General features: G+C 38.2%; 112 protein-coding genes (1 of these 112 running past the window's edge). 69 read left to right on the top strand and 43 right to left on the bottom strand.

Annotated elements, in window-relative coordinates:
- From BFL47_RS02115 to rpmB, 7 genes are all read right to left on the bottom strand, one after another.
- Positions 1-53 carry the 5' end (the start) of an Ldh family oxidoreductase gene (locus BFL47_RS02115; protein WP_069658144.1) on the bottom strand. 1,036 nt of this gene lie to the left of the window's left edge, so only the first 53 of its 1,089 coding nucleotides appear in the window; it begins with the start codon at positions 51-53; the stop codon falls past the left edge of the window.
- A gap of 545 nt (positions 54-598) precedes the next feature.
- The gene (gene bshC, locus BFL47_RS02110; RefSeq protein ID WP_069658143.1) at positions 599-2,200 is read right to left on the bottom strand and encodes a bacillithiol biosynthesis cysteine-adding enzyme BshC; all 1,602 of its coding nucleotides are present in this window, start codon (positions 2,198-2,200) and stop codon (positions 599-601) included.
- A 48-nt stretch (positions 2,201-2,248) separates the two neighbouring features.
- The gene (gene rimO / locus BFL47_RS02105) at positions 2,249-3,583 is read right to left on the bottom strand and encodes a 30S ribosomal protein S12 methylthiotransferase RimO (RefSeq protein ID WP_069658142.1); all 1,335 of its coding nucleotides are present in this window, start codon (positions 3,581-3,583) and stop codon (positions 2,249-2,251) included.
- 20 nt (positions 3,584-3,603) lie between these two features.
- A complete protein-coding gene (gene ftsY, locus BFL47_RS02100; protein WP_069658141.1) occupies positions 3,604-4,566 on the bottom strand; it encodes a signal recognition particle-docking protein FtsY in 963 nt (320 codons plus the stop codon).
- Positions 4,567-4,652: 86 nt separating this feature from the next.
- Positions 4,653-4,817 carry a DUF4295 domain-containing protein gene (locus BFL47_RS02095; RefSeq protein ID WP_016195815.1) on the bottom strand — a complete coding sequence of 55 codons (165 nt, stop codon included), beginning with the start codon at positions 4,815-4,817 and terminating at the stop codon, positions 4,653-4,655.
- 31 nt (positions 4,818-4,848) lie between these two features.
- Complete coding sequence (rpmG, locus tag BFL47_RS02090; RefSeq protein WP_016195814.1) at positions 4,849-5,031, bottom strand: 50S ribosomal protein L33; 183 nt, start codon at positions 5,029-5,031, stop codon at positions 4,849-4,851.
- A 20-nt stretch (positions 5,032-5,051) separates the two neighbouring features.
- Positions 5,052-5,285, bottom strand: a complete 234-nt coding sequence (rpmB, locus tag BFL47_RS02085) for a 50S ribosomal protein L28 (RefSeq protein ID WP_040299920.1) — start codon at positions 5,283-5,285, stop codon at positions 5,052-5,054.
- A 233-nt stretch (positions 5,286-5,518) separates the two neighbouring features.
- On the opposite strand from rpmB, the gene BFL47_RS02080 reads away from it, so the two are divergent.
- The 4 genes from BFL47_RS02080 (at position 5,519) to BFL47_RS02065 (ending at position 9,460) form a co-directional block, all read left to right on the top strand.
- The gene (locus BFL47_RS02080) at positions 5,519-7,033 is read left to right on the top strand and encodes an MFS transporter (RefSeq protein WP_069658140.1); all 1,515 of its coding nucleotides are present in this window, start codon (positions 5,519-5,521) and stop codon (positions 7,031-7,033) included.
- Between the two features lies 1 nt (position 7,034).
- Positions 7,035-7,268 (top strand): DUF6814 family protein, encoded by a 234-nt coding sequence (locus BFL47_RS02075; protein ID WP_069658139.1) that lies wholly within the window; start codon positions 7,035-7,037, stop codon positions 7,266-7,268.
- 28 nt (positions 7,269-7,296) lie between these two features.
- Positions 7,297-9,210 carry an acetate--CoA ligase gene (gene acs, locus BFL47_RS02070; RefSeq protein WP_069658138.1) on the top strand — a complete coding sequence of 638 codons (1,914 nt, stop codon included), beginning with the start codon at positions 7,297-7,299 and terminating at the stop codon, positions 9,208-9,210.
- Between the two features lie 64 nt (positions 9,211-9,274).
- On the top strand, positions 9,275-9,460 hold the full coding sequence (locus tag BFL47_RS02065; protein WP_069658137.1) for a CsbD family protein: 186 nt from the start codon (positions 9,275-9,277) through the stop codon (positions 9,458-9,460).
- 93 nt (positions 9,461-9,553) lie between these two features.
- On the opposite strand, the gene BFL47_RS02060 is transcribed toward BFL47_RS02065, so the two are convergent.
- The 3 genes from BFL47_RS02060 to BFL47_RS02050 form a co-directional block, all read right to left on the bottom strand.
- Positions 9,554-10,039 (bottom strand): hypothetical protein, encoded by a 486-nt coding sequence (locus BFL47_RS02060; protein WP_069658136.1) that lies wholly within the window; start codon positions 10,037-10,039, stop codon positions 9,554-9,556.
- Between the two features lie 402 nt (positions 10,040-10,441).
- Complete coding sequence (locus BFL47_RS02055; RefSeq protein ID WP_069658135.1) at positions 10,442-11,008, bottom strand: cupin domain-containing protein; 567 nt, start codon at positions 11,006-11,008, stop codon at positions 10,442-10,444.
- 220 nt (positions 11,009-11,228) lie between these two features.
- On the bottom strand, positions 11,229-13,277 hold the full coding sequence (locus tag BFL47_RS02050) for an OPT family oligopeptide transporter (RefSeq protein ID WP_069658134.1): 2,049 nt from the start codon (positions 13,275-13,277) through the stop codon (positions 11,229-11,231).
- A 136-nt stretch (positions 13,278-13,413) separates the two neighbouring features.
- Between BFL47_RS02050 and BFL47_RS02045 the strand changes: the two genes are divergently transcribed.
- A complete protein-coding gene (locus tag BFL47_RS02045; protein ID WP_069658133.1) occupies positions 13,414-13,905 on the top strand; it encodes a D-glycero-alpha-D-manno-heptose-1,7-bisphosphate 7-phosphatase in 492 nt (163 codons plus the stop codon).
- Between the two features lie 65 nt (positions 13,906-13,970).
- Here BFL47_RS02045 and clpB read toward each other — a convergent pair whose 3' ends face one another.
- The 3 genes from clpB to pyrE all read right to left on the bottom strand — a co-directional run bounded on the left by clpB (position 13,971) and on the right by pyrE (position 17,883).
- Positions 13,971-16,595, bottom strand: a complete 2,625-nt coding sequence (gene clpB / locus BFL47_RS02040; protein WP_069658132.1) for an ATP-dependent chaperone ClpB — start codon at positions 16,593-16,595, stop codon at positions 13,971-13,973.
- 220 nt (positions 16,596-16,815) lie between these two features.
- Positions 16,816-17,214 (bottom strand): SRPBCC family protein, encoded by a 399-nt coding sequence (locus tag BFL47_RS02035; protein ID WP_069658131.1) that lies wholly within the window; start codon positions 17,212-17,214, stop codon positions 16,816-16,818.
- Positions 17,215-17,223: 9 nt separating this feature from the next.
- Complete coding sequence (gene pyrE, locus BFL47_RS02030; RefSeq protein WP_069658130.1) at positions 17,224-17,883, bottom strand: orotate phosphoribosyltransferase; 660 nt, start codon at positions 17,881-17,883, stop codon at positions 17,224-17,226.
- A 408-nt stretch (positions 17,884-18,291) separates the two neighbouring features.
- On the opposite strand from pyrE, the gene BFL47_RS02020 reads away from it, so the two are divergent.
- From BFL47_RS02020 to BFL47_RS20435, 6 genes are all read left to right on the top strand, one after another.
- On the top strand, positions 18,292-19,176 hold the full coding sequence (locus BFL47_RS02020) for a UbiA family prenyltransferase (protein ID WP_069658128.1): 885 nt from the start codon (positions 18,292-18,294) through the stop codon (positions 19,174-19,176).
- Between the two features lie 94 nt (positions 19,177-19,270).
- Entirely contained in the window at positions 19,271-19,561 is a 291-nt protein-coding gene (locus BFL47_RS02015) for a DUF2089 family protein (protein ID WP_069658127.1), read from the top strand.
- Complete coding sequence (locus BFL47_RS02010; protein WP_069658126.1) at positions 19,558-20,115, top strand: YIP1 family protein; 558 nt, start codon at positions 19,558-19,560, stop codon at positions 20,113-20,115. Before BFL47_RS02015 ends, BFL47_RS02010 begins: the two co-directional genes overlap by 4 nt.
- A gap of 7 nt (positions 20,116-20,122) precedes the next feature.
- Positions 20,123-20,488, top strand: a complete 366-nt coding sequence (locus BFL47_RS02005) for a DUF3887 domain-containing protein (protein WP_069658125.1) — start codon at positions 20,123-20,125, stop codon at positions 20,486-20,488.
- Positions 20,489-20,564: 76 nt separating this feature from the next.
- Positions 20,565-21,005, top strand: a complete 441-nt coding sequence (locus BFL47_RS02000) for a PH domain-containing protein (protein ID WP_069658124.1) — start codon at positions 20,565-20,567, stop codon at positions 21,003-21,005.
- A gap of 150 nt (positions 21,006-21,155) precedes the next feature.
- Entirely contained in the window at positions 21,156-21,224 is a 69-nt protein-coding gene (locus BFL47_RS20435; RefSeq protein ID WP_394332402.1) for a hypothetical protein, read from the top strand.
- Here BFL47_RS20435 and BFL47_RS01995 read toward each other — a convergent pair.
- Complete coding sequence (locus tag BFL47_RS01995) at positions 21,214-22,263, bottom strand: SDR family oxidoreductase (RefSeq protein ID WP_069658123.1); 1,050 nt, start codon at positions 22,261-22,263, stop codon at positions 21,214-21,216. The two genes, BFL47_RS20435 and BFL47_RS01995, sit on opposite strands and share 11 nt — an antisense overlap.
- Positions 22,264-22,361: 98 nt before the next feature.
- Here BFL47_RS01995 and BFL47_RS01990 point away from each other — a divergent pair, with 98 nt between their 5' ends.
- On the top strand, positions 22,362-23,180 hold the full coding sequence (locus BFL47_RS01990) for an AraC family transcriptional regulator (protein WP_069658122.1): 819 nt from the start codon (positions 22,362-22,364) through the stop codon (positions 23,178-23,180).
- Between the two features lie 43 nt (positions 23,181-23,223).
- On the opposite strand, the gene BFL47_RS01985 is transcribed toward BFL47_RS01990, so the two are convergent.
- The gene (locus BFL47_RS01985; protein WP_069658121.1) at positions 23,224-24,231 is read right to left on the bottom strand and encodes a hypothetical protein; all 1,008 of its coding nucleotides are present in this window, start codon (positions 24,229-24,231) and stop codon (positions 23,224-23,226) included.
- A 494-nt stretch (positions 24,232-24,725) separates the two neighbouring features.
- Between BFL47_RS01985 and BFL47_RS01980 the strand changes: the two genes are divergently transcribed.
- Positions 24,726-25,628 (top strand): sialate O-acetylesterase, encoded by a 903-nt coding sequence (locus BFL47_RS01980; protein WP_170827247.1) that lies wholly within the window; start codon positions 24,726-24,728, stop codon positions 25,626-25,628.
- A gap of 54 nt (positions 25,629-25,682) precedes the next feature.
- Here the strand turns inward: BFL47_RS01980 and BFL47_RS01975 are convergent, their stop codons facing one another.
- On the bottom strand, positions 25,683-25,967 hold the full coding sequence (locus tag BFL47_RS01975; protein WP_069658120.1) for a hypothetical protein: 285 nt from the start codon (positions 25,965-25,967) through the stop codon (positions 25,683-25,685).
- On the bottom strand, positions 25,964-26,173 hold the full coding sequence (locus tag BFL47_RS01970; RefSeq protein WP_069658119.1) for a hypothetical protein: 210 nt from the start codon (positions 26,171-26,173) through the stop codon (positions 25,964-25,966). The genes BFL47_RS01975 and BFL47_RS01970 overlap by 4 nt, the downstream gene beginning before the upstream one ends.
- Before the next feature lie 614 nt (positions 26,174-26,787).
- On the opposite strand from BFL47_RS01970, the gene BFL47_RS01965 reads away from it, so the two are divergent.
- A complete protein-coding gene (locus tag BFL47_RS01965; RefSeq protein WP_069658118.1) occupies positions 26,788-27,384 on the top strand; it encodes an NUDIX hydrolase in 597 nt (198 codons plus the stop codon).
- A 4-nt stretch (positions 27,385-27,388) separates the two neighbouring features.
- On the opposite strand, the gene coaD is transcribed toward BFL47_RS01965, so the two are convergent.
- Genes coaD through BFL47_RS01950 form a run of 3 tightly spaced genes read right to left on the bottom strand, consistent with a single transcriptional unit; the run spans position 27,389 to position 29,301 of the window.
- Complete coding sequence (coaD, locus tag BFL47_RS01960) at positions 27,389-27,850, bottom strand: pantetheine-phosphate adenylyltransferase (protein ID WP_069658117.1); 462 nt, start codon at positions 27,848-27,850, stop codon at positions 27,389-27,391.
- Positions 27,851-27,874: 24 nt separating this feature from the next.
- Positions 27,875-28,420 carry an RsmD family RNA methyltransferase gene (locus BFL47_RS01955; protein ID WP_069658116.1) on the bottom strand — a complete coding sequence of 182 codons (546 nt, stop codon included), beginning with the start codon at positions 28,418-28,420 and terminating at the stop codon, positions 27,875-27,877.
- Positions 28,411-29,301: a DUF3822 family protein gene (locus BFL47_RS01950; RefSeq protein WP_069658115.1), complete on the bottom strand. Its 891-nt coding sequence runs from the start codon at positions 29,299-29,301 to the stop codon at positions 28,411-28,413. The genes BFL47_RS01955 and BFL47_RS01950 overlap by 10 nt, the downstream gene beginning before the upstream one ends.
- A 1-nt stretch (position 29,302) precedes the next feature.
- On the opposite strand from BFL47_RS01950, the gene BFL47_RS01945 reads away from it, so the two are divergent.
- The 3 genes from BFL47_RS01945 to BFL47_RS01935 all read left to right on the top strand — a co-directional run bounded on the left by BFL47_RS01945 (position 29,303) and on the right by BFL47_RS01935 (position 33,822).
- Positions 29,303-30,715 (top strand): ATP-dependent DNA helicase, encoded by a 1,413-nt coding sequence (locus BFL47_RS01945; RefSeq protein WP_069658114.1) that lies wholly within the window; start codon positions 29,303-29,305, stop codon positions 30,713-30,715.
- A 296-nt stretch (positions 30,716-31,011) separates the two neighbouring features.
- A complete protein-coding gene (locus tag BFL47_RS01940; RefSeq protein ID WP_069658113.1) occupies positions 31,012-32,874 on the top strand; it encodes an LTA synthase family protein in 1,863 nt (620 codons plus the stop codon).
- 186 nt (positions 32,875-33,060) lie between these two features.
- Positions 33,061-33,822 (top strand): LamG-like jellyroll fold domain-containing protein, encoded by a 762-nt coding sequence (locus BFL47_RS01935; protein WP_069658112.1) that lies wholly within the window; start codon positions 33,061-33,063, stop codon positions 33,820-33,822.
- Here the strand turns inward: BFL47_RS01935 and BFL47_RS01930 are convergent.
- Positions 33,819-34,655 carry a CvfB family protein gene (locus BFL47_RS01930; RefSeq protein ID WP_069658211.1) on the bottom strand — a complete coding sequence of 279 codons (837 nt, stop codon included), beginning with the start codon at positions 34,653-34,655 and terminating at the stop codon, positions 33,819-33,821. The genes BFL47_RS01935 and BFL47_RS01930 overlap by 4 nt on opposite strands.
- A 225-nt stretch (positions 34,656-34,880) precedes the next feature.
- Between BFL47_RS01930 and BFL47_RS01925 the strand changes: the two genes are divergently transcribed.
- The 4 genes from BFL47_RS01925 (at position 34,881) to BFL47_RS01910 (ending at position 39,295) form a co-directional block, all read left to right on the top strand.
- Positions 34,881-37,124, top strand: coding sequence for a TonB-dependent receptor (locus BFL47_RS01925; protein ID WP_069658111.1), 2,244 nt, complete (start codon positions 34,881-34,883; stop codon positions 37,122-37,124).
- A gap of 23 nt (positions 37,125-37,147) precedes the next feature.
- The gene (locus BFL47_RS01920) at positions 37,148-37,423 is read left to right on the top strand and encodes a hypothetical protein (protein WP_069658110.1); all 276 of its coding nucleotides are present in this window, start codon (positions 37,148-37,150) and stop codon (positions 37,421-37,423) included.
- 139 nt (positions 37,424-37,562) lie between these two features.
- A complete protein-coding gene (lepB, locus tag BFL47_RS01915) occupies positions 37,563-38,600 on the top strand; it encodes a signal peptidase I (RefSeq protein WP_317042922.1) in 1,038 nt (345 codons plus the stop codon).
- Positions 38,601-38,743: 143 nt separating this feature from the next.
- Positions 38,744-39,295, top strand: coding sequence for a uracil-DNA glycosylase family protein (locus BFL47_RS01910; protein ID WP_069658109.1), 552 nt, complete (start codon positions 38,744-38,746; stop codon positions 39,293-39,295).
- Between the two features lie 4 nt (positions 39,296-39,299).
- On the opposite strand, the gene BFL47_RS01905 is transcribed toward BFL47_RS01910, so the two are convergent.
- Positions 39,300-39,821 carry an ion channel gene (locus tag BFL47_RS01905; protein ID WP_069658108.1) on the bottom strand — a complete coding sequence of 174 codons (522 nt, stop codon included), beginning with the start codon at positions 39,819-39,821 and terminating at the stop codon, positions 39,300-39,302.
- Positions 39,818-40,363, bottom strand: a complete 546-nt coding sequence (locus BFL47_RS01900) for a GNAT family N-acetyltransferase (RefSeq protein ID WP_069658107.1) — start codon at positions 40,361-40,363, stop codon at positions 39,818-39,820. The genes BFL47_RS01905 and BFL47_RS01900 overlap by 4 nt, the downstream gene beginning before the upstream one ends.
- 125 nt (positions 40,364-40,488) lie before the next feature.
- Here BFL47_RS01900 and ybaK point away from each other — a divergent pair, with 125 nt between their 5' ends.
- The 8 genes from ybaK to BFL47_RS01860 all read left to right on the top strand — a co-directional run bounded on the left by ybaK (position 40,489) and on the right by BFL47_RS01860 (position 45,757).
- Positions 40,489-40,974: a Cys-tRNA(Pro) deacylase gene (ybaK, locus tag BFL47_RS01895; RefSeq protein ID WP_069658106.1), complete on the top strand. Its 486-nt coding sequence runs from the start codon at positions 40,489-40,491 to the stop codon at positions 40,972-40,974.
- Positions 40,975-40,980: 6 nt separating this feature from the next.
- Positions 40,981-41,559, top strand: a complete 579-nt coding sequence (locus BFL47_RS01890; RefSeq protein ID WP_069658105.1) for a biliverdin-producing heme oxygenase — start codon at positions 40,981-40,983, stop codon at positions 41,557-41,559.
- Between the two features lie 128 nt (positions 41,560-41,687).
- Positions 41,688-41,900 carry a TOBE domain-containing protein gene (locus BFL47_RS01885; protein WP_069658104.1) on the top strand — a complete coding sequence of 71 codons (213 nt, stop codon included), beginning with the start codon at positions 41,688-41,690 and terminating at the stop codon, positions 41,898-41,900.
- Between the two features lie 4 nt (positions 41,901-41,904).
- Positions 41,905-42,237 (top strand): winged helix-turn-helix domain-containing protein, encoded by a 333-nt coding sequence (locus tag BFL47_RS01880; RefSeq protein WP_069658103.1) that lies wholly within the window; start codon positions 41,905-41,907, stop codon positions 42,235-42,237.
- Positions 42,238-42,300: 63 nt separating this feature from the next.
- The gene (locus tag BFL47_RS01875) at positions 42,301-43,572 is read left to right on the top strand and encodes an alginate export family protein (protein WP_069658102.1); all 1,272 of its coding nucleotides are present in this window, start codon (positions 42,301-42,303) and stop codon (positions 43,570-43,572) included.
- A gap of 42 nt (positions 43,573-43,614) precedes the next feature.
- Positions 43,615-44,346 (top strand): molybdate ABC transporter substrate-binding protein, encoded by a 732-nt coding sequence (modA, locus tag BFL47_RS01870; protein ID WP_069658101.1) that lies wholly within the window; start codon positions 43,615-43,617, stop codon positions 44,344-44,346.
- 38 nt (positions 44,347-44,384) lie between these two features.
- A complete protein-coding gene (gene modB, locus BFL47_RS01865) occupies positions 44,385-45,065 on the top strand; it encodes a molybdate ABC transporter permease subunit (RefSeq protein WP_069658100.1) in 681 nt (226 codons plus the stop codon).
- Entirely contained in the window at positions 45,050-45,757 is a 708-nt protein-coding gene (locus BFL47_RS01860; protein WP_069658099.1) for an ABC transporter ATP-binding protein, read from the top strand. Before modB ends, BFL47_RS01860 begins: the two co-directional genes overlap by 16 nt.
- A 162-nt stretch (positions 45,758-45,919) precedes the next feature.
- Here BFL47_RS01860 and BFL47_RS01855 read toward each other — a convergent pair whose 3' ends face one another.
- The 5 genes from BFL47_RS01855 to BFL47_RS01835 all read right to left on the bottom strand — a co-directional run bounded on the left by BFL47_RS01855 (position 45,920) and on the right by BFL47_RS01835 (position 51,344).
- Positions 45,920-47,098 carry a glycosyltransferase family 4 protein gene (locus tag BFL47_RS01855; protein ID WP_069658098.1) on the bottom strand — a complete coding sequence of 393 codons (1,179 nt, stop codon included), beginning with the start codon at positions 47,096-47,098 and terminating at the stop codon, positions 45,920-45,922.
- Positions 47,079-48,092, bottom strand: a complete 1,014-nt coding sequence (locus tag BFL47_RS01850) for a lysylphosphatidylglycerol synthase transmembrane domain-containing protein (protein WP_069658097.1) — start codon at positions 48,090-48,092, stop codon at positions 47,079-47,081. Before BFL47_RS01850 ends, BFL47_RS01855 begins: the two co-directional genes overlap by 20 nt.
- Positions 48,093-48,101: 9 nt before the next feature.
- Positions 48,102-49,271: a glycosyltransferase family 4 protein gene (locus BFL47_RS01845; RefSeq protein ID WP_069658096.1), complete on the bottom strand. Its 1,170-nt coding sequence runs from the start codon at positions 49,269-49,271 to the stop codon at positions 48,102-48,104.
- Between the two features lie 250 nt (positions 49,272-49,521).
- Complete coding sequence (locus tag BFL47_RS01840; RefSeq protein WP_245681274.1) at positions 49,522-50,517, bottom strand: alpha/beta hydrolase; 996 nt, start codon at positions 50,515-50,517, stop codon at positions 49,522-49,524.
- The gene (locus tag BFL47_RS01835) at positions 50,514-51,344 is read right to left on the bottom strand and encodes a glycerophosphodiester phosphodiesterase family protein (protein ID WP_245681273.1); all 831 of its coding nucleotides are present in this window, start codon (positions 51,342-51,344) and stop codon (positions 50,514-50,516) included. The genes BFL47_RS01840 and BFL47_RS01835 overlap by 4 nt, the downstream gene beginning before the upstream one ends.
- Before the next feature lie 345 nt (positions 51,345-51,689).
- Between BFL47_RS01835 and BFL47_RS01830 the strand changes: the two genes are divergently transcribed.
- Positions 51,690-53,189, top strand: a complete 1,500-nt coding sequence (locus BFL47_RS01830; protein WP_069658094.1) for an acyl-CoA dehydrogenase family protein — start codon at positions 51,690-51,692, stop codon at positions 53,187-53,189.
- 109 nt (positions 53,190-53,298) lie between these two features.
- The gene (locus BFL47_RS19120) at positions 53,299-53,475 is read left to right on the top strand and encodes a hypothetical protein (RefSeq protein ID WP_211480911.1); all 177 of its coding nucleotides are present in this window, start codon (positions 53,299-53,301) and stop codon (positions 53,473-53,475) included.
- Between the two features lie 102 nt (positions 53,476-53,577).
- On the opposite strand, the gene BFL47_RS01825 is transcribed toward BFL47_RS19120, so the two are convergent.
- A complete protein-coding gene (locus tag BFL47_RS01825; protein WP_170827246.1) occupies positions 53,578-53,904 on the bottom strand; it encodes a MarR family winged helix-turn-helix transcriptional regulator in 327 nt (108 codons plus the stop codon).
- Between the two features lie 210 nt (positions 53,905-54,114).
- Between BFL47_RS01825 and BFL47_RS20145 the strand changes: the two genes are divergently transcribed.
- Genes BFL47_RS20145 through BFL47_RS01810 form a run of 3 tightly spaced genes read left to right on the top strand, consistent with a single transcriptional unit; the run spans position 54,115 to position 55,461 of the window.
- On the top strand, positions 54,115-54,708 hold the full coding sequence (locus BFL47_RS20145; RefSeq protein ID WP_069658092.1) for an HlyD family secretion protein: 594 nt from the start codon (positions 54,115-54,117) through the stop codon (positions 54,706-54,708).
- Positions 54,709-54,749: 41 nt separating this feature from the next.
- Positions 54,750-55,058 (top strand): HlyD family secretion protein, encoded by a 309-nt coding sequence (locus BFL47_RS20140; RefSeq protein WP_069658091.1) that lies wholly within the window; start codon positions 54,750-54,752, stop codon positions 55,056-55,058.
- Entirely contained in the window at positions 55,006-55,461 is a 456-nt protein-coding gene (locus BFL47_RS01810) for a TolC family protein (RefSeq protein ID WP_069658090.1), read from the top strand. Before BFL47_RS20140 ends, BFL47_RS01810 begins: the two co-directional genes overlap by 53 nt.
- Before the next feature lie 142 nt (positions 55,462-55,603).
- On the opposite strand, the gene BFL47_RS01805 is transcribed toward BFL47_RS01810, so the two are convergent.
- From BFL47_RS01805 to BFL47_RS01785, 5 genes are all read right to left on the bottom strand, one after another.
- The gene (locus BFL47_RS01805; protein ID WP_069658089.1) at positions 55,604-56,182 is read right to left on the bottom strand and encodes an SRPBCC family protein; all 579 of its coding nucleotides are present in this window, start codon (positions 56,180-56,182) and stop codon (positions 55,604-55,606) included.
- Between the two features lie 402 nt (positions 56,183-56,584).
- Positions 56,585-57,571: a metallophosphoesterase gene (locus tag BFL47_RS01800; protein ID WP_211480910.1), complete on the bottom strand. Its 987-nt coding sequence runs from the start codon at positions 57,569-57,571 to the stop codon at positions 56,585-56,587.
- Positions 57,572-57,599: 28 nt separating this feature from the next.
- On the bottom strand, positions 57,600-59,399 hold the full coding sequence (locus tag BFL47_RS01795) for a RagB/SusD family nutrient uptake outer membrane protein (RefSeq protein ID WP_069658208.1): 1,800 nt from the start codon (positions 59,397-59,399) through the stop codon (positions 57,600-57,602).
- 15 nt (positions 59,400-59,414) lie between these two features.
- The gene (locus BFL47_RS01790; RefSeq protein ID WP_069658088.1) at positions 59,415-62,492 is read right to left on the bottom strand and encodes a SusC/RagA family TonB-linked outer membrane protein; all 3,078 of its coding nucleotides are present in this window, start codon (positions 62,490-62,492) and stop codon (positions 59,415-59,417) included.
- 156 nt (positions 62,493-62,648) lie between these two features.
- Positions 62,649-63,914, bottom strand: coding sequence for an MFS transporter (locus BFL47_RS01785; protein ID WP_069658087.1), 1,266 nt, complete (start codon positions 63,912-63,914; stop codon positions 62,649-62,651).
- A 223-nt stretch (positions 63,915-64,137) separates the two neighbouring features.
- Here BFL47_RS01785 and BFL47_RS01780 point away from each other — a divergent pair, with 223 nt between their 5' ends.
- The 14 genes from BFL47_RS01780 to BFL47_RS01715 all read left to right on the top strand — a co-directional run bounded on the left by BFL47_RS01780 (position 64,138) and on the right by BFL47_RS01715 (position 80,304).
- On the top strand, positions 64,138-64,938 hold the full coding sequence (locus tag BFL47_RS01780; RefSeq protein WP_069658086.1) for a polysaccharide biosynthesis/export family protein: 801 nt from the start codon (positions 64,138-64,140) through the stop codon (positions 64,936-64,938).
- A gap of 42 nt (positions 64,939-64,980) precedes the next feature.
- On the top strand, positions 64,981-67,302 hold the full coding sequence (locus tag BFL47_RS01775) for a GumC family protein (protein WP_069658207.1): 2,322 nt from the start codon (positions 64,981-64,983) through the stop codon (positions 67,300-67,302).
- Positions 67,303-67,315: 13 nt separating this feature from the next.
- The gene (locus BFL47_RS01770) at positions 67,316-68,224 is read left to right on the top strand and encodes a glycosyltransferase family 2 protein (RefSeq protein ID WP_069658085.1); all 909 of its coding nucleotides are present in this window, start codon (positions 67,316-67,318) and stop codon (positions 68,222-68,224) included.
- Positions 68,225-68,230: 6 nt separating this feature from the next.
- Entirely contained in the window at positions 68,231-69,325 is a 1,095-nt protein-coding gene (locus BFL47_RS01765) for a glycosyltransferase (RefSeq protein ID WP_069658084.1), read from the top strand.
- Positions 69,326-69,452: 127 nt separating this feature from the next.
- The gene (locus BFL47_RS01760; RefSeq protein WP_170827245.1) at positions 69,453-70,343 is read left to right on the top strand and encodes a glycosyltransferase family 2 protein; all 891 of its coding nucleotides are present in this window, start codon (positions 69,453-69,455) and stop codon (positions 70,341-70,343) included.
- Entirely contained in the window at positions 70,340-70,783 is a 444-nt protein-coding gene (locus tag BFL47_RS01755) for a glycosyltransferase family protein (RefSeq protein WP_170827244.1), read from the top strand. Before BFL47_RS01760 ends, BFL47_RS01755 begins: the two co-directional genes overlap by 4 nt.
- Complete coding sequence (locus tag BFL47_RS01750; protein WP_069658081.1) at positions 70,780-71,271, top strand: glycosyltransferase; 492 nt, start codon at positions 70,780-70,782, stop codon at positions 71,269-71,271. The genes BFL47_RS01755 and BFL47_RS01750 overlap by 4 nt, the downstream gene beginning before the upstream one ends.
- Positions 71,272-71,287: 16 nt before the next feature.
- Positions 71,288-72,463, top strand: a complete 1,176-nt coding sequence (locus tag BFL47_RS01745) for a hypothetical protein (protein ID WP_069658080.1) — start codon at positions 71,288-71,290, stop codon at positions 72,461-72,463.
- A complete protein-coding gene (locus BFL47_RS01740) occupies positions 72,444-74,249 on the top strand; it encodes an ABC transporter ATP-binding protein (RefSeq protein WP_069658079.1) in 1,806 nt (601 codons plus the stop codon). Before BFL47_RS01745 ends, BFL47_RS01740 begins: the two co-directional genes overlap by 20 nt.
- Positions 74,250-74,263: 14 nt before the next feature.
- On the top strand, positions 74,264-75,661 hold the full coding sequence (locus BFL47_RS01735) for a UDP-glucose 6-dehydrogenase (protein WP_069658078.1): 1,398 nt from the start codon (positions 74,264-74,266) through the stop codon (positions 75,659-75,661).
- Positions 75,662-75,891: 230 nt separating this feature from the next.
- The gene (locus BFL47_RS01730) at positions 75,892-76,992 is read left to right on the top strand and encodes an endo-1,4-beta-xylanase (protein WP_083256954.1); all 1,101 of its coding nucleotides are present in this window, start codon (positions 75,892-75,894) and stop codon (positions 76,990-76,992) included.
- Between the two features lie 234 nt (positions 76,993-77,226).
- Entirely contained in the window at positions 77,227-78,312 is a 1,086-nt protein-coding gene (locus tag BFL47_RS01725) for an endo-1,4-beta-xylanase (protein ID WP_069658076.1), read from the top strand.
- A 123-nt stretch (positions 78,313-78,435) separates the two neighbouring features.
- Complete coding sequence (locus BFL47_RS01720; RefSeq protein ID WP_069658075.1) at positions 78,436-79,398, top strand: glycosyltransferase family 2 protein; 963 nt, start codon at positions 78,436-78,438, stop codon at positions 79,396-79,398.
- A gap of 9 nt (positions 79,399-79,407) precedes the next feature.
- Complete coding sequence (locus BFL47_RS01715; RefSeq protein WP_245681272.1) at positions 79,408-80,304, top strand: glycosyltransferase family 2 protein; 897 nt, start codon at positions 79,408-79,410, stop codon at positions 80,302-80,304.
- A gap of 82 nt (positions 80,305-80,386) precedes the next feature.
- Here the strand turns inward: BFL47_RS01715 and BFL47_RS01710 are convergent, their stop codons facing one another.
- Positions 80,387-82,498 (bottom strand): LruC domain-containing protein, encoded by a 2,112-nt coding sequence (locus BFL47_RS01710; protein WP_069658074.1) that lies wholly within the window; start codon positions 82,496-82,498, stop codon positions 80,387-80,389.
- A 292-nt stretch (positions 82,499-82,790) separates the two neighbouring features.
- Between BFL47_RS01710 and BFL47_RS01705 the strand changes: the two genes are divergently transcribed.
- Positions 82,791-84,233, top strand: coding sequence for a phytoene desaturase family protein (locus BFL47_RS01705; protein ID WP_069658073.1), 1,443 nt, complete (start codon positions 82,791-82,793; stop codon positions 84,231-84,233).
- Here BFL47_RS01705 and BFL47_RS01700 read toward each other — a convergent pair.
- From BFL47_RS01700 to BFL47_RS01690, 3 genes are all read right to left on the bottom strand, one after another.
- Positions 84,150-85,271: a hypothetical protein gene (locus BFL47_RS01700; protein WP_139125727.1), complete on the bottom strand. Its 1,122-nt coding sequence runs from the start codon at positions 85,269-85,271 to the stop codon at positions 84,150-84,152. The two genes, BFL47_RS01705 and BFL47_RS01700, sit on opposite strands and share 84 nt — an antisense overlap.
- Positions 85,246-85,716: a hypothetical protein gene (locus tag BFL47_RS01695; RefSeq protein WP_069658071.1), complete on the bottom strand. Its 471-nt coding sequence runs from the start codon at positions 85,714-85,716 to the stop codon at positions 85,246-85,248. Before BFL47_RS01695 ends, BFL47_RS01700 begins: the two co-directional genes overlap by 26 nt.
- Positions 85,717-85,895: 179 nt before the next feature.
- Complete coding sequence (locus BFL47_RS01690) at positions 85,896-86,435, bottom strand: OmpA family protein (RefSeq protein WP_069658070.1); 540 nt, start codon at positions 86,433-86,435, stop codon at positions 85,896-85,898.
- Between the two features lie 406 nt (positions 86,436-86,841).
- Here BFL47_RS01690 and BFL47_RS01685 point away from each other — a divergent pair, with 406 nt between their 5' ends.
- Positions 86,842-90,486: a CheR family methyltransferase gene (locus tag BFL47_RS01685; RefSeq protein WP_069658069.1), complete on the top strand. Its 3,645-nt coding sequence runs from the start codon at positions 86,842-86,844 to the stop codon at positions 90,484-90,486.
- A gap of 61 nt (positions 90,487-90,547) precedes the next feature.
- On the opposite strand, the gene BFL47_RS20335 is transcribed toward BFL47_RS01685, so the two are convergent.
- From BFL47_RS20335 to BFL47_RS01675, 3 genes are all read right to left on the bottom strand, one after another.
- Complete coding sequence (locus BFL47_RS20335) at positions 90,548-90,682, bottom strand: hypothetical protein (RefSeq protein WP_262482873.1); 135 nt, start codon at positions 90,680-90,682, stop codon at positions 90,548-90,550.
- Between the two features lie 219 nt (positions 90,683-90,901).
- On the bottom strand, positions 90,902-91,414 hold the full coding sequence (locus BFL47_RS01680) for a CHAP domain-containing protein (RefSeq protein ID WP_083256943.1): 513 nt from the start codon (positions 91,412-91,414) through the stop codon (positions 90,902-90,904).
- Positions 91,411-91,773, bottom strand: coding sequence for a hypothetical protein (locus BFL47_RS01675; RefSeq protein ID WP_139125726.1), 363 nt, complete (start codon positions 91,771-91,773; stop codon positions 91,411-91,413). Before BFL47_RS01675 ends, BFL47_RS01680 begins: the two co-directional genes overlap by 4 nt.
- A gap of 576 nt (positions 91,774-92,349) precedes the next feature.
- On the opposite strand from BFL47_RS01675, the gene BFL47_RS01670 reads away from it, so the two are divergent.
- Positions 92,350-93,204, top strand: a complete 855-nt coding sequence (locus BFL47_RS01670; protein WP_069658067.1) for an Rpn family recombination-promoting nuclease/putative transposase — start codon at positions 92,350-92,352, stop codon at positions 93,202-93,204.
- 634 nt (positions 93,205-93,838) lie between these two features.
- Entirely contained in the window at positions 93,839-94,765 is a 927-nt protein-coding gene (locus BFL47_RS01660) for an Rpn family recombination-promoting nuclease/putative transposase (RefSeq protein ID WP_069658065.1), read from the top strand.
- A gap of 735 nt (positions 94,766-95,500) precedes the next feature.
- Here the strand turns inward: BFL47_RS01660 and BFL47_RS01650 are convergent.
- Positions 95,501-95,989: a hypothetical protein gene (locus BFL47_RS01650; RefSeq protein ID WP_069658063.1), complete on the bottom strand. Its 489-nt coding sequence runs from the start codon at positions 95,987-95,989 to the stop codon at positions 95,501-95,503.
- Entirely contained in the window at positions 95,986-96,108 is a 123-nt protein-coding gene (locus BFL47_RS20330; protein WP_262482872.1) for a hypothetical protein, read from the bottom strand. Before BFL47_RS20330 ends, BFL47_RS01650 begins: the two co-directional genes overlap by 4 nt.
- A 439-nt stretch (positions 96,109-96,547) precedes the next feature.
- Between BFL47_RS20330 and rhuM the strand changes: the two genes are divergently transcribed.
- The 17 genes from rhuM to BFL47_RS19475 form a co-directional block, all read left to right on the top strand.
- Positions 96,548-96,811: a RhuM family protein gene (gene rhuM, locus BFL47_RS19970; protein ID WP_211480909.1), complete on the top strand. Its 264-nt coding sequence runs from the start codon at positions 96,548-96,550 to the stop codon at positions 96,809-96,811.
- Positions 96,801-97,019 (top strand): hypothetical protein, encoded by a 219-nt coding sequence (locus BFL47_RS19965; RefSeq protein WP_245681271.1) that lies wholly within the window; start codon positions 96,801-96,803, stop codon positions 97,017-97,019. The genes rhuM and BFL47_RS19965 overlap by 11 nt, the downstream gene beginning before the upstream one ends.
- A 209-nt stretch (positions 97,020-97,228) precedes the next feature.
- Positions 97,229-98,692 carry an aminotransferase-like domain-containing protein gene (locus tag BFL47_RS01640; RefSeq protein ID WP_069658061.1) on the top strand — a complete coding sequence of 488 codons (1,464 nt, stop codon included), beginning with the start codon at positions 97,229-97,231 and terminating at the stop codon, positions 98,690-98,692.
- 24 nt (positions 98,693-98,716) lie between these two features.
- On the top strand, positions 98,717-99,010 hold the full coding sequence (locus tag BFL47_RS01635; RefSeq protein ID WP_069658060.1) for a helix-turn-helix domain-containing protein: 294 nt from the start codon (positions 98,717-98,719) through the stop codon (positions 99,008-99,010).
- Between the two features lie 333 nt (positions 99,011-99,343).
- A complete protein-coding gene (locus tag BFL47_RS01630; protein WP_069658059.1) occupies positions 99,344-100,309 on the top strand; it encodes a hypothetical protein in 966 nt (321 codons plus the stop codon).
- Between the two features lie 442 nt (positions 100,310-100,751).
- Positions 100,752-101,555, top strand: a complete 804-nt coding sequence (locus tag BFL47_RS01625) for a polysaccharide biosynthesis/export family protein (protein WP_069658058.1) — start codon at positions 100,752-100,754, stop codon at positions 101,553-101,555.
- Positions 101,556-101,587: 32 nt separating this feature from the next.
- Positions 101,588-103,954 carry a GumC family protein gene (locus BFL47_RS01620; protein ID WP_069658057.1) on the top strand — a complete coding sequence of 789 codons (2,367 nt, stop codon included), beginning with the start codon at positions 101,588-101,590 and terminating at the stop codon, positions 103,952-103,954.
- Between the two features lie 212 nt (positions 103,955-104,166).
- Positions 104,167-105,699: an MATE family efflux transporter gene (locus BFL47_RS01615; RefSeq protein WP_069658056.1), complete on the top strand. Its 1,533-nt coding sequence runs from the start codon at positions 104,167-104,169 to the stop codon at positions 105,697-105,699.
- On the top strand, positions 105,692-106,567 hold the full coding sequence (locus BFL47_RS01610; protein WP_069658055.1) for a glycosyltransferase family 2 protein: 876 nt from the start codon (positions 105,692-105,694) through the stop codon (positions 106,565-106,567). Before BFL47_RS01615 ends, BFL47_RS01610 begins: the two co-directional genes overlap by 8 nt.
- 3 nt (positions 106,568-106,570) lie before the next feature.
- On the top strand, positions 106,571-107,848 hold the full coding sequence (locus tag BFL47_RS01605; RefSeq protein ID WP_083256942.1) for an O-antigen polymerase: 1,278 nt from the start codon (positions 106,571-106,573) through the stop codon (positions 107,846-107,848).
- Positions 107,849-108,152: 304 nt separating this feature from the next.
- A complete protein-coding gene (locus BFL47_RS01600; protein ID WP_083256941.1) occupies positions 108,153-109,322 on the top strand; it encodes a glycosyltransferase family 4 protein in 1,170 nt (389 codons plus the stop codon).
- Positions 109,323-109,549: 227 nt separating this feature from the next.
- Positions 109,550-110,488, top strand: a complete 939-nt coding sequence (locus tag BFL47_RS01595; protein ID WP_069658052.1) for a glycosyltransferase family 2 protein — start codon at positions 109,550-109,552, stop codon at positions 110,486-110,488.
- A gap of 42 nt (positions 110,489-110,530) precedes the next feature.
- Positions 110,531-111,754, top strand: a complete 1,224-nt coding sequence (locus tag BFL47_RS01590) for a glycosyltransferase family 4 protein (RefSeq protein WP_069658051.1) — start codon at positions 110,531-110,533, stop codon at positions 111,752-111,754.
- Positions 111,755-112,891: a glycoside hydrolase family 99-like domain-containing protein gene (locus tag BFL47_RS01585; RefSeq protein ID WP_069658050.1), complete on the top strand. Its 1,137-nt coding sequence runs from the start codon at positions 111,755-111,757 to the stop codon at positions 112,889-112,891.
- Positions 112,888-113,976 carry a glycosyltransferase family 4 protein gene (locus tag BFL47_RS01580; RefSeq protein ID WP_069658049.1) on the top strand — a complete coding sequence of 363 codons (1,089 nt, stop codon included), beginning with the start codon at positions 112,888-112,890 and terminating at the stop codon, positions 113,974-113,976. The genes BFL47_RS01585 and BFL47_RS01580 overlap by 4 nt, the downstream gene beginning before the upstream one ends.
- 173 nt (positions 113,977-114,149) lie before the next feature.
- Positions 114,150-115,259, top strand: a complete 1,110-nt coding sequence (locus BFL47_RS01575; RefSeq protein WP_245681270.1) for a DUF1972 domain-containing protein — start codon at positions 114,150-114,152, stop codon at positions 115,257-115,259.
- A gap of 11 nt (positions 115,260-115,270) precedes the next feature.
- Positions 115,271-115,343: NAD-dependent epimerase/dehydratase family protein (locus BFL47_RS19475; protein ID WP_139125735.1), on the top strand; the 73-nt coding region annotated here is incomplete at its 3' end.

Genomic DNA, 115,343 nt, shown 5'->3' with positions numbered 1-115,343 from the left:
ACAGATTCTGTAAAGGCTCTTAATTTGTTTTCCTGAAAAATGAAGGAACTCATACTTAAGGTTCAATAATAGTGAATTTAATAATTAACATTTAAAGAAGGACTCTTCTTTTAAAATAGGGAAGAGTCCCTAGATACTAAAAAAGCTGCCTCATAGGTTGAAACAGCCTCTTTTTAATTTTATATCAATAGGCTTATAAAAGCTTATATCAAAAGTAACCAAGTTTACTAAAAATGGTTCTTGTAATGAATACCGAATCAATTTTTTAGAAATATAATAAATGCTAAATCTGATCTTATTGAATATTCTTAAGCTAGCTAATCTTTATACTGGTAAATTTTGAAATCAACTCTTAAGAATAAGAACCAGCATAAATCTAATCACATTGAATAATTCGAAGCTAGCTAATCTTATACTGGTAAATTTAAAATCAACTCTTAAGAACGAGAGTCAGGCTAAATCTAATAAGTAGAATTTTTAAAAGCTTATTAAGTCAATAATGATAAATTAAACAACATTTAAGAATGACATCCACACTAAGTGCAGTAAAGAGAGCAGCATTAGATTTAGTTAAAATCCAATACTATTTTGAAGCTAATTAAGGCTCAATAATAGTGAATTTAAAATCAAGAGGTTTGAAACGCTTGACCAGTTCTGCTATAAAATCATCTCCATATTTAACAAAGAATAAACCGAAATTCTCAGACCTTTCCTGTAAACTGTTCCCCGGAAAGTATTTAGTGCGCAGGCCCTCTATTTGAGAAAGTGCACCTTCATGATTCTTTTTCTCTCCCTTTAGGAATTTCTTCTCCAGATTTTCAAGCGTATGATACAATCTTGCTTTTACTGCTTCCGTACTTGGGGCCAATGTCGGATCAATTTTATAAGCTCTAAGCTTAATTTTCTCAAACACAGACTGAAAATCTTTTCGTTCATCCGATAAATTCAAGACATTCTGCGAATTTCTTAATACCCATTCTTTCTGTAAGATTTCTGTACTCTTGAATATATCTTTAGCAGGGATATGAAGCCGGCATAGTTTACTACCAAAAGACTCGTCCGTAATCATAGCCGAGTTGCGAAGAAGCAAAATAGGGAAATCCACCTTAAACGCATCAAAACATTGCTCCAATTGCAACCAATATACCAGTTCAGATCCACCACCTATGTAAGCCAGATTAGGAAGTATGATTTCCTGATAAAGAGGTCGCATTACTACATTAGGACTAAAGCGTTCCGGATAATCCCTGATTTCATTTCTCAGTTCTTCCGCATTGAAACGAATCTCAGAATTTAATAGGTAATAAACACCCTTTTCCTCCACCAAACGTTCTCGCAAATTATCCTTCATGTAAAAGAAGTTGATATCTCTGCTATTAACCTGAGGATCAAAACCTGCTTCTTTAAGCTTGTTAGTCGCTTTCGTAATTGCTGCTGAACTTACTTTGTTAAAAATATCATCTTCAATAACAGACGTAAACTGCGCTTTAAAGTCCTTCTCATCTGCATCAACGATAACTAACCCGTAGCTAGAAAAGAGGGCATTAACTAAGTAGCGGGTAGCAGATGCTAGCGTATCATGATGCAAATAAGCCTCTTCAATGATAGCGGTCAGTCTTTCAGAATTCTTTGAGATCCCCAATGTACTCTGATAAGCCTTTAACGCTTCAGCAATGGTTTCTGGGTTTAAACGGCCTGTCGCACCACTCGCATTTAGTTCCCAATTGATGTTTTTACCAAACAGCTTAACATGGTTGATTTCTGCAAAGTCATGGTCCTCTGTAGCCATCCAATATACGGGTACGAAATCCTTATCCGGATAAGCCTGCTTCAATTCCCTGGAAAGGTTTATTGTCGTTACTATTTTATATATAAAGTAGAGGGGACCGGTGAAGATGTTCAATTGGTGTCCCGTAGTAATCGTATAAGTAGTGTCTCTTAAAAGAAGCTCAATGTTTTCATTTACCTTCAACTGAGATGGCAAGCCAGAATCTAATGTTTCTGAGTACTGCCTAGTCAGTACATCTCTAAGCACTTTTCTGTCTGTAGTAACCCGTCGGGACTCAATTAGATGACCGAAATTAGCTATAGTCGGGAAATGAGAAATGAAAGGCTGGATTTTAGAATCCCCAGCCAGATAGCTCAGAGCGGTAGATGAAAAACTATTTGTTTCGTGATATTCGATGTATGTTGCTTTCATCCTAAGGCGAAAATAGAGCTATTTTTTATAACTCGAAGATGTATTGCTTTATTTGACAATACTTCCATATAAATCAAAGTCATCAGCCCGGTCAATATTGACCTGAACAAAACTACCAATAGTGGCATAATTAATCTCTGCATGCAATAGAACCTCATTATCTACTTCAGGGGAATCAAATTCCGTACGGCCCACAAAATACTCACCTTCTTTTTTATCAACCAAAACTTTAAAGGTTTTGCCCACTTTCTCCACGTTTTTCTCCAATGAGATCTCCTGTTGAATATTCATGATTTCCTCAACTCGTTGTTCCTTGAGTTCTGCGGGAACGTCGTCAACCAGCACATGAGCATGCGTTTTTTCCTCGTGAGAGTAGGTAAAGCAACCCAATCTGTCGAAACGGGTCTCTTCTACCCAATCCTTCATCTCGTTAAAGTCAGCCTCTGTTTCACCAGGATACCCACAAATCAAAGTAGTACGCAAAGCAATTTCAGGCACCTTGTCACGGATAGCGCTAACCAAATCCAGCGTTTTCTGTTTGGTAATACCCCTTCGCATTGATTTTAGCATCGAGTCACTAATATGCTGTAAAGGCATATCCAGATATTTACAGATATTATCACGCTCATTCATCACATCCAGAATTTCCATTGGAAAACCAGAAGGATAAGCATATTGCAACCTGATCCATTCTACGCCGTTTACGTCAGAAAGATGGCGTAACAGCTCATCCAGATTCCGCTTACCATAAATGTCAAGACCATAATAAGTAAGATCTTGGGCAATAAGAATAAGTTCCTTTGTGCCATTACGAACCAACAATTTTGCTTCATTTACCAACTCTTCAATCGGCTTGGAAACATGTTTACCCCTCATCAAAGGGATAGCACAGAAAGAACATGGACGGTTACAACCTTCACCTATTTTAAAATAAGCAAAGTGTGAGGGAGTCGTTAAAAGACGTTCACCCAATAACTCATACTTATAATCAGCACCCAGACTAGACAAAATATCTTTTAAGTCATTGGTGCCGAAGTAGGCATCTACATTTGTTATTTCAGCCTGAAGTTCAGGCTTGTAACGTTCAGACAGACAACCAGTGACAATCACTTTCGCAACCTTTCCCTGTGCTTTCAACTCACTATACTGTAATATGGTATCAATAGATTCCTGTTTGGCATTATCAATAAAGCCACAGGTATTGATAACAATGATATCATCCTTAGAAACGGAATCAGCTTCGTGCACCACATCGATCATGTTACCCCGTAACTGACCCATTAGTACTTCCGAATCGTATATATTTTTAGAACAACCCAGCGTGATTACATTCACTTTAGGCTTCTTAATTAATCCTCTTTTACTTGCAATCTTTGTTATCATATCGTTCCCTTCTTAGCAAATTATTTGAACAGGCTGTTTACAAATTCTTTCCTGTCAAATAGCTGTAAATCATCAATCCCTTCACCAACACCAATATATTTAACCGGAATTTTAAACTGATCTGAAATTCCAATTACGACACCACCTTTTGCTGTTCCATCTAGTTTCGTCAGTGCCAGTGCATTTACATCAGTAGCCTGAGTAAACTGCTTACATTGTTCAATTGCATTTTGTCCGGTAGAAGCGTCCAAAACCAGCAGAATCTCATGAGGAGCATTAGGCACTACTTTCTGCATCACTGTTTTAATCTTCGTCAGCTCATTCATCAAAGCCACTTTGTTATGCAAACGTCCAGCTGTATCAATAATGACTACATCATCGCCGTTAGCTACTGCAGATTGAAGTGTATCATAAGCCACCGAAGCGGGATCAGATCCCATTGGTTGGGCTACCACACGTACACCAACCCGCTCGCCCCACAATTTCAGCTGATCTACAGCTGCTGCCCTGAACGTATCAGCAGCACCAAGTACCACCTTATTTCCTGAAGCCTTCAGCTGATGAGCCAATTTTCCTATCGTGGTTGTTTTTCCAACCCCATTTACACCCACCACCATAATCACATACGGCTTATAGTTGCCATATTCGAACTTCTCAAAATCATTGCTGTTATTCTCTGCAAGAAGCTGCTGAATCTCATCCTTTAATAGGTTATTTAATTCAGAAGCGCCAAAGAACTTGTCACGTGCAACCCGTTCCTGAATCCGCTCAATGATTTTAAGCGTAGTGGAAACACCTACATCAGAGGTAACTAATATTTCTTCCAGGTTATCGAGCACCTCGTCATCAATAGTAGATTTCCCAATTACTGCTTTTGTCAGTTTGGAGAACAAACCATTTTTAGTCTTTTCCAGGCCTTTATCTAAAGCTTCCTGCTCGATCGGCGTGGTTTCCTTCTTTTTAAAAAAATCGAATAATCCCATGATGATGAAATGTGCTGACTATACAAAAAAAGCCCTCCTGATATAAATCGGGACGGCTCCTTACAGTTTTTAAAGGAATATGATTACTATACTTTTTTAATTTCAGCAAGAGCATCTTTAACGTGGTCGTTATGAGCAATAGCTTCTTTAAAAGTGTAAGCGCCAGTCTTTTCAGATCTAACCATCGTGATTACCTTAGAATATTCTTTGCCTTTTCCTGTTTTAAGGGTTGCAACTACTTTCTTTGCCATCTTTTATATTTTAATCAGGTACAAACCTGGATTATTTAATTTCTTTATGAACAGTTACCTTTCTAAGGAACGGATTAAATTTCTTTAATTCTAAACGTTCAGTAGTGTTCTTCTTGTTTTTTGTGGTGATATAACGAGACATCCCAGGTTCGCCACTAGCTTTATGTTCAGTGCATTCTAAAATCACCTGAACACGGTTACCTTTCTTAGCCATTTTTTTATTTCTTTACTTTATTAAATGAATCCTTGTTTAAGGAATTTACTAATCACGGCGCTGATTCCGTTCTTATTAATAGTTTTGATTGCTGAGGTTGATACCTTCAGCGTAATCCAGCGGCCTTCTTCAGGGATGTAAAATTTCTTTACTTTCAAATTAGGATAAAATCTGCGTTTAGTTTTAGCGTTTGAGTTAGAAACGTTAAAACCTTTCATTGCCATTTTTCCTGTTAAATCACAAATTCTCGACATGACTATGTTGTGTATCTTATTGTAAAATCAGCCTCTTTAAGAGTTTGCAAATATCATAAGAATTAATTTAACAAGCAATATTATTTACCTAAATATTTCAAACTTCTGTAAACCAGTATTTTTATATAGGTTTTATACAGAAGATTACTATTTCACACTTTTTATAGATTTATTTCTATACTGTTCTTTAATATGTCTAATTTAATGCCCACTAAACAAATATAAACTCAAGTATGAATGATTCTAAGATGCTGGTTCCTGTTGAAGGCAAAAGCAAACTATGGAGTGTTATCACCGCGTCTTCTGTGGGGACACTTATCGAATGGTATGACTTTTACATCTTCGGAAGTTTGGCGACTATTCTCTCTACCCAATTTTTCCCACTGGCTAATCCTACAGCCGCATTCCTTTCCACGTTAGCCACTTTTGCTGCCGGATTTATTGTCCGTCCTTTTGGAGCATTAGTTTTTGGCAGACTAGGAGATCTCATCGGCCGTAAATACACTTTCCTGCTTACGCTTGTGCTTATGGGTGGATCAACCTTTGCCATCGGCCTCATTCCCGGCTTTGCTACCATTGGCTATGGCGCGCCCATCCTGGTATTATTTCTACGATTAGTACAGGGTTTAGCATTAGGCGGTGAATACGGTGGCGCGGCTACCTACGTTGCAGAACATGCTCCTGCCAATAAAAGAGGTTTCTACACTAGTTTTATTCAAACCACAGCCACAATGGGTCTGTTCTTATCGCTTGGTGTGATTCTTTTGACCAGACATGTCGTTGGGGTCGATTCTTTTAACAGCTGGGGCTGGCGAATCCCATTTCTCCTCTCTTCCTTGCTGGTCATCGTTTCCATTGTGATCCGGATGAAAATGCACGAATCGCCTTTGTTTGCTAAAATTAAGGCCGAAGGGAAGACCGTTAAAAACCCTTTAAAAGAGTCATTCGGACGGAAAGAAAATCTAAAAATGGTTCTTCTTGCTTTATTTGGAGCAACAGCAGGACAGGGTGTTATCTGGTATACCGGTCAGTTTTACGCTCTTTCATTCATTCAGAAAACCATGAATATTGAATTCGTACAATCCAACTATGTGATCGCTATAGGGTTGCTCGTTGCCACACCATTTTTTGTTGTATTCGGAGGGTGGTCTGATACGATTGGCAGGCGAAATATTATGATGGCAGGCATGTTATGCGGTATCCTTTTTTATAGACCCATATACAAACAAATGTATGCCTTGTCTGACCTGAGTGTAAAAACCGAAATGCCTGCTCAATTGCAAATTAAAAATGAAATAAGTAAAACAGAGAGCGGTGAAAATAAAGTAACCCGAACGACGGAAACGCATTATACCGATGGAACAGTCAGTCGTAAAATATCTTCCCAATTGCCTGAACAACAAGCAGTAATAAAATCAGAAGTTGATCTTTCTACCCGATCTTTCTGGATGTTGGTGGGCCTGGTATTTGTGCAGGTTTTATTTGTAACCATGGTATACGGCCCTATCGCCGCTTTCCTAGTTGAGCTATTTCCAACAAATATTCGTTATACCTCTATGTCATTGCCCTACCATATCGGAAATGGGGTTTTCGGGGGACTTACCCCATTCATTGCCATAAGTCTGACCTCCCTTCCAGGAGCTACACCCTTTGATGGTCTTTGGTACCCGATTGGCGTTGCCACCATCTGTTTAATTATCGGAATGGTCTATATTAACAAAAGTACTTACAATACAGCAAACGATTAAAATGAACTCACTAAGAAAATACCTTGGCATTATATGGCTTTTAGCAGGGATTTTACTGGCTGTATTTCTCTTTTACAAGGGCATAACCGTTCTTGGATCAACTGTGGTCCATCCCGAAGATTACGTGTTCTGGTTAGTTATTATAACCATTTTTATTCCCATTATAATTGGGTTTATTTTATTTGGATATTACGCTTTTAAGGGCGAATATAGTAAGGAGATTGACTCCGTTTAATTTTAATATACATTAATACCGCATTGAAATGAGATCATTAAAAGTTTCTTCTTTTGAAAATTATACCGAAGTATACAATTATAGTGTTTCCCATCCTGAAAAGTTCTGGTCCGAAATAGCCGAGAATTTCCAATGGAGAAAAAAATGGAATAACGTCGTCAAATGGAACTTCAGAGACCCGGAAATAAAATGGTATGAAGGAGCAAAACTAAATATTACTGAAAACTGTCTGGATCGGCATCTCGCATTAAACGGAGATAAACCGGCAATTATCTGGGAGCCCAATGATCCCGATGAAGCACATCGCATATTGACTTACAAGCAGTTGTATGATAAAGTTTGTCAGTTTGCACATGTGTTGAAAAATAATGGAGTAAAAAAAGGTGACCGTGTCTGTATCTATTTGCCTATGGTTCCAGAGCTGGCTATTGCTGTACTGGCATGCGCCCGTATCGGTGCTATCCACTCCGTCATCTTTGGTGGTTTTTCTGCTCAATCCATCGCCGACAGGATAAATGATGCAGATTGTTCTTTAGTAATCACTGCCGATGGAGGATTCCGCGGTCCCAAAGACATTTCTTTAAAAGAAGTCATTGATGATGCCCTTGTACAATGCAAGAGCGTAACCAAAGTAGTTGTTTTAACCCGCAGCCGCACACCCGTATCCATGATTAAAGGCAGGGACGTATGGTGGGAAGATGAAATTAAAAAGGTAGAAACCATGGGTAAACATGATTTCCCGGCCGAAGAAATGGATGCCGAGGACGTGTTATTTATCCTCTATACTTCTGGTTCTACCGGAAAACCAAAAGGCATCGTACATACCTGTGGAGGATACATGGTTTATGCTGGATATACCTTTGCCAATGTCTTTCAGTACCAGCCCGAAGAAATATATTTCTGTACGGCAGATATTGGCTGGATCACCGGACATACTTACATTGTTTACGGACCCTTAAGTCAGGGTGCCACATCCCTGCTCTTTGAAGGAATCCCAACATGGCCGGGTCCCGACCGTTTATGGGATATTGTGGATGAATATAAAGTAAATATTTTATATACAGCGCCTACCGCTCTTCGGTCATTAATGAGTTTTGGTAACGATGTTTTAAACGGGAAAGATCTCAGCTCGATTACTAAATTAGGTTCCGTAGGAGAGCCAATCAACGAGGAGGCATGGCATTGGTTTGATGAAAAGATAGGGAAAGGGAAAGCCCCTATTGTAGATACCTGGTGGCAAACCGAAACCGGAGGGATTATGATCAGTCCAATTGCCGGAGTTACACCCACAAAACCGGGTTATGCCACTTTACCTCTTCCCGGAATTCAACCCTGCCTGGTAGATGAAAGCGGAGCGATCATTAAGGGAAATGGAGTTAACGGAAATCTATGTATCAAATACCCTTGGCCTGGTATGTTGCGCACCACTTATGGCGACCATGAACGATGCCGTCAAACTTATTTCTCCGCATATAAAGACTTGTACTTTACAGGAGATGGATGTATGAGGGACGAGGATGGTTATTATAAAATTACCGGACGTGTTGATGATGTATTGAATGTATCCGGACACCGGATCGGTACAGCAGAAGTAGAGAACGCGATAAATATGCATGCCGATGTTGTAGAAAGTGCCGTTGTTGGTTATCCTCATGCTATCAAGGGTCAGGGAATCTACTCCTACGTTATTTTAGGCTCTTCTACGCACAACGACAAGGAGCTCGTGAAGAAAGATATCTTAAAGACCGTTACCCGCTTGATAGGCGCTATAGCCAAGCCGGATAAAATTCAATTTGTGACAGGTCTTCCTAAAACACGTTCAGGTAAAATTATGAGAAGAATCCTTCGAAAGATTGCAGAAGGGGAGACGGGTAATCTTGGAGATACCAGTACGCTGCTGGATCCAGATATAATAGAAGACATAAAAAATGGTGCTTTTTAAATATTTTGAACAATTTTTTTGCTTCCTTGTTATTCTACTGATATCTAATTAAAAGCATAATATAATGGACAAGCTAGAATTAAAAGGCAAGTGGAATGAAATTAAAGGTAAAGTAAAACAAGCATATGGCGATCTTTCTGATGATGATTTGACGTATCAGGAAGGACAAGAGGATGAGTTATACGGACGCCTTCAATCTAAGACAGGTAAAACACGCGACGAAGTTGTTACTTGGTTAAAAGGGTTATAAAAAATTAGAGACTGCCTCATCAGGCAGTCTCTTTAATAGAATATTTTTTTAAACTAATCCCTAAATATGTTTGCGCTACTAAAATCTTACTGATTATAATTTAATTTCAGTAGGCATTAACCTGATAATGTTCGTTGAATCAGAGGCAAAATAAGTATTCATAGACACTCTGCCATCTTCAGTAGCCATAGCCATATTGCCATTCATCTCAATTAAATCTCCCACCTTTAGCTTCGATACATCAGTCTTTATCTTTGATTCAGTTGTTGGAATCTCTATGGCAAACTTAACACCGTAAATACTGGAGTCGCCAGGAATAGTACTTTTTAAGTTAACCTGATCCCCTATAATATTTTCTACTTTAAAGTTCCAGTCTTTAAACGTTAAGGCATTATCGCGGACATATTTATTCAGATTAGTAATAACCCTGTCCTTCAGAATTTGGTTTTGGAAAATATTAACCGTATCCTGTGTTTGCTTTAATCGTACTAAAAAACTATTTTGAGATTTACTGGTCTTTTTTTCACAGGCCATGAGCAGAAAGAGACCCGAAAGGCCAAATAGTATTATTCTTTTCATTATAATCTGGTTTATGTTGACAAATCAACTGAAAAGAATTCTGATTATCAAGCGTTTAAACACGCAATGCAAGCCATTTTACCAGAGTTTGAAGGTATATAAAGTTAAAAAGTGACTTGTTGATCAAACAGGGAGGCTTATCCAATCAAATATTTTTTTAAAATAAAATCAAATATTATTTCTTAAGGCGGTATAACTATTGAAATGAACACCGAGCAGGGAAAAATTGCAGGTTTGCTTCATGTTAAAGATCAGAAAAAACTTCTTCAAAAACGATTGAACGTATTCAAATAAGAAACCTCAAAACCTAAATTTTGAAGCTAATATCAATCAAATATTCACTCCGCATCTTCAATTTACTCGACTTTTTACAAAAGTAGAAGACTCTATTATGAAAATCTACTAATCAATTTTTAATGGCGGTCCAACTACCAGCATTTCATTAGTCGCAAATATTTTTGCAACCTCTTCAATACTTGGATCATGATCAAGAGTGGACATCGTTAGGAAAAAGTTTTCCATTTTTCCTGCAGGCTGAAATGTTACTATCAATTTTCCTTTTTCAGATACTTGTGTCCATGCATGAGAAACTTTCCGAGGTAAAAATATACTGTCGCCAATAGTTAAATCGAACAATTCTTCCCCAACCTTAAAATGATAAGAACCGTCCATAACGTAAAATATTTCGTCCTGCAAAGGATGAATATGTAAAGGCGTTCCTCTGCTTGGAGAAAGCGAAGTCTGTTCAAATATGGCCAAATCTCCATTTGTATCATTGCCGGATATTTTCACATCCAATACATTGGAGTTCACCCCTTTCAACTTGATATGACCATGTATCCTTCCCTCTCCGGAATTAACTTTAAATCCCTTATCTTTTCTTTGAAAAGTATTTTGTGTTTGCGAATAAGAAAGGAACGGTACAGATGCGAATGCTAAAATTGAAGCAATAAATTTGTTTCTCTTCATATGGTCGAATTTAAAGAGTGCTATATAAATTTCATACGATGATCATCGCCTCTTGTGAAGGAGATTTATTATTATTCAAAAATTAACAATTTTATTTTAATGTCCAAAATTGATCATACGAAAAAAACAATACAAACTATTGAAGCTAACAAAAGAGCCTATAAAAAACAAGTCCAAGTGATTCAACACCCGGGCTTGTTTCAATACAATTTTAATTTAATTATTCTTTATTTTTTGAAATACCAATGCGGTACAATGCAATACCCATAATCACAAAGAAGATAAATCCCATCAGCTGATAACCCCCTTCACCCAGGCTTCCTACCAAAGAAGGCTCAATGTTCAGTTTACCAACAGGTACGGAAGTAGTTTCAAAAGCCATAAAGAAGGCATATATAACGCCCATTAACGCTCCTCCAGCAACTAATCCAGTTGAAAATAAACTTCCTTTTCCAAGCTCATCATCTTCAACAACGCCCTTCTTCTTGTTCTTCATATCCACGATTCCTTTAATCGCACCACCTGCAAAAATTGGCAACGTAGTCGATAAAGGTAAATAGGCACCAACAGCGAAAGAAAGTGATTTTACTCCACAAAGCTCCATGGTAATCGACAGAAAAACACCAACCAATACAAATTGCCAATCCAGATTAAAGGACAATAATCCCTTAATCAAAGTGGCCATTAAAGTTCCCTGAGGTGCAGGATATGCATCTGTACCAATCGCATGCATAATTCCCTGAGCCTGCATGGCTGCAGTTGGACGATCCAAAATAGATAAGGTAAGTCCAATTACTACTGCAGATACAATCGCCCCAATAAACAGCGCAAGCTGCTGATAACGCGGAGTAGCACCCACAATATAACCCGTTTTTAAATCCTGAGATGTACCTCCTGCATTTGCAGCAGCAATGCAGATCATACTACCCACTACCAAGGCCATAGGTTCAAATAACTTGCCTGTCCAGCCTACACTGATAAAAACCAGACAAGTGGCCATCAACGTAGCAATGGTCATCCCTGAGATAGGATTTGAACTCGAACCGATCAAACCAACAATCCTGCTGGAAACCGTAACAAAGAAAAAACCAAAGACGATAACCAGGACACCGATAATAAATTTATTAAAGAAGGTATCACCAGGCACCTGAGGTAAAATCATCATCAGGGCAACTAATGCCAAACTTCCAAATATGACAACTTTAAAAGAAAGATCATCTTCGGTTCTTTTAACAACGGCCACATCTCCGCCGGCTTTAATCGAACCCAAACTCGATTTAAAAGAAGATATAATGGTTGGAATCGTTTTTATCAAGGTAATAAACCCTCCGGCTGCAACCGCACCAGCACCAATCTGTCGGATGTAAGCCCGGTAAAGCGCCCCTGCATAATCAGCGAACGTCTTCGTAATCGGATCCCATGACCCCGCACCACCAGGAGTGGCCAGATCTTTTAAGTAACCCAATTTAATCAGCTGAAGTGCTGTAGTTTCCTGGGGAACCAATGTAGCCAGCAAGGGAATTAAACCCAACCATGCCAAAACACCACCCGCAACCAGTACGCCAGCAATTTTTGGACCTATGATATAACCAACCCCCATATATTCCGGGGTGATTTCCCCATTCACCGTAGCGGAAGGGAAATAACGGTTACTTTGTTCCGTAACCCATGCCGGACTCTCTGCAATCACGTGAAACACCTTCTGCAAAATCGCATAAGCAAAAGCAAATCCCAATCCCTGGTAAGCGGTCTTAGCAAAATCGCCACCCTTTTCTCCGGCAATCAATACCGAAGCACAAGCCGTTCCTTCCGGGTAAGGCAAAGTACCATGTTCATCTACAATCAATGATTTGCGCAGTGGGATCATCATCAATGTTCCCAGAATTCCACCTAAAGCAGCCAGGATAAAAATAGGCCAGTACGAAAAGAAACCCTCTCCGTTACTGCCTGCAGATAGAAATAGAAATCCAGGAAGGGTAAACACAACCCCTGCGGCAATAGACTCACCCGCAGAACCGGTAGTCTGAATAATATTATTTTCCAGTATGGTCGTCTTAAAAAACTTCCTTCCTATCGAAATGGCAAGAACAGCAATTGGAATAGAAGCAGACACCGTAAGTCCTGCTTTCAGCGCCAGATATACAGTTGCCGCTCCGAAGATGACACCAAATATGGCACCCAGAAGGATAGACTTGACTGTAAATTCCGCCACCCGCTCGCCGGCAGCAATATAAGGCTTGAACTCTTTCTCTGGTTTAATCTCTGACATGGTTTATATATTACTGAAATGACTTTGCCACAAAAGTATTATGATTAATCGCAAAAAAGAGAAAAAAACTTCTTTTAATCGTGATAATTTGATTCCAGGACCCAAATCAGATAAAAAGGAATTGTAGTTTTGCCCAATGGAAAAAAATAAGGCTGTTTTTCTGGACCGCGATGGTGTTTTAAATCAGGAAATGGGAGATTACGTATGCAAGATGGAAGACTTTCATATTTTGGAACATAACTTTGAACCCCTGAAAGCACTGCAAGATCGTGGATATCTTTTGATTATCATTACGAATCAGGGCGGAACTGCTAAAGGATGGTATACTGAAGAAACGTTAGCTGAAATGCATGACGCTTTACGAGCCGCCTACACGAAACATGGAATTCATATCAGTGAAGTCTATTATTGCCGGCATCACCCGGATTATAACGGCAGATGTCTTTGTCGCAAACCCAACTCACTCATGCTTGAAAAAGGAGTAGCACGTTTTAATATTGACGCCTCCAAATCCTATTTCATTGGCGATCGCGAACGCGATATCGAAGCAGGAGAAGGAGCAGGTCTTACCGGAATACTCATTGATTCCAATCAACCAATCGGGGAGGTACTTCACCTGATCGCTTAAAACAAAACAAGCCGTCTCCTACAAAGAGACAGCTTGTTTTACTCTAAAACTCTAAACATGTTTAATTATACTTGCGCCGGTTCGTTCTTTTCTAAAAGCTCTTTGTTTAGGAACACAAATTTCTGATCAAATACATCCAGTAAAATGTGACTGTCTTTATCAATTTTACCCGATAGGATATCCTTTGAAAGCTCATTTAAAATTCGTTTTTGAATTACCCTTTTCAACGGACGTGCTCCAAACTGAGGATCATATCCCAATTGTGAAAGCCAATCCAGCGCTTCATCAGAAGCCTCTATCGTAACCCCCATCTCAGCCAGGGTATCCTGTACATGTCTAAATTGCAGGGTAACAATATCTCTCAGTTCCTTCCGGTTTAGCGGAGTAAACATGATCAACTCATCAATCCTATTTAAAAACTCAGGACGAATAGTCTGTTTCAGCAATTCAAACAATTGGTTTTTCGTTTTTGCCACAATCTCATCCCGGTTACTATCAATCAGCAAGCTAAAGTTTTCCTGGATCAAGTGCGAACCGATATTGGAAGTCATGATGATAATCGTGTTTTTGAAATTTACCACCCGGCCTTTATTATCCGTTAAACGACCATCGTCCAACACTTGCAACAAGATGTTAAACACATCCGGATGGGCTTTTTCAATCTCATCCAGCAAAACCACACTGTAAGGCTTCCTTCTCACTGCCTCAGTAAGCTGTCCCCCTTCCTCATAGCCCACATATCCCGGAGGCGCCCCAATCATACGGGAAACCGCATGACGTTCCTGGTACTCACTCATATCGATTCTGACCATGGATGATTCATCATTAAACAGGTACTCAGCTAAAGCCTTAGCCAGTTCAGTTTTACCCACACCCGTAGTTCCAAGGAAAATAAAGGATCCAATAGGCCTGTTTTTATCCTGTAAACCCGCACGGGAACGACGTATCGCATCCGAAATAGCCTCTATCGCTTCATCCTGTCCAGCCACCCGCTTATGCAGTTCCTCTTCCAGATGAAGCAGTTTAACCCGCTCGCTTTGCACCATTTTAGTAATCGGGATGCCAGTCCAGCGCGATACCACACCCGCGATATCATCAGCCGTAACTTCCTCTTTCAGCATCCTGCTATCCACCTGTTTCTCAGCAAGCTCAGCCTTTAACACTTCAATTTTATCCTGAGCTTCTTTAATCTTTCCATAACGGATCTCCGCAACACGGCCATAATCACCAGCACGTTCTGCCTGTTCCGCTTCGAGCTTATAATTTTCAATCTGCTCTACCAGGTTGTTGGCTCCATCAACCAGGTCTTTTTCGCCCTGCCAGCTAGCTCTTAACGAATCGCGTTCAGCAGAAAGGTTTGCAATCTCTTCACTCAGTTCCTGCACCTTCTTGGTATCATTCTCCCTTTTAATCGCTTCCCGTTCAATCTCCAGCTGCATAATCCGGCGTTCAATCTCATCCACAGCTTCCGGCACAGAATCCATTTCCAGTCGCAATTTAGAAGCCGCTTCATCCATCAGGTCAATGGCCTTATCCGGTAGAAAACGATCCGAGATATACCGTTGTGAAAGTTCAACAGCCGCAATAATAGCCTCATCTCTGATCCGCACCTTATGATGCGATTCATAACGCTCCTTCAATCCCCTTAAAATAGATATAGCATCCGCGGTATCCGGTTCATCCACCATCACCTTTTGGAAACGGCGTTCCAGCGCTTTATCCTTTTCAATATATTTCTGGTACTCGTTTAGGGTAGTTGCTCCAATTGCACGAAGTTCCCCACGAGCCAATGCCGGTTTCAAAATATTTGCTGCATCCATGGCACCCTCTCCACCTCCGGCACCTACCAGGGTATGGATCTCATCAATAAATAAGATGATCTCTCCGTCACTTTGGGTTACTTCCTTAATCACGGCTTTAAGTCGTTCTTCAAACTCCCCTTTATATTTTGCTCCTGCTACCAGGGACCCCATATCCAGGGAATAAACAGTTTTAGATTTCAAACTTTCTGGCGCATCACCTTTTATAATCCGGAAGGCAATTCCTTCAGCAATAGCAGTTTTACCCACACCGGGTTCCCCAATTAGAATGGGGTTGTTTTTAGTACGACGAGAAAGAATCTGAATTACCCTTCTGATCTCGTCATCACGACCTATAACTGGATCCAGTTTACCCGATTCGGCATATTCATTCAAATTACGCGCATATTTATTCAGCGCATTAAAAGTTGCTTCCGCATTTTGGTCAGTTACTTTATTGTTGCCCCTTAAGTCGACAATCGCTTTTTTAAGATCTTTTTCCGTAACGCCGGCATCTTTCAGCATAGAACTCACCTTACCGGAGTTAGCTAAAAGTCCTAACAGAATATGTTCAACAGATATAAATTCATCTTTGAACTCTTTAAGATAACCTTGTGCCTTTTGTAAAGTGTTGTTGGTGTCCGCAGAAAGGTAAACATTACTTCCAGTGACTTTAGGATAACTTTGTATTTCCGCGTCCAGTACAGTATTCAGACGGTTGACATTCACGTTGAGTTTCTTCAGCAGGAAATTAACAACGTTTTCATCAACTAAGAGCAAACCCTTTAACAGGTGCGCATTTTCAATCGCCTGCTGCTGATTTCCAGTAGCTATTTCAGAAGCTTTTTGCACGGCTTCCTGGGCTTTAATTGTATAGTTGTTAAAATTCATTATTGTTGTTGTTTTGTATTCATTAAGGACAAAACAGCTGCCAATGTGAAATAGTTACGTCCAATATGAAATATTGTCTGTTAAATTTAAATTGAAATGACTAAAAGTCTATTTTTTAACAAGTTAAAGGGATGGTATATGCTTATTTGGCTTAATAAGAATAGGAGATCCTTATAATGAATTGGTTAGCTCGTTAAAATTAAGAAGAGTAGGAATGTAATTAAATCAATACCTTTTTGAGCTCAGTTACCTGAAAATCAGTAAGCTTTTTTAATGGGCCACTTGCCATCATTTTCATCATCATATTCAACTCAGCAGATACAGTAAGTATAGCTTCAGTACTATCCTTGTCAAGGCTGGTTACTACCCAGCGCATTTCTAAATTGAAGGGAACTTCACTAGCCGGAATAATGATGACACTAATATTGGGAATCCGGTTAGAGATCTTCAACGAAAGCCGGGACATGTTTTTGATTGCAAAACTAGCATCATTCGTCGTAGATACCCATTCGGAAATAGAATCAGGCATCAGTTGCTGATGATTATTGAAATCTTTAAGAAAAGCAAAAACATCCGCTACAGGTTTGTTGATGCTTGTTTTACTTTCAAAAACTGTCATTTTCGTCTTTTACAATGATTCAGAAATAGAGCCACTCCAATCATTTGGATTGGTCTTCCACTTTCTTAAAAGTTCAACATCTTCCTTGCTGATATAGGTATGTTCAGATGCATATTCAATCAGCGCATTATAATTAGATAAAGTAGAGAATTTACATTTAGCGTTTTTAAAGTTTTCTGTTGCTTCAGTTAAACCGTAACTAAAGATGGCAACCATGCCAGCCACATCACATCCCGCAGCGCGTAACGCTTCCACTGCATGTAAACTGCTTTTACCTGTAGAAATCAGATCTTCCACGACAACTACACGTTGTCCTTCATGTATTTCACCTTCTATTAAACTTCCGGTTCCGTGTTCCTTAGCAGCTGATCGTACATAGGCAAAAGGTAATCCTAATTCCTGGGCAACTAATACACCCTGAGGAATCCCTGCGGTTGCAACACCACAAACTACACCTACAGATCCGTATTCTTCCTGAATTAATGCAGCCAGGTTCTGTCTGATATAAGTTCTAATGGACGGATATGAAAGCGTGATGCGATTGTCACAATATATAGGCGATTTTAACCCTGACGCCCATGTAAAGGGTTTGGTAGGTTGTAATTTAATAGCTTTTATTTGTAACAAAAATTCAGCAACTTTCTGCTCAATCTCACTTTTGTTGATCATGGTATAAAGGTATAGAATTTAAATTAAAGGGGTTTGTTGTTATTTCTGATGGGTTCACAGAAACTTTCATATGAAAAAACGATTTAAATAAGGAATTATCAGAATTACTTTCTTTAGCCTTTCTTTTTGGTTTATTATTTAAATCCACCACCATATACTTAGGTGTCAAAAGTATGAAAGCAAATCGAAATTGAACAAACAAAGACGTATTTATTTTTAAAATCATGGGTTTCATAAATATAAAGGGATGGATTGAAAATAATAGCGATATTAACGTGATACTACTCTCCAGTGATCGTATAAATACGAAATCTATGCGTAATTATAGTAGTGATTTTTCAATTTTAATAAAGATCTAGCTAGTGCATAATCATTTGTTAATTATTATTTTAGCGTACCAATTATCATATGGATACAAAACAATTTATACCAAGCCTTTCGGCCCTTGCACATCTTCGTTTGGTGTTCTCCTTTTTTTTGTTTCCAGTATTTTTATTTGCTTTAAGTCAGACTCCAGTTGTAAACATGAGTCAAGCGTTTCTTATATTTTTTATTTGGCACTTTCTTGCTTTCCCTGCAAGCAATGGGTATAATAGCTATTTTGACAAGGATGAGAAGAGCATAGCACTGTTAGAAAAGCCACCAGAAGTAGATCTCAGCCTTTATTATTTTTCTTTACTGCTCGAGATCGCAGCCTTTGTATTGTCATTTTTTATCAGCTGGTGGTTTGCAATTGCTGTTCTTATTTATGGAATGATTTCAAAAATGTACAGCCATCCCTCTATTCGGTTAAAGAAGTATCCGTTTATAAGTTTTTTAGTGGTTTTCTTTTTTCAGGGAATATTTTTTTATTGGAGCACCTATTTCGCACTTGTAGATATTGATCCTTTTACCGGCTCGCTGGGCCATCAGATCATTGCAGGAGCTATCTGTTCCTGCCTGATCGGGGCATCTTATCCGCTTACCCAGATTTATCAGCATGAGGAAGACCGTAAGCGGGGAGACCATACATTGAGCTTACTTTTGGGCTATAAAGGCTCATTCCTCTTTTCCGGAGGATTGTTTATTGCTGGTCTCATCCTAACTTTCTTTTATTGGAAATCCAGCGGCTCTTTAACTAATTTCTATCTCTTTTTAATCTGCATTGCGCCAATCTTCATCTTTTTCACCTGGTGGTTTTACAAAACCGTTCAAAATACAATTTACGCCAGTTTTAAAAACGCAATGCGAATGGTCTTTATCAGTTCGATATGTATGGTGATCTATTTTGGAATGTTAGTATGGATGCGGTGAGTTCTTCAACAATTAATCAAATAAATAAATAAATAAATAAATATTTTTAATTTAATTAATATAATGTTTAATATTGTTTATTAATTATTTAATAATGTTAAACATTGAAAGAAAATTGCCTGATTTATGTCCAAGTTGCTCTGCCCCTTTACAGGTAACTAGTTTAGGATGTAGTACCTGCGAAACTACAGTTTCAGGGAAGTTTCCTCTTCCGATATTAGCACGCTTAGCTCCAGATGAGCAGAAGTTCATTTTAGACTTTGTGAAAAGCAGTGGTAGCCTCAAACTAATGGCTCAGCAACTTGGCTTAAGCTATCCAACCGTAAGAAACCTATTAGACGATATCATTGTAAAACTTCAGGAAAACGAAAAATCAAAACTATGAAAATAGGACTATTCAATCCCTTTACCTATATAGCTGGCCTGAAAGCGCTAGTTATTGGTTTTATTTTCATGGCCATTACACTTGTTGCATCATTTTATAGCAGTACTCACTTTGACGGTGCAATTGATGCGCATATTGGGTTACAAGCACCTTTATCTATGTTCGCTCTCGAACAATTAATAGCCTGGGGATGTGTAGTGCTCATCTTTTTTATTGCAGGGTTAATTCTTTCTAAATCAAAATTCCGGTTTATTGATATTGCAGGAACCGTAGCTTTATCACGTGCGCCCATGCTACTGGTAGCAATTATAGGCTTTATTCCCTTGCTTCATAATATACAGCCAGGGCATATCAGTAATGCAGTTATCGCTGTCGGTATCATTGTGCTTCTTCCGGTAATATGGATGATCGCCTTACTGTTTAACGGGTTTATAATATCCGTAAATGTTAAAGGAACCAAAGCCATTATTGGATTTATCATAGCACTCATACTTGCCGAAATACTATCTGTTAGCTTAAATCATTTGATCCAATCATTCTTCTTCTTCAAATAATTGCCTTATGAAACCTATTTTACTAACCACTTGCCTCTTTTTTATTCTGATAAACGGTTATTCGCAAGAAACTCAGACTACTAAGAATTTAGCAGCAAAATTTGTTAGCTATTACAATGCTGATCAGGCAGATAGTCTTTATTCACTTTGCTCAGACGAAGTAAAGAAGAGCTTGCCTGCAAGTAACGTTCCCACACTAATAACCCAGTTAAAAAATCAATTAGGAAAATTGCTGATCAGTGAATTTACTAGTGCAGACAAGGGGATTACAACCTATATCTGTCCGTTTGGAAAATCAGGCCCCGTATTGTATTTACATTTCAACCAGAAAAACAAAGTAGCCGGTTTTTATGTGAATGCTGTTACACCCTAAACTACTTCCTGAATCAACTCAGTAAAATAAAGAGATTAAATAACCTTTAAAAAGGTATTCGAAATTTATCAAAGCCATGAAATTAGTCGGTTTTAAACAAAATCAATTTGACCTAAAGAACAAGAATCATTGGTACCTGTTACTAACGGTTCTAACGGTTATTGCGGTCTTTATCTTTTATTCCAACCAGGATGCGACAATAGAAATAAAAAACAAAAGCATAAATATTCATGGCATGTATGGAATAGAAATTCCTTTCACAAGTATAGAAAGTATTGACTCCATTCAATCAATGCCACATATAGGATTCAAAAGCAACGGATATTCGTTTGGATCTGTGAATAAGGGATACTTTCATGTTACCGATATGGGCAATGCGCTATTGTTTGTAACAACAAATAGCAGTCCCATCATTAAAATAAGAATGAGGACAGGTAACTTTGTTTTTATTAACTATAGTAATCGAGATGAAACGGTTCGCTTGTACAAAACAATAGCTCATCAATTTATACAATAAAGAGATTTTTCAACCAGATTTAATTAGGTATTCATGACCCATATGATTGAGAAGTTGAAAAAGCCATAGGAACCCATACATAACCGTTATCTTTTTTAACTATAACCTTAATCCGGGCCAAGGCAGGTGACATGACCTATTACCAAGACTTTGAGAGAATTGGAGGAGGAGGAATTATTCAACAGAAGAGTTTACCATGAGGTGCCGCTTAAGGAATAACCTTTTTAACCCTTAACTCATCAAATAATTGATAAAACATCTGTTCGGTGTCTATGAATTCATGAAAGCCTAAGCGCCTGGCTTTCGTCCCATCGCCAAAAAAATCATAATCCCACGAAAATACAGCATCACCGAAAGCCCAGGCTGATACATCATTATAAGCAGCGTTGGCAAGCTCGTGCTTCTTCTGAATTTTGTCCCACAAAGGTTCCTTGTCCTGCATCACAGTTTGCAGTGACATGTGCAATGGCGCTGCCACTTCCAATTTAAAATAGGCTGCAATTTTGGGCCACAACTCTTCCCAACGGAAAAGGTCACCATTGGTAATGTTGAATGCCTGGTTGGCACACTGCTCGTTCGTCGCGGCCCAGACGGTTGCTTTCGCAAGTAAACCTGCGTCTGTCATTTCCATGAGCTTCTTGTAGGCACCTGGTTTTCCTGGAAATCGGAGTGGTAGACCTAGTTCTTTCGATATAGAAGCATAAACGGCGATAGCTAAAACCAGGTTCATCGGATTACCCAATGCTGTACCTCCGACAACAGATGGCCGGATAGCTGACCAGGTCCAGTTTTTACCCTGCTGGTTCTTTTCTAAGAATTCTTGCTGATCCACATTAAATTCAGGAGGCATATGTCCCGCATCACTCTCTTTAGCAGGAGTTTTAAAAGGACCAAGATGTGCACCATAAACTTTGTAGCCCTGCATCAGACTGATATGACGGAGATCATGGGCAATAGGTTCAACCGCATCTACTACATTTACCAGCATGGCCAGGTTTGGTGGCACTAGTTCGGCCCATGTCGGGCGGTCTTGGAAAGCAGTATAAAAGATGTAGTTTACATCAGTCAGGTTGCTGAGCTGCTGGCGGCAACTTTCGGGGTCGAGGAGGTCAACCGCAATATACCGGAGTTTGCCGCTATCTGAACCTCCACGCCTGGAAAGACCAAGAATATCCCAGTCGCCGAGTTCCAATAAATAGTTAATCAGGTTCGTGCCAATTACCCCGTTTGCGCCAACCACTAATGCTAGTTTTTTCATGATACTGTGTATTGTTTGTCTTAATTGATGTACAAAGTTGATGCTTATATTGTCGGATTCATTTGTAAAACTCTGTCAGTATTTTGTATATTTCCATTATGGAACGCTACCGTCAGTTGAAACCATTAGTCATTTCGGATTTCGAGAGCGAAAAATGGGAGCATCCTGTGCATAAACACAATCACTATGAACTCATTTTTATTAAAAAAGGGACAGGTAACCACTACATCAATGAGTTAGCGATACCCTACCGCGAGGGGGATGTCTTTTTATTAGGCCCGGAAGAAGAACATTACTTTGACATCCACTCGTCCACCCGCTTTATCTATATCAAGTTTACAGACTCATATCTATATCAGGAAAATACAAGTGCTTATGGGAGTGTGCGTCATTTGGAATATTTGATAAAAAGCAGAGAGACACATTTATCAGGCTTTAGCCTGACTGAGCCTGAACGTGAAACTGTAGCTCAAATAGTTAACGTTATTATTTCTTTGAAAGGGGATAAGCTTCAAAACGAAAATCTGATCTGGCTCCAAATGCTTTCGATCGCAACCATTCTGCAAAGAAACATGCCGGAGCTTAAAATTTCGATGAGCCATAAAAAGGACATTCAGGCGCTCTTTTGTTATCTGCATAAGTATATTTATCAACCTGAAATGCTTAGAGCAATGGTGTTGGCTGAACATTTCAATACGACGGCCGATTACATTGGACCTTATTTTAAAAGGAATACCGGAATAACGCTTCGTGACTACATGCGCGACTATCGAAATAGTTTGATAACAGCACGCATGAAGAGTGGCAACTATGGTCTGAAACAGATTGCAGCAGAGTTTGGCTTGACGGACGAAAGCCATGTCAGCAGGATCTTAAAACAGGTAAGTACTGAAGAAAACACAACTATTGAACATTAGGTTGCTATTTGATGGAAGCTAAGCGGCCTTCTGAAAATTCGGTCTATTCATTTCTGCCAAACGTCTGTTTTTTCTTAAATGATACCCGTCCTTTTATCGGTTTATCCGTTATTGGCTTTTGTGAAGATGTTATAAGGCGGTTTTCAGCGGTCATCATACCCGTTAAAATGGCCCGTTTGTTGATCATATTATCAATCTTAAGCATCAGGAGATTACCTTTGTAGAACATCTCTTTGATTTTTTCTTCCCTGTCCGGATAATTGGATGGTTTCATATCAACCTCTTTTATAGGGTAGTCAGAAGGCTTTTCGGATTGAAAAATGCCGATAATGGCGCAGGGACTGAACTCTTTGCTGTTTAGCAAGATGTCTTCATTCGTTTGGTTGATCGTAGAATATAGCATCAGTGACATGCTTACCAATGCCAAACAGTCCTCAGGAACTTTCTCTGTAAAAGTGATCACTTGACCTTTAATAGTTTGATACCCTTCCAGATCTAAATCCTGAAAGCCGAGGTTTTCATAATACTCCTCCCTGAAGTTAAAAGCAACCAGCATGAGCCTGATTCGGTGTTTCATATAAGCTCCACTTGCATTCTTCGGCCTTTTGATGTTGGTTTGAGTGTTTAAGGAACCAAGCGTAACACTTGCCTTTCCTTCTGCGCTTTTACTTACAGAGTGGCTCATTTGCAGCACTTCTTGCAGTTTACTATTTGCATTGAAGTCCATTCCGTTCACAAAAGAAAGATCACCATCATGAAGATCCCTCTTCCCCTTCTCCCCACTCGCACTATTTAGTATCGACAGATAAACCAATTGCGTACTTCTGTAGGCTGCCGTTCCATCTTTAAAAAAGTAAGCCGGTTCAAATGCAGTCCTTATAATTGCTGCCGAAGAACTTGAAAGTCCAAACTCGGTAGCGCTCCTAATCGTTTTTTCGGTTTGCTTAAATGCCTTTGCCTTGCCCTGGATGATATTCTTTCCCCGGTACTCACGGTAGATTACCGAACCTGCGGTTCCGTGTACCATTCCTTTGTTATCTATAGTCGCCATATTGCTGTATTATTTGTATAAAGTAATCGCTAAAAATTCTTAAGAGCGAAAAAACTGCTAAATCTTCTCAAATCTTCCCAAAGACAGCATGAATTTCCTATAAAGTGCACTGTCTATCTGTTCTGTATCAAAGACGAAAAAGCTATTGGTTAATGGGGGAATTCTCTAAAAGGTAATTTGCCTGATCTTTAAATCTTCCAAAGCAATCCATTCGAGGTTATTTTTTTTATTTTTAATAGCATGGTCGTTCTCTTTAACTAAAAACATAAATCAAAATAGGGCAGCCTAATAGATAGAATAACTGTAATTCAAAGCAAAAACAAATTAATAATTACGCAGTATAAGTCCGACTTAAAGTAGTCCAAATTGGACTTATATTAGAATCATATTGCATGCTTATTCGTATCATTTAAACCATTATTAGCGGATTGAAATAGTTGTTTAATTAATGTTAGTATCTCATTTTTTGCGCATAGATTTACGATATGTTTTGTATGATCCAGATAGTGTTAAATAAGTTTCCAGCAAAGAAGGGTCTTGAAACCCTAATAAGAAAATATAAAAAGCTATTACTCCTGTTTTGTATCTTGTTGAATCTGGATGTAGGGGCTCAAATAGTAAGACCGGCTTTACGAGAAATTGTCTCGCAGCCACCTTCAGGACAACATTTCGAACTCTATTTACTTATTGGGCAATCTAATATGGCCGGTAGGGGGATAGTGGAGCCGGTTGATACCTTGCCTGATCAACATGTGCTCTGTTTGAATAAGCAGATGGAATGGGAATTAGCAAAAGATCCCTTGCATTTTGATAAGCCTGCGGCTGGGGTAGGACCTGGCTTTACATTTGGAAAGGATATGGCCAGTATAGATACATCGAACATTATCGGACTCATTCCATCTGCTGTTGGGGGTACTCCATTAGCCGCCTGGCGATCTGGAGCCCATTATAAACCGACAAAGACTTTTCCATACGATGATGCAATTAAACGTGCACGTGAAGCGATGAAGCAAGGCGTATTAAAAGGAGTGATCTGGAATCAGGGTGAATCGGACAGTAATTTCCAAAACAGTGCTGTATACGGAATTCGATTAAAAAAACTTATTGAAAATTTACGCTTGGATTTAGGTATTCCTGACCTCGCTTTTGTAGCCGGGCAGTTGCCCGATTATCAGATTTATAAAAAAGATAAGGCAGGGAATGATAGTGTAAATCACGCTGCAGGGTTAATAAATAAGGCAATTGCGGATCTGCAGATTAAAAATTATACGTTTATAGATGCCAAGGATGTGAAAGACATTGGAGATCATACTCATTTAGATGCTCCATCAGCACGCCTTATGGGGCACCGTTATGCAAAAGCCATGCAAAGGGTACTATTAATTAAGCAAAACTAAGCATAGATTAGTATACACTAAGTTGAAAATATTAAAGTAAAAAGGAACGAGTTTTCATTCACCCTTTAATTGTTTGAACACTATTAATGTCTGGCTTTTTATTAAGTTTAAAATCTTATTTTGAGCCCTCTTTGAGGCGCCGAAATCTATAATGCCTCCGTCAACTGTATCAACGGCCTCAACGTTAATAACTATTAGGTTTCGTTCAGCAAATACATGTACATCATATGGCATTCTCCACCAGCTTTTACGGTACCTGAATTGGATGCTATTGTCCTCAAGCCTGACAGGTTTTTTTAACAATTCTGTACAGGCCATGTTTAGCACCTGGATATTCATTTCTTCGGATAAGTCATTGATCCAATAAGCATAGCACCTATATAGGCGATATACTTGACACCAGTAAGATTTGGCGTTGGGTTCGTCAAAAGGGAAAAAAGCTCAAATAAAGCAAAGCCGATAAACACCAGGCAAAGTATATAGTAATAATAGCTCTCGAATTTTTTGCTTTTCTTAAACTTCTTTTCAAACTCTTCTAGTGTCATTATATAGGTCGTGTAAGCAGGGCATCAACGAGCGAATATACATTATCACAATAAGAAAACTGGTAAGGCAACACAAATGAGAATGAGATGCTATAATAAGGGGAATTCCTTCGATTCCCCTTATGCATTTTTACTTAAATTTTGATACCAAGCTTGGCTGCAATGTCTTTAAACATATCGGGGTCAATATCATCTGCTCCTGGAGAATTCAGTTGAGGTTCTTCTTCCAGATCTGGCGCTGGGAATCCTTCTGTAGCTCCGTAAACAACTTCAAGTGGTGAAAAATGCCTTTTCTGAAAGACTCTATTTCAGGAGTAGAAAGAAATTAATGATATGCTTTTTAATCCTGTCAAAGTCTCGAAAAATTAAACTTATTACGTAAGGAGCAATTAAATAGGGAATCAAGTAGCTTTCTGAATAAGCTTAAAATAAGTAAATAAAAAAATAGCTTTTAATAACTTAATTTGTGCATTTTTGAAGGGTCTAGGACTGGGTTAATAACGATTCATCAACTTAACTCTGATCGATAACAGCATTAATAATGCCTCTCCTAAATTATAAAACCTCGTTTAAATGTATTTGAGGCATTGTTTAAAACGAAAAAAAGAAGCTTGATGTATAGAATTTATATTAACGAAACTGCACTTGTCATTTCAGATATTGTCCCTAATGGAATTGGTGATTTTCAAACTGTTGATATTCAAACGTTTGATTTTCGCGAGTTTTACAAACAGGCCAGAAAGAATGGGCGGTCTGTTCATCTTCTCTTGGTAGACGATGCAAAGAAGTATTTTAAGAAACTCAGGAAAAGCTTTCTGATGATCAAAGCTGCGGGAGGTATTGTCATATCAGAAACGGATCAGTACCTCTTTATTTTTCGTAAAGGAAAGTGGGATTTACCGAAAGGAAAGCTGGATCTGAACGAGAAAACAAGGGATGCGGCCGGTAGGGAAGTGGAAGAAGAGTGTGGTGTGAAGGTTACCCGTATCAATAACAAGCTTTGTACTACCTGGCATGTGTATGAGGAAAAAACACAGATCATCTTTAAAAAGACAAGCTGGTTTTTTATGCAGGCTAAAAAACAAAAGCTTGTTCCGCAGCTGGAAGAGGATATTACTGAAGCCCGCTGGATGAAAAAGGATGACTTTGAATTTGTGCGAAAGAACACGTATCCTTTGATTCGTGATATGCTTGACTTGATCCTGAAGTAACTATTTATAAAAAAGTGAGTGCTTCCTTGGGCACAAATTTGCTTATGTCTCCATTGTGGCGTAGGATATCGCGTACGATAGTGGAACTCATATAAGAATAACCGGGATTGCTGAGTATGAAGATACTTTCAATTTCGGGTTCTAGTTCATGGTTCATTTGAGCTATGGCTTTTTCATATTCAAAATCAGACACGGTACGGATTCCCCTGATCATATATTGAGCGCCAATTTGCTTACAGAAGTTAACGGTTAGACCTTCGTAGGATGTGATCTCCACTTTGGGTTCGGATGCAAATACGGCTTCCAGAATACTGATGCGTGTTTGGGAAGAAAGCATCGCATTTTTGGTACTGTTAGTGCCCAGCGCGATCACTACCTTATCAAACAAGGAAACTGAACGCTTAATAATGTCTACATGAGCTACAGTAAGAGGATCAAATGAACCTGGAAACAGGGCTATTTTCATTACAAAGGATTTTGGTGGTTTGCTTTATTCTACTTCTTTCAGTTCAAAAAAACTAAATGATGAATAACCATATCTTCTTTGTTCGACAAAGTTAGGGTGCTCATCTATTTTTTTCATGGAATGGTGTTCAACAATCAGTACTCCTCCTGGTTTAAGTAAATTTCTTTCAAACACAAGAGTCGGAATCATGGGAATCTGTGGTAAATCATACGGCGGATCGGCAAATATCAGATCGTAGGTGTCGGTTTCTTGTTGAAGGAACTTAATTACATCCCCTCTTTGTGGTTTGATCGCGTCCAGCTCATATTGTTTAGCCACACTACGCAGGTAATTATAACATCCCCTGTCTAGATCTACAGATACAATGTCTTGTACTCCCCTGGAGGCAAATTCTACAGATACACTACCGGTTCCGCTGAATAAGTCGAGCACCTTCAATTCCTCGATATCATATTGATTGTGGAGAATATTGAACAGGGCTTCTTTGGCCATGTCTTTGGTCGGGCGTACAGGTAAACCTGCAGGAGGATTTAATCGTATTCCCTTTAGTGTTCCACTGATTATTCGCATAAACTCATACTTAGTAAAGAGTAAAACTGATGAGCGGGCAGCAGCTTGAATGATTCCGGATATTTCATGATCCGGGTGCTGTCTGCGAACTTTATATTCTTAAAATATTTGGCTGTTCTTCGGTATAATTCACTATACTTTTCCACTTCGCCAGCCAGTAAGATATTGGTATTGGGTTGCAGGTTGAACTGTTGCTTGACTAGCAATAAATAATAGTTGTAATCATCAACGGTATCGGTTTTGAATATGTTGTAGAATATAAATTGTCCTTCGGATAGTAGGGCTATTTCAACCGTACCGGAGTTGAATTGGATGATTGCAAGGAGTCCTGCTGTTTGTTTATCGGGACCGGAGATACTTTCAATAAGTGCTTCGGCCTGTGAATAAACGGCTGCATCAGGATATTTATTTAGTAATGGGGCAATCAGACTTTCATCAACGGAACTGATGGTATGCATGTTTCCATCCACGGTCTTATTGATCAGGGTGCGAGATGCTTTTGTGGTTCGCACAAAGTTTTTATAACTTGGCGCTGCTATTTCTGTATAAAGCTCTGTGGGTATAAAGACGAAATTAAATGTTTCTGCGCTAATTTTGACCTGTTTGTATTTCAGGTTCAGATAATCATGCTGCGCTTCCAGTGATACCAGCGTGTTTTCCGGTGTTTCTGAAAGTACAGCGTCATATATCACAAAGAGCTGATTCGTTTGTATATCTCTTATAGCATAGGACAGTTTGTGCTGGCTAAGCTTGATGAGCAGTTCACACACATCTGCATTTTCAGGCAGAAAGTTTTTATCTTTAAGATGAAGTGTCCCGACATTGTTCATTACAGCAAAACTAAATGTTTTTTGGAAGGAATTAGCATTTTTACATTTCATTATGAAGGTTACGGAACTCTTGAATCAAAACTTTGGCTTAAGTCCTACTAGTCAGCAACTTGAAGTATTCAAGAAGCTGGAGCATTTTTTGTCGGTTGATGAAACAAGGGGATGTTTTGTGCTGCGAGGTTATGCGGGTACGGGTAAAACAACGTTGATCGCCTCATTGGTTAAGGTGCTGCCTATGATAAAGTTAAAGTCAGTTTTGTTAGCTCCTACAGGCAGAGCGGCTAAAGTGATCAGTCATTATTCGGGTAGGAAAGCCTTTACGATTCACAAAAAGATTTATCGTAAAAAGAATGCCGTAAGCTTAGATATGGACTTTGTATTGGCTCAGAATATGGCTGAAGAGACTGTTTTTATAGTGGATGAGTCCTCGATGATTTCAAATGAAGATGGTGGATTCAATAGGAATGGTCTGCTGGAAGATCTGATCACGTATGTTTATCAGGGAAAAAACTGCAAGCTGATGCTAGTAGGAGATACTGCTCAGCTTCCTCCTGTGGGATCTGATTCTAGTCCTGCTCTTAATCCTGCTTTGCTTAATGAGTTATTTCGACTTCAGGTTCACTATTATGAGATGACGGATGTGGTGAGGCAGGAGAAACAGTCGGGCATTCTGTACAATGCGACTAATTTAAGAGAGCTGGTGCGGACGGGTAAAGCGGAGTTTCCTGCAATTAAGGTTTCGGGATACCCTGATGTTTTTCGTATGTCCGGAGAAAAGCTTTCTGAAGGTCTGCATTATGCCTATAGTAAGTTTGGGATGGACAATACACTCGTTATTTGCAGGTCGAATAAGAATGCTAACAATTATAACCAGCAGATCAGGAATAGGATCCTTGGGCGTGAAGAAGAGCTCTCTGGGGGTGATTACTTAATGGTAGTGCGTAATAATTATTTTTGGCTGGAAAAGGAAGAATCCAGCAATGCGTTTATTGCGAACGGCGATATTGCAAAGGTTCGGAAGGTGCGTAATATTCAGGAGCTATATGGTTTTCGCTTTGCAGATGTGGTGCTGGATTTTATTGATTATCCGGATGAGGAACCGCTTAACTGCAAGATTTTACTGGATACTATTTATGCAGATGGCCCCGGTTTATCGAGAGAGGATGGTAAACGCTTCTTTGAAGAGGTGATGAAGGATTATGCAGACATCAGGGATAAAAATAAACGCATGGAAGAACTGAAGAAGAATCCTTACTATAATGCGCTTCATGTGAAGTTTGCTTACGCGGTCACGTGTCATAAAGCTCAGGGTGGACAATGGGATGCTGTTTTTGTCGATCAGGGCTACCTGACTGATGAAATGATGAATACGGAATTTTTAAGATGGATGTATACGGCTGTTACTCGTTCTGTTCAAGAGCTCTATTTGGTTAATTTTATTGATAAATTTTTCCCTCCTGTATAGGATGAATTTGCGTGTCATTATCAGCATGCAAGATCCTTATCTATTACTGCTATTTTTAAATTGGGGTTTGGGGTATGTGTTGATTTTTAGGTTAATAAACTGTTAAGTTAATGTATATTTGCAGCCCACATCTTTTTGAATTTATGAGAATCTTCTTTATCTGTACTCGCTTGGCTGATTGTCTCAGCAAGGTATTGATTGCCCAAAAGATAGAAGAAGTTATCAGATTGTCCATGACGGTAGAACACAACTAACAACTGGACACTAAAGGAACTGATGGTATTATATAAGTTAATATGTTTCGCAACCTTACCCTTTTAGTACGTTATTTTACTTTCTGGATCTTATTTTTTTTCCTGGAGAGACTCGTGTTTATTTTATATAATGCGGACAAATTAAAATCTACCTCTTTTATCGAAATAGTACAGGTATTTTTATATGGCTTATGGATGGATGCATCGATGGTTGGCTATATCTGTGTAGTTCCCTTGTTACTGTTTGTTCTGATCTGGGTTATTCGGGGATTCCGTTTACCTTTTCGAATATTAAAAATCTATTCGTATTTCCTGATTGTACTGTTCTCCATTATAACCGTTGTAAATTTCAATATCTACAGGGAATGGGGAACAAAAATAAACTACCGCGCATTTGAGTTTGCATTTGGTTCTCCCACTGAGGCAATAGCCAGCAGTGTGTCCTCTCCTTTGTTTTTAACGCTATTTATATTGGTGGTACTGATTGCTGGAGGAGTGCTTCTTTTTCGGTTGTTAGTAAAGCCGGGGATTGAAAAGCAAGGGAATATATTCTTGAAAATAAGTGTGGGACTGTTTATTATGGGGCTCAATTTTCTAGCTATCCGTGGAGGATGGCAATTAGCCCCTATGAATGAGAGTATGGCTTACTTTTCTTTGAAACCGCTATTGAATTATGCTTCTGTGAATACAGAGTGGAGTCTCATTCACGATTTTATGAATGCCAGGTATAGCAGCAAGAATGTATATAGCTTTTTTAAACCTGCGGAAGCTAAAGCTATCGTTAAGGAGCTTTACACTAAACCTGATGGTATTAATATGCAAGTTCTAAGTGTTGCAAAACCGAATATCGTTGTTATCATCATGGAAAGTTTTACCGGAAATGTGGTAGAGAGTTTGGGAGGGGAGAAGGGAATTGATCCTGAGATGGAGAAATTGATTGCTGGGGGCCTGTTTTTTAATGAGGTGTATTCCTCTGGGAGCCGCACGGACAAAGGTGTGGTGTCGGTTCTGAGCGCTTTTCCTGCACAAGGGAAACGTAGCATTATGAAGGAAAATAGCAAACAGGTTAAACTGCCGGCTTTATCAACAACATTTGCACAAAAGGGATATTCAACTTCTTTTTACTATGGAGGGGAAAGCCGGTTCTTTAATATGAAATCGTATTTGCTGAGTCATAACTACCAGAAAATAATTGATCGGAATGATTTTCCAAACTTAGATCTGAGTTCAAAATGGGGCGCTTATGATGGACCTGTTTACACGAAGATGCTAGCTGAGTTAACTGATCAGCAAGCTCCGTTTTTTAGTACTTTTTTAACGTTAACTAATCACGAGCCGTTTGATCTTCCAGGGCGTTCTCATTTCCCTGGTGACGATACGGGTAATAAGTTCAGGAGTACGGCTTATTATGCAGATTCTTGTCTGGGCGCCTTTATTAGAGAAGCTAAAAAGAAGAGCTGGTATAAGAACACATTGTTTATCATGGTAGCAGATCATGGTCATTATCTTCCGAAAGGTGATTTGGAGATTTCTGATCCGCAACGCTACCGGATTCCTCTTTTGTTTTTCGGGGAAGTAATTAAACCGGAGTTTAGAGGGGTAAAGATCAAAAAAGTTGGTAATCAAACGGATATAGCGGCTACACTGCTGAATCAGTTGGGTATGGATTCCAATCCTTATGTATGGAGCAAGGATCTTCTTCATCCAAAGTCGCCGGACTTTAGTTTCTTTAATTGGGACTATGGATTGGGCGTTATCAACGCCGATCAGGCACTATCTTATGAAACGGTTGGTAAATCTGTGATTTACAAACGGAGCCCTGGATCGAAGGCTGGGAATGAAAAGTTACTGCGTGATGTGAAAGCCTGTATGCAGGAGGTTTATCAGGAGTTTATTGATTATTGATTTGTTTTTTAGTATGCTTATTTAAGTGTGTCTGTTCTATGTTTTGTAGCCAATCAAAGGATTTTTAGTTCGAGGAGTAATTCTGTTCCTAAGTCTATATTTTTATTTAACTCTGTGTTATTCAATTAAATAATTTTTAGCTAACTTGGTTATGCTTGTCAAAAAGAGCATTCTATTTTAATAAAAATGATGATGGCTGATTATAAACAGATCCTTAAAGACATTTCCGGGTTAATCTGCTATTGGGATTTTGAAGGAAATGAACCCTTATGTTCAAAGGGGCCTTACAATTATGTGCTTATTGAAGGAAATGGTTCTATTGAATTTGATAAGGAAGATGTGGCTACAAGAAATGCGGCAGATCTGAAAGAGGGACAATATTTTTATATCAAACGGGAGGACTGTCCGGCTTTAAATATACATGGTCCGGAAGCGCAAATTACTGTCTTATCCTGGGTGAAACGGCAGCTGAAAAGCTATAATCAATGTGAGGCTGTAGCCGGTATGTGGAATGAAACTGAAAAGCTCCGGCAATACTGTCTGTTCCTGAATTTACACATGCATGATAGTGCTGACCAGGTATGCGGACATATATCCGGAGTGGGTGGACCAACTCCAGGACAGAAATGGTGTATGGATGCTGCTATTGGTAATGATCCTGTTGTCTATAATCAATGGTCATTCGCTGGTTTTACTTATGATAGTAAAATGATCCGATCTTATTTGAATGGTCAGCTGGATAGTAGAGCTGAAACTAATCCTTATTCGTATAGAGAAGGTATTTTTGATGGTGGATCAGGTGGATCTGACTTTACAGTAGGAGCCGTACACCGTTTAGGTGAAATGGGAAATAACTTTGTCGGCCAAATCGGTTTCATCGCCGTATTTAACAGGGCTTTAACGGATTCTGAAATAGAGCAGATTTATAAAATCAAAAAGTATTTTTAATCTTCAGCAACAAGACGAATCTCAAAGTCTGAAACTGTTACCAATCTTTCTTTATATAACCCTCCTACACTTTTACGGAATGCATTTTTGCTAATCTTAAAGCGTTGGTAGATTTCCTCAGGACTACTTTTATCACCCAGATTGATTAGGCCGTTATTCTTTTTTAGTTCCTGAAGCAACACATCTTTAGTGTCCAGAATATGGCCATAGCCTGTTGGCTGTAAAGTAAGGTCAATCTTACCTTCAACACGGATCTTTTTAATCCATCCTTTACGTACATCACCAGGTTGAACATTATCAAACACTTCATTATGGTATAAAAGGCCAATGTATTGGTTATTGATGATGGCATTGTACCCTAAATCGGTTTGCTCTGAAATCAATAAACTCACTTCATCGCCTTCTTCAAATTCAAAGTTCTTTTCTTCTACATAATTAGATACACGGGAAGAAGCTAACATGCGGCCATTGCTTTCATCCAGGTAGACATACACGACATAACTTTCACCCTTTTTCATTGGGCGTTTTTGGTCACGTTTAGGGGCATAAAGGTCTTTATCAATTCCAAGATCCAGATATGCGCCGTCTTCTGAGTCATCTACGACTTCCAGAAAAGCAAATTCACCTACAGTGGCATAAGGAGTTTGGTTTGTGGCCAGTAGTTTACCTTCCTTATTCATGAAAGTAAAAACGTTGATGTTGTCACCCGGAATAGCCACATTGGGAGCATGATTATAAGGCATCATTACCTCGGTGTCGCCATCGGTTAACAAAACGCCAACATCTGTTTTTTGTACGATTCTAAGGTAATTGAACTTTCCGATTTCGATCATTGCTATTGTGGTTTTAATCCTTCCGCTATTGTATATGAACATTAGCGGATGCAAAGATAGTAAAACCCGCTTAATAAGTTCTAAAAGAGATGGGTGCCCGTTCATATAGACCAATTAGGTTATAGATTATCAGAATGTTATGTTATTGTTATGATAATTAGATATATCTAATATAGGTGTTAGGTTTATCTAATTATTTATTTATGTTTGCTTAAAAATATGTGTATGAAGATTTTATTACTATTGGTATTTACCTTATTGGTGCTCTATTCTTACTCTCAAAGTGGAGGAATAAGCGGAAGAGTGTTGAATGGCAGGAATCCGTTGCAAACAATTGTTTCTATTTCAAATACTTCTTTATCAATGCCTTCAGATTCATTAGGTCGCTTTTTTATAACTGGAATACCTGTTGGGCTACATGAAATTATTTTCTCTGCAGTAGGCTATGAACGATTAAAACTCAGACTTCAGGTACTGCCTGATTCTATATTAGATCTTCATGTGCACTTGAAGGAAAGCAGGAACTCGTTAAACGAAGTAGTGGTAACGGGCACCATGAAAGAAGTAAGCCGTTTAGAAAGTCCCGTTCCCGTAGAAGTTTATACGCCTAAGTTTTTTCAAAAGAACCCCACACCCAATTTGTTCGAGGCGATTGGATTAGTGAATGGTATAAGGCCGCAATTGAATTGCAACGTGTGCAACACAGGCGATATTCACATTAACGGAATGGAGGGGCCTTATACTTTAGTGCTGATTGACGGAATGCCTATTGTAAGCAGTCTTTCAACGGTATATGGTTTATCCGGAATTCCGAACAGTCTGGTAGAGCGTATTGAGGTGGTTAAGGGGCCGGCTTCTTCTTTATATGGCTCTGAGGCAATGGGAGGGATCATTAACGTGATTACAAAAAGTCCTTCTAAAGCGCCTTTGGTTACCGCTGATGTTTTTGGAACCACATGGGGAGAGTATAATGCAGATGCTGCGATAAAGTTTACAGGAAAAAAGTTTATAAGTCTGGCTGGTTTAAATTATTTCAATTATGCTAACCCTATAGATAATAATAATGATGGTTTTACAGATGTAACCTTACAAAACAGGATTTCCATATTTAACAAATGGGACTTTACAAGAAAAGATAAGCGATTAGCCACCGTAGCACTGCGCTATGTAAACGAAGATCGCTGGGGTGGACAGATGGACTGGAATCCCGAATGGAGAGGATCAGATAGTATTTATGGGGAGAGTATCTATACCCGGAGATGGGAAATGATCAGCAAATATCAGCTGCCTTTTAAGGAGAAAATTATGCTTCAGTTATCGTATAACTGGCACAATCAAAACTCATATTATGGCATTTTACCCTATATGGCTACTCAGCAGGTTGGCTTTGCTCAACTATTCTGGGATAAGACCTTCGGGAAAAAACATAGCTTTTTGTTGGGAGGAACCATGCGCTATACCTGGTATGATGACAATACACCGGGTACCTTGTCTGCAGATGGCCTCCATAATGCTCCGGCAAAAACACCATTGCCTGGCGTTTTCATACAGGATGAATGGAAGTTTTCGGATAAGCAAACCCTCTTATTGGGTTATCGGTATGATTATGACCGCTATCATGGCTCTATTCATTCTCCGCGGGTGGCATATAAGTGGTCACCGGACAAAAACAATGTGTTAAGGGCAAGTTTTGGTACTGGATTTCGCGTTGTAAATTTGTTTACAGAGGATCATGCTGCGCTGACAGGTGCCAGGCAAGTCATCGTAAATGAAGAACTCAATCCCGAAAAATCGTATAACAGCAATTTGAATTATGTGTTAAAAGTGCCTTCCGAATCTTACTATCTAGGCTTCGACCTGACTGGATTTTATTCTTACTTTACCAATAAAATTGTAGGTGATTTTGATCAGGACCCCAATAAGATCATCTATTCTAATTTAAACGGCTATGCGGTATCCCGGGGCATCTCGTTAAACACAGATTTATCTTTTAATTTCCCACTTCAACTTCTTGCCGGTGTAACTTTTCTAGATGTTTATCAGCAAGCAGACCGGGGAAATGGGGAGGAGAGGGTTGTTCAGCTGCACGCGCCAAAATGGAGTGGTAATTATCTGTTTTCTTACACCTATAAGAAAAAGTACACGCTAGATTTTACAGGTACATTTAGCGGACCGATGCGTCTGCCTATTCAGAAAAACGATTACAGGGCAGCTTATTCACCCTGGTTTACTCTTGCCAATATCCAGTTAACCAGGAAGTTTACAAATGGAATGGAAATTTATGGAGGCATTAAGAATCTATTTAATTTTGTACCTAAAGATCCTTTTATGCGCCCCTTTGATCCATTTGATAAAACGGCCAATGATCCTGTAACCAATCCAAACCACTATACCTTTGATACTGAGTACAACTATGCGCCGCTTCAGGGAATAAGGGGTTTTTTAGGAGTCAGGTATACTTTGTTCTAGGGGCGGTTTGCTATCTTTGCGGCATGAAAAATAGTTTTAAAACTGAAATAGACGGGACGCTATTTGAATTTCATACGATGAATGTACAAAGGCTGCAGTTATTTCAGGTATATGTGCTGCATGAAAATGAGAAGTTAAGGTTTCACATGCAAATTGATGCAGAAGGGCGGTTTAAAATTACAGATCCATCGGTATGTCCGGATAAATATGTGCAAATGGAATCTGCCCTTCATGATGCCATCATGGAATATGCAAAAGAGGATGAGGCGTTCCTGAATGCAAAAGAGAGAACGACATGATCCTGTAACAATCAATGAATCAGGTGCTCTAAATTAAAATATTCCGGACGTTTAAAACCTTTAGATATGAATTGGAGAGCACATTTTAAAAAAGAAACGAACAATAACAGAGTAAAAAAAGTCGAAAGCCCGTGAGTGGATTGACACCCTGTTATTCGCCATTATCGTTTCCACTATTATTCGGGGTCTGTTTTTCTCTGCTTATGCCATTCCGTCCGACTCCATGAAGGGCACCCTGCTCAGTGGAGATTATTTATTCGTTAGTAAAATTAGCTACGGTGCACGGATGCCTTTTACGCCTGTACAAGTGCCATTTTTAGAATCAACAGTCACAGCAGATAGTATTAAGACGTATTGGGATGCCGTGAAATTGCCTTATTTCCGTTTGCCAGGTTTGACCGATATAGTGAAGGGAGATATTGTAGTTTTTAATAAGCCCAATGAGGCTGACGTCTCTTATAATAAACCAGTTGATGTAAGGACAAATCTGATCAAACGATGCCAGGCTACACCGGGTGATGTGCTAAAGATCGTGAACGGGATGGTTTATATAAATGGGTCCGTACGACCCAATGCAGCAGATGCGGAAACATCCTATGAAGTAGTTACCAATGGTATTGCAATTAATCCCAGGGTATTACATGATATGAATATTGATGTGGTACAACAAAGGAATACGGATTCATATGAAATGATCATTCCAAATCAGTACCTGAATAGTTTTAAAATGTACGCATGGGTTAAAAATGTGACCCCTGTTGTGGAGATGGCAGGAGCGTATGATCAGGCAGTTTTCCCTCATAATGAAAAGTTTAAATGGAATCAGGACAATTACGGTCCCATAATGTTACCTAAAAAGGGGTTAAAAGTTCCTCTGAATGACTCTACATTGGTTTTATATCGCCGTGCTATTGAGCTGTATGAGAACAATAAGGTACTAGTCAAAGGAAATAAAGTGTGGATTAATGGTGAAAAAGCGGATAGTTATACCTTTAAAATGAATTACTATTGGATGATGGGTGACAATCGCCATAATTCTCTTGACTCTCGTTTTTGGGGTTATGTTCCTGAAGATCATGTTGTTGGTAAAGCGCTGATCACATGGTTGAGTCTCGACCCCACCGAAGGGTTTTTAAGTAACATTAGGTGGAGCCGAATCATGAAGCCTATTAATTGAGAGTGGATGGTGTTTATTTTTTAAGCTATTTAGCTTAAAACACGCTCTAATTGGCTGAATAGGATTACTTTTGCTTTTTAATGCATTTCAGCTCTCTCTACATTTGAAGGGATGGCTCGTGATCAAATAAACACCATACATGTATGCCCATTATTTTCAATAAATTTAAGGAACACCAGGCTAGCCCTTTAGCTGAAATACTTATACTAGGTACTTTTAATCCGGATACGATTGACGGTCCTGATTTTTATTACGGTAGGTCAAGAAACTTTTTATGGCATTTATTACCGGAATGCTGGGGCGTAGAGGACCTTAAAGAGGCTGAACTTAAGTACAAGAAGGCGTTTATGCAGCAATATAAAGTAGACTTTGCTGATGTTATTGATGCTTTAGAAATTCCCGAAGGAGAAGAAGAGAATGTGGATGATGCTTTTATAGATAGTCATGTGAAGCAATGGAATAACATCATTGGAATCATAGATATGATGCCTCAATTAAAGGCTGTTTATTTCACGAGGAAAACTTTTAATGGCATTCCTAATATGCGCACTCAAATGAAGCTTGTTTCTACGCATTGCCTGCAAAAAGGGATCCGGTTTTGTAAACTGGATACTCCCGCTCGTTATCATAGTCCGGAGAAACAAAAACAATGGGTGGATACTATTATTCTGCAAAACACCTGTCTAAGGGTATAATTTGTTAATCTTCTTGTTCCTTATGACTGCTTTTCAGGTTTGCAAAATTAGACAGGAGAAAAATTATGGTGATAAAGGCCAGGATAACTTCCAGACATACCAGATACTTTGCAGATAGGGAATAAGGAAGGATATCGCCTAATCCTGTAGTTGAAAAAATAGTCACACTAAAATAAAAAAAATCGCAAAACGTTATTAGAGGATCTCCAGGAGTGGTGATTCCTGTGAATGCGGATGGATATATTTGGAACAGCGTAAAATAGTCTGCAGCATAGGATAATATCACCAGGGATATGTTAATGGACATGACTTTCATGAAGTAGGAAAAGTTATTTACAACTGAAAGGTCCTTAACCTTTTTGAAACTATGTGTTAGGAAATAGATGGTTTTAAGCGTAGCTACTGTAAGAAATATCATATGATGTTTCTCCGGTTCAATCAGATCATATTCATCAATGTAATAAAACGACAAAGCCAAGGCTATAACAGCAATATGCTGCAAAATCATGGATATATTCCGGTTCATCTGTTTAAGATATAGGTGGCTGTATCAGTTAAGTTTTCATGCAGATTTTGAAGGACACTATAGGTATGCGCATCACTAAAATTCAATTTTTCTAAAAGAGCAACTGATTTCAAGTTTTGTGTTGATGAAAAGGCAGTAATAGATTGTACGTTCATTTGTTCAAAACCAAATTGAATAACCATCTTAGCCGCTTCAATCATCAGCCCTTTGCCTTGAGATGCGGGTAGCATTTCATACCCTATTTCTACTATTTCGCTCATACTATTAAAGTTCCAAAAGCAGATAGTACCGATTAAAGTAGTACTTTCCTTCAATGTAATCGCCCAGGTAACACTTTTTTTTTCTTTAATTAGACTTTCAATCATACGGATATGCGATTCAGCATCCTCTATACAGGTTGAAGCTTCCCGATCTATATATTTATTAACGCTTTCATTGGATCGTAATAAATGAATCTCAGCAGCATCATCCACACGAAGTGGTCTTAATATCAAGCGTTCTGTTAACAAAACTGGAATTTGTATAAAATCTAGATATAGCATGATTGTTCTCTACAGTTTAAATATTTGTTTGTGTAGCTTAGCTTTAATAAACTTAAGTTATTCAAATTAATTAAGATAATAAATATTCCGTTGTAGCGGTTTTCTATAGACATTAAAACAAACAAATGCACCCTCATAAAACGAATGCTGCCCGGATACTTGATAAAATACCTGTTTCTTACGATCTGATCAGCTATCCGGTTGATGAAGATCACCTGAATGCGATCCATATAGCCGAACAATTAGGGCAGCCTACTGAGCAGGTATTTAAAACCATACTGGTCCGGGGTGATAAATCAGGTGTTTTCGTGTGTGTTATTCCTGGTGCTCTGGAAGTCAATCTTAAAAATGCGGCCAGTGTATCTGGTAATAAAAAGGTGGAGACGGTAGCAGTGAAAGAGCTTTTCCCCCTAACGGGGTATATCAGAGGCGGCTGTTCACCTATAGGCATGAAAAAAAAGTACCCGGTTTACCTCGATAAACACGCTTTAAACTTTTCTTCTATCTATATTAGCGCTGGTCAAGGTGGATTGCAATTTAAATTGAATCCCACAGATCTGATACAGGTTGTAGAGGCCATTATTTGCACATTAACTGATACAAATCCATAACTCTTTATGCTTTCCGAAAAAATAAAAATTAGTACTAAAAATAGCCATCAGTCACTCGAAAACAAATTGATTGTCCCAATGAAATCCATTCATGATCGGGAAAGTCTATCACAGTTATTAGTGCTGTTTTATAGCTTTTTTGGAGGTCTGGAAATTAACATCAATAAACACATTGATTATACTTTTTTGCCCGATTATGCAGATCGCCGGAAAACAGCAGCTCTGGTTAATGATCTGAATCAATTAGAAACAGCACTTCCATCACTGGCAAGCAATGACGATTTGCCAGAAATAAATAATCATTTACAAGCATTAGGTGCCCTTTATGTGATCGAAGGATCTACTTTGGGAGGTAAATTTATAAGCAAAATGGTACGGCAGCAAATAGATCTTCCTATAGTTACAGGATTGTCTTTTTTTGACGGATATGGAAGTAATACAGACTCGATGTGGCAGCTTTTTAAACAATTTATGGATCAGCCATTAAAAGCGAATGAAGAGGCTATGGTGATTCAATCTGCTAATGATACGTTTGCAAAATTTAGCCAGTGGGTGGATAAGACCAATACATTCAGCTTAGTTTGATAATTAGAATTGCACACTATCCTTGTCTTTTAACAGCACCTCTACAATGCGGTCTAAATCAGGACAATCCTGTGTGGTATCCATGGCATAGGGTTTGTATTATAGTAAAATTAAAACGGTTTACCTATATGAAGTTAAGTGCAAGAAATCAATTAAAAGGAAAGGTCCTTAAAGTGGATGAAGGATTAATAACAGCAAAAGTCACACTTGACTTAGGGAATGGAAATATTATAACTGCTATTATTTCCAAGGATGCAATCACTGATCTTAACCTTAAGGCAGACGACATGGCCTATGCCATTATCAAATCAACAGAGGTTATTATAGCTATAGACGAATAGATATATGATTGAAGTAGAATGCCGGATTTTAATTAAAAAAGATAAACAGATTTATCTTGATCAAACTAAGATCAGTCTGTTACTGCATATTCAACAAAATGGAAGTCTTCGATCAGCAGCAAAAATTATGGGGATATCGTATCAGCATGCATGGAATTTGATCAATGATATGAACACGGTTGCCGTTGAACCACTGATTATTAAACAGCGGGGAGGAACAAGTGGGGGAGGAGCAACGCTTACTTCCTCTGGCCTTCGAGTTCTGAATGAATATCAACAGATCGAAAAACAAGTAAACCTATTTGTAAAGCAAATAAATGCTGAAATTAATATGTGATTTTTTTACCTATCGTTATCTCTTCAAGTTTATATCGATTATATACATTCTACCCTATCATCAATGAAATTACACTTCACTTTATTTTGCACTCTTTACCTGTTTGTTTTATCTTTTTCTTGCCAAGGGCAGGAAGTCCTTCTGGATGGCGAATTCAGACCCCGATTTGAATACAGAAATGGTTTTAAATCCCCATTAGCCGATTCATTAAAAGCAGTAGGCATTGGTCTTCAGCGTACCCGTCTTGGTGCAAACTATAAAAGTAATGCGATCATTGCGCAATTAACTATGCAGGATAGCCGGATTTATGGAGCAACGGATATTAAACAGACGGCCAGTTTGGGCATTTATGAAGCCTATGCGGAATTACTGTTAATGCAGGGCCTTTCTGTGAAGATCGGTAGACAGGGCCTCCAATACGAAGATGGAAGGTTGTTCAGTCTTGCACCATGGAGCAATACGGGCAGTGCACATGATCTGGCTATGTTGAAATATAACAACAGTAGCTTTGAAGCAAATCTTGCATTTGGCTATGGCAATAAAAATGATATTTTAAGTGAAGCTGTGTATGATGTAACCGGTATGTATAAAGACATCTCCATTTTATGGATGAAAAAAACAATCCTGAATGGTTTAAATCTCTCCTTACTAGGGGTGCAGGAAGGCTTTCAGGAAGGAACCACAGCAGCACTGATAAAAAATTTATACCATCGGAATACCATGGGCGGTACGTTAGAATTAAAAAATGATTCTATCCCACTTAGTTTCCTGATGACTGCCTATGCACAATCCGGGAAAAGTAATGCTTCTACAGATTTGAAGGCGTATTTATTAGCTTTTAAAGTAAATAATAAGTTCAGCAGTTCCTTCGGGTTATCGCTGGGTGCAGATTATATTTCCGGTACATCTCCTGAAACAGTTAGTACTCAAAATAATACTTTCAATAAGTTATACGGCGTAAATCATTTGTTTAATGGGTTTATGGAATATTGGGCAACCTTACCTAAGGCTGGACTGATCGATTATCTTGCTGCAGTATCTTATCCCGGTAAAAGTAAATTATCTGCTGATCTAACCTTTCATCACTTCTTACTGGCAAAACAAATGATAGTAGATAAACTGGAAGTGCGTCGTAATATCGGTTCTGAACTTGACTTGGTGTTCAACTATAAACTCACGAAAGAAGCAGCCATTCAGCTTGGCTATTGTTCTTATTTTACTACGGATGGAACCAGGGCGCTAAAAAAGGTAACTCAAGATAGTCATTTTCCTCAATATGCATACCTCATGTTCACCATTAAACCACAGTTATACAAAACACCAGAAGTCAACTAATTAATGCCTTAACCCTCGGTTTTAATCTTTATAAAAATCAAAATGAAAAAAATACTTTTAAGCCTGCTTGTTTTGTTTTCTTTGCATACAACAGCTCAAACCATTAAAGTGGCAGCAGCCGCTAATCTTCGCTATATCCTTGAGGAGATCAAAACTAACTATGTAAAGTTGAATCCTAAAACACACCTTGTATTAACTATTGGGTCATCGGGTACTTTATATCAACAAATTATAAATGGAGCATCTCATGATATTTTCATGGCTGCTGATAAAATATTTCCTGAAAAACTTAAAGCGCAGGGTGCCGTTATAGGTGAAGTTAAAACCTATGCTTATGGTAAATTGGCAATATGGAGCAATTCTGTTGATGTGAAAAGCATGAATATACTCCTATCTGAATCAGTAAAACACATTGCAGTAGCAAAACCAGACTTAGCTCCATATGGAGAAAGGGCGATTCAATGTCTTAAATACTATCATTTATATGATCAGGTGAAAGATAAATTAGTATTCGCTGATAACATCTCACAGGCTGCCCAGTTTGCACAAACCGGAAATGCAGAAGTTGGTATTCTTGCACTTTCTCTGGTAAAAACCCCTGAAATGAAAGGAAGCTATATCATGCCTGATCCTAAAAGTTACAAACCAGTTGAACAGGCTATGGTATTGGTTAAAGGGTTTCAGTACAATCCCGGGGCGGCTAAATTTATGAAGTTCGTGATGAGTGCAGCCTGCAAACCTATATTTGAAAAATATGGATATATTGTACCTTAATCTGCAAAAATTAAAAGCTCCTCATTCAAAACGTTCTAATGGATATCGATTTTCTAATCACACTTTGGATCACATTAAAATTAGCCTTGCTGACCACTTTTATTCTTGTTCTGCTAGGGATGCCTGTTGCCTATGGATTAGCCTACACCAAATTCAAGGCTAAACCACTGGTCGAAGCGCTGATTAGTATGCCAATGGTTTTGCCCCCTTCCGTAGTGGGCTATTATGTGTTATTGGTGTATAGTCCACGTAATGCCTTTGGTGCATGGCTTGCGCAGACTTTGGATATCAGACTAGCCTTTTCTTTTTCCGGGATCCTGTTAGCCTCTGTTCTGTTTAGCCTTCCTTTTATGGTGCAGCCTCTCCTTAGTGGATTACGATCTTTACCCGATAGTTTGTCCGAAGCTTCATATACGCTTGGTAAGTCGAAAACGACCACATTCTTTCGTGTCCTACTGCCCAATGTCAAATCATCTTTTATAACCGCCGTTGCGCTTACCTTTGCGCATTGTATTGGTGAGTTTGGTATTGTGCTGATGGTTGGAGGAAATATTCCAGGAGAAACGCGCGTAGCCTCCATCGCTATTTACGATGAAGTTCAAGCATTAAACTTTGCCCTTGCTGATCAGTATGCTATTATCCTATTTGGTATCTCTTTCGTTCTCCTTGCTGTAATTTATAGTGTCAATAGAAAAAATGATCAATGGAAAGTCCTGTAATATATATTGATATCGAAAAAACGATAATTACTCCCAGTGGTAAGATGAACCTGGTATTTAAATCAGAGATTGCCAGTGGTGAACTTCTTGCCTTGTTCGGCGCTTCAGGAGAAGGCAAAACCACTTTGCTCCGAATGCTGGCAGGACTCACTAAACCTGATAAGGGGATTATTAAATATGGAGAGAAGGTCTGGTTCGATTCTTTTAAGGGCATCCATGTCGCCTCTCAGAACCGGAATATAGGCTTTATGTTTCAGGATTATGCCCTGTTTCCAAATATGACCATAGAGGGGAATATTCGGTATGCTCAGACTACCAAGGATGAAGAAATGGTTGATCAGCTTCTGGAGCTCTTTGGTTTAACTGGTTTCCGAAAACAGAAACCTGATAAATTATCTGGCGGACAAAAACAGCGTGTTGCTCTCGCTCGTGCCCTTGCCCGAACGCCCGATATTTTATTGCTAGATGAGCCCTTTTCTTCTCTTGATTACAAGATGCGTCTCTCCATACAAACGGAAATAAAAAAAGCTTACCAGTTTAAGCAGACTACCATGATTATTGTAAGTCACGACCCCGCAGAGATCTTACGTTTGACAGAACGAATTATCTGTATTGAGAACGGTGCGATTGTGCGAACAGGCACTCCTAAAGAAGTTTTTGCTGATTATGAAATAATTACTTTTAATAGTTAGTGATCAAAAATTAACCAATATACTTAAGTAGTTAGGATGTATGATTGATCATTTCTTTAAAAATGACGTGCCGGCCTTTATGTTGAATTAGGGATGTAGTCAATGATTAAATCAATTTATTTTTAGAATAAAGCTGTAGTTTCTATTCTTCGCGTACAGACTCTATTTTTCTTTATTAAGTTTATTGAAGTATGAAAGGTAATTATCCGTCATTTTCTTCCAGTTAAATTGCTGTTTTGTGAAATTTATAATGTCATCACGGCTCATTCTTTCAGCCACTTCCGGTTCTTTTACAATATGATTCAAAGCACCAATCCATGCATTTGCATCCTTAGTTGGTAAAAGAATGCCATTTTCCCCTTGTTTAACAGCATCAGTAATCCCCTCTATGCCTGAAGCGATTACTTTAGTACCACACATTGATGCTTCCAACCCGACAAGACCAAATCCTTCCATATCGCCTTTAATATAGATATTGGGCATAATAAAGGCTTCTGCAACCCCTAAAATATGAATGATGTCTGAAAATGGTAACTTCCCTAAATTTTTAACTTTATCTGAAATACGAGGATTTTCAATGAGTATGTTAATCGCTTGTCTGTCCGATGGATAGCCTAGAAAGAGCTCTATTGGGCTTCTGATAATTGACGGTGTATGTTGAAATAGATAATTTTTAAAACAAGCCTTTTCGTCAACAGAAGGTCCAATAAGTAAAAGTATAAGGTCTTCATTCAACTTTGGAAGTACATTTTGTATAAACCATGAAAACCCTTTGCGTTTAACAGGTCTTCCCATTGCCACCAGTATTCTTTTACCTGTACAATCCAGGTGATACTTAGTTTTAAGCATTATAAGTACATCAGATCTCGAAAGCGAAGGCATGATGCTGTTATCAACTCCATTATTAATAACAACTACTTTGTCTTTTGAAATACCTCTTAAAATACAAGCTTCAGCAGTAGCCCTGCTTACTGCAAAAATTAAATCAAAGCGGTTAAATTTCGGAAGTATAAGATGTTGATATATTCGGGAAGGGAAAACTATATCCAGGCCATGCACTGTCATCGTTCTTTTAAGATGAGGATATCCCTTATGTGTTAAACTCCAGGCACCTATTAAAGCATCGTTAAAATGTATGATTGAAATACCTGGATTTTCTTTACAGAGTAGGAGAATCCTCCGGTTAAGCTTTAAAAAGAAACTCAGCCTGCTTTCCTTTCCTTCATAAACGATACTATGCACTTGAAGATCGGCCTTTAATCCATTAATGAGTTCATAGCTCTGTTTCTCCATCCCTCCTAAAGCGGGTGGATATTTGTGACTAATAAACAGAATTTCCATTCAGTGTTTTTAAGTTTGAAATCCTGATTCGATACATAAACCAATAGATAATAAAGCCTATCCCTATCCAGGTAAGTTGTCTTGAACGTCTTAGTATAGATGCCGTAGTCCAAATTTCAACTCCAGTTATTCCTACTGCAGCGAGCATGATCTTGTTGCCAAATTCTTCAATTCCTACCTGTCCTGGAATAAAGACCCCTGCGGCTTTGAAAAATATGACACCCATATCAACTAGCAATGCTTGTACGATATGGATGTTAACACCTAAAAATTGCAGTATAAGATAGAATTCGATACAACCTGCAATCCAGTGTAACAGCGCAAAAAATATTGCCAGTACAAGAGTCTTTTTGTTATCTTCAAAAAGATTTGCAATATCTTGCTTAAGCTCTAAGATTTTTAATCTGATTTTTATTGTTCTCTCATATACTGTTAAACCAAACCTGGTTCTCAGCATTAAAATCTTTAACCTTCTTCTAAAAACAAATAAAGAAACGACAATTAAGAAAAGAATAGCAATAGTTGTAAATGTAAATTCTAAATGAATGGGCGAGCTTATAATGGTTGAACTTTTAAATAGAAGAACGCTGAGTGCAAAGGAAAATAAAATGAGCTGTGTTACAATCATAATAACCCTGGAAACCAATATGGAAGAGAGAATCGCTTTTTTTTCAATTCCATGCTCTTGTAAAAGATGAGCTTTCACCGTTTCTCCAACCAATATGCCTGCAGGGTTCAGTAAACTTGCCGTTTCACCCACATGCCGAATCAAAAATAATTTGACAAGCGAAATATCTACAGCCTGCTCAGCCATACAGTACTTCCAACTTAAGGTACCCAAAACATAGGCAATACCTGTAATGGCAATTAGATAAATAAACTTAAATCCAATTTTTTGTATAGAAGAGATGACGTATCTATAATCTATGGCATAGACGAAGATGATCAAAGAAACAATAACGCAAATCAGTATTAAAACCTTTATAAACTTCATCGAAGGACATTAAACAGCAACCTGCAGCGATTCAGCAGAAAGAAATTGTATATCTTCAAAATACGTTTGAACCAGTTGTTGCCAGTTGCACCGTTTACTATATGCCAATCCCGCCTTTGAAAACTGTTCCCGAAGCATTTCGTTTTCCAGCAGTAACTGTATTTTACTCATGTAATCCATTGCGTTTTCTGCATCGCATTTCAAACCATTTACTCCATCTTCAATGAAGTCTTTAGAACCACCCCCATCTGCGATTACGCAAGGTAATCCCGATGCCATTGCCTCTAACACCACATTTCCAAAGGTCTCCGAAATAGAAGGGAAAAGAAAAATATCAGATGAAGCATATAAAACAGCCAGGTCCTCATGATTCTTTTTGCCAACAAAAAAAGCTTTAGGCATTCTTGCTCTGCACGCATCTTCAGCTATCCCATCCCCTGCAATTAAAAGGTTAATGTCTATTTTCTTTTTGATTAATTCATCATAAACACCAAATAGGGTCTCCAGGTTCTTTTCCCAAACCAATCTGCTTGCAAATAGGATAGTTGGAAATGTGTTTTCTGTAATTTTCCTAATGATACCTAAGTCTTTTTTTGTCGGTGAGAAAATAGAGGCATCGAACCCTCTTTTCCATATTTTTAAACGACTACCCTCAATCCCCATGTCACATAATTCAGCTGAAATGCTTTCTGAAGGTACATAGGTTAAGTTACTCTGATTATAGAATTTTCTTTGACTCTCAGCGATCATAGGTTTAATAGCACCAATTAGAAATGAGGCATGCTTTAAATAGTAATCAATATAAGATATAAAGTGGGTATGGTAAATTGATATAATGGGAATGAGTCGCCGACGCGCATATTTCATTGCAAAGTGTCCCAATAGGGAAGGTGTAGCAATATGTACTACGTCTGGATAAAAACTTAACAGCTTTTCCTTAATTCTGCTCTGCGCAAAAACAGGTAAAGCCATTTTATAAGTATGATTAACCGGCAGTGTAATAGTAGGAATACGCATGCATTCAAATCCGTAAAGTTGATCGGGCCCTACTCCACAAATAAAAAGAAATTCAAAATCCTCTGGATTGATTCTTTTTATAAGCTGAAACATGGTACGTGAAGCACCATCAAAATCTTCTATTAAAATTTCAGCAAAAAATGCCACTTTAATCCTCTTCATAATCAAACTTTGGATGGCAAGCTACCATCTTCTTGTTACTATAGAATGAGGAGAAAATTAAATTATCAGTCGATATCGTTGTTTTTTTTCAATAACTATACAATTACTTCAGCTAAATTTTAAAAGAATAAATTTTGTCGGATAAGTTTATTCTTTTAAAAAAATTAATTATATGTGCCGATGGATAGGTTGATTATATCGATAGATGCATATCGCAATACTTTTGGAGGAGCTGCGGATCAATTATAAATCAATGCAGCTTCAATATTTCAGATCCAAAACGTGCTGTTTCCCTTTCAACCATCTTAATATCTTTCGATTTGATCCATGATCCGATTACATGGTTTCCTGCATTTGGAATAGCTGCCTTACGTTTTAAACGAACTGGCGTTCCAAGCTCATTAAACATGTTAAGCATGGCATCAACCTTTACCACATTGTCCTGGTGGGCCTGATCTTTATAATAATACAGAAGAAGAACTGGTTGTCTAACCTTTTTAAAAGTGGAAGGTAACATCGTCGTTTCAATAAGTTCCTGAAGCTCAACAGCGGCCTCAAGCCTATAATATGGATACCAGTATTTACTGTATTCTTTTGTTTTTATCTGGGACCTTAAATAGTTGCCTCCTGAAATTTGTCGTGCAATCTGTAGTCCCCATGGATTATTTAGCAACCAGGAATTGTCATTATTGATCTTAATATTTGGTGATAATAGGATCAGACTATTGATCTCAGGATAATCTGCTGCTAGTTTTAATGATATTGTGCCCCCTGTAGAGGTACTCATTAAAATTACTTTTTTACCAAGCTTTCTACCGATTGCATAAGCTTCCAATGCAGATTGCCAAAGTCTTTCTGCACTAAAATCAATCATTGGCTCTTTAGTAATTAAACCATGATCTGCCAGCCTTGATAAGTACAGGTTGCAGTGAAACTTTTTTGCAAATGCCCGATGTACAGGATTGCCTTCTTCATGACTTGAACCAAATCCATGCAGATAAACTACCGCATATTCAGTTTGGGTTTTAGCCGCACGGTCTGCCCAAATAACTTTTGCTCCGTTTCCTTGTTTAACAGCTAATTTACCTTCTTTTTCAGTAATGTATGCATCAAGATCCTTCAACTCCGGAACAACAGGCAGTTGAGTCGTATAAAATGGAGTCTTAGGATAAGGGCCGCAGAAATAAACAACAATCAGGAGTAAGATCGCTGCTCCAAGTATCTTTAATCCTATTCTCAAATTCATTTGTTTTTATGGATTAACAAATCCGGGTAGTCAGTAATAATGCCATCCACTCCCTTGTTGATCAAATCTTCAATAGCAGCCTGCGTATTGACCGTCCATGGAATAATTTTAATCTCTTGTTTATGGCAATCCCTGATTGTTTGGTCGTCAACAAGAAGATAATAAGGACTGTATATTGTTGGTTTGAAGCTTAGTCTTTTTAAGTTAATCTCAAGGCCTTCCTTATTTTCCACCAACAGCGCTGTTTTAATTTCCGGATAATCACGGTGTACAATTTCCAGTGTTCGGGGATCAAAAGATTGAATGATCACCCTTTTTTCAATGCCTTTACTTAAGATGACAGGTATCAGCATTTTCATAAAACCTTCTGGTTCCGGATGATAAATACCATCTCCTTCCGGAGAAACCTTCGTTTCAATATTATAGTAAGGTGTCGGTAAATTAAAATTCCTGGCATAAGCCTCAGTTGAATCAATTAGATCGCTCAGCAAAGGTTTATATGCTGCCATTTTTTGCTGTTTCGGAAACTTGGCGTTACCCCTGCTTCCCACATCAAATTTCCGGATCTCCTCATAGTTAAGCTCGTAAATTTTTAAGCTTTTAGACTCTGCTGCTGTTACTGGCTGCCCATCTGGTTTCAATACGAAATCTGCTGACATAAAAGGATCATGTGACAATACCGCCTGTTGATCCTTACTAATGGCAATATCCATCTCCAAGGTAGTAACGCCTAAATCCATTGCTTTTTTCATAGCCGGTATAGTGTTTTCAGGCATCAGTCCCCTGCATCCTCTGTGTCCTTCAATATCAATTTTCCCTTGTGCCATAGTAAGATAAGATATACACATCAACAAGGTAAGCAGAATTAGGTATTGGATTTTAACAAGATTATTATTTTTGATCACCATGTCCATTTATATCGAATTGAAGTACCTGATAATAACCTCCAAAGTAGCTGGTGCTATGTATCTGATATTTGTTGCTAAGGTAAGTTTATCACTTAAGCATGTATATTAATATTATGCCATTAAATCTTAAATTTAAAAACACATGAGTGGTCTTTAATCAGAGAAATGACATTATAATGAAAGATTTTAACTGTTCATACAACTAAATCGTTAATAATTTGTTTATACTCCTATAACCTACTACTAAGATAATTATCTTTGCATATGACATTGACTACAACTAGTTTTTCAGAGTTTATTAAAGAGTTCGAAGAAACACTAAGACATTTATTTCACGAAAAAGCAGATATAAACAAACTCAGCCTTGAAAGAGGTCTTCCTCCTTCAGTTATGAGTGGAATTATGTCCAAAGTGCCTTTAGCCGTTGCTATTCCTGAACAATACGGAGGCCGTGGAAGCAAAGTAAAAGAATGCTTAGGCTTATTAGCTGCAGCATCCTACGAATCACTTCCTCTTTCACTGACATTCGGAATAAACATTGCTCTTTTTTTAGAACCTATTTCTAAATATGCAAACGAAGGCGCAAAAAAGGAGATCTTCGACCGCTTTCTGATGAATCAGAATATGGGTGGACTCATGATCACTGAGCCCGACTTTGGAAGCGATGCCTTAAACATGAAAACATGCCATACACTAATCAATGACGGCTATGCAATCAAGGGTACTAAACATTGGCAAGGACTTACCGGTTTAGCTGATTATTGGTTGATTGCTTGTCGGAAATCAATAGACAATGGTGAACTAAGCAGGGATATCGACTTTTTTATCTGCGATACCGCTCAAAGGAATCAGCAGGTAGTAGTGGAGGAACTTTATGATAGTTTAGGACTTTACATGATTCCTTACGGATTAAACACCTTGGATATTGAAGTTCCCTCTAAATTCAAATTAGAACCGGAGACTACAGGTATTAAAATGATGCTTGATATTTTACATCGAAGCAGAATGCAATTCCCAGGAATGGGTATGGGCTTTATCAAACGCATGATGGACGAAGCCATTAACCACTGCAAGAATAGAATGGTTGGAGCCGGAAACTTATTATCCATGGATCAGGTGCAACATCAGATTGCCCGAATCCAATCTGCCTTTACCATTTGTTCAGCCATGTGTGCTAAGAGTAGCCAGATCAGTGGAATTGAGCACAACTTGGCAACCGATGGCCTTGAAGCGAATAGTATGAAAGCCGTTGTAACTGATTTAATGCAAGAATCTGCCCAGTTATTGGTTCAGGTTTCCGGTGCAAACGGATACCGCATCAGCCATATTGGTGGTCGTGGAATTATGGATAGCCGACCTTTCCAAATCTTTGAAGGCTCTAACGAAATGCTGTATGCGCAGATAGCCGAAATGGTTACCCGTCTGATGAAAAAACAAAAACAACTGAACCTGTTTGATTTCCTTAAAGATTTTAAAGTAACAGCCGAAGCTTGTTTGCATTTCAAAAAAGACCTAAGCTTTTCAATTAGTAACACCATCTCTCAGCGTAAGCTTGTTGATCTAGGTAAGATTCTTGGAAGAATTGTTTCAGTGGGATACGTATTGGATCTTGAGGCTAAAGGTTTCAGGAAAGACTTGATTGAAAACTGTATCACCATGGTACAGCAGGAAATCTCCTCCCTGATGTGCTCATTTAAGTTTGATAATATCGTTCAGGTTGTTGACGACTATTCAGATAATAGCTCGTGGCTTAAATTTGCATAATAAATAAAATTCAAAGGCTGTATCATAGGTACCGATCATGCTCTCCGGCATGCTAACTTAACCAACGATACAGCCTCTCTTATGTACAAAAAGTAACAGTTTTGCTTTTTTGGGAGTTCCCGTAGCCACACTGGTTGGTTGTATCCCCGCATCTTATGCTTCCTTTTTCTTCTGCTTTTATCCTACCGACCTGGCGACTATCAGTTTCGACCGCTCTGGAACCATACACGTTGGCAAGTATATTTTTAACCACAGTTCTATGATTCCTGGATTAATTGGTACCTGAACAGCTGTTGCTATTGGTTACTTGCTAGCCAACTATGTATATACCTTCTAGAAATACTAACGGTTAATTTAGTAACCGAAATCAGATCATGAATCATTAAAATTACTTTAGTTTCAATGATTCATGATAATGATTGATCTGCAATAGCACATCTATAGCGGTTTCATAATTCGCATTTCCTACTACCTTTTTGTATTCATTTATCTGGTCGGCATATATGCTCTTCAGCTTTCGATTAAAGATTTCGCCCTCCTCTGTTAAATATAAGGTCTCCGAACGCGCATCCGTCAAATTCTTTTCACTTCGTACCAAGCCCAGTTCCTGTAGTTCCTTAATAATTTTGCTTGCTGCCATTTTAGTCACTTTAAGCTCCCTGGCAACCTCACTGTTTGAGATGCCCTGCAACCCAATACACATGAAAGTGGGCATATATGACATCTTAAAGTTTGAATTGAAGGCCTAACAAACATGAATGTCTCCCCATTCGTCAGTCAATCTTTTTAATATGTAAACTATTTTATGTACTATTTTACTGTTCTCTTGATTTTCCATAAAATTAAATTTGTCATATTTATGTCAGAAATATACTATTTAGTAAACTAAGTTTACCTTTTTCATAAACATACAAAAACGGTTTTTATGCAACAGCAAGAAGGCAAATCTAATTCTACTAAAAAGAGAATACAAATTCTTAGTATTACTATTATCGCATTAGCCCTGCTCAGTTATGCCGGTACTACCATTCATCATGCAATGACCTATGAAAGCACCGATAATGCGCAAATCGAAAGCAATGCAATTCCGGTTCTAAGTAGAGTATCCGGATATATCAACGTCTTTGAGCTTAAAGATTATCAATCAGTAAAAGCCGGTCAATTGCTCATTACCATAGATGACCGAGAATATAAGTTAGCGGTTCAGCAAGCTCTTGCTGATCTGGCTGTAGCGAAAGCTGATTTAACCAATGCGCAGGAACAACTGAACAATCTTGGTTCTGATAAAAATGTAGCTAGCGCAGGAGTAGGGGTAGAGCAGGTAAACCGGGAAAAAGCTGCTCTTGATTTAAAACGTGATCAAGCCTTATATAATGAAGGTTCTATCACCGAACATCAGTTAGATAATAGTAAAGCAGCTTCACAGGTGGCTCTAAAACAATTAGCCTCCAGTAAAACCAGGGTATTGCAGGTTAGCACGCAATCCGGTATGCAAATGCACAAATACAGCGGGCCATAGCCAATGTCGCCATAAGAGAAGCAGCCCTTGAAAAGGCTGAATTGCAACTTTCCTACACGCAGATTACTGCTCCTGCAAATGGGCAATTGGGTGAAACTCATTTGCAGAAGGGGCAATATGTCCAACCCGGACAGCAGCTTTTCAGTATCATCAGCAACGAACAATATTGGATTGTAGCCAACTTTAAAGAAACGCAAATTGAACACATGAAAATAGGTCAGCCTGTTCATGTTGAAGTAGATGGCTATCCCGATCAGGAGATTAAGGGTAAAATAGTGGACTTCAGTAATGCCACAGATGCTAAATTTTCCCTTCTCCCTTTATTCCAATGGATATACCCCAGATATTGACCAATTCAGATACCGTTACTCCGCAGGGGTATCCCTGCATATTCCGATTTATGAAGGTGGCAGATCTGATAAAAAGATTATAGTAGCTCAAAGTATGCTTAAGCAAACTCAATTAGGATATGAGACACTGAGCAACAGATATCTGAAAGATATCAGGCAATCGATGAATGATGTAAAAAGTAATCAATCCAGCCTGCTGAATGCACAAACACAAGTAGATGAGGCTAAAGAAGCACAAAAACTGGCGCAGAGCCGGTATAAAAATGGTACAGGTACCAATCTGGAGTTAACTAATGCCGGTACCAATGTGCAGCGCGCCTCACTGGCGTTGCTTCAATATGACTTTCAACTTTGCCTGGCTAAACTGGAACTTGCCCGTTTAGCAGGAATTGTATACTGGTAATAAACAAATAATCTCCTTAGTTAATCTACTACAGTTCATCTGTATGGTATTAATTAAGGAGATTATTTATTCTTATCTGCTTAGATAAGTATTAAAAATAGGCTGATGTCGGAATACAATTATAAGAGCGGTTTAGCGCTGCTTATTCGCCAACTTTTTGCTGGTCCGGTGCTTCTCTGTAACCAGCCACATCTGATGAGTCAGATTCATGAGTGCTTTCATTCTCTGCAGTTGGCTCTACCACTTCTTTGTCATCCACAGAATTTTGTTCTACACTTAAATAATTGCGTAAGTCCTCAAGCGATTTTTCCCAACCATCCTGATGCGGCATCACTGCTTCGTCTTTTGAATTGCTCTCCTGAAGAATCGCAATTTGACTGCCTTGATCGGCATCTGTAAAATTTACGGTTAGTTTATAACTTCCATTTCCTAAGGGACCTTCTTTCGTCACCCAGTCCCAGGTATAAACTAACCTGGTATTTTCTTCTACTTCCAGGTATTCGCCGGTAATAATCAGGAAATCTTTTATTCCATTGTTTTCAAAAGTGTACTTTATTTTACCTGCTTTTTCTACAGTATTGTCCACTTCAGTCAACGTCGCATGCAATGGCTTCCACCATTTTTTCAAATGATCAGCATTTGTCCATGCCTCATAAAGTTGTTCTTTTGATACTGGAAAATCTTTTTTGATCTCAATGTTTTTAACTTGTGATGCTTCCATAATGTAGATAGATAGTTTTTTTAATACCCTTATCTATCTATAATTATGCCATAAATTGGTATGATTTAAGATCCGGCTATTAAGTAATTTGCAGATTTTAAACAGCAAAATCCTGTTATTTTAGTAACCTGATTATTGTTCAATGTAAATTCCAAGCAGTAAGATTCCAACAAAAGTCCGACTTAAAGTAGTGTAGGTTGGACTTATGTCGGAATCTTATTGCATTCATACTGGAATTTTATACTATGTCTTATACGGAAATGCCTTGTATTTTATCCAAATACCTTACAAAAACCAGACAGTTAAACGGCCTTACATTTACAACGATAAAAGGCCTGTACGGATAGATCTTTACATCAGAAACAAATCAATCAGGCTTAAGACAGAATGGTTTTTCAATGATTACTTTTTCTTAATAAATTTCACATCAGAAAAAGCGACTTTTGATTCGTCCCCTTCTATCTCTTTATTATAAAACGGAGAATACATTTTACCCATTATCGTGTTCTTCTCCACATCAATTTCTAAAAGGCGTAAGTAACCGCCGCCGGAATCTGCATTTTGATAATCCTGAAGAATCTGGTAGATCTGGTTTCCTTTTAAACCCATGTCCACACGGGAAGCAGAATAACATACATGGCCACTCAATACCATCAGCACATTTTTGTGGGGTTTAATGTACCGCTCAAAAATGTCAGAGGACTTCATATCTCCATAACCCGCATTGGTTGTATTTATTTCTCCCTTTGGCGTTAAATGATAATGCGTTAAAATGATGGTATTGTATTTTGGATGTTTACTTATTACCTTATCCATCCATTTAGCCGCATCTTCCCTGGCACAGAATTCTAAAGATATGACTAACCATCTTGTGTTTTCAACTTCAAAAGTGTAATATGAATTATCGCTTTTATCCTTTTCGAATCTGCCTTTCTGTGCCGTAAAACGGCTTGTCGGGAAGTAATGATTAAATTTAGTGGTTTTTCTTAAATTAAGGTTTACGTTGCCGGGTGCAGCACTTCCGCTATTGACGCCAACCGCTTCCGTATCGTGATTACCCAAAGCAATAACATAGGGTATTTTCGCACTGTCCAGAATTTCAAAACCTTTGCTGGCTGTTTCGTAATGCGTGATGTTGTCAAAGTTGACTAGATCTCCTACATGCAAAACAAAAGGGATATGCAACGAATCTCGCTTGGCGGCAATCCAGTGGAGTTCACTAAAAAACATATCATGTCTGGATTGTACCATGCCCTGAGTATCCGGAAAGATAGGAATGGTAAATTTCTGGGCGAACAGGTTAATATTACTAAACAGGATTAAGCCTGCTATTAAGCTGATGTGTTTGATCGTGTTGCGGCTAACGTGCCTGTTGTGATTCGGATTCATATAATTACTTATTTTTGTACCTAAAGCGTTAATAACCTGGATTTTCGACTAGGTTGGCGTTGTTAGCCGTTCGTGTCAAGGTAATCGGGAAGTAGTAGTTTTGCTTTCCAAATAGGGGAGAAGTAACCGTGCCATCCTGTTTATCCTTGAGCTTGACTAAAAACTTTCCTGTAGCATGATCAAGAATATAACGAACACCATGTCCATTTCGCGAAAGATAGTCTTCTGCTAATCGCCATCTTCTTAAGTCCCAATAGCGATGCCCTTCGAACGCGAGCTCTACTTTTCTTTCATTTCGGATATGCTCCATGTCTATACTGGTCAGCAAGGCTATTCCTGCTCGTGTCCTAATCTTATTTATGGCGTCTAATGCTTCAGGTGTCAGGCCTAATTCATAAGCCGCTTCCGCATCGTTTAATAGTATTTCTGCATAGCGGAATACAATGTAGTCTTGTGTAGATCCAAAGATCCCGGCAGTGGAGCCATCGCCATTTTCTTTAGATTCGTCCAGATATTTCATCACTCCAAAACCTGTTTGTGTGCTTTTCTGATCTCCATTGGCCAGTACACCCTGGTAAGAACCAACCGTTAATATGGTACCATCGGCGGTACGGATGCCATTGTAGAAATTTAAATTTCGTCCCTGCCATTTGGTGTCCTGTGTATAAATGGTGGCCTGGAAGCGCGGATCTTTATTGCCCCACAGCTCTTGCATGGTCCACAGTTTACTATTTAAAACGGCCTGGTCCAGCTTTCCGGAGCTTCCATCTTTGTTTTCAAACGATTCTACTACCTCCAGATAGGGGGCATCATGAATTCCATTTGCCCAGCCATTTGGGTACGGGCATTGGAAATAATCGTATGCCCAGCCTGCACCTCCAATATCTTTATTACTTCCGTCATGCTGTTTTGCAAAAATCACTTCTGCGTTTTTCTTCACAAGAAAGATGTTTTTAAAATTGGTAATCTTATCCGCATCTGCATCATAGAGTTTGAATTGGTTGCTTTCCATTATTTGTCTGGAAGCATCCGCTGACTGTTGATAATAGCTGTTGGCTTCCGAAGCGTTAAATCCCAATAATCCGTTTAATTGCAAAGTGCCATATTTGGCAATACTTCCGGCATACAATGCAGCTCTTGAAGTCAAAGCTAATGCGGCAAACTTAGTGGGGCGTCCCCAGTCATTGGCTGCCTGAATCTTCGGAAGTATCGAACTGATTTCCTTTAATTCCGATAAAATGAAGTCATACACTTCTTTTTCAGAATTTCTGGAAGCATACAATTCTTCCTGCGAATCATTGATGCTTTGCGCTTTCTTGATTAATGGCACACCTCCATATCGTTTTACCATATAAAAGTAATTGAAGGCTCTTAAATAACGGGCTTCTGCAATCCGCTTGTTTTTGAACTCTTCTGATAAGGTTGACTGCGGTAAGCGTTCGATCAGCTCATTTAAAGAGCGAATCACTTTGTACGATTTTTCCCACCATTCCATCAGACCTCCCTGAATTTTTAGTCCGCCCGTCTTAAATACATAGGCATTTCCTGAAAAATTAGAGGTACTCTTCGATTCATCGCTGACGTTATTGACGTAAAACATGGCGAAGAAGGGCTGAGCTGAACTTTCGACCACCACTGCATCATTTGTAAATACGGTGGTACTAACGTATGCTCCTGTGAGGTAGGCCTCTACCAAGGCTTGATCATTCCACACCACTGCATCTGAAATGATGTCCAAGGGAACTTTGTCCAATACCCCTTTATTGCAGGAAACGGTAATCAGAAGCGTGATAATGGTGACTATTTTAAAATGTTTAAATTTTATCATGATGTTCATTGCTAATTAAAATGAGAGATCTAAGCCTAAGGAGACGTTTCTTAGCTGCGGATAGTAGATGCTGCCTAAGCCTGATGGGCTTTCGGGATCGAGCTCAAACTTGTTCAATTTACTAAATGTTAACAAGTTGGTGCCGGCTACAAAGAACCTGACTTGTGAAATATTGATTGATTTCAATAAGCTGCTGGACAATGAATAACCAATGTTCAGACTCTTCAGTCGCAGATAACTAGAGTTTACTAAGTTATAATCAGACAACCAACCATTTGAAGCAGCTCCGCCAACGCGTGGAACAAAAGCATATTTGTCATTATTTTCTTCTGTCCATCTATTTTCGAAATAAACGACCGGTGGTACTGAATTTTGCTTGAGCACTGCGCGGATATTAAATCCAAACGCACCTTGAAGTAATAATGCCAGATCGAAGCTCTTGTAGCGAAAAGATGTATTAATGCCATACATCCAGCTTGGAAAAGTGCCCTTACCAATTTCAACCTGGTCTTTCCAATCAATTACAGCATCATTATTCATATCCAGGTATTTTACATCCCCGGGACGGAGAGTAACATTTTTTCTTAAATCCTGATCGTAGGGTAAATTATTAATTTCTTCCTGACTGGTGAACAAACCGTCAGACCGGTAACCAAAAGTCCGGTCCGTCCAATTACCAGTTTTCTTATTTTGTCTGATCTGGTCGGGATCGGTATAATCAGGCTCATCAAAAGATAACCACTTGGATCGTGCCCAGGAGAGATTTGCACCGATGTTCCAGTCAAATTTATCACTTCGGTGGGATGTTCCCAGCACCAGTTCAAATCCTCTTGTATCTGTGCTGTTAATGTTTTCGGGGGGAAGTGTGGCGCCAAAAGAAGAGGGCAATGTAGCAGTGCGTGTGCCGGGAATACCAGTTCGTTTTCTGTAAAACGCATCAATATTAGCGTATAATAAGCCATTCCATAAAGATAAATCCAATCCTCCGTTGAAGATTTTCAGGTTTTCCCAGGTTAAATCCGGATTAGCCAAGCCTTTGGATACTAATCCCGGATACTTCGTGTTTCCGAAGATATAAGAACCTCCTGTTCTGACGCCTGTAATTTCATAACCTGTTAGGTATTGAAAGTTGCCCACACCATCATTTCCTGACATACCATAACTGGCCCGTAACTTCAGGGCATCAATGGATTCAAAGGATTTCATGAATGATTCCTGCTCCACTCGCCAGCCAACAGACACGCTTGGGAAATAACCCCAACGGGAAGACGTTGGGAATTTTGCTGATGCATCTGCGCGGATCGATGTTTCAAAGATATAACGGTTTAAATAGGTATAATTGACACGGCCCACCAAACTTTTTCTACCCATTTCAGAAGTACTTCCCCCATTAGTCATCCCTTCTGTGCTACCTGCCAGTATTTCGTCGATGGCTGGAGTTAAGAAGTTAGAGCGTGCGGCTTGAACAGCATCGTTGAAGTAGTCAATGTCTTCATATAAAGCAAGGATGCTGAAATCATGTTTGGTATTAATAGTTTTGTCGTATTTTAAAGATAACTGTCTGTTGATTTGCCTGTTACTGGTGCGACCTAAATTTAAGTTAGCTGATGTTCCAAAATTTCCAGCTGGAGAATAGATATCTGCAGCGTAGTCGTAGGTATAAAAGGCAACTGGCTTTTGGAATTTTTTTGTAGATCCGTAGCCCTGCACATAATTAATTAATCCCTTTGCTTGCAGTCCTTTTAGGAAGGCGAAGTCATAGGTAAGGTCAAAGTTAAAGCGCAGGTCCTGATTTTTGTAATCTGAATAGCCGGATAGACTTCTATCACCAGTAATATGAGCGCCACCTGTTCCTCCGCCTTCTGCCCATGAGACTTTGGTAGGGTCCGGGAGTACAGCTGGAGATGTTGGACGGGTATTCCATAAATCACTCCAGATACTGTTCGTTACATCCAGATTTCGACTCGGGAATTTACCATCTTCAATAATAGTTGAAAAATCCATGGTAGCCCTCAGCCCCCTGGTGATTTTAGCGTCAATATTGGAACGTAAGTTATAGCGGGAATAACTGGCATCACTTCTTTTCATGATTGTTTCCTGATCCAGGTAACCAAGGAAGCCGAAGTATTTTATGGCTTCGCTTCCACCGCGGACAGAAACACTATGTTGTTGCTGAGGTGCCCAGTCGCGCACTAAAAGTCCGAACCAATCTGTATTCGGATATTGCGGATCGGTACCATCATAAAATTTTTGTATTTCTGCTGCAGTATAAGGAGCTGTTTCCTCCGGTTGTCCTCCTTGAATCCATCCTTCTCTGAGAATTTGTGCATACATGCCGGAACTTCCCGGTTCAGGCATTGATGTAATTCCCTGTGCTGTAAAGCTAGTTTTAAAGGAGATGATAGGTTTACCTAATACTCCGCGTTTAGTGGTAATCAGTATGACTCCATTTCCCGCCCGTGCACCGTAAATCGATGCAGAAGCATCCTTCAGTATCGATATTGACTCGATCTCATTGGCATCGATGGAATTGATATTCCCTTCGATTCCATTGATCAGTACTAATGGAGAGCCGAAGCCTCGGATATTTAGCGTTGATTGATCACTGCCGGGCATTCCATTGGATTGCAACGTAATTAATCCAGGCAATTTCCCGGCAAGGGCATTGGATACTGATGCTACCTGTGATCTGCTGATCTCTGCGGAATTGATTGAAGCCACAGATCCGGTTAAGTTCCCTCGCTTTTGCGATCCATAACCTACTACTACCACTTCTTCTAGTGCATTGGGATTCTCTAGTAAAATCACGTTAATTTGTGTTTTACCTTTTAAGCTGATGTCCTGACTTTCGAACCCAATGTACGAAAAGCGTACGATTGAGTTCGTTGGTACTGCTAGTTTGAATTTGCCTTCAAGGTCTGTTGTGGTACCAATCCCTTTATTGGTGCTTAAATTGATGGATACTCCAGGTAAGCCAAGACCTTTTATATCTTGAACCATACCAGTTACCGTTGTTTTCTCCTGGGCTAAAACCTCGCTGTTTTGTGCGAAGAGATATAGAAATAGGAATAAACCTGCATAAAAGTTTTTCATGCGGCAAATTTATGTGGGGCATGTAAACACTGTATAAGGTTAATGTTATAAAAAATACTATTAGTAATTGTAAATCAAATAGTTACGAATTAAATTAACATTCTTCGTCCTTTTTGTTAACTTAGTGTTTCCGTTGCAGTGGATTTTTCAGAATACTTATCCAATCTCCTTTAACCCAAGCGGAACTAATACTTTGGTTTTAAAATAGGTAACCGTAACAATAATCAGCGTCATGGTCCCTCCAAATACGACAGCTGGAACTGTTCCCATGAGTCGGGCTGTTAAACCAGACTCAAAAGCGCCGATTTCATTAGAAGATCCGATAAACATTGAGTTGACGGCAGATACTCGTCCCCTCATATCATCAGGAGTAAGCAGCTGCATGATTGTAGACCGGATGACGACACTCACACTATCAAAAACTCCCTCGAAGAAGAGAAAGAAAAGGGTCAGGTAAAAATTTGTAGACAGTCCATAACAGATGATCGAGACTCCAAATCCTGTTACGGCAATCAGCAGATTTCTCCAGGGTTTATTCATAGGGGAGTGACGAGCCATGAAAAGCATGGTTAGTACGGCTCCTATTGCCGGTGTAGCTCTCATTATGCCGAACTCTTCCGCCCCCACATGTAGTACTTCACTTGCAATTACTGGAATAAGAGCTACAGCACCGCCAAAAAATACGGAGAACATGTCTAAACTCATTGCGCCAAGCATCATCCTGTTTCCAAATACAAATTTGATTCCTACAGAAAGACTTTCAAAAATACTTTCTTTTGGCACAAATACAGGTTCTCTCTTTTTAATTAAAAAGATACAGCATAAAGCAATAGACAGAAATATCAAAATTGTTAAAAAAGTAATAGAGATTCCGGCAAAGGCGTAGATCAATCCCCCTGCTGCGGGACCGCCAATGGCCGCTATCTGGAAACCGGTACTATTCCAGGTGGATGAATTGGGATAAAGCTCTCTTGGGATGATCAACGACATGAGCGAAAAGGTAGTTGGTCCCATAAATCCCCGGCAGATGCCAATGCAAAAGATCATCACGTAGATAATGCCTACGAGATGGCCAGTGCTGAGTTTGGAAGAAAAAGCGGGTAGAGTGATGAGATACAGTACTGCCGAACAGGTAATCATACCTCCAATAATAATCTTCAGAAGCTTAGTTTTTTCAGATTTATCAGCTACATAACCGCCATAGAGTGAAATGCCCACAGCCGGAATAGCCTCGCATAAACCAATTAGTCCCAGTGATAATGGATCTTTAGTCAGATGATATATGTACCACCCAATTACAACAGCTTGAATCTGATATCCAAATGTTAAAAAGAAACGCATGAGTAAGTAAGCACGGAATTCAGGAAAGCGTAACGCCGCATAAGGGTCTGGTTTTACAGACTCCGAGCCATCAGTGTTCATATCATCGTATAATCGTTATCAATTATAAAGAATTTATACTAAAATCGTCATACCAATAGTCAGTAAATTGATTTTGAGCTTAACTAAGGAGATAATTATTAAGCACATTGAACATATTTTCACATTTTCTGGGAAGGCTTTTGTGTATTAGATGTGTACCACGAGCGGGATCATAAGTGATACTTTTGTTTACGTTCATTTACTTTATGCATATTCTTAATCTATGACACACAAATTTTTGAAAATTTTCGCCTTCAACTTCATAATTATTTCTGGCATCACCCTTATTTCTTCTTGTGTAAGTACTAAAAATATTCCGTATTTTCAGAACTTAAGCCAAACAGACCGGAAGCGGCTGGATTCGGTTACCAATTTTACCGAGCCGGTTATTCAACCTGATGATATTTTATCATTATCGATCATTACAGTTGATCCAACGACTTCAGCGGTAGTCAATCAATCCACCACACTGGAAACGATGGGAACACCAAGAAATCCAAGTTCCCGCGAGATAGAAGGATTTTCGGTAGATAAGAATGGTGAAATTGAGCTTGCTATTATTGGCAAGATTAAAGTATCCGGACTGACAACTTATGAAGCAAGGGAGTTAATCCGTACTAAAGCAGCAAGATATTATCAGAAACCAAATGTTAGCGTTCGCTTTGCGAACTTTAAGATTTCAGTTCTTGGTGAAGTCAACAGACCAGGATCGTATACCTTACCTAATGAAAGAGTGACGATACTAGATGCCCTAAGCTTATCAGGCGATCTGACTTTATATGGAAAAAGGGAAAATATCATGGTTATCCGTGATGTAAACGGAAGGAAAGAATACGGAACAGTAAGTATTAACTCCTCTGATATTTTCAAAAGTCCTTATTATTTTCTGAAGCAGAATGACGTGGTCTATGTAGAACCGAATAAAGCTAAGGTGTTTTCTTTAAACAGTACTGCCAGGTCTACTGCAGTTATTGCTTTATCCGCTCTTTCGACAATTGTTCTCATTATTACAAGAATTTATTAAAGGCTATATCCTCTTTTTATGAGCAGAATAAACAATACAGGAATGTCATTCGACGAGAATGAAGAGACGAATTACAGTCAGCTTTGGAAGAAGATGAAAGCCGCATGGCCATGGTTTCTACTGGCTTTCATCGTTTTTTTTACTGCCGTCTTTTTTTATGTGATGTATACCACGCCCATGTATAACATACATGCGCTGATCAAAATCAATAACTCCAACCGTGGCGCACCTTCCACTTCGACCGATAACTCCCTTTCTACTGAATTTGGAGTAGCAACGGCCTCTATCGTAGATGAGGAAGCGGTGGTTTTACAAACCAAGTACCTAATGGAGCGAGTTGTGAATGACATGAAGCTGAACATTACGTACTTCAGTAAAGGTCCGATCAGAGATGAAGAATTATATACTCCACCCTTTACGGTTCAAATTTCTGAGCCTGTGGATACTATCCGTTTCACTCACTTTGATGCTGAGGTTCTGGGAGATAAAAAAATACATCTGGAAAATGATGTGCTCGATACCATAATTGACTTTAACCAGTCGCTTAAATTGGACCACATCGGAAGGATTAAACTGGTTAATCCACAACCTGGATTAAAACCGGAACAATACGCATTTACACTTTCTTCTGTAGACCAGGCAGTGAACCGCCTGAGTGGTAACTTGACGGTAGCATTACTGGCTAAGCAGATGGGTATTATAGACCTTAACTTAGTTTATCCAGTGCCTAAAAAAGGGGAAGATATCCTGAATAAATTGCTGGATATTTATGTACAATCTAATTTGGAAGACCGTAATACGTTAGCTGATAGCAGTGTCAAGTTTATTCAGAACCGGTTGAGTTACCTTGGTGGTGAGCTTGGTGATCTGGAAGGAAATATTCAAAATTTTAAACAACGGAATCAGATTGCTGAAATGGGTGAACAATCCAGAGTAATGGTTCAAAATACCAGTCAATTTTCTGATGAAGTAGCCAAAGTAGAAACGCAGATCAGCGTATTGAGCAGCCTTCAGGATTACCTGCAAAAAAATGCTGGAAACGATCGTATTGTACCGGGTTCATTAGTTGTATCCGATCCAACATTTAGCAGTCTGGTTGATAAATACAATACGCTTCTACTGGAGCGAGACCGCAGGATGGTAGGAGTAACTGCCGAAAATCCTGTAATCACGAATATTAACGAGCGGATCGCTAACCTTCGTGCAGATATGTTAAGCAGTTTATCCAGTAGTAGAAATTCTTTGAACATCACCCGTAATTCTCTGCAGAAGCAAGTGCAGACCGTTGCGGGAAAAGTACAAGGTGTGCCTGAAATAGAACGTAACTATCTAGATTTGGCACGCCAACAGCAGATTAAACAGCAGCTGTATATCTTTTTGATGCAAAAAAGTGAAGAAGCGGCGATAGGGAAAACGTATAATACACCTAATTCTAAAAAAATTGACCCTCCTAAAACACAGGAGAAAATAAGTCCTAAGGTGCCCGTTTATTATTCAATAGCCGCACTTCTGGCGTTAATATTACCATCTACTGTGATCTATACCGGGTTTTTGCTGAATAGTCTGATCGAAAGAAAAGATGATATCGTTAAGGGAACACAGGTGCCGGTGATCGGTGAGATTGGCCATAATTCAGGATCGGACAATTTGATTGTCGCTCATAACCCAAGGTCGCCAATAGCAGAGCAGTTCAGGGCATTGCGAACCCGATTGTTCTTCTATTTGAAGGCTGCGGATGAAAAAGTAATTCTGCTAACGTCCAGTATGGCTAATGAAGGGAAGTCTTTTACCTCTATTAATCTAGGTAGTGTATTGGCGATATCGGGTAAAAAAGTGTTACTAATGGAACTTGACCTGCGTAAATCAGGCCTCTCCTCTAAATTAGGAGTGGATAACAGTGTTGGTTTTACAAATTATATTATGGATGATAAGATGATCCCTGAACAGATCATTAGGCCATCGGGTGTATTGGATAATTTATTCGTGATCAGTTCTGGAGAAACTCAGCCCAATCCAGCTGAATTACTGATGAATAGTCGAATTGCTGTATTATTCAAGGACTTGAAAGAACGGTTCGATTATATAATTGTTGATGCTCCCCCAGTAGGGGTGGTGATTGATGCGCAGTTACTGGCAGAATACGCCGATTTATGCCTTTATTTAGTCAGACAACGTGTTACATCAAAATCACAGCTTTCTATCGTAGAGGATCTTCTGAAAGAAAACGAAATGAAACGTCTGGCTATCGTGATGAATGATATCAGAATGGGCCCTGGTACTGATTATGCTTACGGTAATTATAATTATGGCGATGAGCGTGCTGGTTTAGGAGCAAAAATTAAGAGTCTATTCAGTAAAAATTAAGTGTTACAATCGGATGAACAACGAACCTTATTTTTCAGTTATCATACCGGTTCATAATAAGCTGCCTCACTTGGAGCGATCTGTGTTTTCGGTATTGAGGCAGACTTATCAGAACTTTGAATTGATTATTATTGATGATGCATCAACGGACGGTTCTTCAGAAAAGTTAACTGAATTTACCGATCCAAAGATTTCCCTTTATACCCGTACTGAACCCGGTCCGGGTGGTTATAAGGCTAGAAACGTGGGGATTGATCATGCTCGTTATCCTTGGATCTGTTTCCTGGATGCAGATGATGAATGGAGTCTTGATCTGCTGGAAACCATTAAAAACGCAATTGTTAATAGTCCGGATATTGAATGTGTGACCTGGGGATATTATAATACTACAGGGACGCAAAAAAAACTGGATAAAACCTCAGTGATCAATGCAGATGTGCAACAGAAGTCTTTTGCACTGATTGATTTGTTTCGGCAAAAGCATACGTTATGGACTGGAGCGGTCTCTTTTAAAAAGGATCTGCTTGTACGGGCCGGCAAGTTTCCTGAAAGCGGCTATAAGAGAGGGGGTGATGTAGATACCTGGATCAGATGTTTGTGGCAGAGCAAAGGGAATTTGTGGATCAACAAACCGCTTTCTTATTATTACCTGGATGCGGTTAACATGGTCACCAAGTCCATCAAACGGGAATCGCTTTATATATTTTCTCCTTTTTTGTTTAATATATTAAGAGAAAGTAAAAATACGGAACTGGAACAGGCCATAAAAGATTTTCAAAATAAACGCATTTATAGTATTCTCAGAGGTCAGATCGTAGATAAACAACCTCTGGACTATCAGTTGCTCCGTAAAATGAATCTTACATCGGATAGTATCATCCTGGTATCTAAGCTTATGCTTAAAAAAATGATTAAAGTGTAATGGGGTATGAAGCTAGCTTATTTTTATAGAAATCTGAATCAGGGGGGCATTCAGAAGATGATTGTGAATGCCGCGAACTACTTTGTAGAGCAAGGTAACGATGTTTCTGTGGTACTAATGATCTCTGGAGGGGAATATGTCAGTTTACTTGACCCTCGCATCAAACTGATTTACTTCAGCTCGTTAAAAAAAAGTCGCCTCTTTTTCTCCTTTTCTGAAATCCTAAAAAGAGAGAAGTTTGATGTGCTCTTTACTGCAACCCCTTCTTTAAATACATTCACGATCATTGGCCGTTTAATGGCTCGTGTAAAAACAAAAATTGTTATCTCTGAACGGAATAATACGGTAGTTTTTTTTAAAAACAGTGCGCTCACACTCTCCAAGCTTACTTTTTTATCCATACCGCTTTTATATCGTTTTGCTGATGCCATCGTAGCGGTGTCTAAGGGCTTGGGTAAGAGCCTGCAAAAGGTTGCCTTGGTCCCGGCAAAAAAGATCCATGTAATCTATAATCCGGCCTGGTCTCCTGAACTGGAAAAGCAGGCAGGACTACCTGTTCAGCACGACTGGCTAGATGATACTGTTCCAGTCCTGATTACCGTAGGACGTTTAGTTGATGCTAAAAATCATGAACTGCTGATTGATGCCGTAGCCTTGTTGTCAAAAAAACGTGGGGTCAGACTGATTATCATAGGAGAGGGGCCGTTGCGTGAAAAGCTGCAGACGCAGATTAACCGCCTGAATTTACAGGATTTTGTCCGCCTGGAAGGCTTTAAACTAAATCCAGTATCCTGGATGAGTAAAGCTAGCTTATTTGTGCTTTCCTCTGATTATGAAGGGTTCGGTAATGTGCTGGTGGAAGCCCTTGCTGCGGGCCTTACTATTGTATCTACGGATTGCGATTATGGACCTGCTGAAATATTGGAAGACCGCTATGGTTTTCTCGTTCCAATCGGACAGGTAAATGCCCTTTCGGAGCAAATAGATTATGCTTTAGATCATCCTATCGACCCTGTTTTACTCACCAACAGAGCCAGGGAATTCAGCGTAAATCAGATCATGAAACACTATCAATCTTTATTTACTTCTCTGATTTCATAGTTTTTCTCACTTTTTTGTGTACCGTTAAGATCAAAATGTGTCAAACTTTTTAGAAGAAAAACTGCTCTCTTTGTATGTGTAACAGATAAGTGATTTGCAATATTTTTAATGTTCTTTTAAAATGTTTATGAAATTGTTAATAATTACTCCATTTAAAAACGAAGAAGATTCTATAGGTGGCACAATTGCTTCAATTGTTAAACAGAGTATTTATCCTGTTGCCTGGCTTTTAATGGATGATGGGTCAGATGATTCCTCTCCGGAGATTGTTAAAGACTACGCTAAAAAATATTCATTCATCCATTATTACCGAAGAGAAAAAACATCTTCAACACGTGCTACCGGAAATAATGTAGTTGAATTGTTTAATCTGGGGTTACAAGTTGCGGATACTATGAAAATAGACTGGGACATTGTTTCCAAGTTGGATGCAGACCTTGTTATACAGCGAAATGATTATATCGAATTCATGTTGAGCAAGTTTGAGCAATACCCATCTTTGGGAATAGCCAGCGGGGTCACTTTCATATTAGGGGATGATAACACAAGAATTATCGAATCGAAACATAAATGGCATACACAGGGACCAAATAAGTTTTATCGAAAAGAATGTCTCCATGCGATTGGTGGATTAAGACCTTTCAAAGGCTGGGATGGAATTGATGACATATTGGCCCGCGATAAGGGGTATATCACTGAAAAGTTTTTTGAGCAGGATATTCTGCATTTGTACCCCACGCAAACGCGTCAGGCTGAAGGTGGCTTCCAAAAGGGTCTCTCTAGGGAAGCTTACGGATATCGAAACATGGGATACCCATTTTACATGTACTTATTTAAAGCAATGAAATTAGTGAAGGAGCGGGGTATTCAGGAAGGTTCATTGTTTTTTTATTATGGAATAAAGGCTACTCTTCAAAGTCAGCCGCTGGTTTCTAAAGAAGAATCCAGAATCGTGAAGAAGTTTATGGCCAAGCGGATCGAGAACAAGTTCATTTACACTAACACATCTACATTATGAAAATTATTGGAATTGCATCAGTAGGGGGGCATTGGGTTCAGTTATTAAGAGTAGTAATGGCTTTTAAGGAGGAAGAGTTGATCTTTATATCAACGAATCCTGATTTTGCTGTTACTGTTCCAGGGAAAAAGTTTTATCATATCGCCGATGGGAGTAGTTGGAATAAATTTAAACTTTTCAAATCTTTCTGGAATGCCTATAATATTGTTATGAAAGAAAAACCGGATGTTATCGTGACTACGGGAGCTGCTCCAGGCTTAATGGGATTATTTGCAGGAAAGATCCTTGGCGCTAAAACCATCTGGATCGATAGTATCGCTAATGTAGAAAAGATCTCTTTGAGTGGACGGATCGCATTATGGTTTGCTGACCGGGTTTACACGCAATGGCCTGATCTGGCTTCATCTAAAGTTACCTATGCGGGGAACGTATTGATATGATATTCGTTACTACAGGGACGCAGGCGCCATTTAATCGTCTGATCCTGGCAATGGATGAGATTGCCGCTGAACTAGGTGAAGAAGTAATAGCACAGGCATCAGGAGTTGATTTCCCTGTAAAAAACTTAAAAATTGTTGAGTTTCTTAATCCGACGGAATATAAGCGGATTTTTAAAGAATCAAAGATGGTGATCAGTCATGCAGGAATGGGTACTATTATTTCTGCTTTGAAAGACAAAAAGCCCATTTTGATTGTCCCTCGCGTGGCCGCCCTTGGTGAACATCGGAATGAACACCAGTATGCAACTGCTAAAAAAATTGAAGAACTAGGTTATATGCCGGTGGTGTATGACATGGTCGACTTAAAGGATAAAGTGATCAGTTTAAGAGATGATGCCGAACACTATGTGTTGCCAGCAATGGGCGATCTGGCATCAGTTAGTTTAATACAGTCATTACAGGAATTTATTTCGAAAGATAAATTATAGGATTAATAACGTATACATGAAGGCCTTCTTCTTTAAAAGAATTTTTATTATTACCATGGTTGCGATGGCATTAGTGTCATTGGCTTTTCTTTTGGTTAGGAAGGAAGCTGCGCCTATGGTGTCGGGACTCGAAGGCTTGTTGATTTTGTATTGTGGGGCTGCCTTTTTATGGGCAAAATCGCAACGGATAGATAGCGTTGTGATTGTGCGAACGGGCATTGGTTTGTATGTTGTGCTTTCCTGCGCTTATGTTATTATGTATAAGCATGCGAATGCGCTGGACTTTCTCCTGATTTATAAATCATACATTTATTTATTTTTTCTCACCTTTCTGGTGGATAAAAGACTGATGACAGCTCAAGGCGTTCTGAACTTTTACACCTTCCTGTTGGGTGTTTTTTTTGTTAAATATCTACTTGCACTGGTATTACATACAGACGACAGGCCTGTTGTTTATGAGGAAAATAATTTCGAGCTGATGCTGCTCTATTCCCTATACCTAGTTCGGTTTTCTATAACCCGCAAAAAAGCCTTCCTTGTACTAGCTCTCGTTGGTGTAATCACGATCTTATCACTCTCCAGATCATCTTTGCTGATGTATAGTGTACTGGTATTCTATGTCTTTTACAGCTCTTTCCGTAAAACCTGGGTTTATATTATACCCGTAGCTCTTGTTGTAATGGGAGCAGTGATCTACTTTATATTTTCTGAACGCTCCGGTAGTCTCCAAGATATTGATCGTTTCAAGTTCATGACTATTTTCTGGGGTGAGGTGAAACACTGGAACCTTTGGCACTGGCTCGTAGGCAATGAACGCATCACTCCTTTGAGTTATTACGCCTGCGATAATATGAGTTATTTTACTAATCTATTCAGTTACTCGGGTGATGGATCCTGTTATTCAGTAATCCTGCACTCCTTTCTTTTTAGGGTGATCCTTGATCATGGACTATTGGGTTTGGTGTTGATCATTTATGCAACCTGGCTATTGATGAACAAAAGTGGAATTAACCGGAATGTGATCCTTGTGTTTTTAGCAATCGTTCTTATTAATGGCCTCTCCGTCTCTTCGTTTAATAATTTATTCTTTGCTATCAGTATGGTCTTTCTAATGACCACTAATATAAAATTTTTAAAGGTGCCTACACGCGTCGAAAACAGGATTAAAATTCATGAAAAAAGAGAAATTTAAACCAAACTATAAGTTCTTAGGCGAATATTTTAACTTCTTTTATGAGAAGCTAGGTATCCGCTTTCTATTTGACATGGTACTCAATGTTATGGTAAGCTGTCTTGATGGTATCGGTCTGGCTATGTTTATTCCTTTGTTGAAATTAATGGATAATGACGGAAATATGCGTACCGGAAATGAAATGGGTAATCTTCATTTTCTGACTGATATGTTTCATGCTGTACATGTGCCGGTTAACATTTATAGTGTATTAGGACTGATGGGCATCCTGTTTGCCACAAAAGGGGGACTCAAATTCTTCCAGCTAAGCTCACAGGTACGTTTGAAACAAACGTTTATTAAGAAATTGCGCTTTGGACTGACTTCCGACATGCAGTCCCTGAGTTATAATGGTTTTCTGAAGCTGGATGCAGGAAAGATTCAAAATATCCTTACTTCGGAAGTACAAAAACTACAATTGGCGATTACCCATTATCTGAACTCAGTGAGTGGAGTTGCCATGTTGCTGACTTATGTGATCATGGCCTTTCTGGCCAACTGGCAGTTTGCAATTCTGGTCGCTATAGGTTCACTGCTCTCCAATTTGGTTTTCAGTAAAGCGGTGAAGACTGTGAAGAAAACTTCCATGAAGATTTCCTCCCGCGGTAATGTGTTCAACTCTCACCTGATCGAAGCAGTGCATTACTTTAAATACTTAAAGGCAACCAATCAATTCAAGGGTTTCTCGGGCAAGATTAGAAAAGTGATCAAAGAAAGTGAGGCATTGAATACTAAGGTAGGTTATTATCAGGCTGTAACTACTAGTATCAAAGAGCCGATGGTGATGCTGATCGTTATTGTCGTAATCATTGTACAAATCAAATTTTTAGGTGGAAACCTTGGCTCCATCATACTAAGTTTATTGCTTTTTTATCGTGCTTTAACATTCCTGATGAACTTCCAGAATTCGTGGCAGAACTTTATTCAGAATGTGGGTGCCATAGATTCAGTTTCTAAGCTGATCGATGAAATGAAAGAAAATAAAGAAGTGCAGGTACCACAACCTTTTGCTGGATTTCAACATAGTATTGAGATTAAGAATCTGATTTTTAAATATGGTGATACCACTGTGCTGAATAATGTGGATATAGAAATTCCGAAAAACCAGACGATTGCATTGGTGGGGGAGAGTGGTTCGGGTAAAACTACCCTGATTAATATTGTTACCGGACTTCTGCCTATGAACAGTGGAAACATGTATGTTGATGGAGTTCCGGTTACAGAGTATAATCTGGACAGCTTTCGTAGTCGCATAGGCTATATCTCTCAGGAAGCGGTGATATTTAAAGATGACGTATTTAATAATGTTACCTTTTGGGCTGAACCAACTGAAGAAAATAAGAAGCAATTCTGGAAAGTTTGTGAGATGTCATCATTAACTGCCTTTATTGAATCACTTCCGGAAAAGGAGCTTACTAGTCTGGGTGATAAAGGTATGCTGATTTCCGGAGGACAAAAACAACGGATCTCAATTGCTCGCGAGTTATATAAAAATGCCGACATCCTTATTTTGGATGAAGCGACCTCTGCATTGGATTCAGAAACAGAATTAGTTATCCAACAAAACATAGAAAAGTTGCAGGGAAGTTATACGATGATTATTATTGCACATCGGCTTTCTACAATAAAAAATGCTGATAGAATATATATGCTAGACCAGGGGGAGGTAACTTACAGTGGCAAGTTTAAAGAAATGGTGGAGAAGTCGGAGCGATTTAAACGAATGGTATCTTTACAACAAATTTAATTTCATTTGAACATATGACGAAAATTACTAAGATTTGCTGCATTGGAGCTGGCTACGTAGGTGGTCCAACGATGACAGTTATCGCTAAAAAATGTCCCCATATTAAAGTTACTGTAGTGGACCTGAACGAAGAGCGCATAGCAGCATGGAATGATCCAGACACAAATAATATCCCTGTTTTCGAACCAGGCTTAAGTGAAGTAGTTGCTGAGGCAAGAGGCCGGAACTTATTCTTCTCTACTGCAGTAGACGAGGCTATAGATGAAGCAGACATGGTTTTCATTTCTGTGAATACGCCTACTAAAACCTATGGTGCAGGTATTGGACAAGCTGCCGATCTGAAATGGATCGAATTGTGTGCCCGTCAGATTGCCCGTGTATCCAAAACAGATAAGATCGTAGTAGAAAAATCTACACTTCCTGTTCGTACAGCCAGTGCAATCAAAGATATTCTGGCACATACCGGAAGCGGTTGTAAATTTCAGATTCTTTCAAACCCTGAATTCCTTGCCGAAGGTACTGCGATAGAAGATTTGAACGCTCCTGACCGGGTGTTAATTGGTGGAGATAGTACTGAAGAAGGAAAAGAAGCCATGCAGGCATTGGTTGATATTTATGCGAACTGGGTACCCAGAGAGCGGATTTTGACTACAAATATTTGGTCTTCTGAGCTATCTAAGCTGACTGCCAATGCATTCCTTGCTCAGCGTGTATCTTCTATTAACTCGCTTTCTGAATTATGTGAAAAAACAGAAGCAGATATTTCTGAAGTTTCACGTGCTATAGGTACAGACAGTCGCATTGGACCAAAGTTTTTGAAAGCATCTGTTGGTTTCGGCGGATCTTGTTTTCAAAAAGATATTCTAAACCTGGTTTATATTGCCCGTTCATATGGCTTGCAAGAAGTAGCGGATTACTGGGAACAAGTGATTATTATAAACGACCATCAGAAAAAAAGGTTTGCTAATGAAATTATCCGGACCTCTTACAATACGGTAAACGGAAAGAAAATTGCTTTCTTAGGCTGGGCCTTTAAAAAGGATACCAACGATACCAGAGAATCCGCAGCGATCTATGTAGCCGATCATCTTTTGTTTGAGCAGGCTAAGATCACGGTTTATGATCCTAAAGTACAGGAATCTCAGGTATATGCTGATCTGGATTATCTGCGATCACGCGATCCTCAGGAAAATCGTTTTGGACTGAAGGTAACCATGGATCCTTATGAAGCCTGCAAGGATGCTCATGCTATAGCTATTCTAACTGAATGGGACGAATTTAAAACATATGACTGGCAACGTATTTATGATAGTATGTTAAAGCCTGCCAACGTATTTGATGGACGTAACTTATTAGACAAAGAAAAGCTGAAAGCCATTGGTTTTCAGGTGAAGTCTATTGGTACAGCCTAATAATAATATGCTTTTACAGGATGGCTCTCACACTTCCTGAATAAAGCTTATCAGATGCCTGTTAATCAGGTTCTGACCCTACATCTACCAATATATTTGGCCATTTTATCACCAGAAGTTTCCGGCAAATGACGGAAACTTCTGGTGATATTCAAAGCACTTCAATCATCCTCAATTTTTTGAACTTTTGTCTGTTTAATTGCACCCAAAAACTAAATAAAAATCGAAGTATGAACAATTTCAAAATCCTCCTTGCATTCCTTGTAATTGGATGTACAAGCTGCGCTAAGAATGATAGCGAACCAAATCAAGTTACTGCGGATAAAACGATAGCTGCAACTGATGTATCTACACTAAAATTGAGTGATGATAACACTTTTCAAAACACCCTTCCCTTCCCAATTGGAGTTGGCATCAACATGGGTATCCTCAAAAGGGATAGCAGGTATCGCGATATTGTAATAAAGGAATACAATAGCATTTCAGCCGAAACTGCCATGAAAATGAAAAGCCTGCGTCCCTCTGCAACAACCTATAAATGGTCGGAAGCAGATGACTTGGTTAAATTTGCTGAAGAAAACAACAAACGCGTTTATGGACATGCTTTAATTTGGGGTAACTCATTGCCGGGTTGGGTAAAGGATTTTAAAGGGGGTTATCCGGAATGGAAACAAATGTTTAAAGCGCACATCACTCAAGTGGTTAAACATTTCAAAGGCAAAGTGGTTGCCTGGGATGTAATTAACGAAGCGTTTGCTGATAATGGTGATCTAAAGAATACCATATGGCGTCAAAAGCTAGGGCCAAATTATATTGACATGGCCTTCATCTTTGCACATCGTGCTGATCCATCTGCAATCCTTTTCATTAATGACTATGGAATGGAATATGGCAACAATAAACGTCGTGGACTTGTTAAGTATGTAGAAGGAATGATAGAGCGCGGTATTCCTATTGATGGGATAGGTACACAGTTTCATTCCCGTGTAAATTTGCCTGATGCTAAATTTTCCCGTGCCTTAAATGAGATTGCTGCTACCGGTTTGAAAGTACATATCTCTGAAATGGAGATTTCCTTAAACCCGGCAAGTCTACAATCTTTACTGCTGAGTTCATTGCTTGAGCGCGAGCAGGCAGCTAAGTATGAGTATATCGTTAGAAGTTATAATGCACTGCCTAAAAAACAACAGTTTGGTATTACCTTATGGAATGTAACGGATAAAGATAGCTGGGTACTGAACTATTATGATCGGCCCGATTGGCCATTACCCTTTGATGGTAATTATCAAAAAAAACCAGCCTATCAGGGAATTCTGGATGGTGTGAATTAGATTCCCCCTTCAAATCTAAATAAAAGCACTTAAAAGCCGGAAGGCCGTATTGATGATTCGATACGGCCTTCTGGCTTTTTTATGTAAAAGTGAATTCTGTAAATGTGGTATTTTTACACGATATGAGAAAATATGAGAAAATATGTAACCACTGCATGTATAATTCCGTAAAGCCTAATACGAAAGTGTATATCAATCAGCTAATTACACAACAAAACAATTTTCCGTAAAATTATGAACAAATTCAAAATTCTGATTGCATGCCTGGTGTTAGGAAGCTTCGGATGTGCTAAAGAAGAAAGTGAAAACGCAATTACAACACAGGAATCCGAATCCGCTACTACCAGTTCAACTCTTGCCTTAGATGAAGGTGTAACCCTTAAAAATTTGCCCTTTAAATTTGGTGCAGCAGTAAATGTGAACCACATGAAGAGCAGACCAGAATACAGGGATCTGATCATTAAAGAGTATAGCAGTCTGACTGCTGAAAATGCCATGAAAATTGGTGCATTACATCCCGCACAAGACACTTACAACTTTACAGATGCTGATTACCTGGTTAATTTTGCTATTGCAAATGGTAAACGTGTACATGGTCATACTTTAATATGGGATAGTTCATTACCGGCATGGATTAAGAATTTCCAGGGAGATTATCCGGCATGGAAAAAAATGTTTGAATTACATATTACTACTGTTGTAAAACATTTCAAGGGTAGAGTTGCATCTTGGGACGTAATTAACGAAGCTTTCGATGACAGCGGTAATATTCAAAATACAATCTGGCGTCAGCATTTAGGACCTAATTATATTGATATGGCGTTTATTTTTGCTCATCGTGCAGATCCTGCAGCTAAATTGTTTATCAATGACTATGGTCATGAAAATGGTAACAGCAGAAGAGAAGGAATTATCGCATATGTTAAAGCATTAAGAGCTAAAAAAGTACCTATTGATGGAATAGGCATGCAGTTCCACACCCGTTATAACAGGGGAACCAGCAGCTGGACTAAAGCGATTAATGAAACTGCTGCAACAGGTCTTTTAGTACATATATCTGAATTAGATATAGCCGTAAATCCGGAAGGTGTTAAGGGGTATGTTCCGACTGCCGAGCGGATAACTCAACAAGCCGAAGCATACAAAACCATTTTTAAATTATACAATGCAATTCCAAAAGCACAACAATGGGGAATTACAACATGGAACCTGACTGACAATGATTCTCATTTGAAAAGCAGACCAGACTATCCATTACCTTTCGATGCCAACTACCAGAGAAAGCCTGCTTACCAAGGTATACTGGATGGCGTTAAATAAAATTAAAATTCTCTTATTCTACAAAAAAGGCTGTTTCCTAATCGAAACAGCCTTTTTTATTTTAAGATCGTTTGTACAAAAAATGTGCAATTAAGTCACAATTTCAATGAATATATTTGATATATGAATGTTCATGTCATTATATCCACTCACAATGGGGCCAATTGGATCGAAAAATGTATCAATAGTGTATTGAATTCAAGTATCGGCGTGCACATAAATATCATAGACAATGTTTCTACGGATCAAACTGTGGACATTATCCAGACCAAATTTCCGGAAGTTAACCTAATATGCAATGAAATAGATTTGGGATTTGCTAAGTCAAACAATATCTTATTACGCAAAGCAATTGAAGAAGGAGTTGATTATGTTTTTCTCCTTAATCAGGATGCCTGGATAGAAAAAGATACGATAGAAGGGTTAATAAAGATACATTTGCAGAATAAGCAGTATGGAATTGTAAGTCCCATACATGTAAATGGAGCAGGAACTGCACTGGATTTTAATTTCTCAACCTATTGCCGCGAATACCGCTGTCCTGGCTTTCTTTCCGATCTCTATCTCAATACGATAAAAGAGATATATGATTTGTACTTTGTTAATGCTGCAATGTGGCTGGTCTCTAAAGAGTGCATGCAAAAGGTAGGCCTTTTTGATCCCCTGTTTAATGTTTATGGAGAGGATGTCGATTACATGAACAGATCCAGGTTAAAGGGTTTTAAACTAGGACTTGCACCTTATTTTCGCGGTTACCATGATCGGGAAAAGCGGCCTCCTTCGGTCAAGCATAATCGTCTGATCGCTGTCATCAAACAGATCTGTATTTTAAAGGATCTGAATAATAACTTTTATAAAGAAGTATTGATATACACTACAACTTTTGTTAAGACTCTGGCCATCTACCTGATCAGAGGAAAGTTTGATTCATTAGGTGCAGAATTGAAGGGGGGGAGGTATATATTTTCCTCTTTGGGAAAAATCCGAAGAACTCGGAAAATTTGTAATAAAGATGGTGCATATATTCAGATCTGCCCCACCAATAAGAAATTGATTAAACAGCTGGCTGATATGGAAGTTAATTAATCTGAAGCTATGATATCTGTTATTATGCCTTGCTATAATTGTCAGTCTTTTGTGAGTCGTGCCATAGAAAGCGTACTGAAACAAACATATACTGACTGGGAATTAATTTTAGTGAATAATAATTCGGCTGATCAGACGCAAAGTGTGTTGGATGGTTATTGTGCATTGTATCCAGATAAGATCTATACCTATATAGAGATGAAACCCGGAGCTCCTGCTGCACGCAACAAAGGACTTAAATATGCCAAAGGGGAATGGATCCAGTTTATGGATTCTGATGACGAACTGTATTCCGATAAAATTGAAAAGCAAGTAGAAATTGCCGAAAATACCAGTTGCGACATTGTTTCCGGGGCCTATTATTTGAATAAACTAGTCGATGGAAAAGTTATAAATACCCTTAAAGTACCCCGTAATGCTAATATTTATGAATCACTGATCTCCTCCAAGCTGGGCATTACCAGCGCTAACCTATGGCGAAAAGAAGCTGTTCTTGCTGTAGGCGGATGGGATGAGAGTTTGACATCATCACAGGAATATGATATGCTGTTTAGAATGATAGTGGCCCATGCTGTAATTGGTTTTGATATGCACCCCCGTACGATTGTTTATAGTCTCGAAAATTCCGTATCCAATAGTTTAAACAAGCAGAGATTGATCCGTATCCTCGAAAACAGAGTATCCCTGCGTTTAAGGATCAAACAGCATTTGAGCAATGAGGGGCTCTTAACTATTCAGTTAGCACAGTTTTGGGATCTGTATCTGTACGATCACCTTATAAAGCGCAAGTTGTTAGTGCCTGAATATGTGTTCCGTAGATTAAATGAACTGGCTATCCGGGTGCCTTTGAAAGTTGTGATAAAACAAAAAGCAAGATTCTTTCTGCAGCGCATTTTTGGGAAATAATTCAGGAAAGATCATCATATTAATCAAAAAGCCCTCTGTTTCCAAACCGGCTTTTTGATCAATGTGATGATCGGTTAAAATCTTATTTGCTGTAAATCTTAGCTGTATTTCTAAACCCTGTAGTAGTAGCGCTGTACCAATCTGTAAACGATGTTCCGCCACTCTTCGCCCAACCCATGAAATGAGAGTACGTATCGATAATAGAACTCTTTTCGATTGGGTAGCTAAAGCTTCCTGTAAAACTTAATGCCCATGGACCGTTGTTTTTGTTCTTATAATAGAGGTTGCCTGCAACTGAACTCTTATCGTCTTCAGTTCCCATTAATGTACTTGTTGCTTTATCTGTCGGTTTATAACCCGGCAAATGAATCTCGTAACCTCTTCTCAGGTTGCTGATCAGGAAGGGATTGAAAGGTGCTGTTCCAAAAACGCTGCCTGCAATCGGTGCAGTAAAAGTAATATTCACGGTAACCAGTATAGGTGTAGCCTGTGCTTTTCCTGGTAATGTATTCGTAATAGCTGAGTTATCCGCATTGTTTAACACATTACGATGATTATCAAAGGGAATGATCACTGCATTGGTTTGTCCCGCTTCTGTACCGTTTGCATTTTTAATAATATAGGTGCTGGATTGAAGTGATTGTCCGGTTACTGAACTTACCTTCGAAGAACTAAAAGGGAACTGGACACCAAAACCGTTTTTATAATCAGCTCCTGCTGCAACAGCAAGATACTCGCCCTTCATTTCCACTACTGCGTTTGAGGCATTTTTAACAAATGTATAGCGGTAATTTAAAACCAGGTCATTCATATCGTAATCACCCATTTTGGGCCAGTTATCCTCGAATGCCAATGTGGACCATCCTGTTTTAGAAGGACTGTACGTAATGTAAGCACGCAAAGGATCGTCGGGAAATTCATCCAGCTCATCTAAAACGCCATCTTCGTCTGCATCAGGTATTTTATCAACTACAGTTACACCATCCTTAGAAATAGCACTAGCTGGATTTGAAGTCGCATAGGCAACCACATCATTAAAGTCCTGATCTGAACCAGTCTGTCTGTTCAGATCTTCAAAACCAAACAAGAACAGGGAATGATCATTATCATACAGCATCACCGTGTGTTTTTTTAATGCTGCTGTTGATTCAGGATTAAACTTCGCATCGGAGTAGAATTTAGCATAACTGGTGTTCACCATGTTTCCTACCCATGCATCTCGTAGTAAAACAAACCCAATGGTTATTCCTGCCGTAAAACGGCCTAGCTTAACTTTATCGCCTGATCTTAAACCTCCTAATGAGCCAAAAGCTGATGAATTCGGAAATATCATAGTCACCTTATCTATCCCGCCTGCATTCGTGCCTCCGGATGCTACTGCTGGTGTAGATCCTGTAGGGAAAGTATAATAAGCTAGTGCATTACGGAATCCGGCTCCTTCAGATACGAAAGTAAGCCATATATCTGCATCTTGTTTAACGATAATATTTGGAATTGCATCACTCGCCAGGTACTCCGGGTGAGTAGTGGTTAGTGATTTGCTTTCGGGAAGTGAAGAATTGATGTAGGTTAACAATGTAGATGGAATAACATCAGGAGTTGTTTCCAAGTAAACCGGTCTCCCCAGTACAAATGGATATAAAGTGGTATTTACTACCGCATCTGTAGCACTTGTATAACCTGTGGGGTAAACAAATTCGGTAGCGGATAAACCAAAGGTAGTCATGCCACTGCTTCTTGTAGCCGGAATAGCCTCAGCAATTACATCTCCGCTAAATCCTGCAGTCCCACCAATTACGGCATTTAATGAACTTTTTGAAGAAATTATTGCTTTTACATTATTTAACAAACCAACATAATTAGGGCTGATTACCACAGTATCCACTGAAGCAGGTACTACCATGGTTCCGTATGCATATCCGCTGGCATCAGTAGCAGCCTTAAAAAATACATTTTCTGCATTCGCCGGATCTGTAACAGACACCAACACACCTTTTACCGCTTCCCCAGAATTGGATAAAAGCCGAATCGACACAGTCAATTCCCGGGTCGTAGAAAAATTAAAATTATCAGGAGCGATATCCGTATCTATAGGATCAATAATCGTGTTATCTGTCGCCGTTTCCTTTTTACAGGATGAAAACAACAGTAGGGCTATTACAAAAAGTGTAAAACAGGAGTAAGGTGATTTCATAGCATCAATTTTTATTATTTAGTCAATAATTGTTCCAACAGGAAATTTGGCTTATTTGCACATAAAACGTACTGTTCTCATATAAATACACCCAAAATATGGGAAATGTGAGAATTTTTTGGGGAAATATTTTCTATTATATGTAATAATATTTCCTAATAATCAGGATTTAGGATCTTTAAACAGTTAACTAAGTCAAGTATTTAGAACTTCGGATAATATAAGTGCTTATTAAAGGTTCAATAAACATCACCGGCTAACAAAATGCATACTTTATTGTTTAGCTTCGAAAATGGGCATACCACTAGTAAAAAAAGAATACGATGCAGTTGTAGTAGGCTCAGGTCCCAACGGACTTGCAGCAGCCATATTACTACAGCAATCTGGCTTATCCGTATTATTAGTTGAGGCTAAACCAGAGATTGGTGGAGGCCTTCGAACAGAGGAACTAACCTTACCGGGGTTTTTACATGACGTTTGTTCTGCTATTCATCCTATGGCGGCACAGTCGCCCTATTTTTCGTCACTCCCGCTTGCTAATCACGGATTGGAGTATATTTATTCGCCTATTGCAGCGGCGCATCCTTTTGATGACGGAACAGCGGCTTTTTTATACCCATCAATTGAGCAGACTGCCAGCCAATTTGGCAAAGATGAAAAAGCGTATCGGAATCTTATGGAGCCACTTGTAAAGATCTGGCCTTCCATAGCGGCCGATGTATTGGCACCTTTGCATATTCCAAAGCATCCCATCAACATGGCACAATTTGGCTTACCTGCAATAACCTCAGCGATGTATCTGGCTAATCAACATTTTCAAACCAGGGAGGCAAGAGGACTTTGGGCAGGAATGGCTGCTCATTCCATACAACCGTTGACGAATTTAACGACTTCAGCCATTGGACTTGTACTCATGATAGCGGGTTTGACAAAAGGATGGCCTCTACCAAAAGGAGGTTCAAAACAAATAGCAAAAGCATTATCATCCTATTTCCTTTCCTTGGGAGGGAAAATAGAAACCAATTTTACGGTGAGTCACTTAAATCAGCTGCCCTCGTCACATGCAGTCCTTTTTGATATTACACCAAGACAGTTGTTAAAAATAGCCGGACATACATTTTCTAATATTTATAAATGGCAGTTAGAAAAATACCGATATGGACTGGGCGTCTACAAAATTGACTGGGCATTAGATGGACCCGTTCCCTACACCGCTCAGGCATGCAGTAAGGCCTCTACCGTTCATCTGGGTAATTCCCTGGAAGAGATTGCTTATTCCGAACAGCAAACATGGGAGGGTAAATACCCCGAAAAACCCTATATCCTGATGGCTCAGCAAAGTATGTTTGATCCCACACGGGCACCCGAAGGAAAACATACGGCATGGGGATACTGCCACGTACCTCATGGATCTACTGTATCCAGGGTAGAAGCCATTGAAAGCCAGATAGAACGTTTTGCACCAGGCTTTCGCGAACGCATTCTTGCCCGTCATACCATGGATACCGCAGCGATGGAAAGTCACAATGCTAATTATGTAGGCGGGGATATCAATGGTGGAGTAATCGATCTGGGACAGCTATTTACCAGGCCCGCACTTCGCTATTCACCATACAGGACCTCTGCCAAAGGCTTGTATATCTGTTCATCATCAACCCCTCCCGGAGGTGGCGTTCACGGTATGTGTGGTTTCCATGCGGCTAAGCGGGTTTTGAAAGATATTTTTAATAAATAGGATTATAGAGACAACCCATAACAGGACTGCAAAATTCAGATCCCACTCTGTATCAATCAACAGATTGTTATTCTTGTTCCCGGTTAAGATAAAGAATAAACGGATCAGTACAAGAAGGAAAACGACCGAAGAAAGTATGATCTTTACGTAAGGCTGTCTTATATAATTATTGATTCTTTGATATAAACCTGAAAAATCAATAAATGCCAGGTAGACCAGAAAGTTCACAACAAATGGAATGTTTAGCAAAAGGCAGTTCAACAAATGGAAAGTTACCACACCCAGAAGCCAGAGTTTCCAAAACTTTCTTCCTGCCATAAGCATAAAAAAAGCAGAAAGTTCAAATAGTACCGCTATAAAATCAAATGATTTAATCAAAAGAGGCGGAAAATCAAGTACATAGGGCATTAAAAGATCTGATCTTCCACTTTCAGATAGCCCTCTGAAATACCAGGAAAGAAAACCGCTGGAGCTCATATCCAAGTTGATCCAGGTCCTTGCTTTAGGCAATCCAGCCGTAAACATCCCGAAACAGATTAGTACGCTAAGCAGCAAAAGACTTCTGTCAGCACCTTTAAGCTTTTTATCAGGGTAAAATGCCAGCAGTGTGCCCCAATTGGAAAGCGACATGCAGATCAATAACACATATAATAAAATATCATGATCTATTTTCCCAAAAGAATAGTTGAAACTGCAGCCCACGATATTCAACACACCAAATAACAGAGAAGCCAGCCTTGCTTTAATGCCAAAAATAATACAAAGTACCGCAATCAGGATTCCCATATCAATGGCTAAGAACAGCCAGTAATCAGGAAAGGAATGAAAAAACCGGGCTATGCTCATTTTAGGGGGAGAATAGAGTAGATCGGGAATGTACCTGATCCAGCTATAAGTCTTCAGCTGGATCAGCAAAAGATAAAATCCAAGAATGATCCGAAAGCAACATAATGATTCAAGAGGAAGACTGACCGAGTCATTAACCCTTGTCCAGAACTTCGTGTTTAGCTCGTTAATTAAGGTAGATAGGTTCTTCATTGATAATTTTACTTTCCATAAGTTTTCCATCCACTGAAGAAATCGTATTCTTCAATGTTACAATGAACAATTCTTTATAAGGGCCTGATTGCGCAATAATTCGCTTGTCGATCCAATGCTTGAGCTCCGTTTTTTTTGCCTCATCTACAGGTGAAGATGATTTTGTAAATTTAAGTCCAAAGTTCCTTTTCAGAATAAAGGATGAGAATTGTATGGGTATAGGCGCAAAGAAGTCAGCATGATTAATTTTTATGCGTCGGTTATGAATATCAGTAACATAGATTTGCTTGTACTGATAGCTCATTTGTTTTTTCGATATGGAAAGTGTGTTTTGCCCTGCAGGCAAAATCAGGGATGGATAAATTTCCACATGTTTAAAAACTTTCAAAACGAAGGGAAAGAGCAGGGCGATTAGAAGGCAGATCGTAAATCGGACTGAAAACATATGATTGCTGTTTAGGTGACAGAACGAAAATAACCTAAACCGCTGAATTTATGACTAATTAGTGTCAATTGCTAAGAATTTGTGGATCAATTAGGCATAAATTACACGATGAGTCATCATTTGAGAATAATGATTTCTCATCGTGTAATTTATGCCAAGTATTAAAATTCATTCAAGTTTTAAGGAATGATTTCAATTTCTACACGTCTGTTAGCGACTCTTCCTTGCTCAGTTGCATCTGGCTGGATAGGCTCCGCTTCGCCGTACCCTTTAACTTCCAGGTTTGATCCACTAATTCCTGCATTTTCTAAATATGTTTTAACCGAATAAGCGCGGTCACGGGATAAAGCCATATTATGTGCCTCACTGCCCTCCGCAGAAGAATGACCATTGATTACAAACCGTACAGCAGAATCTTTCTTCATTTCTGTAGCCGCTTTATCCAGGATCGGATACGAAATTGTTCGCAGTACTACGGAGTTGAACTCAAACTGAATATTGCTGAAGTTAAAATCAGGCTTTTTAACCGGCGGCATCACTTCTTCATCCTTCTTTTGTTCTACAGCAGCAGGAGTCTCTTTTACCGCTACCGGTTCTTCTTTTGCTACGCCATAAGGGTTGGTCGCCATACCCGCTTTTTTTGTTTTACACGCTTGTAAGGAAGATAAGCCCAACAGGATAATCATCCCAGGAAGCAAATGTGTTTTAAGAAATTTCATACCTATTTTATGTGATTTATGCTAACATACAAGATATCCTTCAGAAACAGTCAGAAGAATTTTAATAAAACCCTTTAATTGTCATGGAAAGGCCAGAAATCAAGTATTGATTGTAATTAAATTTTCAATCTTTATACCTGAAAATCACCTTACGATGTAACGTACTGTGAAGACTCGCCTGTAGCGCAATCCTTTACGGCGCACATAAATTAATAATGAAACCTGGTTTGCATTTGCCCATTCTTTCCACAAAGCCTTAGTTGAAATGCCTCAATTTTCAAAATAACGATGAGACAGAATGGTCATTAAAAAAAACCGTATTCATCATTCACAGGTAGATTTTTTTATTATTTTTGTTAGAAACCCTTCAACAAGGGTTTCATATATATCATGATCAGCTGAAATAATGATTGAACAAACAGGATTGGGAGACGATACCGTTTCAGATTTACAATTCCCGGTCGTTGGTATCGGTGCCTCTGCAGGAGGACTTGATGCCGTAAGACAATTTTTAAAGTCAGTACCAGAAAAATCAGGTATGGCCTATATCTTTGTGCAGCATCTCAGTCCCACACACGAAAGTTTGTTAACCGAGATCCTGGAAAGGACTGCACCAATCCCCGTACATAAGATCACCGATAACATCCATCTCGAGAAAGATAATTTATATATTATCCCCGAAAATAAGATCCTTACCGCCATAGACGGGCGTCTCCGTTTGGCACCACTGGATGAGAAACACCATAAAGTAAAAGTCATTGACCTTTTTTTTTCATCCCTTGCCGTCGTACATCAAAGTTACGCCGTAGGCATTGTCCTGTCGGGAACCCTAAATGACGGAACGCTGGGACTTCAGGTAATCAAAGCCTATGGAGGGATCACCTTTGCACAGGACGAAGCCTCCGCTGCTTATGACGATATGCCTAAAAACGCGATCAATACCGGTGCGGTAGATTTTGTACTCTCACCCGATAAGATTGCCGGACAGCTCATGAGACTCAACCACGTTTTTCATAAAAATGGGTCTTCAACAGGAGAAGGTATTACAGAACCAGAGCAGAAGAGTGAAGAAACCTTCAAAGAGTTACTTTCCATACTACGTGTCCGTCGAAACGTAGATTTTACCTATTATAAATCCGGTACCATCAAACGTCGCATTATGCGCCGCATGGCACTTAAAAATACAGCTACACCAGAAGAATACCTGGTCATTCTAAGAGAGGATAAGGACGAGCAGGACGAGCTATTTAATGATATGCTGATCTTGGTCACTGATTTCTTTCGCGATACCTCTAGTTTCGAGAGTCTCTGTAACACCATTCTTCCAGAGCTGATCAGCAAAAAGAGCGGACAGGAAACTTTACGCATCTGGGTGGCAGGATGTGCCACCGGACAGGAAGCCTATTCCATTGCGATCTGTATCAAGGAATACCTGGGCAGCAGAACCGAAATGATGAAGATCCAGATCTTTGCGACCGATATATCCGAAGCTGGCATTATCAGGGCACGATCCGGTTTGTATCATAGCACGGAGATGAGCGGAATGAGTCCTTCCCGTCTGAAACTTTATTTTGCAGAAACCGATGGAGCGTACCAGATCTGTAAGGAAATCCGTGATCTGTGTGTATTCGCACAGCATAACCTGCTTACCGATCCCCCTTTCTCGCGTATGGACCTGATTAGTTGTCGCAATGTGCTTATTTACATGGAACCCGTGTTGCAAAAGCGCATCCTCAGTACCTTCCACTATGCGCTGAATAATCAGGGATACCTGATGTTAGGCAATGCAGAAAGCGTCAATAGTTTAACCGAACTTTTTGTTTCCGGAAACAACCGGGATAAATACTTCCATAGAAAGGGCTTAAGGGGACGGCTTTCGCCTGATTTCTCTGCAGACAGAGAAACTAATTTTAAGGAGCTGACTTATCCGGAACAGCAGGAAGATCCAAAAACGGATGTCTTTAGATTAGCCGACAACCTGGTTTTGGCTAAACACTCGCCCGCCGGATTCCTTCTGGGGGAGTATTTCAATATCCTGCAGTTCAGGGGCAAAACAGACACCTGGCTTGATCCATCCCCAGGTAAGGCCAGTCTGGACGTGCTTAAAATGATACGTGTTGATCTTTCATTTGGATTACGAAACCTGTTACAGCAGGCAAAAAAAACAAAGGCAACAGCCCGCAAGGAGCAAATCGTTTTTAAACTAGACGGTCAGCAGCAGCTTGTAGATATCGAAGTGATCCCATTCAGCAGCAATAGTGAGCATTACTACCTCGTTTTGTTCGAAAACGCAGTAAAGCAAGCGCTTATCATTCCATCAGGAATTGATCTTCGTGATCAGGAGATTGAGCAGTTAAAAAGAGAGCTGATACAGATTCGGGCGGACATGAGCCTGGTGGCTGAAGAGCAAGATACAGCCAATGAAGAACTGCAGAGCGCGAACGAAGAACTGCTTTCCAGTACAGAAGAGATGAGAACTTTGAATGAAGAGCTTCAAACTTCCGCCGAAGAGCTGCAAAGTACAAACGAAGAAATTTCAATCATCAATAATGAACTTCAGGACCGAAACGAGCAGCTCAACGTAGCAAAAGCCTACACCGAGGAGATCATGAATACCATTCGCGACCCGCTGATCATACTCGATAGACAGCTGATGGTCAAAAGGGCTACAAAAGGATTCTATACTAAATTTAAAGTCACCGTTCAAGAAACCGAAGGACAGTATTTTTATTCATTAGGAAATGGGCAATGGGATATTCCATCCCTGCGTTTTCTGCTGGAGAGTGTACTTCCAGAGAAAAAAGTAGTAGTCGATTATGAAGTAACACATATTTTTCCTGAACTGGGACTCCGGATCATGTGTCTCAATTCCTGCCAGATAGATCAGCAGCAAGATGACCACCTGATTTTACTAGCTATCGAGGACATTACCGACAAGCGGAGAATAGAAGAAGGACTTGCACAAGTCGAGCTCTTATTTAAAGAAAGCAAGGACAGACTAAAATTTGCTATAGATGCCGCCGGACTGGGTACCTGGGATTATAACCCTTTAAACAAGCAGCTCTTGTTAGACGAACGCTGCAAGGAACTGTTCGGTATTACGTCATCAGGACCTGTCAGCTTTGATACGTTTGTCAATCACATCCATCCGGATGACCGGCATGCTGTCCTGAATAAGTTAAAGCAGGCGATGATCAATTCCAGCCAGTCTGATTTTGAAAAGGAATTCCGTACCATTGAATTGCCGGACAAAGAGACCAACTGGATCAAATTTAAAGGAAAAATATATTTTAACGAAAAAGGGGTTGCCTATCGTTATGTAGGTACTGCGCTGGATATCAGTCTGCAAAAGATTGATGACGAAGCCACGGCAGAACTCATGAAAAAGAAGGATGATTTTATGAGTATTGCCAGTCACGAACTCAAGACCCCTATCACCACACTAAAAGCGGTTTTGCAGTTATTAGAACGCATCAAGAATAAACCCAGTTCGCCAATGTTTCCGGTCCTGATTGAACAAGCCAATAAAAGTCTGGTTAAGGTAAGCGTGTTGATCGAAGACCTGCTGGATGTCAGCAAACTCAAACAAGGCCAGTTACACCTGAATAGAACACATATTAAACTCTCCAAAATTGTGGACGAGTGTTGCAGTCATGTACGCATTGCGGGAGAGTATACCATTAAAACCACTGGCGATCTCAACGCAGAAGCCTATGTTGATGCCGAACGCATTAACCAGGTGGTAGTCAACTTTGTCAATAATGCAATTAAGTATGCCCCTGCATCAAAGGAGATTGGTGTATTCATTGAAAAATTAGATCAGACCGTTAAAGTATCGGTTATTGATCATGGTCCCGGCATACTCGCATCTAAAATCCCACATCTGTTTGAGCGCTATTATCGGGTCGGCAATTCCGGTTATCAGTATTCAGGGTTAGGATTAGGGCTATATATCAGCGCGGAGATCATCAGAAGGCATGGCGGTCAGATTGGTGCAGAAAGTGAGTTAGGCAAAGGCAGTACTTTCTGGTTTACGCTACCACTTAATTAACCTTAAACAAAAAAGCATTCACCTTATAGAGGTGAATGCAGCATAAATATTGCTTGTATAATTACTTCTTTTTAGCAGGAGGAGTAGCCTCAGTTTTAAAACCCCCTTTTTTACCACTTTGGTATTCTGATGTATGTTTGGTCCCTTCAGCCGCTGGAGCTTTTTTCACGTTTTTGACGCCTTTGTCTTTACTCATGATTTCTAAAATTTTATAAGGTTAAACGATGGACGCCTTAAAGGATAATGGTGTCTTTGTTTATGTAAATATAACGAATTTCACGCGGAAATGTTATTATAAAATATTTTTCCTTGTTCTGTCGTTTAAGCAATAATGCGATAGCGATGGGCGGATAAGTATTGCCAAAATCTTTTGTTTAAGGCTTTGGTTTGATAAACTTATGCCCATCAGAAAAGTTTACTCATGATCAGCCCTCCACTTCGCAACCCTGTAAATCGAGATGATCAACCTTCTTTTACGGTACACCCCATCGCCTTCCCGACTTCCAGCCTCATTGGTGTTGCCCTCCACCGTAATTACATACTTCTCACCCCAGCTATCAACGAAACCAACATGAGCAATCCTATTTTTGGAAGGGAAAAAGATCCCAAATACATCCCCCTGACAAGGAACTGAAGCAAGGGATTTCAGTGAATTTAACTGTACTCCCGAACTCCGCTGCCAGCAAATTTTCACCCCTGGAAAAAGATCAGGACTCCAGCCTGAACGCGGATTCTCTATTCCAGCCTGAGCTAACGACCAGCACACAAAAGCAGCACACCAGGGGCTACCTCTTTTCAGCCCAACATATTTCAGGTATTCCTCCACTTTAGCACCATCATTATTGCCCGACTGTTCACGTACACCAATCTCACGCTGATATACACCTTCTAAAGAGATCAACAGCATTACAATCAGCAGCAGTTTCATAATATAGCACTTAGCGTAATCACAAAACCCATTACGATCAGTATATAAAATCCAAGGTAAATAAGCACCTTTTCGCATGCACTAAGCCTTTTAAAGTCCGCTTCAAAATATACCATGGAATATTCGGCAAACACAGGCCAAATCATCTTCATACACCACCAGGTAACCCCTTTAAAAAGGAGAAAAGAAAGCACCGCCAATAGGGGAGCACTTAGCACCCCCGGATCAATAGGAGCCGAAGTAATGTCTACATTTCTGCATAGCCATGGAAAAACCAGGAAAAGTAGGAGTGCAAAACTAATTGTAATCTGTTCCGAATACTTCATTTCGCTAAGCTTCATCGTGTTCTCCTTTCTCATACATGCAAGCTGCTCCTTTGGGAGCAATTTCGGTTTTACCTAAAGTCGCGCATTTTACGCCTGGATTAATTTTTTTCATTTCTTTTAGTTAAGAAGTCCATAATAATTACAGATGATTGGTATCGAACCGCCTTTCTGAATGATATAAACGTATGCAGATTGAACTAAACGAACGATAATGATCCGCAATCTTCCTAACTCTTCTCAACGGTGCATTAAAACGACACTTTTTTCCAGTTCAAGCTAAAAGCAAAGAAGTAGTATCATAAGTCAAAATCCAAATTCTCAAACGGAATTCAATTTTGCTAATTTTTCTAAAGAATATTAAAAGAGGCCAATCTTTAAGTAAAAATACTTCTACTATCATGCTTTGAGAAAAAATAGGTGATACATTATTATATTTAAAAGAGTTAGATATAAATCATTATCATTTGATGGAGTAATCTTAATAATAATGGATGAAATGTCGACGAAAATGATAATAATTCAATTGCGATATCCTTGAAAAACATATCTTTGGCATACCAATCAGTATACTCTTAATAGCCTTAAACCGGAACCTTCACCTTAGAACTGATGACCAAAAAAAAGACCGAACCCAAGCAGGTCAGCCAATATGATAAAATCTTTCGTGAGAACATGGAAGAAGCCCTGCCGGGGATTATCAAACATGTGTTAAAGCTCCATATACTTCACAGTGAGGAATTGCCTGACGATATACAGCATACCAAAGAGCGCAAGCCCGACCTGCTTAAAAAAGTAGCGGATGCTGCTGGTGAAGTCTATATTTTGCATATCGAGTACCAGACAGAATCGGAAAACAATATGATCTTTCGTATGGCCGAATATTATATCATGCTGTACCGCAAATATGAAATACCTGTTAAACAGTATGTCATTTATATTGGAAGAGGCAAGCCTACAATGGCCTTTACTATAAAAACAGAAGATCTATGGTTCAGATATAACCTGCTGTCCTTGTCTGCTATTAACTATAAAATATTTCTAAAATCTGACAAACCCGAAGAAAAAATCTTAGCGATATTAGCTAACTTTGAAGGAGATGATTCAGTTGTTGCTATAAAAAGAATATTACAGGAAGTAAAGGCTGTTGCGGACGGTGATTTTGCTGAGAGCCGTTATTTTAACCAGTTGCGAGTATTGGTTCAATTACGTAACTTAGAAATACAATTTAATGAAGCTATGGAAACGATAACAAAATTTTTCAAGGAAGAAAGAGATCCGCTTTTCCGTAGAGGGGAAGTGAAGGGGCGTCAAGAGGGTAAGCAAGAAGGTAAACAAGAAGGTAAACAAGAAGGTAAGCAAGAGGGGGTTATCTCCATTGCCACTGAGATGAAGAAAGAAGGAATCCCCTTAGCCCAGATAGCTAAGTTCACTAAACTTTCAAATGAAGAAATTGAAAAGTTATAAAAAAGACCAAACACATTAATTTATAATAACGAAAGCCATAGCAATATGGCTTTTTTTACGCCTTTACAATTTCCACAGTATTATTCTTAATATCAATCACTAAGAACCTGGATTTATAATTTTAAGATCCCAGCAGCAACTTCGTTAATAATTTTACTATCTCAGCATCATCATTGCATCCAATAGAGGTATCGCTGTAGCTGAAAACATCAGCAGAGATTGTTGGTTGCCCTTTGAATTTTCAAATTCAACTATCTGGTTCCCAAAGATGTCGTCCGATTTCTTAATAGATAGTATATCCTTTCCATTGTTACGTGTAATGCGCTTCGTCTCATCCCCAAAAATATCAATAGACGTTTTAATAGTGAACGTTGAATTACCTTTCCCGTCAAACCCCTCTACAATTTCGTTTCCAAATATATCTTTGGATCTGATGATGGATCTTACTTCTTCTTGATCCCTGCTTCTGGGAAAGCTGGGCCACCTTCTGAAAAAACTCCTCTTACAGAATCAAAGACTTTAAGGGTGCTATGCTTTTGATCATCCATTTCCTTGAAATGATTTTCCTGATAAATAATTGAGCTGTAAACTTTAAATTTATTAGTAGATTGCCTGTACCTAAACCATATAACCAATGGAACTAATTACAGGTCGCTATATTGACCCTTTAACAGATTGGGGATTTAAACGCCTTTTCGGATCTGAACCTAATAAAGATATCCTTAAAGATTTTTTGAATGAACTTTTTAAAGGTGAAAAACATATCGTTGATATCACCTATAAACCCAACGAACATGCTGCTAATTTGCGTGATTTTAAAAAAGCAATTTTTGATCTATCATGTACAGGAGATAATGGAGAACAATTTATTGTAGAAATGCAACGTGGGAAACAGCTTTATTTCCGAGACCGCTCTGTATTCTATACTTCGCGCCTGATCAATGAACAATTGTCAGTTGGAAAGGAAAGCGACACCTATGAGCTGAAGGAAGTATATTTAATTGCCGTTCTGGACTTTACCATGGACAAATTACCTTCCAAACAATACTTGCGCGACATCTGTTTGATGGACAAAGATACTGGCACAATATTTTATAAGAAACTGGGTTATAAGTTTTTGGAATTGCCTAACTTTACGAAAAGAGCTGAAGAATTAGAAACAGGGCTTGATCGCTGGTTTTATCTGTTGAAGAACATGAGCCGACTGGACAAAATGCCAGTCTACTTCAACAAACGTGTTTTTGAAAAGGTGTTCCAGATAGCGGAAGTAAGCAATTTAACAAAGGAGGAGTATATGTCATACAGAACAAGTTTAGAGCAAAAATGGGATTACGAGAATGTGCTTTCCTATGCAGTTCAAGAAGCCGAAGAAAGAAAATATGCTGAAGGAAAGCAAGAAGGAAAGCAAGAAGGAAAGCAAGAAGGAAAACAAGAAGGAAAGCAAGAAGGAAAGCAAGAAGAGAAAATAGAAACCGCTCGTAAATTAAAAGGTAAAGGGTATTCATTTACTGATATTTCTGAGATAACAGAGCTATCGATTTCAGAAATAGAGAAGTTGTAAGAGAATCGCGGATATTCGTTTAACAAAATGAGGACGGCTTACCCTGTGGCTATCGTTCACCTGAACACTATCCATTTTTAGCACCTTCCTTCCTTGCAAAACAGAGCAGGATATAACCAGTATCATGATTAAAACAAAGCATACCTTCTCCTGAAAATCAATTAAAACCAGCAGTTTCATAATATAGCACTTAGCGTAACCACAAAACCCATTACAATCAGTATATAAAATCCAAGGTAAATATTCGGCAATGGCTTTCGTTCTGCCTTTACTATTTCCATAGTATCATTCTTAATATCAATCACTAAGAACCTGGATTTATAATTTTAAGATCCCAGCAGCAACTTCGTTAATAATTTTACTATCTCAGCATCATCATCGCATCCAATAGAGGTATCGCTGTTACTGAAAACATCAGTAGAGATTGTTGGTTGCCCATTTGAATTTTCAAATTCAACTATCTGGTTCCCAAAGATGTCGTGCGATTTCTTAATAGATAGTATATCCTTTTCATTGTTACGTGTAATGCGCTTCGTCTCATCCCCAATATATCAGTAGAATATTTGACCATAGCAAGCTCTCCATTTCACGCCGATCCTGGTAGGTCTCAATCGTGTCGCCATAAATATTTGAAGATTTTTTGACTATTAATAAAGAAATCGAACAGCTTAAAGTACTCGCTCCTTTCTCTCCATCGTCTTAGTACGCCTAACCGTCGGGACTGGTCTAGTAAACTTATGCCCATTTGATGAGGTTACTTTTTAATAAACCCATCACAAGCAGTGCTAGTAATACCGGAATACCAATCCAAGACCAGGCACTACCCGGTTTTTCAATCACTTTTGAAGTAACCGAAAGTTTAACTTGATTCCGATCCTTTAACTGGCCCGATGACTTTAAATGAAGAGTGCTTTCCAGGGAATCCTTACTTTTAAAAGTTCTCTTCGTACTCCCCTTTAATACCATACTTTTAGCTGTACCCTTAAAGCCGTTCTGCACAGAAAAACTAAATTCTCCTATCGGAAATATCTCCGCTATATATTCCGAATTCGTCGAATCGAATAAGGTCAAATTTTTAAAGCTATTGCTCAAAGAATCCACATCCCATTCTTCACTATGTTGGCTATTGTTCACCTGAACACTATCCACTTTCAGCACCTTCTGTTTTTGTAAAACAGAGCAAGACATAACCAGTATTAGCATTAAAACCAGTAGCAGTTTCATAATATAGCGCTTAATGTACATTCCTGCTCTCCTTCCTTGTTCATGCCAGCTGCTCTTTTAAGAGCAATTTCGGTTTTACCTAAAATCGCGCATTTTGCGCCTTGATTAATTTTTTTCATTTTCTTTAGTTAAGAAGTCCATAATAATTACAGATGATTGGTATCGATACCACTTTCTGAATGATATAAACCTATGCAGACATCACTAAACGAACGATTATGATCCGCAATCTTCTTAACTCTTCTCAACGGGGCATTGATACGACAATTTTTCAAATTCAAGCTAAAAACGAGACATAGTATCAGAAGTCAAAATCCCAATTCTCAAACTGAATTTAATTTTGTTTTCATCTCTAAAGAATAAAGCAAATTAAATTTTCTTATCTGCTTCGGCTGTTTTAAAGAGTTTATTTAATGAAAGGTTTCTGAAATACCTATCATTAAGCAACATGCCAGTCCTGTAATTTCCAGAGACGTGCTAACTAAATAATTTACATTTGAGTCTTGCTTACCGGCTTATTCAAACGAATTCCTGTAAGTCCACGGTAATTTCATAGTTATGAATATTAGTTTGCATATCATCAATATTCTCGAAGAGAACGAGTTAGAGGAGAATTCAGTTGTCAAGGATTACTTGACAACTGCCTCAGATAGTAAAAATTACAAAGTGATATTTTATAGTCTGGATATGATTTTGGCAATTGGTTTCAGGGTAAGGAGCAAGCGAGGAACACAATTCAGGCAGTGGGCAAATCGCAATCTAAAGGAATACTTTGAATCGATTTGTAGTTGTGTTTTTAGAAACCGCCGAATTGAGAGCTAATAATCGCTTGGATATAACAATGGATTTTTGGAGAAACAACATCGATAAAATTATAGAATTGAATGATAAAGTCATACTCAATCATAAAGGAAGTATCGGCAATGCACAAATGGAAAAAAGGAAGATTCAAGTAGCTAAAGAGGCAGATGAAAAAGATTTAAACGAACTTGAAGCTTTACAAAATAAAATTAAATTTAAAAATAAATAGAGCCAATGTATTTGAGAAGGCTCCACATGGGAAGGATTATTTAAGAGAATCTTCAAAATTCTGTCATTCAAAGGATACCCAGATGCTTGATTGTACCACAACAAGCAGTTATTTCAAGTAATGCAAGCCATATATAGTCCTATTAGATAGTAATTTTTTTAATAACTAAAATGTTTATGGTTAATTAGCATGATACTTAACTATAAATTATGGATTTTGTATTATCGGAAGCCTTTCCGCAACGTGCGGATGGCCAAAAGTGGAACTGTTCTACAATCACAGAAAGTTTAACAGTTTATCAGCAAAAACTATCCGGAAATAACCTGGTGCAGGTACCCACTTACCGGGATCTGGCTAGTTATTTAGGTATTTCCAGCCGTACTGTAAACCCAGCTTATAAGGAGCTGAGAAACCGAAGTATCCTGTTTGCCAATGGCACACGAGGAACATACTTCGTACCCGGACATGTAGAAAAGGAAAGCCGGATCAATCCGTTCCTTGATTCGGGCACTGCATTTCAGGGCTACATTCCCTTAAACCTTACACTACCGTTGGGCGCATTTGATCAGCAAATGGTCGTTTTGGAAATGGATCTGAGTCCCCTTCCCTTGCAAATGGTGCATCGGTTATGTATGATCCAACAGGGGATCCTCCGCAAGCAGCAGTTTAGATCACTTTCATGCGAGGAATCTATGCATGCGCTTAAAAAAAATCTCTTGCAGCGGTTGAAAGATCAGGGATTACCGACCGGTTATGCTAACCTGTTACCGGTATCGCAGGGCAGGGGACTGGATGCCGTAGCTGATGTCTTATTGCAGCCGGGCGATTTGGTTGTGATGGAAAGTATGAGTGACCATTATCCCCTGAATGTTTTTCACCGGATAGGATGTGAGATCGCGTGTACCGGACATCAAAAAGGGAAGGGAATGGATATGCAGGCACTGCGCAAAATCTGCGAAGCTCAGGATGTTCGGGTTGTATTTATTCGCCCTGACTCCTCCTGTGTACATGGTATCATCACCGATGATGAAAGCCGGAATACACTCATTGCGCTGGCATGCGAGTTTAATTTCAGGATCATCGCCTATGAAGTTGAGTCTGAATTTGTCCTGGATTACCTGCCGGAGCGCTTATCTCTAAAGGCGCATAAAGGTCGGGTAATTTTTATTTCTGTCCTCAGCAAGGTGAACCAGATTTGGGAGAATATCAATTACGTAGTAGCCGAAAGGTGCTTTATCGATGTATTGAAAACCTATGTGGCCCTTCTACCCGGTCACCAAACCTATGAAATTGAACATGCAGCGGCCTGGCTATTATCAACAGGTGAGTTGGACAGGCATATTAAAAAACAGGCTACTTCATTGAAAAGGCACATGAAGCAGATGTATATCCGCTTGAATACGGCCTTAAAAACCTATGCTTATGTAGAAAAACCGGATTGTGGTCGTTTCATCACGATTCACTTTAAGGAGAAGCGTGACATGAGTACAGTAATCACTCAATTGAAGGACCTGCGGATTTATGCTGTCGGTCGGAATGCCCACTTGAACCAGCAGAAAGGGATCTCCGGACTCCGAATTGAGTTCTCCCGGTATAAGGAAGCTGATTGCGATCGGTTAATTAAATGTTTGTTACCTTTTATTGCATTAAAAGAGGTTTCTATATTCAGTTAAATAACATTTTAAACAAGTAAAATTATGAAAAATTATCCTTTAGAAATTTACAAGAATCTGTTTAAGGCTGTGGACTTGTTGGACAAGTTATTTCAGCAAGCTTTTGTTATAGCAACAGAAGTAAAGTTGTTGAAACAATTCTTTTTGGATCATGAACCTTTAGACTATAGCGGGCCATTGATGAGTGCCGATGAAATGGCAGGCAGACTTAAGGTGACCAAGCGAACTATAGACAAATGGGCACAGGCAGGAAAATTGGTTCCTTACCCGATAGGAAACCGAAAGTATTTTAAGTTCGGTGAGAATCCAAAGATTTAAGTAAAAATGTTTGTTTGTTTGATGGCTCCGGATTTAGGGAGCCATTTTTGTTTAGGGCTCATTGTGAAATGGGTGTATAAGGATAGTAAATCATCCCGATAAGCATGCAATAAGATTCAGGTATGAGTCCGATGTAGGGTACTTCAAGTCGGACTTTTAATGGAGGCTTATTGGTTTGTTTTTGCTTTGAATTATAGTTATTGTAGCGGTTATGCTGTTTTATTTACTCTTTATTGTTTTTTTATGTCGTCTCCGGGAAGATTTGAGAGAATTTAGCACTTGTTTCGTTCTTAAGAATCATTATTGGTTACTTTACCGGATAAAATCAGGATTATGGCAACTATAGATAATAAAGGAATGATCCACGGAACCGCAGGTTCGGTGATTTACCGTGCGTACCGGGGAAAGAACATCATCCAGGGGAAAGCAAAGACATTTAAGCAAACTGAAAAAACGATCAGGAGTGCTACCGAGTTTGGACTTTCGAGTTCAGCAGCGGCAGTGATTAGGGTGGCCTTTGAACCGGCTTATTTTTTCAAGGATGGAACGGCAGCTTACAGGAGTACACAACTGGTGTACCGGTCGATATTAAATAGTGCGAGTGGGGAGAAGGGGAAGAGGGATTTACATGATGGGGATCTTTCTTTATTGCGGGGATTGGACTTCAATGCAAATAGTAAGCTACATGAAGTGTTGAAGATGAGCCACTCGGTAAGTAAAAGTGAGGAAGGGATGGTGAGTGTTAATTTGGGTTCATTAAATACCCAAACACAGATCAAAAGGCCTAAAGGGGCAAGCGGAGCCTATATGATACACCGGATCCGGTTGATGCTGATTGCATTTAATTTCAGGGAGGAGTATTATGAAAATTTGGGATTTCAGGATGTCGATTTGGAAGGATATCAAAACATAGAGGGACAGGTAATCACTTTTGATGAAAAGATACCAGTAGATTGCTTGGCATTAGTGAGTATGTCCCTGATGCTGTATTCGACTGTTAGTCAGACTAATGAAAGTGTGTTGTTGAATAGCAAGGAGTTCAGTCCTTGTGCGATTATAGGTGTTTTTCAATCGGAAAATTCTTCTGAATACCCTAAAAAAGAGGTTAACTATCAATCAGCTGATTACCCAGGTAGGGAAGAAAAGATCAAAGAGATGTTTTATAAAGGCAATCTGCTGATGTTGGGGCTGGATAATCGGATTGTTAAACAGGCTTGGGAGATTGGTAAAAAGATTTCGTTAAATGAAACCGTTCGACATGCTATCCAAAAGGGGCGGATTTCGTTTAAACAAAAATAAATTTGGACATCTGGTGCCTTAATTTTAAGTTTTTTCATTAAATTCAATAGGAATACGATCAGTTGTAGTTAATTCTGCTTGCTTTGTAAGTGCTTGTAGGTGAGTTATGTTCAAAATGGGGGCTGTCTTATTGAATAATCATTATGGTGCCAAGTGAATAATTTGTGAAAATGCATGAAACTTTGTGTAGGATTTCGGGTAGTATTAATACAGCAAAAAAGATTATAAAACGCTTTTAATAGCTATTGATTCGATTTTAAAGTCATTAAACCTATTTTTTTGGCTTTGGTAAATTTTACTCTTGATTATTAATGTTAACAATTAAAAGTGAAATAATGTGAAAATTTGTAAAAAAACGTGATATATATCAAAAATATTACTAGATTGCATCACTTTTTGTATCACATATTAAATTTGAATTAAATAAATTTTCCGATTAACTATGATAAAAAAACTGCTCTCAACTCATTTGTTAATAGCAATGGCAATGTTGCTAGTTGTTGTCCTGCCATCTTGTGTTATAACAAAGAAATCGGTTTATTTCACAGATATGCCCGATACTGCAATGCTAAGGAGTATTACCCCTGCTGAATTTGAAGAACCAGTGATACAACCAGATGATATTTTGAGTATAACCGTGCAAACAATAGATCCCCTCACAACAGCTGCAATTAATCAAGGGCCTTCAATGCCTGCAGTGGGAGCTAGTTCTGCATTATTAACTGGGCAACAGGTAATAACTGGCTTTTTAGTAGATAAAAATGGAAACGTAGCAATTCCAATGTTAGGAGTTATTAAACTATCTAATTTAACCACATATCAAGCAAGGGAGTTAATTCAGCAAAAGGCTTCTGCTTTTTTTAAGGATCCAACGGTTCAAATTCGTTTTGCTAATTATAAAATAACTGTAATTGGAGAAGTTGCAAAACCTGCTACTTATACATTACCCAATGAAAAGGTGACGCTGTTGGATGCTATCGGCTTGGCCGGTGACTTAACAATTTATGGCAAAAGAGAAAATGTTTTACTTGTTAGAGATAATGCAGGGAAAAAGGAGTTTGTACGGTTCAATCTTAATTCATCCAATGTTTTTAAATCACCTTATTTCTATTTAAAGCAGAATGATGTTATCTATGTAGAGCCTGGTAAAGGTAAAATTGCTGCAAATAATGTAGGAAGAACACAAACACTAGCAATTATAGGTTCTTTGCTTTCGGTGCTAATTGTGGCTTTAAGTAGATTTTAATTAACTGAAAGCCTAATAATTATATTATATAGATGAATAACACACAAGAAGTATCAAGTTTGCAGACTGGTAAACTGGAAAACACTAATGATTTAATGCAGCTGATTGGGAAAGTTATTTCAAGCTGGTATTGGTTTGCAATAAGTTTAATTATTTGTCTTACTCTAGCATTTTTATACGTTCGTTACCAAACGCCTATTTTCGTAATTAGTGCTAAGGTTTTGGTTAACGATGAAGAAAAAGCAGGGGGATTGATGGGGAAAAGTGATATGTTGGATTTAAGTGGGTTGCTAGGAGTTAAAAGTTCTGTCGATAATGAAGCAGAAGTCCTTAAAACGCGTTACTTAATGGAGCAGGTTGTGAAGGAGTTAAATTTGAACGTTGTTTATTATTACAAAGGAATTGTTAGAAATGTTGAATTGTATGAATCGCCTTTTGTCATAAAAATTTTAAACGCTCAAGATTCAATACTCACAAGGTCATTTGATTTAACTTTATCAAAGAATAACCAGATCGAATTAACAAGTGGCTCTTATTCAAAGACGGTAAAATTCAATCAACCCTTTATCTTAGAAGATATTGGGAAAGTGCAAATTGAACGTAACTCCGGTATTCCATTCAATTATCAAAACTATTCGTTTTCAGTGTCGTCTGTCGATGAAAGAGTCGCTGGCTTTATGAGCAATTTTCAAGCATCTGTAACTAATAAACAAGTAAGTACAATTGATCTAAGTTTTAATTACCCAGTATCAAAAAAAGGGGAGGACATCCTTGCTACGCTTATTAAAAAGTATATAGAAGGTAATTTATATGATAAGAATACTATAGCGGACAGCACTATTTCTTTTATTGAAAGTCGCTTAATGCATGTAGGTGAAGAGTTGGGAAATATTGAGGGCAATATTCAACAATTTCGACAGAGTAGCAGAATAACTGATATTGAGGCCCAATCAAAGCTTTTAATAGAAAACAGTAGTCAATATGTAGAAGAGTTGTCAAAAATTGAAGTTCAATTATCTATATTGAATTCGTTAGATAAGTATTTACGAGACGATTCTAAAAACAAAAGAGTACTTCCAAGTGCCATTGTTCCGGGGGATATGGTTTTTAATGGATTGATAGAACGCTACAACACACTTTTATTGGAACGAGATAGGCAATCTTTGTCTTCAACGGAAACAAATCCTTATATAAAAAATTTGGATCAACAAATAGCAAATCTAAGAGCGGATATGCTATCAAATCTAACTAACACACGAAGTTCATTAATAATTACCCGAAATAAACTAAGACAGCAAACTGGTCAATTAGAAGGGGAAATAAGAAAAGTGCCTTCTACTCAACGCACTTATTTAGATATGGCTCGTCAACAACAAATTAAACAAGAGCTATATATATTCCTTCTACAAAAACGTGAAGAAACTGCAATTTCGAAAACCTCTAATATATCAAATTCGAAAGTCATAGATCCTCCAAAGTCAGATCCAATACCAATAAGTCCAAAAGTGCGTATGATTCTAATTCTAGGACTTATTACCGGATTGGGAATTCCATTTGCGGTCATTTATATAAGGGATCTACTAAATACGCGCATTCAAAATAAAGATGATATTACAAGTTTCACAAACATTCCAATAATTGCGGAAATTGGAAAAAATAATGGAGTTGATAATATTGTGGTAACCAATGAATCAAGGTCTCCTATTGCGGAACAATTCAGAGCATTAAGGACTAACTTGTCATTTTTCATGAAAGATACGGACAAAATTATTCTTTTAACTTCAAGTATGTCTGGAGAAGGTAAGTCTTTCGTTGCTTTAAATATCGCAATGGTACTGGCGCTATCAGGGAAAAAAGTATTAGTAATGGAAATGGATTTAAGAAAACCGAATTTATCTAAAATTTTAAACATCAAAAATACATTTGGATTTACTAATTATATTATATCAAATGATCTTAGCCCTAGTAGTTTAATTGTTCCTTCAACTATTCATGATAATCTGTACGTTATTAATTCAGGACCGATTCCTCCTAATCCGACAGAAATGCTTATGGATAAAAGAATGGATATCTTAATTGATAAGATTAAGTCCGAATACGATTATATAATTATGGATGCCCCTCCCGTCGGGCTAGTTACAGATGCTCAGTTGCTTAGCAAGTTCGCTGATTTAACAATATACATAGTTAGACAGAAATACACACATAAGAATCAGCTAAGTATTCCAGATGAAATCTACAAAAATGGTAGAATGAAAAAAATTACTTTGCTAGTAAACGACATTGAAGCGGATGGTGGTTATGGTTATGGTTACGGCTATGGATATGGCTATGGTTATGGAAATTACGGTGAGCAAGTAGACAAAAAGAAAAAGAATAAATTGTGGCCTTTTAATTAGAATTTTTCAAATGTGCCATACATGACAAATCTTTTATACTATTTAAAAATTCCCATTGTTTATGCCTCATTACAATTTATTCCTAATCTATAAAACTGAGATTGTTGAAGATAAATTACTACGTTGGGCTGAGGTCTTGCGTAATAGTCAAAGAAGAAGTGCCTTCTACTTCTTCTTGAATAAAAGTGGACATTCTTCTATACTGGTATATCATGAGTAGTGAAAGAATAGCCAAGAATACTTTTTTTCTATCGGTGCGAATGTTCGTTACAATGGGGGTTTCATTGTATACGAGTAGAATAATTTTGGAGATTTTAGGTGTTAATGATTATGGTATTTATAACATTGTCGGGGGCATCGTTGTCATTTTAGGATTTTTAAGTGGAACGTTGAGTACGGCCTCTTCCCGCTTTATTACCGTAGCCTTAGGCTCTGGTAATCGCCTGGAAATGAAGCAAACTTTTTCGAGCATATTGTTTGTGAATATTATCTTGAGTATAGCTATATTGATTATTGGCGAGACTGCGGGGTTATGGGTTCTTTTAAATAAGCTACAAATACCAGTCGAACGCATAAACGCCGCTTTCTGGGTTTACCAAATATCGTTAGCGACGGTTATGTTAAATATCATTAGCGTGCCCTACAATGCTGTTATTATTGCTCACGAAAGAATGAAAGCTTTTGCTTATATGTCGTTGTTTGATGTTATCTGTAAATTTATTTTGGTATTATTATTACGATACATTGAGAATTTTGATAAGCTACTGCTCTATGCTTTTTCGATCTTTATAGTTCAAATATTGGATAGAATTATCTACGGGTATTATTGCTCTAAGAATTTCGAGGAGAGCCATTTTACTCGAAATTTTACCGGTCCACAGGTTACAAAGGTTTTTCATTTTATAGGCTGGGCGGCATATGGGAGTCTAGTTTCTGTTGGATTCACTCAGGGGCTAAACGTACTATTAAATATTTTCTTTGGACCCATAATGAATGCAGCACGTGGGATCTCAGTCCTAGTCCAAAACTCGGTTCTCCAATTTACAGCGAATTTTCAGACCGCTATAAACCCCCAAATAATTAAGTCGTTTGTAAGTAGGGATTTTTCTACTACCCGAAAACTCTTAGCGGTTAGTAGTAAACTCTCTTTTTTTTTACTATGTATCATTGGAATACCAATTATCATTGAAGCGAAGTTCGTATTAACCGTATGGTTAAAACACGTTCCTGATTACACAGTTCAATTCGTACGGTTAATGATAATTATTAGTATCTGGAGCTCATTAGCAAATCCTCTCCGTATCGTGAACCATGCAGATGGCAATATAAAAAAATTTCAGTTATTTGAATGTTCTTTGTTATTAATGATTGTTCCTATATCATATCTAGTCCTAAGGCAAACACGAATACCTGAATCTGTTTTTTACGTCCACCTTATCATTGAATTAATTGCCCAAGCAGTACGTATGAAGATTGTGCTACCTAAGATTGATATGAAATTCACTAGATATATCAAGAGTATATATCTAAGAGTTCTTCCTGTTTTCCTCATACCCGTTTTAATAGGATATATAACAAAGCTTATGTTAAAAGACAACGCTTTTAGCCCATTGTTCATTCTTATTTTGACAGAGTTGATGATTTTTGCCTTGATATATTTTATTGGTATTGACGCCTCCGAAAGAATGTATCTTAAAGAGAAAGTTATTACTAAGTTGGATTTTAAACGCGACAAAAATGAATAGTATTTTAGTGATTATAGTGACATATAATTCTATGGAATGGATTGATAGGTGCATGGAAAGCTTATATAATTCTTCTATTGGTAACGATATCTTTATTGTAGACAATAAATCATCTGATGAAACTATCACGCATCTAAAGGCAAATCATAAGTTTTCGCATTTGGTTGAAAGTGAAGTAAATTTAGGATTTGGTAGGGCTAATAACCTAGGCTTGAAGTATGCCCTTGATCAGGGATACGAATATATTTATTTACTGAATCAGGATGCTTGGATATTCGAGTCTACCTTTGATGATCTGATCAGGACACATAAGAAATATAAACAGTTCGGAATATTAAGTCCAATGCAATTAAACGCTGGTAGCAAGAAATTAGACGACAACTTTTTGTTGTGCTGTCCTAAAAAGATGCTTTCAGATTTATATTTTAATGAAGTCAAGGATGTCTATGAGACTGAATTTGTGATGGCAGCGCATTGGTTAATAGGAAGGGAATGCTTGCAAAAAGTTGGTGGCTTTTCAGCTTCTTTTCCTCATTACGGGGAAGATCATAATTTTCTTCATAGAGCTAATTACTTTGAGTATAGAACAGGAATTGTTCCAAGTGCTTCTGCGATACATGATCGCGGTTTGAGAGTGGAGTCTAATAAAGTAACAATAGAAAAGCTTTATTTAGAAGCTATTGCTGAAGTGAGCAACACAAATAAAAATTTAATTTTGGCATTATTTAAACAACCATTAAAATTAGTCATTTTAGGTATAAAAATTCGGTCAAAGGACTGTATTTTTAATTCTCTGAGATTAATTATAAGATTTCCTGTTCTTATATCAAACAGGAATAAATCTAAATTGAGTGCATTCCTTGGTTGAGTTATGAGTATACTATTATTAAACTTCTTTCTGTACTTACTATGGTTTTCTATAACTTACTATAGGGAAAAGCGCATTACTATATATTCCATGTTGGTGCTCTTTTACACTATGGTGGCAAGCCTTGGATATTATACTGTATACAACAACATATATTACGACGTCTTCGGATATCAATCGGCTTTGGGACTAAGATTTGAACCTTATTTTTATACCTTAACGACATACGTGATATTATTTTGGCCGTTAAAAAACATTGAATTAGATGACCGAAATATTGATATTGTATTTTCAAAAAGGATGTCATCATTTGTTAAAATTTGGTCAATCTATTTTACGCTTTATACTACTTTAAAGCTAATAGAAGCTGTTGCGTCAATTTCTATGGGTTTAGGAGATGCGTACGATGCCAGGCATAATGATGGCCAAGCGCTTTTTGTTTATAATAACTATTTTTTGGAAAAATTTAACGGATATGGAGTCTTTATACTAAATGCTACCGTTCCGTTTATCATGTCTTACGTGTTTATTGCCGTATATAGAAAGCGAATGTCATATAGCTATGCTTCTTTTCTTATTCTTCTTTGTTTCTTTCCTTCAATATTATCCGGGATAGCGTTGGGCTCTAGAGGCGACTTATTTATGACAGCCTTCTGTTTTCTATTCTTCATACTTCTTTTTTGGCGATTCATTCCAAAGTCTTTTTTATCGAAGATATATTTGTATAGTGGTACTTTTGTTAGTTTAACAATATTTTATTCTTGGATTATTACATCGGACCGAGTTGGAAAAGGGAGTGAGGGACTTAATTCTATTTTAAGATATTTTGGAGAGCCATTTCCTAATCTTGGATTTAGTTTTTGGGATAAAGTCAAATACCATCCGATGGGTAAGAGGCTTTTCCCCAACTTTTTAATGGAAAATGAACACAAACTATATAAATCTGCAGATGATTTTTATCAATACTGGGCTTTTAAGACTGATGTGCCTGTGTCGAATTTCAAAACGTATTTCGGAGACTTATATATTGAATTCGGAGTTTTATACGCTTTTCTTTTTGTCATTGGTTGTTCTCTTCTAGTTCGAAAGTACTTCAAAGTAAATAAAGTAAATGTATTTAACCTTTCGTTTTTATACTACTATTATCAATTATGCATTTTTGCGTTTGCAGGTTTTACAAAAGGAGGACAATCAGCTTTTTTACAATTAAATATAGTAATTATTATAATTTTCTTATTAAAATTTTTAGCGAAAGATAGAAGGTATACAGAAGTTGGCTAAATCGACATGGAGACCTTAAAAAGATCATCGCGTTGGGATGTTGAAAGTTTATTATCAGTGAAAAGTTAAAAATATGTTAAATAAAGTTACTAAGCTCAAAAATCGTATCACGTGGAAGCGTTGCAATCTTAACTTTGTGTACGACTTAGATGTGTTAGATGATTTTTCTAGTAGATATGGTCCACATTACACTTTGCTTCCTTTAATAATTATGATTAATATTATATATATCATATGAAAGCGATAGTTAACAATAGTAATAAACGTCACTCAATAATAAATTCATAACAATATCAAATTTTTGATGGAAAAGATTTTTAATGTGTTATTTATAACTCACGAATCTAGAATGTATGGTGCAAATCATTCGTTATTAAACCTAATTGATGGGCTAGATAAAACGATCAAACCTTTTGTGTTGTTATCCGAATATGGGCCACTCACTGAGGAGTTGGAAATTCGAGGTGTATCCTACCATATGTTTAGATATCGACAGTCTGGGTTATGGTATAAGGGAGGTATAATTGATAATCCCCTAATTTATTTCATTAAATCTATTTATTATCCAATCCTCAACTACTTTTATTGTTATAAAATTTTAAAAGTTTTTAAGGATCTTAAAATTGATATTGTTCACAGTAATATTAGTATTGTAACAATTGGACCCCTTATTTCGCGATTGTTAAAGTGTAAACATGTTTGGCATGTTAGAGAATTTCAAGACATTGATCACGGGTTTAAGCTATTTATTTCCAAGAATAACTTTTTAAAACAATTAAAAAGTGCAGATGCAATTATTTGTATCACCAAAGCAGTAAGCGACCATTTTAACCTAGGGGCATTTTCAACAATAATCTATAACGGAGTAAGGGCGTCACTTAAACCTGTGATAAATCGCAAGAAAGATTATTATCTTTTTTGCGGTGTTGTAAAGAAGGAAAAAGGCATTGAAGAGGCAATTTTAGCTTTTGCTATTGTAGCGAACCGTATAGATAACGTTGTATTAAAGATCGTTGGAGGTATAGAAGATGTAAACTACGAAGCATATCTTCGGCAATTATTGCTTAGTAAAGGTATAGTAGATAGAGTGGAATTTTTAGGTTTTCGAGATAATGTTGATGATCTTATTCGTCAAGCTCAAGCATTGCTTATGTGTTCACAAAATGAAGCGATGGGGCGAATTACAGCTGAAGCAATGTTATTGGGTTGTCCAGTAGTGGGATTCAATCGACAAGGTACATCGGAATTAATAACTCATAAAAAAAACGGGTTGTTGTACGAGAGCACTCATGAACTTGCAGAATGGCTTATATATGCTTATTTGAATAAAAACGAAATGTTATTATTGATTACAAATGCTAGGGAATATGCTGTTAAAAACTTCCTCGAAGAGGTATATGCTAATAGAGTTTTATTGTTATATAAATCTTTATTTTCAAGTTTGGTAGATAGATCTACTCACACTTCTATTTGATAGTTTTAAATGTTAATTAAAGATATGGGAAAAACTACTCAAATAAATTTTCTATCGATATACCGGCCTTCAAAAGTAGATACATAAATAAATGTATTTAATAGTATGTTATCTCAAACATACAGTAACTTTGAATTAATAATATTAAACCGAACAACGGGTTAATATATTCAACTATAAAATCACAAAAAATTGTTAGGGCTAAATATTGGCTAAAAAATTAATTTATGACAACTACATTGGCAATTGTTATACCTGCATACAAGGATACATTTTTCAGAAGAGCATTAGAGTCAATTGCAAAGCAAACTAGCCAAGACTTTGTTTTATATATAGGAGATGATGCCAGTCCTCAAGATTTATATAGTATAGTGCAGGAGTTTGAATTGGTTGTCAAAATCAAGTATTTCAAATTTGAGAAAAACTTAGGTGGTATTGATTTGGTCGCACATTGGAATAGATGTATTGCAATGAGCGAAGATGAAGAATGGATTTGGATGTTCTCAGATGACGATATCATGGAGTCGAATTGTGTAGAGAAGTTTTACTCATATATCAATCAAAGTGGTAGCCCTGAAATTCTTCATATTGATATTAAAATTATTGATAAATATGATAACCTATTACATGATTGTAAAAGATATCCTACTAGAATTAGCGCTGGTGAACTTTTTCAAGAAAAAATTAAACTTCGGCTTTCGAGCACAGTCGTTGAGTATATATTTAAACGTGAACTCTTTTTAAGAGAGGGTGGATTTGAAAACTATGACTTGGCTTGGGGATCAGATGATGCTACTTGGATTAAATTTCTAAGAACAAACGAGTTAATAACAATAGAGGATTGTTTTGTGTATTGGAGATATAGTTCAGAAAATATTTCCTCGAAGGTTAATGACTCAGCTATAATATCTCGTAAAGTCAAAGCAAACATTAAATACTTGGCATGGGTAAGTGAATTTTTTACAAAGAACAATATTTATGACTCGACATCAAGTATAGACAAACTAAAGTGGATCTTACAGACAGTTAAAAGCTCATCGCTATCATTGAAAGCTAAAATTGAACTTAGCTTTGCTGTTGGAAAATTAGCTAATTTCGGCAAAGTCGCCTCCATTTGGGGAGCATTGTATCTGGCTTATTCTACAAGGATATTTACTAAAAGATAGGCTTATACTCTTCCCAATAACAATTGAATATAGTAAATTCATATGAACATATTAATAGTCGCTTTAGAATTTCCTTACCCCGCAATACATGGCGCAAGAGTTGATATTTTAAATAGGATTCAGGCATTCAGGGCTGCAGGACATAAAATATTTTTATTGACTTGGCATGGAGTTCGCTTGGGAGATTTAGCTAGTAGTGATGATATAGAATATGTAAAAAAAATTGTAGACGTTCTTATTCTCTTTGAAATAAAGAGAGGTTTGTCAAGATATATAAACCTTTTTAGATATCCTTTCTCCGTGTCTTCTAGAAAGATTAATAGTCAAGATTTTACGACTATTATTAAGCAAGCACCGGATTTCAATCCCGACTTCGTTTTTATTGATAGTATATATGGAGCGCAGATAGGTCTTAAGATAGCAAGAGAGTTGATGTTACCTGTATGTGTTAGGCTTCATAATATTGAGCATATGTACATGTTAGGTCAATTGAAAATTTCAAAATCTTTTATTACCAAACTTAAGGTTTTAGCTTCTTCTGTTCATCTTAAGTCATTCGAAATTGATGTATTAAAAAAGTCTGATTGTTTTTTTGACATATCACTTGATGATTTGGCTTTCTGGAATTCAAAAGGTTTTAATCATGGGTCCTGGCTACCGCCTTCGATTGGAGTGGGTCATACTAGTGCATATTTACAAACGACAATAGATACGGAATATGATATCTGTTTTATTGGAAATTTGAGCACACCTAATAATATTAATGGAATCATGTGGTTTGTGAATGATGTTTTACCTATTGTAAGAAATAGGTTCAAATCTATAAAAACATTGATCATGGGTTCAAGTCCATCAGAGGAATTAGTAAACGTTTTAGGAAATATCAAAGGAATCACAGTCCTAAAGAATCCTATTTCAATAGCTGAGTATTTGGATGCGAGTAAAATACTTATTAACCCCGTTAAATTCGGGAGCGGTGTGAATATAAAATCTGTTGATATGCTAATGAGAGACAATGAAGTGGTGACTACTACTATTGGTATTAAGGGACTTCCCAAAGAGATAAGTGAAGTGTTTCATGTTCATGATACAGCAATGGATTTCGGTAATGCTATCATAAAAATCCTTGAAAATGAAAGTAACAAAAGTAGTATTATTAGAAATAACATCAAAAGGTACTTTTATGAGGATAACATCAAGATAGTTACAGATGCGATGTCTCAAATAAAGAATTCAAAAGTTGGTAAATATGTAAATCACAATTGAATGAATTTTTCTTTGGTATTATTTATTTACTGGTCGCAACCGTTGTTTATCCAAAAGACTAAGCTTTTGAATATTAAGCTTACGATTATTTTTGTTTTTTCGTTAATATTTAATTCTTCTTATTCACAGGAAAAAAGGGCTATTATAGGGGCCTATTATTTCGATGGATGGACGGGTGTTTACCCATATCACATAACGGATGTCTTAACTAGGTCATTTCCGGAGCGAGAATCAAAATGGGGTTGGATTACTAGTACCCAACAAAAAGTTGATCGACAAATAATTGAAGCTTATAATTCTGGCTTATCGTTTTTTAGTTTTTGTTGGTACTTTACTGGTAAAAATAGTTATAAGACAGAACCACTTAATCGCGCGCTCAGTTTTTACACATCTTCCAGCCAAAAAGATAAACTTAAATACTGCTTACTCGTGGCTAATCATGGAGGTTTCACTATTGGTCCTTCTGAATGGTCTACTGTTGTAAGCGAATGGATATCGAACTTTAAATCAAAAGAATATTTGACTATAGATGGGGAACCTATGTTAGTTTTTTTTTCATTAGAAGGTCTAGTTGAAAGGTTCGGATCAGCAGAGAAAGTCAAGATAGCATTTGAATCTTTAAAAACTATTGCGAAGAGCAAAGGACTAAAAGGAGTATGTTTGGCAGTTTGTGTTACACCAGAAAAGGAAAGAATGGACTTGGCTAAAAAATGTGGATTTGATGTTTTGACAGGATATAACTATCATTCTTCAGCTTTAGTAAAAGGTAATAAAAAGGTTCCAATAGGAAATTTACAAATCTCAGAAATGCACATTTGGAATCAGATAGCTGATTATAGCGATCTAAGATATATACCAGTCTGTACAATTAATTGGGATCCTCGACCTTGGGCTAATAGCAGTAATGGGTATTCAACTGCTCCTTACTATGAAGGATTTTCATCTTCATCTGTGACCTTTTCGATTCGTGGATGTATCAATTGGCTAGAAGAAAGAACCAAGACTCAAAAAGATGAAAAAGTGGCTTTTGTCTACGCTTGGAACGAATATGGAGAAGGTGCATGGCTAACTCCTGGTAGGATGGGTTTTAAGCCACTTAAGAATGTAAAAAAAGAGATTTATAGGTATAAGAAATGAGAATCTTAATAATAGTTAGAACAACTCTTTATACAAGTCCTGGAGGGGATACAACTCAGATATTAATGACTGTGAAATATTTACGTCAACTTGGAATTAACATTGATATTAAATATACTGATGAGGTAATTGATTACAATAGTTATGATCTTATTCATTTCTTTAATATTATCAGACCAGACGATATTATTCCACATATTAAAAATGATATTCCTTTTCTAATTTCAACGATATTCGTAGATTATTCAGAATATGAAATTGCTAATCGTACAGGTGTAACAAGATATGTATTTGATAATTTAACCTTAGGGCAAATTGAATACTTGAAGGCAATTGCCAGATGGATATTTAATGGCGATAAAATAAAGACGATACGCTATCTATTTAATGGACATAAAGCATCTATTCAATACATATCTAAAAAGGCTTCAATTTTATTACCCAATTCACATCACGAATACCAACGACTTATAAAATATACAAAGGTTCCTTCTCCATATTATAAAATCGTTAACGCTATTGATCCAGATATTTTCAATAATAGTGTTGAAGCTAACGCAAATTATCATAATCATATCATTTGTGTTGGGCGTATAGAGGGAAGAAAAAATCAATTAAATTTAATCAAGGCTTTGATCAACTCAAAGTTTGAATTAACTATTATTGGCAAACCTTCGCCTAATCATCATGCGTATTATCAAGAATGCTTAAGATTAGCTAATACGGGAACTAACGTTCATTTTGTAAATCAGATAGACCATGAAGAATTAGTTAAGATATATAAAGCTGCGCGGGTACATGTTCTAGCGAGTTGGTTTGAAACTACAGGATTGAGTTCTTTAGAAGCTGGAGTAATGAATTGCAATATTGTAGTAACTAAAAAAGGGGATACAGAAGAATACTTCAATGATATGGCCTATTATTGTGATCCCGCTGATATAAATTCTATTTACACTGCGGTCGTAAAAGCTTATAATGAACCGGTAAATAAGATTTTGAGCGAATATATAGTTACTAATTATACATGGATGAATGCCGCAGTTCAAACTTTACAAGCATATTCGTCAATATTGAAAAATAATTGATTATAAAATCAAGTAGGAATAAATAATATTTTCTGTGTATTGATGTTGAATGATACAGAATAAGGAAAAAATACAAGACAAATATAAAGGGCAAATTTAGGACATCATAAAGTGCTTAAAACTTATGAATTGGAAAGTTAATTGGGCGAAGGTAGTATTTAAAGAAATAAAGAATGATGCGTATCGCAATATTAGGAACTAGAGGAATACCAAATTATTATGGAGGGTTTGAGCAATGTGCAGAATATTTGGCTCTAGGGTTGGTTAAAAGGGGCTTTGAAGTTCTTGTATATAATTCACATAATCACCCTTATCAAAAAAGTGAATGGAATGGCGTGCGATTGAAACATTGTTACGATCCGGAAGATAAGTTGGGTACAGTCGGTCAGTTTATTTATGATTTGAATTGTATACTTGATCTTAGAAAACAAAAAATAGATGTAATTCTGCAGTTAGGATATACCAGTTGTTCTGTCTGGGGCTGGTTGTTACCTAAAAAAGTTGCAGTAACTACAAATATGGATGGCTTGGAGTGGAAACGCACAAAATATTCTGGTAAGGTTCGTGATTTTTTACTCTATGCAGAAGGTCTTGGCGTAAAATACAGCGATCATTTGATTTCTGATTCAATAGGTATTCAAGATTATTTAAAAGGTAAATATAATAAGGAATCAGTTTTTATTCCTTATGGAGCAGATGTTTTTACAAATCCGGATATTTCTGTTTTAGATGAATATCTGTTAATTGAGTATCAGTATGATCTTTTAATTGCCAGATTAGAACCGGAGAACAGTATAGAAATTATATTAGATGGTGTAGCTGAAGCATCTTCAGAACGACCATTCCTTGTTATCGGTAAGCACCATACTAAGTATGGTGAATATTTAAAAAATAAGTTTAAAGATTTTTCTTCAATACGTTTTGTCGGAGGGATATATGATATCAATAAATTAAATACTATTCGGTATTTTTCAAATCTATATTTTCATGGACACACCGTTGGGGGTACAAACCCTTCACTATTAGAAGCAATGGCTTCCAATAGTTTGATTTGTGCAAATGACAATTCTTTTAATAAATATATATTAGGTGATGATGCTCTTTATTTTAATACCAAAGAGCAGGTAGCAACAGCAATGAAGTCAACAATCAAGGCAGAAGCTATCTTTAGGAAGATGTTAACTAATAACACTCAAAAAATTGAAGATATATATACTTGGGATAGGATTGTCGGTCAGTATGCTGAACATCTTGAATTTGTAAAAGGTAAGATAAATAGATAAGTTAAAGTTTTATGAAGAAAATACTCATCACAGGAGGAGCCGGCTTTATCGGGTCACATGTAGTCAGAAGATTTGTGAAAAGCT

Source organism: Arcticibacter eurypsychrophilus (genome assembly GCF_001730525.1).
Lineage (GTDB): Bacteria > Bacteroidota > Bacteroidia > Sphingobacteriales > Sphingobacteriaceae > Arcticibacter > Arcticibacter eurypsychrophilus.
The sequence above is the reverse complement of the archived record's forward strand: the minus strand, read 5'-3'. Positions and strand labels throughout refer to the sequence as shown.

Coding starts and splice junctions, on each gene's coding strand:
- bshC (WP_069658143.1), bottom strand. CDS start 2,200: ATGAAAGCAACATACATCGAATATCACGAAACAAATAGTTTTTCATCT.
- rimO (WP_069658142.1), bottom strand. CDS start 3,583: ATGATAACAAAGATTGCAAGTAAAAGAGGATTAATTAAGAAGCCTAAA.
- ftsY (WP_069658141.1), bottom strand. CDS start 4,566: ATGGGATTATTCGATTTTTTTAAAAAGAAGGAAACCACGCCGATCGAG.
- BFL47_RS02095 (WP_016195815.1), bottom strand. CDS start 4,817: ATGGCAAAGAAAGTAGTTGCAACCCTTAAAACAGGAAAAGGCAAAGAA.
- rpmG (WP_016195814.1), bottom strand. CDS start 5,031: ATGGCTAAGAAAGGTAACCGTGTTCAGGTGATTTTAGAATGCACTGAA.
- rpmB (WP_040299920.1), bottom strand. CDS start 5,285: ATGTCGAGAATTTGTGATTTAACAGGAAAAATGGCAATGAAAGGTTTT.
- BFL47_RS02080 (WP_069658140.1), top strand. CDS start 5,519: ATGAATGATTCTAAGATGCTGGTTCCTGTTGAAGGCAAAAGCAAACTA.
- BFL47_RS02075 (WP_069658139.1), top strand. CDS start 7,035: ATGAACTCACTAAGAAAATACCTTGGCATTATATGGCTTTTAGCAGGG.
- acs (WP_069658138.1), top strand. CDS start 7,297: ATGAGATCATTAAAAGTTTCTTCTTTTGAAAATTATACCGAAGTATAC.
- BFL47_RS02065 (WP_069658137.1), top strand. CDS start 9,275: ATGGACAAGCTAGAATTAAAAGGCAAGTGGAATGAAATTAAAGGTAAA.
- BFL47_RS02060 (WP_069658136.1), bottom strand. CDS start 10,039: ATGAAAAGAATAATACTATTTGGCCTTTCGGGTCTCTTTCTGCTCATG.
- BFL47_RS02055 (WP_069658135.1), bottom strand. CDS start 11,008: ATGAAGAGAAACAAATTTATTGCTTCAATTTTAGCATTCGCATCTGTA.
- BFL47_RS02050 (WP_069658134.1), bottom strand. CDS start 13,277: ATGTCAGAGATTAAACCAGAGAAAGAGTTCAAGCCTTATATTGCTGCC.
- BFL47_RS02045 (WP_069658133.1), top strand. CDS start 13,414: ATGGAAAAAAATAAGGCTGTTTTTCTGGACCGCGATGGTGTTTTAAAT.
- clpB (WP_069658132.1), bottom strand. CDS start 16,595: ATGAATTTTAACAACTATACAATTAAAGCCCAGGAAGCCGTGCAAAAA.
- BFL47_RS02035 (WP_069658131.1), bottom strand. CDS start 17,214: ATGACAGTTTTTGAAAGTAAAACAAGCATCAACAAACCTGTAGCGGAT.
- pyrE (WP_069658130.1), bottom strand. CDS start 17,883: ATGATCAACAAAAGTGAGATTGAGCAGAAAGTTGCTGAATTTTTGTTA.
- BFL47_RS02020 (WP_069658128.1), top strand. CDS start 18,292: ATGGATACAAAACAATTTATACCAAGCCTTTCGGCCCTTGCACATCTT.
- BFL47_RS02015 (WP_069658127.1), top strand. CDS start 19,271: ATGTTAAACATTGAAAGAAAATTGCCTGATTTATGTCCAAGTTGCTCT.
- BFL47_RS02010 (WP_069658126.1), top strand. CDS start 19,558: ATGAAAATAGGACTATTCAATCCCTTTACCTATATAGCTGGCCTGAAA.
- BFL47_RS02005 (WP_069658125.1), top strand. CDS start 20,123: ATGAAACCTATTTTACTAACCACTTGCCTCTTTTTTATTCTGATAAAC.
- BFL47_RS02000 (WP_069658124.1), top strand. CDS start 20,565: ATGAAATTAGTCGGTTTTAAACAAAATCAATTTGACCTAAAGAACAAG.
- BFL47_RS01995 (WP_069658123.1), bottom strand. CDS start 22,263: ATGAAAAAACTAGCATTAGTGGTTGGCGCAAACGGGGTAATTGGCACG.
- BFL47_RS01990 (WP_069658122.1), top strand. CDS start 22,362: ATGGAACGCTACCGTCAGTTGAAACCATTAGTCATTTCGGATTTCGAG.
- BFL47_RS01985 (WP_069658121.1), bottom strand. CDS start 24,231: ATGGCGACTATAGATAACAAAGGAATGGTACACGGAACCGCAGGTTCG.
- BFL47_RS01980 (WP_170827247.1), top strand. CDS start 24,726: ATGATCCAGATAGTGTTAAATAAGTTTCCAGCAAAGAAGGGTCTTGAA.
- BFL47_RS01975 (WP_069658120.1), bottom strand. CDS start 25,967: ATGAATATCCAGGTGCTAAACATGGCCTGTACAGAATTGTTAAAAAAA.
- BFL47_RS01970 (WP_069658119.1), bottom strand. CDS start 26,173: ATGACACTAGAAGAGTTTGAAAAGAAGTTTAAGAAAAGCAAAAAATTC.
- BFL47_RS01965 (WP_069658118.1), top strand. CDS start 26,788: ATGTATAGAATTTATATTAACGAAACTGCACTTGTCATTTCAGATATT.
- coaD (WP_069658117.1), bottom strand. CDS start 27,850: ATGAAAATAGCCCTGTTTCCAGGTTCATTTGATCCTCTTACTGTAGCT.
- BFL47_RS01955 (WP_069658116.1), bottom strand. CDS start 28,420: ATGCGAATAATCAGTGGAACACTAAAGGGAATACGATTAAATCCTCCT.
- BFL47_RS01950 (WP_069658115.1), bottom strand. CDS start 29,301: ATGAAATGTAAAAATGCTAATTCCTTCCAAAAAACATTTAGTTTTGCT.
- BFL47_RS01945 (WP_069658114.1), top strand. CDS start 29,303: ATGAAGGTTACGGAACTCTTGAATCAAAACTTTGGCTTAAGTCCTACT.
- BFL47_RS01940 (WP_069658113.1), top strand. CDS start 31,012: ATGTTTCGCAACCTTACCCTTTTAGTACGTTATTTTACTTTCTGGATC.
- BFL47_RS01935 (WP_069658112.1), top strand. CDS start 33,061: ATGATGATGGCTGATTATAAACAGATCCTTAAAGACATTTCCGGGTTA.
- BFL47_RS01930 (WP_069658211.1), bottom strand. CDS start 34,655: ATGATCGAAATCGGAAAGTTCAATTACCTTAGAATCGTACAAAAAACA.
- BFL47_RS01925 (WP_069658111.1), top strand. CDS start 34,881: ATGAAGATTTTATTACTATTGGTATTTACCTTATTGGTGCTCTATTCT.
- BFL47_RS01920 (WP_069658110.1), top strand. CDS start 37,148: ATGAAAAATAGTTTTAAAACTGAAATAGACGGGACGCTATTTGAATTT.
- BFL47_RS01910 (WP_069658109.1), top strand. CDS start 38,744: ATGCCCATTATTTTCAATAAATTTAAGGAACACCAGGCTAGCCCTTTA.
- BFL47_RS01905 (WP_069658108.1), bottom strand. CDS start 39,821: ATGAACCGGAATATATCCATGATTTTGCAGCATATTGCTGTTATAGCC.
- BFL47_RS01900 (WP_069658107.1), bottom strand. CDS start 40,363: ATGCTATATCTAGATTTTATACAAATTCCAGTTTTGTTAACAGAACGC.
- ybaK (WP_069658106.1), top strand. CDS start 40,489: ATGCACCCTCATAAAACGAATGCTGCCCGGATACTTGATAAAATACCT.
- BFL47_RS01890 (WP_069658105.1), top strand. CDS start 40,981: ATGCTTTCCGAAAAAATAAAAATTAGTACTAAAAATAGCCATCAGTCA.
- BFL47_RS01885 (WP_069658104.1), top strand. CDS start 41,688: ATGAAGTTAAGTGCAAGAAATCAATTAAAAGGAAAGGTCCTTAAAGTG.
- BFL47_RS01880 (WP_069658103.1), top strand. CDS start 41,905: ATGATTGAAGTAGAATGCCGGATTTTAATTAAAAAAGATAAACAGATT.
- BFL47_RS01875 (WP_069658102.1), top strand. CDS start 42,301: ATGAAATTACACTTCACTTTATTTTGCACTCTTTACCTGTTTGTTTTA.
- modA (WP_069658101.1), top strand. CDS start 43,615: ATGAAAAAAATACTTTTAAGCCTGCTTGTTTTGTTTTCTTTGCATACA.
- modB (WP_069658100.1), top strand. CDS start 44,385: ATGGATATCGATTTTCTAATCACACTTTGGATCACATTAAAATTAGCC.
- BFL47_RS01860 (WP_069658099.1), top strand. CDS start 45,050: ATGGAAAGTCCTGTAATATATATTGATATCGAAAAAACGATAATTACT.
- BFL47_RS01855 (WP_069658098.1), bottom strand. CDS start 47,098: ATGGAAATTCTGTTTATTAGTCACAAATATCCACCCGCTTTAGGAGGG.
- BFL47_RS01850 (WP_069658097.1), bottom strand. CDS start 48,092: ATGAAGTTTATAAAGGTTTTAATACTGATTTGCGTTATTGTTTCTTTG.
- BFL47_RS01845 (WP_069658096.1), bottom strand. CDS start 49,271: ATGAAGAGGATTAAAGTGGCATTTTTTGCTGAAATTTTAATAGAAGAT.
- BFL47_RS01840 (WP_245681274.1), bottom strand. CDS start 50,517: ATGAATTTGAGAATAGGATTAAAGATACTTGGAGCAGCGATCTTACTC.
- BFL47_RS01835 (WP_245681273.1), bottom strand. CDS start 51,344: ATGGCACAAGGGAAAATTGATATTGAAGGACACAGAGGATGCAGGGGA.
- BFL47_RS01830 (WP_069658094.1), top strand. CDS start 51,690: ATGACATTGACTACAACTAGTTTTTCAGAGTTTATTAAAGAGTTCGAA.
- BFL47_RS01825 (WP_170827246.1), bottom strand. CDS start 53,904: ATGCCCACTTTCATGTGTATTGGGTTGCAGGGCATCTCAAACAGTGAG.
- BFL47_RS20145 (WP_069658092.1), top strand. CDS start 54,115: ATGCAACAGCAAGAAGGCAAATCTAATTCTACTAAAAAGAGAATACAA.
- BFL47_RS01810 (WP_069658090.1), top strand. CDS start 55,006: ATGCTAAATTTTCCCTTCTCCCTTTATTCCAATGGATATACCCCAGAT.
- BFL47_RS01805 (WP_069658089.1), bottom strand. CDS start 56,182: ATGGAAGCATCACAAGTTAAAAACATTGAGATCAAAAAAGATTTTCCA.
- BFL47_RS01800 (WP_211480910.1), bottom strand. CDS start 57,571: ATGAATCCGAATCACAACAGGCACGTTAGCCGCAACACGATCAAACAC.
- BFL47_RS01795 (WP_069658208.1), bottom strand. CDS start 59,399: ATGATAAAATTTAAACATTTTAAAATAGTCACCATTATCACGCTTCTG.
- BFL47_RS01790 (WP_069658088.1), bottom strand. CDS start 62,492: ATGAAAAACTTTTATGCAGGTTTATTCCTATTTCTATATCTCTTCGCA.
- BFL47_RS01785 (WP_069658087.1), bottom strand. CDS start 63,914: ATGAACACTGATGGCTCGGAGTCTGTAAAACCAGACCCTTATGCGGCG.
- BFL47_RS01780 (WP_069658086.1), top strand. CDS start 64,138: ATGACACACAAATTTTTGAAAATTTTCGCCTTCAACTTCATAATTATT.
- BFL47_RS01775 (WP_069658207.1), top strand. CDS start 64,981: ATGTCATTCGACGAGAATGAAGAGACGAATTACAGTCAGCTTTGGAAG.
- BFL47_RS01770 (WP_069658085.1), top strand. CDS start 67,316: ATGAACAACGAACCTTATTTTTCAGTTATCATACCGGTTCATAATAAG.
- BFL47_RS01765 (WP_069658084.1), top strand. CDS start 68,231: ATGAAGCTAGCTTATTTTTATAGAAATCTGAATCAGGGGGGCATTCAG.
- BFL47_RS01760 (WP_170827245.1), top strand. CDS start 69,453: ATGAAATTGTTAATAATTACTCCATTTAAAAACGAAGAAGATTCTATA.
- BFL47_RS01755 (WP_170827244.1), top strand. CDS start 70,340: ATGAAAATTATTGGAATTGCATCAGTAGGGGGGCATTGGGTTCAGTTA.
- BFL47_RS01750 (WP_069658081.1), top strand. CDS start 70,780: ATGATATTCGTTACTACAGGGACGCAGGCGCCATTTAATCGTCTGATC.
- BFL47_RS01745 (WP_069658080.1), top strand. CDS start 71,288: ATGAAGGCCTTCTTCTTTAAAAGAATTTTTATTATTACCATGGTTGCG.
- BFL47_RS01740 (WP_069658079.1), top strand. CDS start 72,444: ATGAAAAAAGAGAAATTTAAACCAAACTATAAGTTCTTAGGCGAATAT.
- BFL47_RS01735 (WP_069658078.1), top strand. CDS start 74,264: ATGACGAAAATTACTAAGATTTGCTGCATTGGAGCTGGCTACGTAGGT.
- BFL47_RS01730 (WP_083256954.1), top strand. CDS start 75,892: ATGAACAATTTCAAAATCCTCCTTGCATTCCTTGTAATTGGATGTACA.
- BFL47_RS01725 (WP_069658076.1), top strand. CDS start 77,227: ATGAACAAATTCAAAATTCTGATTGCATGCCTGGTGTTAGGAAGCTTC.
- BFL47_RS01720 (WP_069658075.1), top strand. CDS start 78,436: ATGAATGTTCATGTCATTATATCCACTCACAATGGGGCCAATTGGATC.
- BFL47_RS01715 (WP_245681272.1), top strand. CDS start 79,408: ATGATATCTGTTATTATGCCTTGCTATAATTGTCAGTCTTTTGTGAGT.
- BFL47_RS01710 (WP_069658074.1), bottom strand. CDS start 82,498: ATGAAATCACCTTACTCCTGTTTTACACTTTTTGTAATAGCCCTACTG.
- BFL47_RS01705 (WP_069658073.1), top strand. CDS start 82,791: ATGGGCATACCACTAGTAAAAAAAGAATACGATGCAGTTGTAGTAGGC.
- BFL47_RS01700 (WP_139125727.1), bottom strand. CDS start 85,271: ATGAAGAACCTATCTACCTTAATTAACGAGCTAAACACGAAGTTCTGG.
- BFL47_RS01695 (WP_069658071.1), bottom strand. CDS start 85,716: ATGTTTTCAGTCCGATTTACGATCTGCCTTCTAATCGCCCTGCTCTTT.
- BFL47_RS01690 (WP_069658070.1), bottom strand. CDS start 86,435: ATGAAATTTCTTAAAACACATTTGCTTCCTGGGATGATTATCCTGTTG.
- BFL47_RS01685 (WP_069658069.1), top strand. CDS start 86,842: ATGATTGAACAAACAGGATTGGGAGACGATACCGTTTCAGATTTACAA.
- BFL47_RS20335 (WP_262482873.1), bottom strand. CDS start 90,682: ATGAGTAAAGACAAAGGCGTCAAAAACGTGAAAAAAGCTCCAGCGGCT.
- BFL47_RS01680 (WP_083256943.1), bottom strand. CDS start 91,414: ATGAAACTGCTGCTGATTGTAATGCTGTTGATCTCTTTAGAAGGTGTA.
- BFL47_RS01675 (WP_139125726.1), bottom strand. CDS start 91,773: ATGAGAAAGGAGAACACGATGAAGCTTAGCGAAATGAAGTATTCGGAA.
- BFL47_RS01670 (WP_069658067.1), top strand. CDS start 92,350: ATGACCAAAAAAAAGACCGAACCCAAGCAGGTCAGCCAATATGATAAA.
- BFL47_RS01660 (WP_069658065.1), top strand. CDS start 93,839: ATGGAACTAATTACAGGTCGCTATATTGACCCTTTAACAGATTGGGGA.
- BFL47_RS01650 (WP_069658063.1), bottom strand. CDS start 95,989: ATGAAACTGCTACTGGTTTTAATGCTAATACTGGTTATGTCTTGCTCT.
- BFL47_RS20330 (WP_262482872.1), bottom strand. CDS start 96,108: ATGAAAAAAATTAATCAAGGCGCAAAATGCGCGATTTTAGGTAAAACC.
- rhuM (WP_211480909.1), top strand. CDS start 96,548: ATGAATATTAGTTTGCATATCATCAATATTCTCGAAGAGAACGAGTTA.
- BFL47_RS01640 (WP_069658061.1), top strand. CDS start 97,229: ATGGATTTTGTATTATCGGAAGCCTTTCCGCAACGTGCGGATGGCCAA.
- BFL47_RS01635 (WP_069658060.1), top strand. CDS start 98,717: ATGAAAAATTATCCTTTAGAAATTTACAAGAATCTGTTTAAGGCTGTG.
- BFL47_RS01630 (WP_069658059.1), top strand. CDS start 99,344: ATGGCAACTATAGATAATAAAGGAATGATCCACGGAACCGCAGGTTCG.
- BFL47_RS01625 (WP_069658058.1), top strand. CDS start 100,752: ATGATAAAAAAACTGCTCTCAACTCATTTGTTAATAGCAATGGCAATG.
- BFL47_RS01620 (WP_069658057.1), top strand. CDS start 101,588: ATGAATAACACACAAGAAGTATCAAGTTTGCAGACTGGTAAACTGGAA.
- BFL47_RS01615 (WP_069658056.1), top strand. CDS start 104,167: ATGAGTAGTGAAAGAATAGCCAAGAATACTTTTTTTCTATCGGTGCGA.
- BFL47_RS01610 (WP_069658055.1), top strand. CDS start 105,692: ATGAATAGTATTTTAGTGATTATAGTGACATATAATTCTATGGAATGG.
- BFL47_RS01605 (WP_083256942.1), top strand. CDS start 106,571: ATGAGTATACTATTATTAAACTTCTTTCTGTACTTACTATGGTTTTCT.
- BFL47_RS01600 (WP_083256941.1), top strand. CDS start 108,153: ATGGAAAAGATTTTTAATGTGTTATTTATAACTCACGAATCTAGAATG.
- BFL47_RS01595 (WP_069658052.1), top strand. CDS start 109,550: ATGACAACTACATTGGCAATTGTTATACCTGCATACAAGGATACATTT.
- BFL47_RS01590 (WP_069658051.1), top strand. CDS start 110,531: ATGAACATATTAATAGTCGCTTTAGAATTTCCTTACCCCGCAATACAT.
- BFL47_RS01585 (WP_069658050.1), top strand. CDS start 111,755: ATGAATTTTTCTTTGGTATTATTTATTTACTGGTCGCAACCGTTGTTT.
- BFL47_RS01580 (WP_069658049.1), top strand. CDS start 112,888: ATGAGAATCTTAATAATAGTTAGAACAACTCTTTATACAAGTCCTGGA.
- BFL47_RS01575 (WP_245681270.1), top strand. CDS start 114,150: ATGATGCGTATCGCAATATTAGGAACTAGAGGAATACCAAATTATTAT.